Annotated in this window: 99 protein-coding genes (1 of these 99 cut by a window edge); 38 read left to right on the forward strand and 61 right to left on the reverse strand. The window is 65.6% G+C overall.

All coding sequences use genetic code 11. The features are described from left to right. Positions 1 to 78 precede the first annotated feature (78 nt). Positions 79 to 1299 (reverse strand): trypsin-like peptidase domain-containing protein, encoded by a 1221-nt coding sequence (locus AC04PT_RS16235; RefSeq protein ID WP_482874775.1) that lies wholly within the window; start codon positions 1297 to 1299, stop codon positions 79 to 81. Positions 1300 to 1822: 523 nt separating this feature from the next. Here AC04PT_RS16235 and AC04PT_RS16240 point away from each other — a divergent pair. From AC04PT_RS16240 to AC04PT_RS16285, 10 genes are all read left to right on the forward strand, one after another. Next, positions 1823 to 2008 (forward strand): hypothetical protein, encoded by a 186-nt coding sequence (locus tag AC04PT_RS16240; RefSeq protein WP_482874776.1) that lies wholly within the window; start codon positions 1823 to 1825, stop codon positions 2006 to 2008. A gap of 21 nt (positions 2009 to 2029) precedes the next feature. Beyond that, positions 2030 to 3175, forward strand: a complete 1146-nt coding sequence (locus AC04PT_RS16245; RefSeq protein ID WP_482874777.1) for a TRAP transporter substrate-binding protein — start codon at positions 2030 to 2032, stop codon at positions 3173 to 3175. Positions 3176 to 3282: 107 nt separating this feature from the next. Continuing rightward, positions 3283 to 3798, forward strand: coding sequence for a TRAP transporter small permease (locus tag AC04PT_RS16250; RefSeq protein ID WP_482874778.1), 516 nt, complete (start codon positions 3283 to 3285; stop codon positions 3796 to 3798). Positions 3799 to 3808: 10 nt separating this feature from the next. Then, a complete protein-coding gene (locus tag AC04PT_RS16255) occupies positions 3809 to 5137 on the forward strand; it encodes a TRAP transporter large permease (protein ID WP_482874779.1) in 1329 nt (442 codons plus the stop codon). Positions 5138 to 5149: 12 nt separating this feature from the next. Continuing rightward, positions 5150 to 6457 carry a histidinol dehydrogenase gene (gene hisD / locus AC04PT_RS16260; RefSeq protein ID WP_482874780.1) on the forward strand — a complete coding sequence of 436 codons (1308 nt, stop codon included), beginning with the start codon at positions 5150 to 5152 and terminating at the stop codon, positions 6455 to 6457. Positions 6458 to 6461: 4 nt separating this feature from the next. Next, on the forward strand, positions 6462 to 7220 hold the full coding sequence (locus AC04PT_RS16265) for an SDR family NAD(P)-dependent oxidoreductase (protein WP_482874781.1): 759 nt from the start codon (positions 6462 to 6464) through the stop codon (positions 7218 to 7220). After that, complete coding sequence (locus AC04PT_RS16270) at positions 7217 to 8206, forward strand: zinc-dependent alcohol dehydrogenase (protein ID WP_482874782.1); 990 nt, start codon at positions 7217 to 7219, stop codon at positions 8204 to 8206. The genes AC04PT_RS16265 and AC04PT_RS16270 overlap by 4 nt, the downstream gene beginning before the upstream one ends. A 3-nt stretch (positions 8207 to 8209) precedes the next feature. Next, positions 8210 to 8500 carry a UxaA family hydrolase gene (locus AC04PT_RS16275; RefSeq protein ID WP_482874783.1) on the forward strand — a complete coding sequence of 97 codons (291 nt, stop codon included), beginning with the start codon at positions 8210 to 8212 and terminating at the stop codon, positions 8498 to 8500. A 29-nt stretch (positions 8501 to 8529) separates the two neighbouring features. Beyond that, positions 8530 to 9711 (forward strand): UxaA family hydrolase, encoded by a 1182-nt coding sequence (locus AC04PT_RS16280; protein WP_482874784.1) that lies wholly within the window; start codon positions 8530 to 8532, stop codon positions 9709 to 9711. Positions 9712 to 9860: 149 nt separating this feature from the next. Next, a complete protein-coding gene (locus AC04PT_RS16285; RefSeq protein ID WP_482874785.1) occupies positions 9861 to 10895 on the forward strand; it encodes a YeiH family protein in 1035 nt (344 codons plus the stop codon). Positions 10896 to 10903: 8 nt separating this feature from the next. Here AC04PT_RS16285 and AC04PT_RS16290 read toward each other — a convergent pair whose 3' ends face one another. The 13 genes from AC04PT_RS16290 to AC04PT_RS16350 form a co-directional block, all read right to left on the reverse strand. Continuing rightward, positions 10904 to 11485, reverse strand: coding sequence for a DUF1190 domain-containing protein (locus tag AC04PT_RS16290; protein WP_482874786.1), 582 nt, complete (start codon positions 11483 to 11485; stop codon positions 10904 to 10906). Positions 11486 to 11519: 34 nt separating this feature from the next. Continuing rightward, on the reverse strand, positions 11520 to 12746 hold the full coding sequence (locus tag AC04PT_RS16295) for a glutathionylspermidine synthase family protein (RefSeq protein ID WP_482874787.1): 1227 nt from the start codon (positions 12744 to 12746) through the stop codon (positions 11520 to 11522). A gap of 293 nt (positions 12747 to 13039) precedes the next feature. Next, the gene (locus AC04PT_RS16300; protein WP_482874788.1) at positions 13040 to 13888 is read right to left on the reverse strand and encodes an ABC transporter permease; all 849 of its coding nucleotides are present in this window, start codon (positions 13886 to 13888) and stop codon (positions 13040 to 13042) included. 6 nt (positions 13889 to 13894) lie between these two features. Next, positions 13895 to 14752 carry an ABC transporter permease gene (locus AC04PT_RS16305; protein ID WP_482874789.1) on the reverse strand — a complete coding sequence of 286 codons (858 nt, stop codon included), beginning with the start codon at positions 14750 to 14752 and terminating at the stop codon, positions 13895 to 13897. Next, complete coding sequence (locus AC04PT_RS16310) at positions 14752 to 15843, reverse strand: ABC transporter ATP-binding protein (protein WP_482874790.1); 1092 nt, start codon at positions 15841 to 15843, stop codon at positions 14752 to 14754. Before AC04PT_RS16310 ends, AC04PT_RS16305 begins: the two co-directional genes overlap by 1 nt. 53 nt (positions 15844 to 15896) lie before the next feature. Continuing rightward, entirely contained in the window at positions 15897 to 16958 is a 1062-nt protein-coding gene (locus AC04PT_RS16315; RefSeq protein WP_482874791.1) for an extracellular solute-binding protein, read from the reverse strand. Between the two features lie 127 nt (positions 16959 to 17085). After that, positions 17086 to 18231 carry an iron-containing alcohol dehydrogenase gene (locus AC04PT_RS16320; protein ID WP_482874792.1) on the reverse strand — a complete coding sequence of 382 codons (1146 nt, stop codon included), beginning with the start codon at positions 18229 to 18231 and terminating at the stop codon, positions 17086 to 17088. Then, on the reverse strand, positions 18228 to 19610 hold the full coding sequence (locus tag AC04PT_RS16325) for an aldehyde dehydrogenase family protein (RefSeq protein WP_482874793.1): 1383 nt from the start codon (positions 19608 to 19610) through the stop codon (positions 18228 to 18230). The genes AC04PT_RS16320 and AC04PT_RS16325 overlap by 4 nt, the downstream gene beginning before the upstream one ends. A 24-nt stretch (positions 19611 to 19634) precedes the next feature. Beyond that, positions 19635 to 20984: a glutamine synthetase family protein gene (locus tag AC04PT_RS16330; protein WP_482874794.1), complete on the reverse strand. Its 1350-nt coding sequence runs from the start codon at positions 20982 to 20984 to the stop codon at positions 19635 to 19637. A 109-nt stretch (positions 20985 to 21093) separates the two neighbouring features. Continuing rightward, a complete protein-coding gene (locus AC04PT_RS16335) occupies positions 21094 to 22134 on the reverse strand; it encodes a TRAP transporter substrate-binding protein (protein ID WP_482874795.1) in 1041 nt (346 codons plus the stop codon). 47 nt (positions 22135 to 22181) lie between these two features. Beyond that, on the reverse strand, positions 22182 to 23504 hold the full coding sequence (locus AC04PT_RS16340; protein ID WP_482874796.1) for a TRAP transporter large permease: 1323 nt from the start codon (positions 23502 to 23504) through the stop codon (positions 22182 to 22184). Next, on the reverse strand, positions 23504 to 24100 hold the full coding sequence (locus tag AC04PT_RS16345) for a TRAP transporter small permease subunit (protein ID WP_482874797.1): 597 nt from the start codon (positions 24098 to 24100) through the stop codon (positions 23504 to 23506). The genes AC04PT_RS16340 and AC04PT_RS16345 overlap by 1 nt, the downstream gene beginning before the upstream one ends. Beyond that, complete coding sequence (locus AC04PT_RS16350; protein ID WP_482874798.1) at positions 24093 to 24854, reverse strand: N-formylglutamate amidohydrolase; 762 nt, start codon at positions 24852 to 24854, stop codon at positions 24093 to 24095. The genes AC04PT_RS16345 and AC04PT_RS16350 overlap by 8 nt, the downstream gene beginning before the upstream one ends. Before the next feature lie 126 nt (positions 24855 to 24980). Here AC04PT_RS16350 and AC04PT_RS16355 point away from each other — a divergent pair, with 126 nt between their 5' ends. Next, on the forward strand, positions 24981 to 25856 hold the full coding sequence (locus AC04PT_RS16355) for a MurR/RpiR family transcriptional regulator (RefSeq protein WP_482874799.1): 876 nt from the start codon (positions 24981 to 24983) through the stop codon (positions 25854 to 25856). 117 nt (positions 25857 to 25973) lie between these two features. On the opposite strand, the gene AC04PT_RS16360 is transcribed toward AC04PT_RS16355, so the two are convergent. From AC04PT_RS16360 to AC04PT_RS16380, 5 genes are all read right to left on the reverse strand, one after another. Next, entirely contained in the window at positions 25974 to 26843 is an 870-nt protein-coding gene (locus AC04PT_RS16360; RefSeq protein WP_482874800.1) for a mechanosensitive ion channel family protein, read from the reverse strand. Between the two features lie 179 nt (positions 26844 to 27022). Beyond that, positions 27023 to 32743, reverse strand: a complete 5721-nt coding sequence (locus AC04PT_RS16365; RefSeq protein WP_482874801.1) for a hypothetical protein — start codon at positions 32741 to 32743, stop codon at positions 27023 to 27025. Between the two features lie 82 nt (positions 32744 to 32825). Further along, a complete protein-coding gene (locus tag AC04PT_RS16370; RefSeq protein ID WP_482874802.1) occupies positions 32826 to 35471 on the reverse strand; it encodes an NEW3 domain-containing protein in 2646 nt (881 codons plus the stop codon). A gap of 67 nt (positions 35472 to 35538) precedes the next feature. Further along, complete coding sequence (locus tag AC04PT_RS16375) at positions 35539 to 36048, reverse strand: hypothetical protein (RefSeq protein WP_482874803.1); 510 nt, start codon at positions 36046 to 36048, stop codon at positions 35539 to 35541. A gap of 295 nt (positions 36049 to 36343) precedes the next feature. After that, a complete protein-coding gene (locus tag AC04PT_RS16380) occupies positions 36344 to 36955 on the reverse strand; it encodes a lytic transglycosylase domain-containing protein (protein WP_482874804.1) in 612 nt (203 codons plus the stop codon). Between the two features lie 186 nt (positions 36956 to 37141). On the opposite strand from AC04PT_RS16380, the gene AC04PT_RS16385 reads away from it, so the two are divergent. Further along, a complete protein-coding gene (locus tag AC04PT_RS16385) occupies positions 37142 to 37369 on the forward strand; it encodes an AbrB/MazE/SpoVT family DNA-binding domain-containing protein (RefSeq protein ID WP_482874805.1) in 228 nt (75 codons plus the stop codon). After that, positions 37359 to 37754, forward strand: coding sequence for a PIN domain-containing protein (locus AC04PT_RS16390; RefSeq protein WP_482874806.1), 396 nt, complete (start codon positions 37359 to 37361; stop codon positions 37752 to 37754). The genes AC04PT_RS16385 and AC04PT_RS16390 overlap by 11 nt, the downstream gene beginning before the upstream one ends. Here AC04PT_RS16390 and thiD read toward each other — a convergent pair. The 12 genes from thiD to AC04PT_RS16450 form a co-directional block, all read right to left on the reverse strand. Further along, positions 37724 to 38458 (reverse strand): bifunctional hydroxymethylpyrimidine kinase/phosphomethylpyrimidine kinase, encoded by a 735-nt coding sequence (thiD, locus tag AC04PT_RS16395; RefSeq protein WP_482874807.1) that lies wholly within the window; start codon positions 38456 to 38458, stop codon positions 37724 to 37726. The two genes, AC04PT_RS16390 and thiD, sit on opposite strands and share 31 nt — an antisense overlap. Before the next feature lie 8 nt (positions 38459 to 38466). Beyond that, positions 38467 to 39435, reverse strand: a complete 969-nt coding sequence (locus tag AC04PT_RS16400; RefSeq protein WP_482874808.1) for a ThiF family adenylyltransferase — start codon at positions 39433 to 39435, stop codon at positions 38467 to 38469. After that, complete coding sequence (locus AC04PT_RS16405; protein WP_482874809.1) at positions 39432 to 40022, reverse strand: thiamine phosphate synthase; 591 nt, start codon at positions 40020 to 40022, stop codon at positions 39432 to 39434. Before AC04PT_RS16405 ends, AC04PT_RS16400 begins: the two co-directional genes overlap by 4 nt. After that, entirely contained in the window at positions 40022 to 40789 is a 768-nt protein-coding gene (locus AC04PT_RS16410; RefSeq protein ID WP_482874810.1) for a thiazole synthase, read from the reverse strand. Before AC04PT_RS16410 ends, AC04PT_RS16405 begins: the two co-directional genes overlap by 1 nt. Before the next feature lies 1 nt (position 40790). Beyond that, complete coding sequence (gene thiS, locus AC04PT_RS16415; RefSeq protein WP_482874811.1) at positions 40791 to 40988, reverse strand: sulfur carrier protein ThiS; 198 nt, start codon at positions 40986 to 40988, stop codon at positions 40791 to 40793. After that, positions 40957 to 41931 carry an FAD-dependent oxidoreductase gene (locus AC04PT_RS16420; RefSeq protein WP_482874812.1) on the reverse strand — a complete coding sequence of 325 codons (975 nt, stop codon included), beginning with the start codon at positions 41929 to 41931 and terminating at the stop codon, positions 40957 to 40959. The genes thiS and AC04PT_RS16420 overlap by 32 nt, the downstream gene beginning before the upstream one ends. Next, positions 41928 to 43724, reverse strand: a complete 1797-nt coding sequence (gene thiC / locus AC04PT_RS16425; protein WP_482874813.1) for a phosphomethylpyrimidine synthase ThiC — start codon at positions 43722 to 43724, stop codon at positions 41928 to 41930. The genes AC04PT_RS16420 and thiC overlap by 4 nt, the downstream gene beginning before the upstream one ends. A 576-nt stretch (positions 43725 to 44300) precedes the next feature. Further along, on the reverse strand, positions 44301 to 44663 hold the full coding sequence (locus AC04PT_RS16430; protein WP_482874814.1) for a response regulator: 363 nt from the start codon (positions 44661 to 44663) through the stop codon (positions 44301 to 44303). Between the two features lie 114 nt (positions 44664 to 44777). Beyond that, the gene (locus tag AC04PT_RS16435) at positions 44778 to 45782 is read right to left on the reverse strand and encodes a DNA topoisomerase IB (protein ID WP_482874815.1); all 1005 of its coding nucleotides are present in this window, start codon (positions 45780 to 45782) and stop codon (positions 44778 to 44780) included. 150 nt (positions 45783 to 45932) lie between these two features. Further along, entirely contained in the window at positions 45933 to 46997 is a 1065-nt protein-coding gene (locus AC04PT_RS16440; protein WP_482874816.1) for an extracellular catalytic domain type 1 short-chain-length polyhydroxyalkanoate depolymerase, read from the reverse strand. Positions 46998 to 47028: 31 nt separating this feature from the next. Beyond that, positions 47029 to 47445 carry a CopG family transcriptional regulator gene (locus AC04PT_RS16445; RefSeq protein WP_482874817.1) on the reverse strand — a complete coding sequence of 139 codons (417 nt, stop codon included), beginning with the start codon at positions 47443 to 47445 and terminating at the stop codon, positions 47029 to 47031. Positions 47446 to 47520: 75 nt separating this feature from the next. Next, positions 47521 to 48375, reverse strand: coding sequence for an SDR family oxidoreductase (locus AC04PT_RS16450; protein ID WP_482874818.1), 855 nt, complete (start codon positions 48373 to 48375; stop codon positions 47521 to 47523). A gap of 268 nt (positions 48376 to 48643) precedes the next feature. On the opposite strand from AC04PT_RS16450, the gene AC04PT_RS16455 reads away from it, so the two are divergent. From AC04PT_RS16455 to AC04PT_RS16470, 4 genes are read left to right on the forward strand one after another with little or no spacing between them, the layout of a single operon-like run. Beyond that, a complete protein-coding gene (locus tag AC04PT_RS16455) occupies positions 48644 to 49318 on the forward strand; it encodes a hypothetical protein (protein WP_482874819.1) in 675 nt (224 codons plus the stop codon). 11 nt (positions 49319 to 49329) lie between these two features. Beyond that, the gene (locus AC04PT_RS16460) at positions 49330 to 50352 is read left to right on the forward strand and encodes a hypothetical protein (protein WP_482874820.1); all 1023 of its coding nucleotides are present in this window, start codon (positions 49330 to 49332) and stop codon (positions 50350 to 50352) included. Between the two features lie 10 nt (positions 50353 to 50362). After that, positions 50363 to 52036 (forward strand): Dyp-type peroxidase, encoded by a 1674-nt coding sequence (locus AC04PT_RS16465; RefSeq protein WP_482874821.1) that lies wholly within the window; start codon positions 50363 to 50365, stop codon positions 52034 to 52036. Positions 52037 to 52062: 26 nt separating this feature from the next. Then, positions 52063 to 53424: a cytochrome P450 gene (locus AC04PT_RS16470; protein WP_482874822.1), complete on the forward strand. Its 1362-nt coding sequence runs from the start codon at positions 52063 to 52065 to the stop codon at positions 53422 to 53424. Positions 53425 to 53629: 205 nt separating this feature from the next. Here AC04PT_RS16470 and AC04PT_RS16475 read toward each other — a convergent pair whose 3' ends face one another. Both AC04PT_RS16475 and AC04PT_RS16480 read right to left on the reverse strand, forming a co-directional pair. Continuing rightward, positions 53630 to 55144, reverse strand: a complete 1515-nt coding sequence (locus AC04PT_RS16475) for a tetratricopeptide repeat-containing protein (protein WP_482874823.1) — start codon at positions 55142 to 55144, stop codon at positions 53630 to 53632. Positions 55145 to 55157: 13 nt separating this feature from the next. After that, positions 55158 to 56300, reverse strand: coding sequence for a patatin-like phospholipase family protein (locus AC04PT_RS16480; protein WP_482874824.1), 1143 nt, complete (start codon positions 56298 to 56300; stop codon positions 55158 to 55160). 377 nt (positions 56301 to 56677) lie between these two features. Here AC04PT_RS16480 and AC04PT_RS16485 point away from each other — a divergent pair, with 377 nt between their 5' ends. Continuing rightward, positions 56678 to 57232 (forward strand): hypothetical protein, encoded by a 555-nt coding sequence (locus AC04PT_RS16485; RefSeq protein ID WP_482874825.1) that lies wholly within the window; start codon positions 56678 to 56680, stop codon positions 57230 to 57232. On the opposite strand, the gene AC04PT_RS16490 is transcribed toward AC04PT_RS16485, so the two are convergent. Continuing rightward, the gene (locus AC04PT_RS16490; RefSeq protein ID WP_482874826.1) at positions 57229 to 57723 is read right to left on the reverse strand and encodes a DUF4231 domain-containing protein; all 495 of its coding nucleotides are present in this window, start codon (positions 57721 to 57723) and stop codon (positions 57229 to 57231) included. The two genes, AC04PT_RS16485 and AC04PT_RS16490, sit on opposite strands and share 4 nt — an antisense overlap. Positions 57724 to 57802: 79 nt before the next feature. Further along, positions 57803 to 59140 carry an OmpP1/FadL family transporter gene (locus tag AC04PT_RS16495; RefSeq protein ID WP_482874827.1) on the reverse strand — a complete coding sequence of 446 codons (1338 nt, stop codon included), beginning with the start codon at positions 59138 to 59140 and terminating at the stop codon, positions 57803 to 57805. Between the two features lie 474 nt (positions 59141 to 59614). Here AC04PT_RS16495 and AC04PT_RS16500 point away from each other — a divergent pair, with 474 nt between their 5' ends. The 6 genes from AC04PT_RS16500 to AC04PT_RS16525 are packed head-to-tail and all read left to right on the forward strand — an operon-like array spanning position 59615 to position 69068. Further along, positions 59615 to 60784: a type 2 periplasmic-binding domain-containing protein gene (locus AC04PT_RS16500; RefSeq protein WP_482874828.1), complete on the forward strand. Its 1170-nt coding sequence runs from the start codon at positions 59615 to 59617 to the stop codon at positions 60782 to 60784. Between the two features lie 14 nt (positions 60785 to 60798). Then, the gene (locus AC04PT_RS16505) at positions 60799 to 61752 is read left to right on the forward strand and encodes a hypothetical protein (protein WP_482874829.1); all 954 of its coding nucleotides are present in this window, start codon (positions 60799 to 60801) and stop codon (positions 61750 to 61752) included. Next, the gene (locus tag AC04PT_RS16510; RefSeq protein WP_482874830.1) at positions 61749 to 62420 is read left to right on the forward strand and encodes a class I SAM-dependent methyltransferase; all 672 of its coding nucleotides are present in this window, start codon (positions 61749 to 61751) and stop codon (positions 62418 to 62420) included. Before AC04PT_RS16505 ends, AC04PT_RS16510 begins: the two co-directional genes overlap by 4 nt. Next, a complete protein-coding gene (locus tag AC04PT_RS16515) occupies positions 62410 to 64260 on the forward strand; it encodes an SLC13 family permease (RefSeq protein WP_482874831.1) in 1851 nt (616 codons plus the stop codon). Before AC04PT_RS16510 ends, AC04PT_RS16515 begins: the two co-directional genes overlap by 11 nt. Then, the gene (locus AC04PT_RS16520; protein WP_482874832.1) at positions 64260 to 65309 is read left to right on the forward strand and encodes an ABC transporter substrate-binding protein; all 1050 of its coding nucleotides are present in this window, start codon (positions 64260 to 64262) and stop codon (positions 65307 to 65309) included. The genes AC04PT_RS16515 and AC04PT_RS16520 overlap by 1 nt, the downstream gene beginning before the upstream one ends. A gap of 21 nt (positions 65310 to 65330) precedes the next feature. After that, positions 65331 to 69068 carry an nSTAND1 domain-containing NTPase gene (locus AC04PT_RS16525; RefSeq protein ID WP_482874833.1) on the forward strand — a complete coding sequence of 1246 codons (3738 nt, stop codon included), beginning with the start codon at positions 65331 to 65333 and terminating at the stop codon, positions 69066 to 69068. A gap of 3 nt (positions 69069 to 69071) precedes the next feature. On the opposite strand, the gene AC04PT_RS16530 is transcribed toward AC04PT_RS16525, so the two are convergent. The 5 genes from AC04PT_RS16530 to AC04PT_RS16550 are packed head-to-tail and all read right to left on the reverse strand — an operon-like array spanning position 69072 to position 73850. Continuing rightward, positions 69072 to 70550, reverse strand: a complete 1479-nt coding sequence (locus AC04PT_RS16530) for an aldehyde dehydrogenase (protein WP_482874834.1) — start codon at positions 70548 to 70550, stop codon at positions 69072 to 69074. 8 nt (positions 70551 to 70558) lie between these two features. Continuing rightward, complete coding sequence (locus AC04PT_RS16535) at positions 70559 to 71590, reverse strand: LLM class flavin-dependent oxidoreductase (RefSeq protein ID WP_482874835.1); 1032 nt, start codon at positions 71588 to 71590, stop codon at positions 70559 to 70561. 4 nt (positions 71591 to 71594) lie between these two features. Continuing rightward, positions 71595 to 72503 (reverse strand): flavin reductase family protein, encoded by a 909-nt coding sequence (locus AC04PT_RS16540; RefSeq protein ID WP_482874836.1) that lies wholly within the window; start codon positions 72501 to 72503, stop codon positions 71595 to 71597. Further along, complete coding sequence (locus tag AC04PT_RS16545; RefSeq protein WP_482874837.1) at positions 72500 to 73279, reverse strand: alpha/beta fold hydrolase; 780 nt, start codon at positions 73277 to 73279, stop codon at positions 72500 to 72502. Before AC04PT_RS16545 ends, AC04PT_RS16540 begins: the two co-directional genes overlap by 4 nt. After that, complete coding sequence (locus tag AC04PT_RS16550) at positions 73251 to 73850, reverse strand: amino acid synthesis family protein (protein ID WP_482874838.1); 600 nt, start codon at positions 73848 to 73850, stop codon at positions 73251 to 73253. Before AC04PT_RS16550 ends, AC04PT_RS16545 begins: the two co-directional genes overlap by 29 nt. Before the next feature lie 103 nt (positions 73851 to 73953). Between AC04PT_RS16550 and AC04PT_RS16555 the strand changes: the two genes are divergently transcribed. Beyond that, positions 73954 to 74793, forward strand: coding sequence for a LysR family transcriptional regulator (locus AC04PT_RS16555; RefSeq protein ID WP_482874839.1), 840 nt, complete (start codon positions 73954 to 73956; stop codon positions 74791 to 74793). Between the two features lie 209 nt (positions 74794 to 75002). On the opposite strand, the gene adh is transcribed toward AC04PT_RS16555, so the two are convergent. The 3 genes from adh to AC04PT_RS16570 all read right to left on the reverse strand — a co-directional run bounded on the left by adh (position 75003) and on the right by AC04PT_RS16570 (position 79453). Then, entirely contained in the window at positions 75003 to 76526 is a 1524-nt protein-coding gene (adh, locus tag AC04PT_RS16560; protein ID WP_482874840.1) for an aldehyde dehydrogenase, read from the reverse strand. A 129-nt stretch (positions 76527 to 76655) separates the two neighbouring features. Continuing rightward, positions 76656 to 77612, reverse strand: a complete 957-nt coding sequence (locus AC04PT_RS16565; RefSeq protein ID WP_482874841.1) for a GAF domain-containing protein — start codon at positions 77610 to 77612, stop codon at positions 76656 to 76658. Positions 77613 to 77677: 65 nt separating this feature from the next. After that, on the reverse strand, positions 77678 to 79453 hold the full coding sequence (locus tag AC04PT_RS16570) for a PQQ-dependent methanol/ethanol family dehydrogenase (RefSeq protein ID WP_482874842.1): 1776 nt from the start codon (positions 79451 to 79453) through the stop codon (positions 77678 to 77680). 313 nt (positions 79454 to 79766) lie between these two features. Between AC04PT_RS16570 and AC04PT_RS16575 the strand changes: the two genes are divergently transcribed. Together AC04PT_RS16575 and AC04PT_RS16580 are read left to right on the forward strand one after the other, a co-directional pair. Next, positions 79767 to 80738 (forward strand): ABC transporter substrate-binding protein, encoded by a 972-nt coding sequence (locus AC04PT_RS16575; protein WP_482874843.1) that lies wholly within the window; start codon positions 79767 to 79769, stop codon positions 80736 to 80738. Continuing rightward, complete coding sequence (locus AC04PT_RS16580) at positions 80728 to 81441, forward strand: ABC transporter ATP-binding protein (RefSeq protein ID WP_482874844.1); 714 nt, start codon at positions 80728 to 80730, stop codon at positions 81439 to 81441. Before AC04PT_RS16575 ends, AC04PT_RS16580 begins: the two co-directional genes overlap by 11 nt. Here the strand turns inward: AC04PT_RS16580 and AC04PT_RS16585 are convergent. The 6 genes from AC04PT_RS16585 to AC04PT_RS16610 are packed head-to-tail and all read right to left on the reverse strand — an operon-like array spanning position 81381 to position 86051. Next, complete coding sequence (locus AC04PT_RS16585) at positions 81381 to 81911, reverse strand: tetratricopeptide repeat protein (RefSeq protein ID WP_482874845.1); 531 nt, start codon at positions 81909 to 81911, stop codon at positions 81381 to 81383. The two genes, AC04PT_RS16580 and AC04PT_RS16585, sit on opposite strands and share 61 nt — an antisense overlap. 59 nt (positions 81912 to 81970) lie before the next feature. Then, positions 81971 to 82762, reverse strand: coding sequence for an ABC transporter permease (locus tag AC04PT_RS16590; protein ID WP_482874846.1), 792 nt, complete (start codon positions 82760 to 82762; stop codon positions 81971 to 81973). After that, entirely contained in the window at positions 82759 to 83475 is a 717-nt protein-coding gene (locus tag AC04PT_RS16595) for an ABC transporter ATP-binding protein (protein WP_482874847.1), read from the reverse strand. Before AC04PT_RS16595 ends, AC04PT_RS16590 begins: the two co-directional genes overlap by 4 nt. Beyond that, on the reverse strand, positions 83472 to 83894 hold the full coding sequence (locus AC04PT_RS16600) for a hypothetical protein (protein ID WP_482874848.1): 423 nt from the start codon (positions 83892 to 83894) through the stop codon (positions 83472 to 83474). The genes AC04PT_RS16595 and AC04PT_RS16600 overlap by 4 nt, the downstream gene beginning before the upstream one ends. 25 nt (positions 83895 to 83919) lie before the next feature. Continuing rightward, entirely contained in the window at positions 83920 to 84879 is a 960-nt protein-coding gene (locus AC04PT_RS16605) for a YVTN family beta-propeller repeat protein (protein WP_482874849.1), read from the reverse strand. After that, positions 84876 to 86051: an ABC transporter substrate-binding protein gene (locus AC04PT_RS16610; RefSeq protein WP_482874850.1), complete on the reverse strand. Its 1176-nt coding sequence runs from the start codon at positions 86049 to 86051 to the stop codon at positions 84876 to 84878. The genes AC04PT_RS16605 and AC04PT_RS16610 overlap by 4 nt, the downstream gene beginning before the upstream one ends. Positions 86052 to 86206: 155 nt before the next feature. Between AC04PT_RS16610 and pedF the strand changes: the two genes are divergently transcribed. Continuing rightward, a complete protein-coding gene (gene pedF / locus AC04PT_RS16615; protein WP_482874884.1) occupies positions 86207 to 86896 on the forward strand; it encodes a cytochrome c-550 PedF in 690 nt (229 codons plus the stop codon). A 7-nt stretch (positions 86897 to 86903) separates the two neighbouring features. Then, a complete protein-coding gene (locus tag AC04PT_RS16620) occupies positions 86904 to 87803 on the forward strand; it encodes a substrate-binding periplasmic protein (protein WP_482874851.1) in 900 nt (299 codons plus the stop codon). 2 nt (positions 87804 to 87805) lie between these two features. Here the strand turns inward: AC04PT_RS16620 and AC04PT_RS16625 are convergent, their stop codons facing one another. Further along, entirely contained in the window at positions 87806 to 88675 is an 870-nt protein-coding gene (locus tag AC04PT_RS16625; protein WP_482874852.1) for an FAD:protein FMN transferase, read from the reverse strand. Next, positions 88672 to 90765, reverse strand: a complete 2094-nt coding sequence (locus tag AC04PT_RS16630; RefSeq protein WP_482874853.1) for a 4Fe-4S binding protein — start codon at positions 90763 to 90765, stop codon at positions 88672 to 88674. Before AC04PT_RS16630 ends, AC04PT_RS16625 begins: the two co-directional genes overlap by 4 nt. A gap of 102 nt (positions 90766 to 90867) precedes the next feature. Here AC04PT_RS16630 and AC04PT_RS16635 point away from each other — a divergent pair, with 102 nt between their 5' ends. Then, positions 90868 to 91626, forward strand: a complete 759-nt coding sequence (locus AC04PT_RS16635; RefSeq protein WP_482874854.1) for an ABC transporter permease — start codon at positions 90868 to 90870, stop codon at positions 91624 to 91626. Between the two features lie 3 nt (positions 91627 to 91629). Here the strand turns inward: AC04PT_RS16635 and AC04PT_RS16640 are convergent, their stop codons facing one another. Further along, positions 91630 to 92778, reverse strand: a complete 1149-nt coding sequence (locus AC04PT_RS16640; RefSeq protein ID WP_482874855.1) for a CaiB/BaiF CoA transferase family protein — start codon at positions 92776 to 92778, stop codon at positions 91630 to 91632. Beyond that, on the reverse strand, positions 92778 to 93977 hold the full coding sequence (locus AC04PT_RS16645) for an acyl-CoA dehydrogenase (RefSeq protein ID WP_482874856.1): 1200 nt from the start codon (positions 93975 to 93977) through the stop codon (positions 92778 to 92780). The genes AC04PT_RS16640 and AC04PT_RS16645 overlap by 1 nt, the downstream gene beginning before the upstream one ends. A gap of 113 nt (positions 93978 to 94090) precedes the next feature. Here AC04PT_RS16645 and AC04PT_RS16650 point away from each other — a divergent pair, with 113 nt between their 5' ends. After that, on the forward strand, positions 94091 to 94987 hold the full coding sequence (locus tag AC04PT_RS16650) for a LysR family transcriptional regulator (protein ID WP_482874857.1): 897 nt from the start codon (positions 94091 to 94093) through the stop codon (positions 94985 to 94987). Positions 94988 to 95020: 33 nt separating this feature from the next. On the opposite strand, the gene AC04PT_RS16655 is transcribed toward AC04PT_RS16650, so the two are convergent. Then, entirely contained in the window at positions 95021 to 96607 is a 1587-nt protein-coding gene (locus tag AC04PT_RS16655; RefSeq protein ID WP_482874858.1) for an ABC transporter substrate-binding protein, read from the reverse strand. Between the two features lie 5 nt (positions 96608 to 96612). Beyond that, complete coding sequence (locus AC04PT_RS16660; protein WP_482874859.1) at positions 96613 to 98580, reverse strand: CocE/NonD family hydrolase; 1968 nt, start codon at positions 98578 to 98580, stop codon at positions 96613 to 96615. Positions 98581 to 98748: 168 nt separating this feature from the next. Here AC04PT_RS16660 and AC04PT_RS16665 point away from each other — a divergent pair, with 168 nt between their 5' ends. Then, a complete protein-coding gene (locus tag AC04PT_RS16665) occupies positions 98749 to 99675 on the forward strand; it encodes an alpha/beta hydrolase (protein ID WP_482874860.1) in 927 nt (308 codons plus the stop codon). Positions 99676 to 99839: 164 nt separating this feature from the next. Then, a complete protein-coding gene (locus AC04PT_RS16670) occupies positions 99840 to 100196 on the forward strand; it encodes a hypothetical protein (protein WP_482874861.1) in 357 nt (118 codons plus the stop codon). Between the two features lie 40 nt (positions 100197 to 100236). On the opposite strand, the gene AC04PT_RS16675 is transcribed toward AC04PT_RS16670, so the two are convergent. Further along, a complete protein-coding gene (locus AC04PT_RS16675; protein WP_482874862.1) occupies positions 100237 to 100695 on the reverse strand; it encodes a hypothetical protein in 459 nt (152 codons plus the stop codon). Positions 100696 to 100990: 295 nt separating this feature from the next. Here AC04PT_RS16675 and nusG point away from each other — a divergent pair, with 295 nt between their 5' ends. Next, on the forward strand, positions 100991 to 101485 hold the full coding sequence (gene nusG, locus AC04PT_RS16680; protein ID WP_482874863.1) for a transcription termination/antitermination protein NusG: 495 nt from the start codon (positions 100991 to 100993) through the stop codon (positions 101483 to 101485). A gap of 523 nt (positions 101486 to 102008) precedes the next feature. Here nusG and repC read toward each other — a convergent pair. From repC to repA, 3 genes are all read right to left on the reverse strand, one after another. Further along, the gene (repC, locus tag AC04PT_RS16685) at positions 102009 to 103169 is read right to left on the reverse strand and encodes a plasmid replication protein RepC (protein WP_482874864.1); all 1161 of its coding nucleotides are present in this window, start codon (positions 103167 to 103169) and stop codon (positions 102009 to 102011) included. A 78-nt stretch (positions 103170 to 103247) separates the two neighbouring features. After that, entirely contained in the window at positions 103248 to 104273 is a 1026-nt protein-coding gene (gene repB / locus AC04PT_RS16690; RefSeq protein ID WP_482874865.1) for a plasmid partitioning protein RepB, read from the reverse strand. Continuing rightward, complete coding sequence (gene repA / locus AC04PT_RS16695) at positions 104273 to 105472, reverse strand: plasmid partitioning protein RepA (protein WP_482874866.1); 1200 nt, start codon at positions 105470 to 105472, stop codon at positions 104273 to 104275. The genes repB and repA overlap by 1 nt, the downstream gene beginning before the upstream one ends. Before the next feature lie 459 nt (positions 105473 to 105931). Between repA and araD the strand changes: the two genes are divergently transcribed. After that, positions 105932 to 107674, forward strand: a complete 1743-nt coding sequence (gene araD, locus AC04PT_RS16700; protein ID WP_482874867.1) for an L-arabinonate dehydratase — start codon at positions 105932 to 105934, stop codon at positions 107672 to 107674. Positions 107675 to 107889: 215 nt separating this feature from the next. On the opposite strand, the gene AC04PT_RS16705 is transcribed toward araD, so the two are convergent. Beyond that, on the reverse strand, positions 107890 to 108624 hold the full coding sequence (locus tag AC04PT_RS16705; RefSeq protein WP_482874868.1) for a metallophosphoesterase family protein: 735 nt from the start codon (positions 108622 to 108624) through the stop codon (positions 107890 to 107892). 170 nt (positions 108625 to 108794) lie between these two features. Here AC04PT_RS16705 and AC04PT_RS16710 point away from each other — a divergent pair, with 170 nt between their 5' ends. The 3 genes from AC04PT_RS16710 to AC04PT_RS16720 are packed head-to-tail and all read left to right on the forward strand — an operon-like array spanning position 108795 to position 112930. Next, entirely contained in the window at positions 108795 to 110960 is a 2166-nt protein-coding gene (locus AC04PT_RS16710; protein ID WP_482874869.1) for a YjbH domain-containing protein, read from the forward strand. Next, positions 110957 to 111541, forward strand: a complete 585-nt coding sequence (locus AC04PT_RS16715; RefSeq protein WP_482874870.1) for a YjbF family lipoprotein — start codon at positions 110957 to 110959, stop codon at positions 111539 to 111541. The genes AC04PT_RS16710 and AC04PT_RS16715 overlap by 4 nt, the downstream gene beginning before the upstream one ends. A 27-nt stretch (positions 111542 to 111568) precedes the next feature. Further along, positions 111569 to 112930: a polysaccharide biosynthesis/export family protein gene (locus AC04PT_RS16720; protein ID WP_482874871.1), complete on the forward strand. Its 1362-nt coding sequence runs from the start codon at positions 111569 to 111571 to the stop codon at positions 112928 to 112930. A 147-nt stretch (positions 112931 to 113077) separates the two neighbouring features. Here AC04PT_RS16720 and AC04PT_RS16725 read toward each other — a convergent pair whose 3' ends face one another. After that, positions 113078 to 114361, reverse strand: the 3' portion of a protein-coding gene (locus AC04PT_RS16725; protein WP_482874872.1) for a GumC family protein. The gene runs 906 nt beyond the window's last position; 1284 of the gene's 2190 nt are visible here — the last part of the coding sequence; its start codon lies beyond the right edge, outside the window; the stop codon is at positions 113078 to 113080.

A 114361-nucleotide genomic window follows, 5' to 3' on the forward strand; every position in this document is an offset into this window, starting at 1 on the left:
ACACTGGACGGCGTTAGGCCGCCGCGTTCTTAATTCCGGCCTGACCCGGAACCCCCCTGAATGCCTTGCGGGATATATCTACTGGGCTCCGCTTATTTCTGCAAAGACCGCAGGCGCCTCTGCCTCGACGTGGCGCAGGATCGTCCGCACCGGGACGCCGAAATTTTCCCGCCGGATCTGGGCGCCCATCAGTTCCACCCCCTGCACCGAGATCGCCTGCGATCCGACATGCAGCGCGGCCACCGACCAGCGGTCGTCGAACACAGGCGCGCCCGAGGACCCGCGGTTGGTGTCGGTCAGGTACGCAAGGATATCGTTGTTGCCCAGCACCACGAAATTGTTGCGGAACCCCAGCCGCATGGGCCGGCCCATCGGGTGCTGCAACAGGTTGACCCGGTCGCCGATCCTCTGCGCCTCGGTCTTGCGGATTGGATGCCGCCTCAACCCCAGCGCGGGCCGATCAGCCAGCTCGGCCGGCAGGCGGAATAGGGCGAAGTCAAGCGTCTTGTCGGAAACCAGCAGCGCGTCCTCGCCCAGCAGGTGGCCGTCGCGGATGTCATCCTCGTCGCGGTAATCCTCGATCAGCCGTGCCGTCTCGGCCTGAAGCGTGAAGTCTTCGGGATCGGCATCGGGTTCGAAACTGGTGCGGGCGTTGAAGACGTGGTGATTGGTGATCCCGATCTCCGGACTGAACACCCATGCGGTGCCTGACCCGGTGTCGGGCATGTCGCCGCTGTTGAAATTCGGCTCGCCGTCGAAGTGCCGATGCACGACGATCTTGAAGACCGAGCGCGCGGCGGCCAGCCCGCCCTCGAGAAAGGCCAGCGAGATCGTCTCATCGGCTTCGCCGATCATGGCCTCTGGCGCGATCTCGGCGGCGGCGGGATCAGGCAGCTTTTTCGCCAGTCTGGCGTGGGCCGACCCGTCGTCCGCGCCCAGCACCGCCGCCGTGGCAACCCCGGAGACCGGGCTGGGCCGCCGGGCTTCGACCCGTTGCACCATCGTCTCAAAGAACGCGCGGTGTTCGGCGTCGGCGGCGTAGTCAGCGGCCTGCGCCAGCACCATGCGCAGCGGCACCTCGCCGCCCTTCAGGTTGACGACGCCGTTCATCGCCTGCAGGACCTCGTCGATGCGCATCGCCGGCGGCAGCCCGGGGTTGGATGGAAGCACCTCACGATAGTGTTTCGGCAGCACTTTCAGTAGCGAGCCGAAGACCTCGGGCAGGAGGAGATCGGCCGCGATCAGCGTTTCGCGCACCTGACGCAGCTCCGGGGCAAAGAGATATCCGGTCCAGGTCATTATCGCGTTCCTTTCCGGTCAGGAGCGGGCGACATGCAGGCGGCCCCTACCGGCCAGTTTGAGTAAGGTGGCTGAGGATCCCGATGCGCGCCTTGTACGAACACGATCGCATCGGCGTTCGGCACTATGAAGGGCATTGAAGAAACAACTTAAACGAACAGATATGATGTCATCATATACCAAAGGATGCGGGACTGAGAAGAGTGCACGAGCTGGTTCCGTGCGATGACCATCTGGCGGCAGTGTTAGGGGCACACCGTTTTCAACGCGTTGGGTCTTGTTTCGCGACATATCTTGGAGTTTGGCAGGTGGGTTCTGACGGGTCTCGCCCCATGGCGCTGTTCACCGTAATTCCCGTAACCCGCATTATGTTATAATGCAGCTTCTGCAGAACCGCGCGTCGAAAAGTTCCTGCGCCTTCAGCCCAGTAGCGGGAATCTTCGCCACGTGCAATGTAAGCGCTTGCATGAAAGCTGTGTAAGCGCTTACATTGGCGGCACGGGAATCGTGGAAAGGATCTGCAATGTTTCTGATTACAGCGCTTGGCCTGTTTGCAGTCTTTGTCACGAACGTCGTTCTGGGAGCTTCGGGAGGAGCGCAGTTCCTTGACGACGTTGGAGAGATGCTGGTGCTTTTCGCCGCTTCGCTGGCCTTCGTGGTCGCGATCCTACGGCGCGAGGCAGCGCAGAAGGCCAAAGACCGGGAATAACAAAAACTTAGGGAGGAATACATGGACAACGAGAACCTCGAGCGCGCCATCATGGGACGGCGCAATTTCCTGAAACTCGCCGGATCCGGCAGCTTTACTGCGGCACTGGTTGCCGGTGCCGGTGGCATGCTGTGGTCAAGCGAAGCCGCGGCCCAAACCGCCAAGGAAGAGAAGGAACGCGAGGCCGCCGCCGATCACACCATGACGCTCGCGACCGCTTATGTGTTGGGCGCATCGCGCAGCTATCCGATCATGCAGCTGGACCTGAAGGAAAACATCCAGAACGCCACCAACGGCAAGGTCTACGTCAAGCTTGCCCCGGGTGGCCAGCTCGGCGCCGGCGGTGCGCTGGTGCAGGCGGTGCAGACCGGCACGATCCAGTGCGCACAGCATTCGCTGTCGAACTTCGCGCCCTTCGCCAGCGCCGTCGACCTGATCAACATGCCTTACTTCTGCGGCTCCAACCAGCGGTTTACCAACCTCGTCGGTTCGGACGCCTGGAAATCCGAGGTCAACCCCAAGGTCGAGGCAGCGGGCTTCAAGCCGCTGTTCTACGTCGTGATCGACCCGCGTGTCGTGGCGGTCCGCAAGGGCGGCAACAAGGTGATCACGCCGGGTGACCTGAGCGGCGTCAAATTCCGCGTTCCCGGCTCGAAGATGCTGCAGCAGTACTACGGTATGGTCGGCGCCAACCCGACGCCGGTGGCCTGGGGCGAGACGCCCTCGGCGATCAAGCAGGGTGTTGCCGATGCTCTCGACCCGTCGGTCGGCGCGCTTTACGTCTTCGGGTTCAAGGATATCCTGAGCCACGTCACCTTTACCCAGGCGGTGCCCGACAGTCAGGTCTATTCGATGAACCTCGAATGGTTCAACGGGCTGCCGGCCGACGTGCAGGAAGGCATCGAGTTCGCTGGCGAAATCACCTCGCAGCAGAACCTCGCGAAGGTGCCTGCGGCCCGGTCCTACGCGATGTCCGAACTGACCAAGTCGGGCGTCGAGTTCCATTCGCTGACCGACGACCAGCTGGCCGAATGGAAAGACGCGGGCGGCTACCAGCGCTCGGAATGGGACGACTTCAAGGTTGAACTGGCCGGGTCGATGGATGCCTTCGCGCGCCTCGAAGAGGCTGCGGGCACCATGGGCCGCTACTACGTCCACGACGCCTGAGTCTTCGCAAGCAGGGGCGGCCACCGCGCCGCCCCGACACCCCCGAACACAGTCCTTCCCGACCGGACGGCCGAGGCTGACGCCTTGCCGGACTACAGGAGATTTGCATGCGCAGTGCCCTGAGACGTCTCGATCAGAATGCCGAACGCTGGATGCTTCTGGTGTTCTACACAATGCTCGTCGTCACCATGTTCATCGAGGTTCTGCGGCGCGAGGTGCTGTCGTATTCGTCGATCTGGGGCGAGGAAATCGTCCGTTACTCCTTCATCTACCTGGCCTGGATCGGCGCCGCCGCTGCGGTGCGCCAGCGCGGACACATCCGCATCGACGTGCTGATGCAATACGTCGGTCCGAGGGTGAAGGCGGCACTCTATCTCTTCGGTGACTTCGTGATGTTCGCTGTTGCGCTGGTGGCCTTCTACTGGTCGCTCGAGACGGTGCTCGTTTCGGCCAAATTCGGGTCGGTCACCCATGGTTTGCGGGTTTCGCAGGTGTGGTTCCTGTCGGCGGTGCCGCTGGGCTTCGCGCTCGTGATCCTGCGCCTCGTCCAGTCCTTCATCCGGGACATCAACGATCTTCGCCACGGACGCCCCGTGTACGAAGGCGACAAGCTTTTCGACTGAGGAGACGGCGATGCTCTGGAACCATCTCGATCAAACCGTCGAACTCGGCTGGGACTTCTACGGTCCCGTGCTGCTCTTCGTCCTGCTCGTGGCGCTCGCGGTGCCGGTCTGGGCCGCCATCGGCGCCTCGGCCATCGCGATGCTGATGTGGTCGGGCGCCCTGCCGCTGAGCCTTGTCGGCGAGAGCCTGTTTCACGGCATCGACCACTTTGCGCTGACCGCCGTGCCACTGTTCATCCTGACCGGCGACGTGCTGGTGCGCACCGGGTTGTCGCGCAAGTTCCTTGATGTGGCCGAGGCGCTGACCCAGTTCGCCAAGGGCGGCTTCGGTTCGGCCACGGTGCTGGTCTGCGGCATGTTCGCCGCGATCTCGGGCTCCGACGCGGCGGGGGCCGCCGCCGTCGGCCGCATGACCATCGCCCGGTTGGTGGAGTCGGGCTATCCCCGCCCCTATGCCTGCGCCCTGGTCGCGGCGGGCGCCTGTACCGGCATCCTGATCCCGCCGTCGATCGCCTATATCATCATCGGCCTCGTGCTGGGCATATCCGCCTCGACACTGTTTCTGGCCGCCGTCATTCCCGGTCTTGCCATCCTCGTGTCGATCCTCGCCACCAACATCATCATGAACCGGCTCTACGGCTGGGAAGGTGGCGGCAACATGCCGGTGCGGGACTACCTGTCCAACCTCGGCCAAGCGCTGAAATCCGGCTGGTACGCCTTCATCGTGCCCGGCATCATCTTCTACGGCATCTTCTCGGGCCGCCTGACCCCGACCGAAGCCGGCGCGACCGCCGTGGTCGTGACCATCATCATGGGCTTCATCCTCGGCACCCTGAAACTGGCGGATTTCCCCTCGATGCTGGTCAGCTCGGCCAAGGTCAACGGGATCATCCTGCCGATTATCGCCTTTTCGCTGCCGCTGGCGCAGGCGCTGGCCATCCTCGGGGTGCCGCAGGGCTTTGTCGCCGCGGCCACCACCGTCAGCGACGAGCCCTGGGTGCTGATCGCGATGATGGTGATGATCCTGATCGCCGCCGGTTGTGTGATGGAAACCACGCCCAATATCGTCATCCTCGCGCCGATCCTGAAGCCCCTGGCGGACGATATCGGCATGAACGAAATCCAGTTCTGCATCATGATGATCACCGCGCTCGGCGTCGGCTTCATCACCCCGCCGCTGGGCCTCAACCTCTTCGTCGTCTCCGGGCTTACCGGCGAGTCGATCCTGAAGATCGCCTACAGGGCCATCCCCTTCGTGCTCTTCATGCTGGTCGTCACCCTGTTAATCGCCTTCGTGCCGACGATCTCCACCGTCCTTCTGCCTGACATCTTCAAATAGGAGCCGCCGCTCATGACCCGTGAATACCTGAAGAAAGCTACGCTCACCTCAAAGAGCGACGCCTCCGACACCAAGAAGATCGTCCGCAGCATCCTCGACGAGATCGAAGCCGGCGGCGACGAGGCCGCCCTGGCCTACGCCAAGAAATTCGACAATTACGACGGTGAGATCGTGCTGTCGGCCGAGGCCATCGAGGCGGCCGCGGCGCAGGTTCCCGACAAGCTCAAGCGCGATATCGAGTTCGCCCACGCCAACGTCAAGCGCTTCGCCGAGGCGCAGCTGGGCACCGTCAAGGACTTCGAGGTCGAGGTGGTGCCGGGCTTCGTCGCCGGACAGAAGGCGATCCCGGTTAATGCTGCCGGTTGCTATGTCCCCGGCGGTCGCTACAGCCATATCGCCAGCGCCATCATGACAGTGACCACCGCCAAGGTCGCGGGATGCCGCAACATCGTTGCCTGTTCTCCGCCGCGCCCCGGTGTCGGCATCGCGCCGGCCATCATTTACGCCGCCCATGTCTGCGGCGCCAACAAGATCCTCGCCATGGGCGGGGTGCAGGGCGTGGCAGCCATGACCTATGGTCTCTTCGGGCTGCCCAAGGCCAACATCCTCGTCGGTCCCGGCAACCAGTTCGTGGCCGAGGCCAAGCGGATGCTCTTCGGCCGTGTCGGCATCGACATGATTGCTGGGCCGACCGACAGCCTCGTGCTGGCCGACAAGAGCGCCGATCCGATGGTGGTGGCCGCCGATCTCGTGGGTCAGGCCGAGCACGGCTACAACTCGCCGGTTTGGCTGGTTACGGACGATCGTGCGCTGGCCGACGAGGTCATGCGCCTCGTGCCTGAACTGATCGACGACCTGCCCGAGGTCAACCGGGACAACGCCACCGCCGCGTGGCGCGACTATGCCGAGGTGATCCTCTGCAACGACCGCGAAGAGATGGCCGCCTGCTCCGACGATTACGCGCCCGAGCACCTGACGGTGCAGGCCGAGGATCTCGACTGGTGGCTGGAGCGGCTCAGCTGCTACGGCTCGCTTTTCCTCGGCGAGGAAACGACCGTGGCCTTCGGCGACAAGGCCTCGGGCACCAACCACGTGCTGCCGACGTCCGGCGCGGCCAGCTATACCGGCGGTCTCAGCGTCCACAAGTACATGAAGATCGTCACCTGGCAGCGCGCCACCCGCGAGGGCGCGAAACCCGTGGCCGAGGCAACTGCCCGCATCTCGCGGCTCGAAGGGATGGAGGGCCACGCCCGCACCGCCGACATCCGGCTGAAGAAGTACTTCCCTGACGAAACCTTCGACCTGACGGCGCAGGCCTGAGACGATGCAAGTCGATGACCTCTTCAGCGTGTCCGGCAAGGTGGCCTGCGTCACCGGCGCAAGCTCCGGCCTGGGGCGTCACGCCGCAGCCGTGCTTGCCCGTGCCGGGGCGCAGGTGGTGGGCGTTGCGCGCCGGGCTGCCGCGCTGGCTGACTGGCAGGCCGAGGCCGGTGACGGCACCGCCGCCGTCGAAGGCGATGTCGCCGACCGCGATGGGCATGCCACGCTGGTCAGCCGCATCTCCGCACCGTTCGGCGCACCCGACATCGTGGTCCACGCCGCCGGGCTGAACACCCGCGAAGCAGCCGACGATGTCACGGACGAGGGCTGGGACGCCACGCTCGCGGTCAACCTTTCGGCGCCCTTCTTCCTCAGCCAGCGCATGGTGCCGGCGATGCGCGCGAAGGGCTGGGGCCGGATCGTGAATTTCGCCTCGCTGCAATCCTTTCGCGCGTTTCCCGGTGGCATCGCCTATGGCGCATCCAAGGGCGGCGTCACCCAGATGACCCGCGCCATGGCCGAGGCCTGGTCGCGCGACGGCATCACCGCCAATGCCATCGCACCCGGTTTTTTTCGCACCGAACTGACGGCGGCGGTGTTCGACGATCCCGACCGCGCCGCGCGCAACGCCGCGCAGACCTGCATCGGCCGCAACGGTGCGCCCGAGGACCTCGACGGCCCGCTTCTGTTTCTCTGCTCGGACGCGTCACGATACGTGACCGGACAGGTTCTCATGCTTGACGGGGGGTTCACCGCAAAATGAAAGCCTTGGTCTATACCGATGTCGAAACCCTGACATACCGCGACGCGCCCGACCCCGAACCGCAGGCCGGCGAGGCCCTGATCCGGGTGGAGAGCGTTGGCATCTGCGGCTCCGACATGCACGCCTACCTTGGCCACGACAACCGCCGCCCCGCGCCGCTGATCCTCGGACACGAGGCCGCCGGCACCGTGATCGGCGGTCCGCGGAACGGCCAGCGTGTCACCATCAACCCGCTCGTCACCTGCGGCAGCTGCCCGGCCTGCCGGGCGGGGCGCGAAAACCTGTGTCCCACGCGGCAGATCATCTCGATGCCGCCGCGCGAAGGCGCCTTTGCCGACCTGTTGCGGATGCCCGAAACCAACTTGATACCGGTTCCGGATCACGTGCCGCTGGCCAAAGCCGCGCTGGCCGAGCCGCTTGCCGTCAGTTGGCATGCCGTCCGCCTCGGTCTTGACGCGCTGCACCCCTCGGCCGAACGCCGTGCGCTGGTCATCGGGGGCGGCGCCATCGGGCTGGCCGCCGCGCTGGCGCTGAGCGCGATGGGCGTGCCCGATGTCACCATCGTCGAACCGAATGACACCCGACGCGCCTACCTTGCCGAACACTGTGGTCTGCGCGTGGTGAAATCCGCCGAGACCTCCTGCCCCATCGTCATCGACGCCGTTGGATATGCCGCCACCCGCGCAACCGCGTCGGCACGCACAGAACCCGGCGGAGTGATCGTCCATATCGGCCTCGGCGAGGATGCCGGCGGTCTGGATATCCGCCGGATGACGCTGCAGGAGATCACCTTCATCGGCACCTACACCTATTCCGCCCAGGACTTCCGCGACACCGCGGAGGCACTTTTTGCAGGGCGTCTCGGTCCGCTCGACTGGACAGAGGCGCGCCCGCTTTCAGACGGCGACGCCGCGTTCCGGGACATCCGTTCCGGGGCCTGCGCGGCCCCGAAAATCATCCTTCACCCTGACACTCAAGGAGTCTGACCCATGGCTGAAATCCCCCACCTGCTTGTCCACGAACACGGCGACAACGTCGGCGTCGTGGTGGTCGAGGGCCTGACCGCCGGCACCGACATGCTGGTCTGCGTCACCCACGACAACTCGACCTTCCGCCTGAAATCCGAGGCCGACGTGCCGATCGGCCACAAGATCGCGCTCAAGGACCTCAAGAACGGCGATACCGCCACCAAGTACGGCGAGGACATCGGCAAGATCATCGCCGACATCCCCAAGGGCGCACACGTCCACACCCACAACTGCAAGACCAAACGCTGGTAAGCCACGCTCTCTGGAAAGGACCAAGCCACATGGCATCGAAATACTCCAACATGACAGTGCAGGCCTATCGCCGTGAAAACGGCCGGGTGGGCGTGCGCAACCACGTCGTCATCCTGCCGGTCGACGACATCTCGAACGCCGCCTGCGAAGCGGTTGCCAACAACGTCAAGGGCACGCTGGCGATCCCGCACGCCTATGGCCGTCTGCAGTTCGGAGAGGACCTCGAAGTCCACTTCCGCACCATGATCGGCACCGGCGCCAACCCCAATGTGCATTCGGTCGTCGTGATCGGCATCGAACCCGGCTGGACCAAGCGCATCGCTGACGGCATCCGCGAAACCGGCAAGGAAGTCGCCGAGTTCTCGATCGAACAGAAGGGCGACTTTGAAACCATCCGCGCTGCCTCCTGGGCCGCCAAGGACTTCGTCCACAAGGCCACCGAGGTGCAGCGCGAGGAATGCTCGATTTCCGAGCTTTGGGTCTCGACCAAGTGCGGCGAGAGCGACACCACCACCGGTCTCGGCTCCTGCCCGACCGTGGGAAATATGTACGACAAGCTGCTGCCCGAGGGCATCACCGGTTTCTTCGGTGAAACCTCCGAGATCACCGGCGCCGAACACATCTGCCAGAAACGCGCGATCAACGAAGAGGTCGGTGAGCGTTGGTACAAGATGTGGAAGGCCTATCAGGACGACGTGATCTTCGCCCACCAGACCGATGACCTTTCCGACAGCCAGCCCACCAAGGGCAACATCGAAGGCGGGCTGACCACCATCGAGGAAAAGGCGCTCGGCAACCTCGAGAAGATCGGCCGTACCTCGCAGTTCATCGACATTCTCGATCCGGCGGAAGCGCCGAAGTCGGGCAATGGGCTCTACTTCATGGACAGCTCTTCGGCGGCAGCGGAATGCGTGACCCTGATGGCCGCCGGCGGCGCGGTGATCCACACCTTCCCGACGGGCCAAGGCAACGTGGTCGGCAACCCGATCGTGCCGGTGATCAAGATCACCGCCAACCCGCGCACCGTGCGCACCATGGGTGAACATGTGGACGTCGACGTTTCGGGCATCCTGCGCCGCGAACAGACCATCGACGAAGCCGGCGACGCGTTGATCGAGATGATCGCCCGCACCGCCAATGGCCGCAATACCGCCGCCGAAGCGCTCGGTCACCGTGAGTTCTCGATGACCAAACTCTACCGCAGCGCCTGACGCTGTTAGGGGCGGCGCCAGGTGTGCCGCCCCCACCCTCATCCTATTCCGGTGAAGGTCCGGGGCCGGTTGCCTCGCGACATCCGCGGAGACAGGAAATCACGCGCGCCCGCATACGCAAGAACTCGCACCCAGGCTGACCCGATACCATGACTGATACTACCGTCCCCGGCCTCTTCGATCGCCGCGTCAGACCACTGTTGCCCGGCGTCCTGATCGCCGGCATCATCGCGCTGGCCAGCCAGTTCGTGGCCGAACACTACGGCGCGCCCGCCATGCTGCTGGCCCTGTTGTTCGGCATATCGCTCAACTTCCTCGGAACCGAAGCGCACAGCAAACCCGGCATCGACTTCGGATCGCGGCAGCTGCTCCGGCTGGGCGTCGCGCTGCTGGGCGTCCGCATCAGCGGCGAGGTGCTGACCCTGCTTGGGTGGCCGGTCGTCGGGCTGGTGGTGCTTGCCGTCGTGCTCACCATTGGTTTCGGCCTTGCGGTCTCGCGTCTGTTCGGCTTCCGCTATCGCTTCGCGTTCCTGTCGGCCGGCGCGGTGGCGATCTGCGGCGCCTCGGCAGCCATGGCCATTGCGGCGATACTGCCCCGCGACGACCGCTCGGAAGAGCGGCTGATCTTCACCGTGGTCTCGGTCACGCTGCTGTCGACGCTGGCGATGATCGTTTACCCGGTGCTCACCGCCGCCATCGGTTTCGACGACAGGACCACCGGCATCTTCATCGGGGCCACGGTCCACGATGTCGCCCAAGTGGTTGGTGCAGGCTTCTCCGTGTCGGAGGAAACCGGCAATGTCGCCACGCTGGTCAAGCTGCTGCGGGTCGTCATGCTGGCGCCGGTCGTGGTGGTTGCCGCTCTGGTGATCCGCAGCTTCACCAATGCCGACGAGGTCGATGACGCCCGACCGCCCCTCGTGCCGATCTTCGTGCTGGGCTTCGTCCTGCTGGCCGCGCTGCGCAGCGCCGGGCTGGTGCCCGAGGTCATCGTCCAACTCGCCTCGGAGGCGTCGCGCTGGCTTTTGGTGATCGCCATCGCCTCCGTCGGTCTGAAGACGCAGCCGAAGGACATCCTTCATGTCGGACTGCCAGCAGTGGCGCTGCTGGTGGCCGAGACCGCGTTCCTCGCGGTGCTGATCGGCCTCGCGCTCGGGTTCCTGCCGCTGACCGCGACCGGGTAAGCCCTGCCTCAGCCGCCGAAACCGGTCCGGGTGCCTCCGACCTTGCCGAAGCCGCCGCGCGACGCCGCCGTGGCGCGGGTCATCGGGGTCTTGCCGATGGTCGAGGTCGGGCGGGTGAACTGGGATGTGTTAAGCTTCGCCGCCCCTCGGTTGGTCGAGAACATGCTGGAGCGCGCGGCGTTGGTATAACGCCCGTCCGAGGTCTTGTAGAGCGGTTGCGCCGCCGCCATGCCCGAGCGACCGCCCAGCATGTTGCCGATCAGGTAGCCCGCCAGCAGCGGCATGAAGATGCTGCCCGACCCGCCCTGCGTCTGCGCCGCTTCCGATCCGCAGGCGCCCTCGCCGTGCTGCTCCTCGCAAACCGCGAGGCTGTCATAGCGCGGCGCAGCCTCGACATGCAGGGTCTCGGCCTGTGCGAAGGCGGTTTCGCAATCCATCTGCGTGAACACACCCCCGCGCGCGGCCTCGTCCTTGCAGCTTTGCAGGTCCGGAAAGGCGGCGGCGTCGACCTTCTCCTCTTGGCAGCCGGCAAGGGTGAAGGCCGCGGCGCCGAGGATGGCGATGGAAACCCGTTTCGAGCGTTTGGTCATGGTGCTGGTCTTTCTGCCGATGGGGCAAGCGTCCTCATGCAAGGATATAATGCGGTTTGAACCGGGACAAATCCTGGGTAATGCGCGACCGGTCCTCGCGGATACCGATCCCGGCGCAGGCCTGCCCCACGATCCACGCCCCGATCACCGGGCGGAACCCGTCGAACACGGGCAGGGGCGAATAGGCCTGTACGACGCGGGGATGTTGGGAATAGTCGGTGTTCTGCGCCTGCTCAATCACCTCGCCAGACCGGGTGATCGTCACCGAGGCGCCTTCGCGCGACAGGATCGGCTTGGTCACATGGCCTGCCGCGAGCGCCGCCTCGGCCCGTGCGAAGGCCTCGGCGGTGTCCTCCGCCGTGGGCCCCTGCCCCGCCATGGCCGCGCTGACGTCCGCTTCGAAGAAGGCGGGCAGCAGGTTCGGATGCCCCTCGAACATCTGCCACAGCACCGGCAGCAGCCCCTTGTTCGATAACAATGCCTTCCACGCGGGTTCCAGAAACAGGCAGCCCGAACCAGCGATATGGGCGGCATAGTCGTCGCGCAGCAGGTCCTCCCACGGGTAGAGCTTGAACAGCACCGCGATCCGCCGGTCCTGATCGTCCAGAAACTGCCCGTCCTCGCTGAGCCCGATCTTGTCGAGATCGCAGTAGTGCGCCCCCAGCCCGGCCTCGCGGGCGGCCCAGCCCATGGCCTCGACGGTGCCGTAATCCTCGGGGTTGCCGGCAACGGCCGTGAAATGCAGGTCGCTGCCCTTGGCGAAGACCTCGCCGAACCGCGCCACCAGCGCCTCGTGGATGCCGTTGAACTGGTCGGTGCCCTCGGGCAGCACGCCCGCCTTCAGTTGGTCTTCCAGCCATTGCCACTGGAACGCCGCGCTCTCGTAAAGCGATGTCGGCGTGTCGGCATTGTATTCCAGCAGCTTCGCGGGTCCCTGCCCGTCATAGGCGAAATCGAACCGGCCATAGATCTCGGGATCGCCCTGCCGCCAGCTGTCCGCCACCAGATCGCGGTGCGCTTCGGGGATCGCAAGCCGATCCATCAGGCGCTCGCTGGCGATGATCTCGCTCACAGCCTCACGGCACATGCCATGGAGCTCGGTTGCCGGGTCTTCGAGATCGTTCTCGATCTGCTCCAGCGTAAAGGCATAGGCCGAGGTCTCGTCCCAATAGGGTTCGCCGTACATGTCGGCAAAGGTGAACCCGACATCCTGCGCATGTGCACGCCAATCCGGCCGCTCGGGCAAGGTGATCTTCTGCAATGGTCCGCTCCCACTTTGTTCACGGGTCTTAGTCGGATTTGCAGACGGCAACCAGACGCTGATCCGCGATTCCGGTCGCCGCCCTGTTAGGCGGCGGACCTGATCTCGCAGGAGGGTCTGGGCTCAGACACTACCAAAGACCCCAGCCTGTGGGAGGGCGAACAACGCAAGATGTGGAAACCCACCCTGCAGGAGACCCTTGGGTGTCACGGCGGCAACCTGCGTCAGCCAAGGCCGGGCGACGTTCCGGCCCGGGCGTGCTTTTGCCCGCCATCTGCAAATAGCCGCCGGCTCTATCGACGCTGGAACAGGATCACCACCAGCGCCAGCAGCGACGACCCCAGCATCAGCAACAGCGACACCGCGTTCAGCAGCGGCGTCGACCCTTCCTTGAGCCGGTCGAACATCGCGATCGTCAAGGGCGCATCCGAGCCCACCAGCATAAGTGTGGTGTTGAAGTTTTCGAAACTCATCAGGAAAGCCACCACCACCGCGCCGATCATGGCGGGCGTCAGGAACGGAATGGTGATGGTGCGAACCGCCACCAGCCGCGTCGCACCGAGGTTGAGCGCCGCCTCTTCCAGCGTCCGGTCGAACTTCTGCAGCCGCGCCGTGATCACCAGCGTCGCAATCGTGGTGATGAAGGAGAACTGCCCGAGGATCACCAGCAGCAGCCCGGGGCGGAGCGCCTGTATGTCGATCTGCGCTACGTCCCAGACGCCATTCGCCAGGGTCGACGAGAACACGAGGATCGAGATCCCCAGCACGATCCCCGGGATCACCAGCGGCAGCAGCATCAGAACATACAGCAAGCCCTTGCCGCGAAAGTCGTAGCGATTGAAGAGGAATGCGTTCGTCGTCCCCACGCTCACCGACAACACCGCCACGCAGCCGGCGACCAGCGCCGACGTGCCGATCGCGCGCAGGATCCCGCGCTCGTGGAACACCCCGATCTGCGGGCGGGTGTCCCCGAAGAACCAGTTCCAGGTGAACCCCTCCCAGGGCAGCGACGGAAACTGGCTGTCGTTGAAGGCAAATACCGCAACCACGGTCAGCGGCAGCGCGAGGTAGAGAAAGAACAGCGCCACGTAGCCGCCATAGATCAGCCGAAAAGAGCGTGAGCGGGGAATCGTGGGAATCATCGCGGCCTAACCCATCGTTTCTTGCAGGGTGCGCCCGGTCAGCCGCAGCATCCCCCAGACGATCACCGAAGACAGCAGCAGCAGCATGAAACCGAAGGCCGCGCCAAGCTCCCAGTTCGAACGCACGATGAACTGGTTGTAGATCATTTCCGTGAACCACAGGCTGTCCTTGCCGCCCAGCATCGTCGGCGTCAGGTAGTTGCCGAGCGACAGCATGAAGACCACGATACACCCCGAGACGATCCCCGGCATGGCATGCGGGATGATGATTTCACGCAGCACCGACAGGCCCGATCCACCCAGATCGTATCCCGCTTCGATCACGCTGTCGTCCAGGCTTTCCAGCGTCGTTACCAGCGGCACCACCATGAACAGCATTGAGGTATAGACCAGCCCCACCATCATCGCCGCGTCGTTGTAGAGCATTTCCACCGGCTGATCGGCCAGCCCGACCCATTGCAGCAGGTTCGAGATCAGCCCGGTTTCGCGCAGCAGGATCATCCAGCCGAAGGTGCGCACCAATTCCGAGACGTAGAACGGGATCAGGCAGAGCATGAACAGCACCTGCTGCAACCGTCCCCGCGCCATCTTGGCGATGTAATAGGCCACCGGAAAGGCGATCAGAAGCGTGATCGCCGTGGCCAGCACCGACATGACGGCGGTGCGCCAGAAGGTGCGCAGATAAAGCGGCTCGGTCAGCGCCTTTTCGTATTGCAACAGACTTGGCTCATAGACGCCGAAACTGACGCGCTCGCGCAACGAGATCAGCGCCATGTCGATATGCGGAATGACAATCAGCAGCCCGAGCCAGAGCACCAGCGGCGTCAAGAGCAGCACGAATCCGATCCGGGCATGCGCCTGCATCAGGCCGCACCCTTGAAGCACGTCGCCTGCGCCGCGCCCCAGCCGATATGCACCGTATCGCCGCGCTTCAGCGCCGCGAACTCGCCGGACTGGGGCAGCGTGACCTCCAGCGTTTCGCCGGCCTCATCCTCAACCAGCACCCGCGAAGCGGCACCGTTGAACAGCAGGCTCGTCACTCTGCCCTGCAAGCGGTTGTCAAAGGCCGAGAGCGCCTCAGCACTCCCGGCCAGCCGGATTGATTCCGGGCGGACGAAGATCTCGGCCCTGTCGCCCTCCGCAAGCGCCCCAGCTGCCGTTGCCCGTATTGCAAGTCCGGTCTCGGTGCGCAGCTGCAAAGCCTCCCCCTCGGCCCGCTCGATGCGCCCCTTCCAGCGGTTCGCCTCGCCGATGAAACCGGCCACGAACGGCGTGTCGGGCCGGTAGTACAGGTCCTGTCCGGTGCCTACCTGCTCGAACCGGCCGGCGTTCATCACCGCGATCTGGTCGGACATCACCAGCGCCTCGGACTGGTCATGCGTGATGTAGACAAACGTCGTGTCAAAGGCCGCCTGAAGCGCTTTCAGTTCGACCTTCATGTGCTCGCGCAGCTTCAGGTCCAGCGCGCCAAGCGGCTCATCCAGCAGCAGAACATCCGGCTCCAGCACCATGCAGCGCGCGATCGCGACGCGCTGCTTCTGGCCGCCCGAAAGCTCGTCCACCTTGCGCCCGCCGATGCCGGGCAGGCCGATCCGGTCCAATGCCTCATCGACCTTCCGCGCGATCTGATCTTTCGGCATACGCCGGCGCCGCAGCCCATAGCCGATGTTTTCTGCAATCGTCATCATCGGGAACAGCGCGAGGTGCTGGAACACCATGTTCACCGGGCGTTTGTTCGGCGGCGTATCCAGCACCGACCGCCCTTTGATCCGGATATCCCCCGAGGTCGGATCGAGAAACCCCGCGATCATCCGCATGATTGTCGTCTTGCCACAGCCCGAGGGCCCAAGGATCGAGAAGAAGCTGCCCGAAGGCACCGTGAAGGATACATTGTCCACGGCAGTGGTTCCGTCGAACCGCTTCACGAGGTCCACGCATTCCAGATCAGGGGTCATGAGAATTCCATTCGTGCGGCGGCACCCGAAGCTCGGATGCCGCCCGTGTCAGATCAGTTGGCGGCCTGAACCCGGTCCAGCACTTCGCCTTCGATGGCTTCCAGACCGGCGGGGACCGGCGGATACCACTTGATGTTGTCGATGGCCTCCTGCGGGAAGCTGGCCTGATACTTGGCCTTCAGCGCGTCCTCGGCATATTCGTCCGCACCGGCCGAGGCGGTGAAGTTGCCCGCCGCCGCGGTGATCTTGGCCGCGACTTCCGGCTGCATCACGAAGTTGATCCATTCATAGGCCACGTCGTCCGCCTGCCCCTTGGCGGGCAGCACGAAGGTGTCGATCCAACCCAGCGCGCCCGAGGCCGGGGCCACGAAGGTGATGTCCGGGTTGTCGTCGTTCAGTTTCCAGCCGCCGGTGTCCCATGCCATCGACGCGGTGACTTCGCCCGAACGCACCAGATTCATCAGTTCGTCACCGCCGCTCCAGTAGGTCTTCACGTTGGCCTTGCAGTCGACGAGCTTGGCCTCGACCTTCTCCATGATCTCTTTGTACTTCGCCTCGTCGCCATACGCGGCGAAGGGATCCTCGCCCATGGCGAAGGCAAAGCCGATCAGCGTCGGCCGCTTCAGGCGGTAAGACACCTTGCCCTCCATCGCCGGATCGCAGAGGTCGGTGTAGTCCTTGACCACGTCGCCGGCTTCGGCGGTGTTCATCACCAGGCCCGAGGTGCCCCAGACATGCGGCACGCCGTAGACGTCACCATTGACGGTGGTGTTTTCCATCGTCGCTTCCAGCATCGACTGAATGAACTGCGACTGGTCCAGCTTCGAGACATCGATCGGCTTGTAGATGCCGAACTCCATCTGCGGCCCCATGATCCGGTCCTGCGACGGCTGCGCAAGGTCGAACCCGCCGCCACCGGTTGCACGCAGTTTGGCAATCATTTCCTCGTTGTTGGACTTGGTCACCTCGACGGTGTGGCCGGTCTGTTCCTCGAACATCTGTACCACGTCATCGGGAGCATAGCCGCCCCAGGTCAGCAGGCGCAGCGTGTCGGCCTGCGCCGCCCCGGCAAGCCCGGCAATCAGGGTGGAGGTCAGAAGGATGGTTCTTTTCATGGGTCGTTTCCTCTGTTGGTTGGGCCCCGGATGTTTCCGGGGCGCGGGGTTCGGGCCTTATGGGCCTCTATCGTATCAGTCGTGTGAAACCGTCATGGTTTCAGAGGGTCGCGCGCAGGCCACGCGGTCAAAGCGCCGCCTTGAACAGCCCGGTCAGGTTCTCCTCGGTCAGGGTGATCGGATTGCCGCCGCAAGACGGGTCCGTCACCGCGCCCTTGACCAGCGAAGGGATCGCCTCTTCGGTGACCCCCAGATCCGAGAGCTTGCGCGGGATGTTCAGGCTATCGTTCAAATCCTGCACGAAAGCGCGGAACCCGTCAAAGCCGCCGTCGATGCCAAGATAGGCGGCCGCGGTATCGAACCGTTCGCGAATGACATCGGCATTGAACGCCAGCACGGCCGGCATGCAGACCGCGTTGGTGGTGCCGTGGTGAGTATTGAATTGCGCGCCGATGGGGTGGCTCATCGCATGTATCGCGCCGAGGCCCTTCTGGAAGGCCGTTGCGCCCATCATCGCCGCCGACATCATCTGCGCGCGTGCTTCAAGGTCATGGCCGTTCTGGAACGCGCGCGGCAGGTAGTCCTTGACCAGCCGCATCCCTTCCAGCGCGATGCCCTGGCTCATCGGGTGGTAATGCGGGCTGCTGTAGGCCTCGACGCAATGGGCAAAGGCATCCAGCCCGGTGCCGGCGGTGATGAAACCGGGCATGCCAACGGTCAACTCGGGGTCGCAGATCACCACCTGCGGCAGCACCTTGGGGTGAAAGATGATCTTCTTCTCATGCGTCTCGGAATTGGTGATGACGCTGGCGCGGCCGACCTCGGACCCCGTCCCGGCAGTCGTCGGCACCGCCACGATGGGCGCAATGGCATCCGCGTCGGCACGGGTCCACCAGTCGCCGATGTCCTCGAAATCCCACAGCGGCCGGGTCTGGCCCGCCATGAAGGCCACCATCTTACCGAGGTCCAGCCCCGAGCCGCCGCCAAAGGCGATCACCCCGTCGTGGCCGCCGTCTTTGTAGGCGGTAACCCCGGCGTCGAGGTTCTTTTCGTTCGGATTGGGATCGACCTCGGCGAACAGCGCGCGGCCCAGACCTGCCTGCTCCAGCACATCCAGCGTGGCCGAGGTGATCGGCAGATCCGCCAGCCCCCGGTCAGTCACCAGCAGGGGCCGTGTCATGCCCGCCTGCGCACAGGCGCCGGGCAATTCGCTGATGCGGCCCGCGCCGAACTTGATGGCGGTGGGATAAGACCAGTTTCCGGTCAGGCTCATTTCGTCACCTTCTTCAGATGGTAGGATTTCGGACGTGTGAGGTTGTGATAGCCGATCACCGACAGACCGCCGCCGCGCCCGGTCTGCTTGCAGCCGGTCCAGCACAGCCCGGGGTCGAGGTAATCGGCGCGGTTCATGAACACGGTGCCGGTTTCGATCCGGTCGCCGATGGCCTGCGCGCGGTCGATATCGGCGGTCCAGAGCGAGGCGGTCAGCCCGAAGTGGCTGTCGTTCATCAGCGCCACGGCCTCGTCGTCGTTCCGCACCTTCATGATGCCCACGACCGGCCCGAAGCTTTCGTCCCGCATGACACGCATGTCGTGGGTCACGTCGGTCAGGATCTGCGGCGTCAGATAGGCCGCTCCGTCGTCCTCGGCGAAGGGCTCGATATGCGTCACCGCGCCGGCCTGCACCGCCTCGTCGATCTGGTCCCGCACCTCTTGCGCAAAGCGCACATGCGCCATCGGGCCGATGCTGGTCTCTGCGTCCAGCGGATTGCCCAGCTTGTAGCCCTTCACGATGGCCACTGCCTTTTCGACAAAGGCATCGTAGAGCGCCTCGTGCACATAGATCCGCTCGATCCCGCAGCAGCACTGGCCGGAGTTGAACATCGCCCCGTCGATCAGCGTATCCACCGCCGCATCAAGATCGGCGTCGTCCATGACATAGCCCGGATCCTTGCCGCCAAGCTCCAGCCCGACGCCGGTGAAGGTCCCCGCCGCGGCACGTTCCATCGCCTTGCCGCCACCGACCGAGCCGGTGAAGTTGACGAAATCGAAGGCGTTGCCGGCGATCAGGTCCGAGGTGGTGCCATGGTCGAGGAAGACGTTCTGGAACACCTCCTCCGGCACGCCCGCCTCATGGAAGGCCCGCGCCATCCGTTCGCCCACCAGCAGCGTTTGCGTCGCGTGTTTCAGCATCACGGTATTCCCCGCGATCAGGGCCGGCGCGACAGTATTGATCGCGGTCATGTAGGGGTAATTCCACGGCGCGACCACCAGCACGAGGCCCAGCGGCACGCGCTTGATGTAACGTCGGAAGGTGTCGTCCTCGCCCACCTCGATCGGCGACAGCGCCGTCTCGGCGATCTCGGCCATGTGCGAGGCACGTTCGTTGAAGCCGCCGAACTCACCGCCATAGCGCACCGGCCGTCCCATCATGTGTGCCAGTTCGGTGACGATCTCGTCGTTCATCTCGCCCACGCGGGCCACGCCCGCCATCACGAGGCGCCTGCGTTCGTCCAAAGGCCGCGCCGCCCAATCGGCCTGCGCGGCGCGTCCACGGGCGGCGGCATCCTGCGCCTCGGCAAGCGTCAGCACCGGCCGTTCGGCATAGGTTGCGCCCTCGATGGGCGAGACGCATTTCAAAGTCTGGGTCATGGTGTCCTCTGTCTGTCGGCCCGGTCAGGCCATCTCGAAGCCGCGGGCGATCTCGTAGTCGGTCACGACGCGATTGAAATCTTCGATCTCCACCTCTGCGGCGCGGGCATAATGGGTCACGACATCGTCGCCAAAAGCCTCGCGGAGCATGTCAGAGGCCAGAAGCGCCTCGCGCGCGTCGCGCAGCGTGACGGGCAGTTGCTCGGCATCGGTGGCATAGGCATCGCCGGTAAAGGCCGGCTGCAACTCCAACTCCTCCTCGATGCCCTTGAGCCCGGCCGCCAGCATCGCGGCCATGGCGGTATAGGGGTTGATGTCGGACCCGCCGACGCGGCATTCGATGCGCACGCCCTTGGTGCCGTCACCGCAAAGCCGGAAACCGGCGGTTCGGTTGTCGATCGACCAGATGATCCGCGTGGGCGCGAAGCTGCCGACCTGGAAACGCTTGTAGCTGTTGATGTAGGGGGCAAGGAAATACATGTAATCCTTGGCATATTTCAGCATCCCGGCAACGTAGTGCTTCATCAGCGTGGACATGCCCAACTTGTCCTCGGCGTCGTAAAATGCCGGGCTGCCGTCCTTCCACAAAGACTGGTGCACGTGGCTGGACGAGCCTACCTTGTCCGGCGACCACTTGGGCAGGAAGCTGACAGCGTGACCCTGCTGATGCGCGATTTCCTTCACCGCGTGCTTGGCGATGGTGTGGTATTCCGCCGTGTCCAGCGCCGGGGCGTACTTGATGTTCAACTCTTCCTGACCAGTCTCGGCCTCGCCCTTCGAGTTCTCGATCGGCAGACCCGCGGCGTAGAGGTGATTGCGCACCGGGCGCATCACATGCTCTTCGCGGCTGGTCAGCAGGATGTTGTAATCCTCGTTATAGCCCGACAGCGTGGCTAGATCGCGGAAGCCCGATTTGCGGATCTCATCGAAGGACTTCTCGAAAAGGAAGAACTCCAGCTCGGTGGCCATCATCGGCGTGAAGCCCATTGCCTCGGCCCGCGCCACCTGTTTCTTCAGCATGGCGCGCGGCGAATGCGGCACCTCCTGATGCGTGTGATGGTCGAGCACGTCGCAAAGCACCATAACCGTGCCCGCGAGCCACGGCATCGGCCGCAGGGTCGACAGGTCCGGCTTCATCACGTAGTCGCCATAGCCCTGTCGCCAGGAGGTCGAGGCATAGCCTTCGGGCGTCGCCATCATCAGGTCGGTGGCCAGCAGGTAGTTGCAGCAATGGGTTTCTTCCCAGGCGCTGTCGATGAAATGCGCGGCGTGGAACCGCTTGCCCATCAGCCGGCCCTGCATGTCGACAGTGCACACCAGCACGGTGTCGATCTCTCCGGCGGCGAATTTCGATTTCAGATCTTCGAATGTCATGGGCATCCCGGTTTCGTCTAGGAGTGTCGCAGCCCCGGGCTTGACCCGGGGCCTCTTGGTTTGACGTGAGGTCCCGGGTCAGGCCCGGGACAGTGCTGTATGTCGCGGCTCAGGTATTGTAGCGATACGGACGTCCGGCCTTGGCCATGTCGGCGTTGTACTTCTTGAAGATGTCCACGACCTTGGCTTTGGTCTCGGATTCCGCGGCGATCTCGTCCCAGAACTTCAGCGCCGCCTGCTCGACCTTGTCCCACTCGGCATCGGGGATGGTGGTCAACTGCATCTTCTCGCCGTGCACCCGCAGGCTGGCCTCGCCGCCCCAGTACCACCACTGGCGGTAATAATGCGACTGCTCCATGCAGGTCGCCAGCAGCAGCTTCAGGTCTTCGGGCAGCTCTTCGTAGCGGCCCATGTTGGCGAAGAAGTGCCCGATCCAGGCGCCCGAGATGTTGTTGGTCAGGAAGTAGTTGGTCACATCCGCCCAACCGACGGTGTAGTCCTCGGTGATGCCCGACCAGGCGATACCGTCCAGCTCGCCGGTCTGCACCGCGACCTCGATGTCCTCCCACGGCAGCGTCACCGGCACCACGCCGAACTGGCTGAGGAAGCGGCCGGCGGTGGGGAAGGTGAAGACCCGCTTGCCTTCCAGATCGGCGAGGCTGTTGATCGGATCCTTGGTGGCGAAATGGCACGGATCCCAGGACCCGGCCGAGATGTGCTTGACCCCGACCTTGGCGTATTCCTCGGCCCAGATCTCGTTCAGGCCGTACTGATTGAACAGCACCGGCACGTCCAGCGAATAGCGCGAAGCAAAAGGGAAATAGCCGCCGAACACCGTCACCTCGGTCGGCGAGGCCATGGAATCGTCGTCCGACTGCACCGCGTCGATGGTGCCGCGCTGCATGGCGCGGAACAGCTCGCCCGTGGGCACCAATTGGTCGGCATAGAACAGCTCGATCTGCATCCGGTCGCCGGCGATGGCGTTGAAGCGGTCGATCGCCGGCTTGACCACGTGCTCGGCCAGCGCTGCCCCAGCGTAGGTCTGCATCCGCCAGGTGATCGTCGATTGCGCCAGCGCCGGTGCCGCCAGGGGGGCTGCCGCCATGCCGACACCGGCGGTTTTCAGGAACTTTCTTCTCGAAGTGGTCATGTCCATTCTCCTTGTTGAAATGCGTCCCCCGACCGGGGCTTCTGGGGTTATTTTCCGTAAACGAGGTTCGGCAGCCAAAGCGCGATTTGCGGGAATATCATCACCAGCGCCAGCGCGCCCACCATCACCATCGCGAACGGAATGATCGAGCGGTAGATGTCGCGCAGTCCGATCTCGGGCGGCGCCATGGCGCGCATGAGAAACAGGTTGTAGCCGAACGGCGGGGTCATATAGGCGATCTGCGTGGTGATCGTGTACAACACACCGTACCAGATCAGGTCGAAGCCCATCGCGCCGACCAGAGGCACGTAAAGCGGCGCCACGATCACCAGCATTGCTGTGTCATCAAGGAAGGTTCCCATGATGATGAAGCTCAGCTGCATCAGGATAAGGATCATCCACGGCGACAGGCCCAGCCGTTCGGTGAACAGCGTCTCGATCGCGCGCACCGCTCCGAGCCCATCGAAGATCGCGCCGAAACCCAGCGCGGCGAGGATGATCCACATGAACATGCACGAGATCGCCAGCGTCTGGCGTACCGAGACTTCGAAGACCTGACGCGTCATCCGCCCCTTCAGGATCGCCGCGACGAATGCCGCCATCGCGCCGATGGCCGAACTTTCCACCAGCGAGGTCCAGCCCTTGACGAAAGGCACCATCATCACCGCGAAGATCACCAGCGGCAGGATACCGGCCCGCAGCAGGCGCAGTTTCTCGGCGCGGCTCACGTCGCGCTCCTCGGCCGGCAGCGGCGGTCCAAGTTCGGGCTGAACGCGACACCGAATGTAGATGTAGATGATGAACAGCGTCGCCATCATCAGCCCCGGCATCACGCCCGCCAGCCAAAGCTGCCCCACCGGCTGCCGCGCGATCATCGCGTAAAGCACCAGCACCACCGACGGCGGCACGAGGATGCCCAGTGACGACCCCGCCTGGATCACCCCGGTCACCATGATCTTGTCATAGCCCCGTCTCAGCAACTCGGGCAGGGCAATCGTCGCCCCGATCGCCATGCCTGCCACCGACAGCCCGTTCATCGCCGAAATCAGCACCATCAGCCCGATGGTGCCGATGGCAAGCCCGCCCCTGACCGGCCCCATCCAAACGTGGAACATCTTGTAAAGGTCGTCCGCGATCTTCGATTCCGAAAGCACGTAGCCCATGAAGATGAACATCGGCAGCGTCAGAAGCGGATACCATTTCATCAGCTTCATTGCCGCCGAGAACGGCACATCGACGCCCCCGGTCCCCCACAGCAGCAGCGCCGCCAGCGCGCCGACGAAGCCGATGGCGCCGAACACCCTCTGCCCGGTCAGCAGCATCAGCATCATGCCCGAGAACATCAGGATGGCGATCATTTCATGGGACATCAGATCTCCACCCCGCGAATGCGGCCAATATCGCGGAAGAATTCGGCGAGGGTTTGCAGCAGCATCAGGAAGATACCGAAGGCCAACAACAGCTTGACCGGCCACAGAAACGGCCGCCACGCCGTCGAGGACCGTTCAAGGAAGCCAAGGGTCTCGCCCGCCGCGTCGAATCCGCCGGTGAAGAGCGCACCAAAGAACTCCCTGAAGTACTCCACCGGCGCCATGCCGAAATAGCCCATCGCATAGGCCAGCGATCCCAGCGCGCCGTAAAGCAGCACGCCCAGATAGAACATCAGGAACAGCACCGTGAAGGCGTCGAACCAAGCCTTGGTCTTCACCGACCAGCCGCCATAAAACAGGTCCATCCGCACGTTCGATCCAAGCTGGATCGAATACGGCCCGCCAAGGATGTAGTACCCCACCATCACGAACTGCGCCGTCTCAAGCGTCCAGAGCGAGGGCAGGAAGGCCACCTTGGAGACCGTCGACCACAGCAATACCCCGATCAGCACGAAGATCAGGTACATCGCGATCCGCCCGATGAAGCGGTTCATGGCGTCGACGCCGTGCACGAAAGCGGTGATCATTCTAGGCATCCGCAGCCTCCGCGGGATGGGCGGCCAGCGCCGGGCGCAGCATCGCAAGAAGCGCGTCGGCAACCGCAGCGATGTCCTGCGGCGTCTCCAGCAGATCGTTGCGCACCTCTAGCATGACGTTCGGCAGCCCGCGCGCGATCCCGTGCAGCCTCAGCGAATGGGTCACGCCGTCTTCCGGGCCATATGGCTTGTTGCGCTCTACCTGTAGGTCCTCGGGCGCATGTGCCAGCATCACCTCGGCCAGCCGGGCATCGCTGTCATGGAGGATCCCGATCTCGGTCGACCGATGTGTCCCGAAATACACCGGCGTGAAGCTGTGCACGGTGACGATGGCCCGGGCCCGCGCGTCGAGCAGGGACCCCACGGTGTCGCAGAACGGCCGATACACCGTCTCGATCCGCTCGGCCCGCGCCTCGGCGCTCAAGCCGGCGTTTCCGGGTATCTCCACCACTTCCGAGCGTACCGGCATCGCGCCCGCCACCTCGGGCGGGCGGTTGATGTCATAAACCACCCGCGATACGCGCCCCGCCACAAGCGGCGCATCCAGCCCCTCGGCCAGTATTTCCGCCAAGGCGAAAGCACCCGGATCCCAGACCGCGTGGCTCTGGCGCCACTCGGGCTTCAGGCCAAGATCGCCGTACCGCTCGGGAATATGGGAAGAAGCATGTTCGCACAGCAGCAACACCCCACCGGCCCCCGTGGAATTCACCACGTGCACCGTCGCGTCGCTGCTGTCCTGACCGCTTTCCGCCATCTCTCCCCCGCTTTCTGAAAAAAACTTTCCACACCCCGCCGGGTGTGTCAATATTTCTTCACGGACATTGCAGCAAATGTTCACTCCCGGGCATCCGCCCGCAACCCGAGCGCAAGGACCTCAGCCGTGAGCCAGCCCGATACCACTGTGAGAGAGCTGATCCGGCACCACTATTCCGGCCTTACCCAATCGGAACGCAAGTTCGCCAATACCCTGTTGGAGGATTACCCCTCGGCTGGTCTGGCCTCGATTACCGTCGTCGCCGAACAGGCCGGGGTTTCGGCGCCAACCATCGCGCGTATGGTGCAGAAGCTGGGGTTCAAGGGCTTCCCGCAGTTTCACAAGGCGCTGCTCAAGGAATTGCAGGCCAAGGTCTCGGGCCCCACCGAACGCCGCGCCAACTGGGCCACCGAGGCCCCGGAATCACACCTGCTGAACCGCTTCGCCGAGGCGGTGACGCAAAATATCCAGACCACCTTCAGCAACGTCCCCAGCGATGCGTTCGACGCCGCCGCGCACCTGCTGGCCGACACCGAACACACACTCTATATCGTCGGTGGACGCATCACCCATGCGCTGGCCGACTATGCCTTCACCCACTTTCAGGCAGTCCGGCCCAAGGTGATCCACCTGACCTCTTCGTCTGCCACATGGCCGCACTACCTTGTGGATATGGCCCCCGGCGACACGCTGCTGATGTTCGACATCCGCCGCTACGAATCCAGCCTGCTGAGGCTGGCCCAGCTCGCCTCCGAACAAGGTGTGCAGGTCGTGCTTGTCACCGACCAATGGTCCAGCCCGGTCGCCAAGATCGCCACCCAGAGCTTCAACTGCTGGGTCGAGATCCCCTCGGCATGGGACTCCAACGTATCGACACTCATGCTGCTGGAGGCGCTGATCGCAGCCGCTCAGGAAGAGGCCTGGGCGCAAACGCAAACCCGGTTCGATACCCTCGACCGGCTGTTCGAGCAGACCCGCCTGTTCCGAAAGCCCGGCTCCTAGGCCGATACAGCCGGGTGTGCTCCGCCCGCTGCCGGTCCGTGGAACATGGCTGTGGCGCATAATACGACAGACCACCAAGCATCCGCGCCCGCAATGGCATGGGGCGCCGAGCTTGGCTCACGCCTCGGCATCGCCCTTCTGCAAGGCCAGCGGCTCCTTGAAGGTCAGGGTCCGGTACGGGAACGGGATTTCAAGGCCGGCGTCGTCCAGCGCCCGCTTGACCCGCGCGACCACTTCGTCGCGCGACTGGCGCACCTCGACCGGCTTCGACCCGGTCCACCACGTCACCTCGAAATTGATCGAGGAATCCGCGAACTCCTGCGCGAAGATCTGCACCGGCCTGCCGTCGGTGACGACGCTGTCGCACCCCGAAACCGCGTCGTGTATGACATCGCGCGCCTGATCCACGTCGACGTCATAGGCGACGCCGCAGATCACCGTCACGCGCCGCTGCTCAAGATCCGTGCGCACGGTTACCGGGTTCTTGAACAGGATCGAGTTCGGCACGATAACCAACTGCCCGTCGGTCTGCCGGATGTGGCTTTCACGGATCGCGATGTGGCGCACCTCGCCCTCGATGCCTTCGCATTCGATGTAATCGCCGATCCGCATCTCGGGACGGAACAGGATGATGATGCCCGCGAGGAAGTTCTCGAACACGTCCTTGAACGCAAAGCCGATGGCAACCGATCCGATCCCCAGCCCGGTCAGAATGCTGGCGGGCGTGAGGTTCGGAAAGACGATGACCGCGGCGATCATGAGCCCCGTGATCCACACCGCGATCGACACCAGCAGCGAAAACAGCTCCTTGAGGCTGGGCCGCAGCTTCGTCCGCGCAAGCACGCGCTGCATGACGTATTGCGCCACCTTGTTCACGACGGCGGTCAGGACAATGACGACCAGCGCCACCACGATCTGCGGCAGATGTTCAAGGAATGAGCGGGCCATTTCGCGCAACTGGGCGACGAGGATCTTGACAGGTTCCAATACTGCTCCTTCTCGAACGCGGCGGGTGGCGATACAGTAGCGCGTCCAGATCGCACAGCAAGAGCCCAGGACGTGTGCACCGACAGGTCAGACCGGGCCCATTCCCCCGGATTGCCAAGCGAATTTCAACACTGAACGTTGCGGAAACCGTTACCGGAACGTCGCCCTGTCCGCGTCAGTCAGCCGCCGAGGAACCGGTCGAGCAGGGCCCAGAGCCCGTCGTCGAGCTTTACCCTCAGCTTCAGATAGGCACCGTCCTCCAGAAGCGCGCGATCGAACGGCAGGCCCTCTCGGGCGTGGACATAGCCAAGCGAGATCATCGCGCCCGGCGTCGCGACCCACCCGGCTTCGACCCCCAGCGCCCGGGTGGAATAACCGCTGTCGTCCCACATGTGATAGGCGTTTACTGAGCCCTCCAGCCGATCGGCAACGATCTCACCGGTGACGCCACCCTGCACAAGCTGCATGACCCCGGGCACCGCTGCGCCGGTCGCATAGACCTCTTCGCTGGCTTGCCCGGCATACTTGCCGTTCAACCGCACCCGCGTGGTCGCGTCCCAGGTGCCGGCAACCGACCACAGGTGATCCATGCTGTGCGTGGCGCCTTTCTCCAATCGGTTCTCGTACCAGGCCAGCAGGTTCAGCCGCGCCTCGGACTTCGGACGATAGGCCATGCCTGCGCGCAACCGGTGTCTATGCCTGTCCGGTCCCTCGCCGCGCCCGTCAAAGGCATAGCGGCTGCGCGCCAGTATCGTCAGGTCTTCCGTCACCTGACCGGCAAGCCCTGCGTCGGCATAGGCGGTGTACCCGGTGTCTTCGATGGTCTGGTCCAACGCCGCTTCGCCGATCCAGCGGCCATCCTCGGAGTTCCATTTCACCCCGAGCGCAAGGCTGGTCAGCCCGCTGTCGGGCACACCGACATCGAAGCTGTGTTCAAGCCCGGCGCGCAGCGATAACCGGTCGCTGACCTCAAAGGCGCCGTCGAACCCCTGAACCATGTGTGGTGTTCGGTCCGCATCCGCCGTCATCTCCGACGTGCCGGTCAGCCAAGGCGACAGGCGATATTCCGCACCAAGACTGGCCAGCGTCAGGCTGTCCCCCTCCGGTCCAAAGGACAGCTCAGCCCGCCCGAAAAACCGCAGTCCCTCGCGCACCTCGGTGTCGCCACCGATACGCAGGGTGCCTTGCTCGGCGCCGCGAAACGGCAATTCCAGATCGAAGTCGAGCTTGACACCGGGCGTCGACGCGGGCCGCCATTCGGCCGAGGTCAGCCAAAGGATTTCCGTCCCCTCCGCCGCGCTCTCACGCAGGTCGCGCGACCAGCGCAGCCCGTCGCTGCGGGTGGTGGTCTCACGGACCTTGCGCCGGACGCCCAGATCGGCGCTGACCCGCGCGCCGTCGTTCATCCTGTCACGGATGTAATCGGCATTCGCCGACAGGGTCGCCCTGTCGCTCAGCCTTGTCTCCCACGACAGCCCGGCCCGGTCGGTCCCCGGCCGTTCCGGCGATCCCGGCGGCGCGAAATCATCGCCAGCGGTGGACGCCTCGGCCTGCAATCGGCTGTCCGGTGTCCGGTACTCATAGGCAAGCCGCGCGGCAGTGCCCTCCCGACCCGTGCCGTCGTCGGACCGCGCGACTTCGGCCAGCACTGTGGCATTCGGCGTCAGCCGATGTTCGACAAAGCCGGCGTCGAGGGCAAAGCGTTCGTCACTGCCTGCCGGACCGTCCGACCGGATCACCCGCACCCCCGCACGCGTGCGCCCCGACAGGTCGATCACGCCCTCGCCACCATACAGCCAATAGGTCTCGTCGCTGTCGCCCTCGATCTGCCATGTGACGCGTACCGAGACCGGATTGCCGTCGTCGTCGGCCTGCCGGATCGGATAGTCGAAGATGATCGTGTCGCGGAAAAAATCCAGCGAGTAGTCGATCAGCCGCCGCAGGCGCCGGGTCGACAGGATCTCGCCGCTGTCCTTGTCCCGCACAAGGATCTCCACAAGGTCGGACCCCTCGCGAAAATTACGCAGGTCGATGTCATAGGGCCCCGAGATCCCGCGGCCGCGAAACTCGACCGTCCGACTTTTCTGCGCAGTCCGCGCGGCAAAAACCTTCACGCGGGCAATCTCACCCTCCCAATGCGCCTTCGCGCCTGTGGTCACATCGCGATAACCGCCCAGCTTGAACGCGGGATCCTCCGGTTCGATGGCGATATCGCCGTAGAGGATATAGGACGCGCCCTTTTCGACCTTCACGAACAGGTTGGTCGAGGATTGCGCGTCAAACCCGCGCTCGGAATTGTCGCCGTAGACCGGATAGTATTCGTCGGCGCGGATGTCGCGGAACAGCCGGTCCTCGGTGTCGCGGTCCGAACTGTAGCGCAGGGTCAACAGCGCGTCGCCCCGGATGCGGCCCTTCAAATACATCTCGCCCCTCAGGCCGGCGACCGTGTCCTCGAACGGGCTGAGGGCCGTATCATCGATATGGAGATGCCCGTCCTTCAGCCCGACGGAGCCCTCGATGACCCCCACGAGAGTGCGGTCCGCGAGATCGGGTTTGAACATGATCCGCGCACTGTCGCTGCCAAAGCCGCTCTGCACGGAGATGACCTCCGGGCCAGCCGCCTGCGGTGCCAGCAAATCGAACCTTGCCTCGCCGTTGTCGATATAGGCCTGCAAGCCCGGTTGGTCCTGACGGATGTCGGTAAGGTCCCACGTCGCGTTCCGCGCCTCCAGCGTCACCACCGCAGAAGCCTGGGCAAGGTTGCCGCGGGCGTCGAGGATGCGCACGACGACCGGCAGAACGCTGCCGGGGCTGGCCGCGGCCTCAGACGGGGCGACGATCTCGATCCTCGCCGGGTCGCCGGGGGCGGTCACCGTGATCTCGGCCGTCTGTCGCGTGATGCCGAAGGTGTCGCGGCCAATCATCCGCAGCCGGTTCGGGCCGGGATTGAGCCGCAGCGCCACGTATTCCTTGGCCTGCAAATTGCCACGATCCCAAACCGCGTGTTCGCCCACACGGTCGCTGCCGACCTCTGCACCGTTGAGTTCAAGTGTCAGGGTCAGGTCCGCCGGTCCCTTGATGCGCAGCTTCAGGCTGCGGCGATCAACCCCGTCGCCGTCGGCGAGGCCGATGAAGCCGAAGCCCGGCCGCAGGTCCTTGAGGATCGTCTCAAGCGTCCCCACCGAAACACCCTCCGGCGCCGCGAGTTCGGAACTCGTGCCTGCGACGGCCTGTCCGGGTCGGTGAGTATAGACCTGCGTGGTGGTGGCCAGCCCGGCCTCAGAGCGGACGGCACGCAAGTCTGGCGTCGCGGCATCGATCGGCAGGTCTGACAACAGGCCGGCCTCGTCGCCATCACGCCCGGCCAGCGCCTCGGCGCGCTGGCGAACCTCGGCGAACGACGCCGCCGAGCACCCGCCGAGCGGAAAGTTCTCGGCCCGTACCTCGCCGCGTTTCAGCGCCACCAGCCGAGATCCGGCCCGCAGCATGTCAGCCGCCCGTGACACGCGTGGACGGGCGTTCGCCGGCAAGGTCGCGTTCTGAAGTGCCAGCACATGGCTGACCGGTTTCAACCCGAACAGCGAATATTTGCCCTCCGCGTCGGTCACGACCGCCAACCCCTGCTGGGTCACGATCCGTACGCCGGGCACGCCCAGTTCGTCCGGTCCGTCGATGATACCGTTTTCGTTGCAGTCCAGAAACACCGTGCCGATGACCGCAGCCTCGCGTGAGAACACGCCGCCTTCGGCGTTCAGCCTGACCCGCGCCCGCGCCGTGTTCGAAACGCGCCTCTGCCCGGTGCCCGCTTGCGTGCCATAAAGCACGGCTTCGTTGATACGGTCACCGCTGCGGGTGGTGGGCGTGAAACGCACGACATATTTCAACGTCACGGTCTTCAACGGCGGAACATGCCCAAGATCGAAGACCAGCGCACCGCCGTCGTTCGCGACAGGGTCGGCGATCCGGTCACCCTCCAACCGGGCCGAGCCCGCGACGATCACGGCACCACGCGGCAGGCGGTCGGCAATACGGGCCTGCTGCAGGGCCTGGTTCATGTTGTTGGTGGCGGTCACCGTGTAGAGCACGAACTCGCCGGCCTGCACCTTGTCCTTGCTCGCGGTCTTCGTCAGAGCGAGCGGCACGCCGTAGAACGGGTCCAGCGGCAGGTCCAGCCCGCCGAACACCCCGCCCTCGTGGCGAAAGAGGGCTCCGAAAGAGCCCTCGGCATCCACCAGCCGGTTGAAATTCGGGAACGACCCGCGCAGCGACGGATAGCTGTAGTCGGGCGGCGGGGTGACATGCAGCCGGTATTCGCCCGCGCCGATCAGGCCCAGCGCGACGAAACCCTCGGCACTCGAGGTCCCGGTGGCGACCGGCCCGCCCGCGGCGTCGCGCAGCTCGACCGCAGCCGTGGCTATGGCGGCGTTGGTGACACTGTCGAACACGTAGATACCGGGCGCCACCTGCAGTTCGTCTTGCGCGGTCAAGCCGCCGCACACGCCCGTTCCGGTCAGGGTGTCGGCATTGCCGGTGGCCATCACCCCGTCACCATGGGCTGCCACCTGCATCCGCGCCAAGGGCAGGGGCCCGGTGACGAAGATGCCGGAGTTCGGCGCCGTCTCCGTGGCGATCACCGTTTCGGCGTCGCCGGTGGTGCGGCTGCGCACCGTTATCTGCACCCTGTCGACATCGTGGCTGGCGTTGCAGGCTCCGGACACCGCCCGTAGCGCGGTGTCGGTCCCGGGCTGGCCATGGTGGGCGGGCTCGCCGGTGCCCGGCACGATGAATTCCAGCGCGATGGCGGCCTCTGCCCCGGCTTGCAGCTTGACCGTGTTCGATGGCACCTGCAGCACGCCCGAGGCCCCGCCGATGAACGTCTCGGCCAGGTTCCGGACCTCCGCCGCACCCAAGGCCGACGGGCGCAGAACGGAAAAGACCAACTCCCGATACTGGCCGACCGGGTAATCCCCGTCATGCAGGAATGCCACCGCGTCGACCCTTGCCAGATCCGCGGGCGGGCGGGTGACGTATTGCTGTGCCGGCGCGCCCGCCAGGTGATAGAGCATCCGCAGCGACGCCGAGGCCCCCGCCGACAGCAGGCGGGTGTTCAGCGGGATCGGATCGCGGACCAGAACGCCGCTGACGCCAGCGCCGTCCACGGTGATCCGCACGCCGTCGACCGATCCGTATGCGGCGACCGGACGCAGGGAATTGTTGAACAGTTTCAGGCGGTAGGTGATCTCCGTTCCCGACGGCGTGTCAGTACGGCTGTAGCCCTTTTCCAGTTGCAGCGTCGCGTCGACCACCTGCACGCTGCCCGTTCCCTGCCCGACGCCTGTCGCTGCGGCACTGCTGCCCATCGTCTTGCCGCGCGCGACCAGACGCGAGGTCACAAGGTCCCCCGGTGCGGCCCGTATCGAGACGTCGAAGACATAGATCAGCGACAGGGTCTCGCCCACGGCCAACACCACGCGGTCGCCAAAGGCAATCTGGCGGTCGGCGTCGTCAAGAACGCCGTCACCGTTGGCGTCAATGAACAGCCTGCGGTTCTCGATCGCACCGGGGGTGCCACCTTCGGCGACGTCGAAGGCCATTTCCAGCGCGACATTGCCGGCATTGCTGACGTCGTACTGGTGATACGAGGTCGCGCCACGGGCGAGGATCAGATTGCTGCGGCCCGACAGTTCGAACGCCGGCACCATCAGGATCGCGGCGTTTACGGTGTTCGACGTCACGGTCTCGACGATACCGAGGCGGGGATTGAAGTATGTCGCTGTGGCGGTATTGCGGATCACCTGTGCGGTTGGCGTCGGCTGGGCCCGCATCTCGACCGCGCCCAGCACCGTCAGCATGACGGCGGCCAGCAGCAGCGGCGCGACCCCCCGCACCTGTTTTGACACACAAGACCACATGGAACTCAGGACCTGATCCGGATCGGTTGAAACGCGCCCACCCGGCCTGCGCCGGGTGGACCGAAGGTCGCTATTCCGAGACCCTCACGGTGAACTCGATCCTGGCGAATTCGCCCGGGATCACCGTGTTGTGCTGACTGTCCACCGTGGTTCCGGTGATCACGACGGTCGAGGCTGGTTCAGCCGGAAAGACCGAGTAAGCGCACAGCCCCCCACAGGTGTGGATGGTGGTATAGGCCGGCGCCACATCGCGGATGCGCACGCTGTCCGCATCGCCGGTGCCGGTGTTCTCGGCCTCGATCTGGTAGCGGATGCACTGGCCCGGTTCCACGTCCAGGCGGTTCTTGGTGAAGGTGCCGCCGGCCCCGGTGCAGAGCGGATCGATGTATTGGCGCTTGGTCAGTGTCATGTCGCCCGAAACGGCGACAATCGTGTCGATGACCGTGTTGTTCGTCGTGTCCGCATCCGTATCGCTACCGGCATTGAGCGCGGCTGCTAGCGTCAGCACCGCCGTCTCCGATACCCCGGCAGTCGCATTCGACGGCGTCTGCACCCGGTAGATCAGCGAAATCTGATCGCCAACCGCAAGACCGTTACTGCCGGCACCCACCCCGTGGGTGAGATCGTCGAAGTTGTCGATGATGACCTCGGTCGCATCGATCACGCCGTTTTCATCGGCGTCCCAGTAGATCGCGCCGGTAAAGTCGGTCAGACCGCCCTGGGTGATCGCGCCTTCGGTGATGGCGACGTTCGACAGGTTGGTGACTGTGTGCACCATGTCGACGATGCCACCCGGCGCGGCCTGGCTTTGCTGATCGGCGGCGATGGCGACGTCGACCACCCGGTTCACGGTCAGCCGGTTGACGATGCGGTCGGACTGCCCGGTCACGGCCGAAGCCACGAGGATGTCGATCGCGGTGTCGCCCGGTGCGGTCCCGGCGGGCGGCGTGACCGCAACGGCGAAGTCCTGCGCACCCCCCGTGGAAATGGTGCCGGTGTTGGACACCACGGTCCCGTCGGGCAAGCGGAACTCGACGGTCCAGCCGGCCGGCAACGCCTGCGCCAGCGACAGGTTGAAGCTGTCCGACGTGGTGCCGCCGTTGGTGACGCTCATCTCATAAATGACCGCGCCGCCGGGATCGGTGGCTATGGTGACCCATGGCGCGCCGCCGTCGGTCGGCGCGGCGCCGATCCCCTCGGACCCCGCGACCCTGTTGGTCAGGTCGATGGCCGAGGCGAGGATTTGCCCGGTGAACAGCGCCGTCGACGTGTCGGTCCGGGTACTGTTTTCGGAGCGGACCTCGATCGTGGCCGAGTAGTCCGTTATGGCGGTCGGCGCGACGTTGCTGGCAAGAGTGGCCAGCAGCCGCACCCTGGTCGATGCACCCGACGCGAGCGGGCCGACCGACCCGACGACGGGGGTCGCCCCGTCTTCGGCCACCAGCCGGAAATTGGTGCCGGCCGGGAAGGTCTCGGCCGGGATGTCCAGCGTGTAGCTGTCGGTCACGTTCGAGGTGTTGGAGATCACGAATTCGAACGGGATCGTCGCGCCCTGATAGACATTGGCGTTGTCGGCGACGCTGTCGTTGGCGGTGCCGTCGGTGTCGGTGGCCGAGGCAACAGTAACGTCGCGGGTGCCGTCGTGGTTGATCCCGGTGTCGTCGATCTCGACGCTGAACTGCTCGTCCACGGTCACAGATGCTGTGTTCGACGCCGGAAATGCCGCGCCGCCCACGGTCTGTGTCGCCGTGTTCGAAATGATGCCGGCAGGGACGCCATCGACGATTGTCGCCCTGAAGGTCACGCTGCCCGAGCGACCCGGGGGGATCTGGCTGACCGTGAATTGCAGGGTTTGCGCCCCGTCATGATGCCATGCGATGTCCTGTCCGCCGCCGTTGGTTGCATCGGGGTCGCCTGCGGCATTGGCCTCGTCCAGCGCGCCCAGGGCGTCTGACCAGGTGGCGCTGCCCGCCACATAGGCCAGCCGGGCATCAAGGACATCCTCCGCCGCATAGCTGTTGGCAGCGGCAAGGCCGGTGCTTGAGTAGGTCAGCGTGATCGTGACCTCGTCGCCGCTGTCGACGATGGCGGGGTTGCCGGTGCCGGAGGCGGGATCGACGGTCATCGATTTTACAAGTTCGACGATGGCGCCGTTCGAGATGGTCAGCCGGTCGAGGTTGGCGGCGCTCACCGTATTGTCCAGCGCCGACGTCGCGACGACGTCGATTTCGTCCGTGCCGGTCTCGGTCGATCCGGCTGAGGCCTCGATGATGAAGCCGTATTGCTCACTCGGGGCCAGCACGGGGGTGCCTGTGATCGGGGTGGCGCTGTCGGCAACGCCGTCCATGTTGGCGTCGGGATAGATCATCAGCGTGGTGTTCAGGGCACCCGAATTGCGCTCCACCGCTGTCAGCGCGAAGCTGTCGGGGCCGTTGCCATCATTGGTCACGATATGTGGCAGAAAGGCCTTTCCGCCCGGGGCGAGCGTCTCGGAGGTGCTTGAGGTCAACGTCAGGCCGGCGACCTGCTGCACGATGGTCTCAACCTTGTTGGAGGTCACGGTGATGGTGTCGCCCGCGCTGTTGGTATAGGTCGCAACCGCCTGGTTTCCGATCACGGCCCCGGCCTCGGGTGCGGCGGCATGGGCTGCGGCGGCCAGCGTTGTCAGGCCCGCGATAACTGCTAGGTCACGCTTCAGTTTCACATTGATTCTCATCACTACTCACCACTGTTGGAAAGGCCGCGCCCCCGACGCCCCGACGCCGCCGGCATGGGCCGGTGTGTCAGTTGACGGTGACCCGATAGGAGTTCAGCGCCTGCTCACCCTTGACCAGCGTCGCCGAGAGGGTCCATCGAACGGCCTCGACGATGTCTTCGGGCACCGGCTCCAACCGGACGGTGCCGTCGTCATCGACGACCTTTCGGGTGGCCGGGAGGGTGGACCATTCCAACCCCGGCAGGTCGGGGTCCATCTCGGCCTGGATTTCGAAAGCCGCCTCGTGCGAGCTGTGCTGGGTGCCCAGGCGCAGCGTCACGCCCGCCGGCACCGGACCGACGATCACAAGGTCGGTCAGGTCCTGCTCGGTCAGGTTTTCATGCCGGATGGTGAAATGGATCGTCTCGCCCGGCTTCACGGAGTCGCGCTCGACCAGCCGTTCGGCACCGTCTTCGTCGGTCTCGACGATGAACAGGGCGATGTTTGCCCGAAGTTCCTCGGCTGGCACGGCCCGCGCGGCGGCAAGGCAGAGCGTCGCTGCCGCGACGGAACGACAGATGGCGGTCATCTTCAACATGATCTCGTTTCTCCTTCTCCGGTCGGCTGCCGGCCCGGGGCGTTTTGCACCGAATTGTTCAGACCGTCCCACAAGGACGCTTCAGCCTCCGGCGGCTTCGCTCATGGACGGCTGCTCCGGTGGATGAGCGGAACGTAGGCGCATTTCGTTTCATCGAAATTAATCGTCGCCACGCGCCCGACGCCGATCCACAGGGATGCGAAGGCAAGGCCCGACCGCGCCAAAAAAGGCCGCCCCGGTCATCGGGGCGGCACAATCCGGCGCTGTGCGCGGGGTGCAAGACAGTGCGATTAAGCTATTTGCCTAGAATGCGACGCACATAATTGCGGGTCTCGCGGTAAGGCGGCACGCCGCCGTATTTCCTCACCGCGCCGGGCCCGGCATTGTACGCCGCAAGGGCAAGCCGCCAGTCGCCGAACCGGTCGTATTGCTCGCGCAGGTACTTGGCCCCACCGCGCAGGTTCTGCTTCGGATCGTGCGGGTTGACGTTCAGATCCTTCGCGGTGCCCGGCATCAGCTGGGTCAGCCCGATGGCGCCGACATGCGACCTGGCATTGCTGTTCCATGCCGATTCCTGCTGGATCAGGGCAAGAAACAGCGCCTCGGGGATCCGGAAGGCCTTGGCCTGCCGTTTCGCTTCATTCAGATAGATCGCCACATGCCGCCCGCGTGGCTTGACCTCGCGCAGCTGTGGTGCGGACCCCCGGGCCAGACTGGCGGGCGCGGGGGCGGACTTCGTGGAAACAACCGGTATCGACCGGACGCCGAAGCGCTGATCGAGAACGCTGGACTGGCTGTCGAACACCTGCATCCGGTCGGCCCGGCCCAGAGAGAACAGGCCTTCGCCTGCCGTCACGGCCGTGCCGACCATCATCGCCAGTGGCACAAGATGCCTTGCCTTGAACATGTACCCTACTCCTACCTAGTAACCTGAACGTATTCATAGCGGGTTACTGCGGGGTTACGGGCGTCTCCAAGGAAGAGCGGACGGTGCGAAAGTACAGTGCTCTTCTACCATCGAGCGCAGGCTTGTTTTCCCTAACGCCCGGATATACATTCATGACATGTATATCCAAAGCCGGAGACGACCGTCATGCAGATCGCCAAATGGGGCAATTCCCTTGCCGTTCGCCTGCCCGTGGATCTGGTGCGCAAGCTTGGCCTGAAAGAGGGCGACCAGATCGACCTGGTGGCCGGCGACGACGGGCTCAGGGTGCAGCCCCGCGCCCGGGCAGAGGACGTGCTGAAGGGCCTGCGCCGGTTTCGCGGCACGCTCCCCGCCCGCGACCGGCTGAGCCGAGACGCCGCGCATGAGCGCTGATTTCGCCGACACCAACGTCGTGCTCTACCTGCTGGATGACGGTACCAAGGCGGACCGCGCCGAACAGGTGCTGGCGCAGGGTCCCCGCATCAGCGTGCAGGTTCTCAACGAGGCCATGGTGAACTGCCGCCGCAAGGCCGGGCTCGGCTGGGATGAAACCGTGGCCTTCCTCACGGGCGTCCAGTCGCTCTGCCCGGTCGAGCCGCTGACCCTGCACACCCACGAGGTCGGCCGCGCCCTGGCCGAGCGCTACGGGTTTTCTGTCTACGATTCCATGATCGTCGCCGCTGCACTGATCGCCGGTTGCACCACCCTTTACACCGAAGACATGCACAGCGGTCTGCTGGTCGAGGGTCAGTTGCGGCTGGTGAACCCCTTCGCCTGAGCCTCGGTGAGCCAGCGATGCAGGATCCGTTTCGCCTCTGAGCAAGCCTCCGCCAAAGGCAGTTGCGCAGCCAGCCCGCAAGCGATCAGCGTCGCAAGGGTGCATCCGGTCCCGCGCCGGCCCGCCGCCAATCTCGGCGCGGCAAACGCCCGGCGGCCGCTGTCGTCGAACAGATAATCCGTCGCCTGCGCCCCTTGCCCATGTCCTCCCTTGATCAGCACCGCAGAGGCGCCCGCGGCACGCAGCGCTGCGGCCTGCGTCGCGATCTCAGGCAAGTCCGACGCCGGGGACAACCCCGTCAAGATGGCCGCTTCCGGCAGGTTCGGCGTAACCAAGGTTGCCCGTCGCAGCAACGCCCCCGGCAGCCCGCCCTTGAGCAACGCCCCGCCCGAGCTGGCCCGCAGCACCGGGTCGATCACCACCGGCACATCGGTCCGTGCCAGCATCTCCGCGAGCGTCCCGGCAATCTCCGCGCTGGCAAGCATGCCGATCTTCACCGCGGCGACCCCGCCAGAGGCCAGCCCCGCCGCGATCTGACAGGCCACGACGTCAGCCTCCACCGGACAGATTCGCAGCACCCGCCGATCCGTCTGCGCCGTCACCGCCGTCACCACCGGCAAGATCTCGGCGCCAAGCATCCCCGCCGCCGCCGCGTCGCGGGTCAACCCGGCGCCGCCGCTGCTGTCGGTGCCGCCGATCGCCATCACCCGGATCACGCGCAGGCGCTCTCTGCCATCAAGGCAATGCGATCGTGGCCACGGGCCCTCACCTCGTCTGCCGCCCGCCACGCCCGCAATCCGGTGGTGCAGCACAGCACGACACGCTGTCCGGGGGCCGGTGCCAGCGCGGAAACCCGATCCATGCTCACCCGCCGCGCCGCAGGATGAAGCGGCACCGCCGCCTCCTCCGCGTCTCGCAATTCGACAATCAGGTCGGACCCGTCGCACATCGCAGGGGTCACGAAGGGCCAGACCGACGGCGGCTCCGGCGTGCCTAGAAACTCGAACCCGCCGAACCGCAATTCCGCCAGGTCCAGCGACACCATCCGCCCCAAGGGCGACGGCTCCGCCCCGAGCAACACCCGCAGCGCCAGTTGCGCCTGCAACGCGCCAATCGCCCCCACCGTCGGCCCCAATACCCCGGCCGTCGCGCAGGTCGCGCCCGATCTCGGCAGGTCAGGAAACACCGCCCGCAAGGACGGCGCCCCGCCACAGAAGCCGCCCACATAGCCCGCCTGCCCCAGCACGCTGGCCGAGATCATAGGCGTTCCGGCCGCGTGGCAGGCATCCGACAGGATATAGGACACCGCGAAGCTGTCCGCCGCGTCGATCACCACGTCCGCTTCGGCCACGATCTGCGCGGCAACCCCCGGTCCCACCGCGCCGACACGGGCCATGACCTTGACCTCCGGGTTGAACCCGCGCAAACCCCGTGCCGCCGCCTCGGCCTTGGGCCGTCCGAGGTCGCTCATCCGGTATAGCGGTTGCCGGTGCAGGTTACTCTCTTCCACATGATCCGGGTCATGGACGGTGATCCGCCCGACCCCGGCCCCGGCAAGATACTGCAACACCGGACACCCCAGTCCGCCGGCTCCGACAACCACCACATACGCCCGCGCCAGCCGCGCCTGCCCCTCCGTGCCAACCTCGGGCAGGACCATCTGGCGCGCGTAACGGCTCATCCGCAGACCCTCAGCCAATGGCGCACCCGCGCCTCGGGGTCGGTGGCCTGCTGCATATCGGTGACGACCGCCACGCTGTCGGCGCCAGCCGCGAAGACCCCCGGCGCCCGCTCCGGCGTCAGCCCGCCGATGGCGACCAGAGGTACGTCGCCCGCGTGCCGTTTCCACGCGGTCACCCGCTCAAGCCCCTGCGGGCCCCACTTCATCTGCTTCAGCAGCGTCGGATAGACCGGCCCGAGCGCCACGTAAGCCGGCTCCAGCGCCAATGCCCGCTCCAGTTCGGCCTCATCGTGCGTCGACAACCCGTAGCGGACCCCCGCCCTGCGCAAGGCCGCGAAGTCCGCCCGATCCATGTCCTCCTGCCCCAGGTGGACAAAGCCGCAACGCAGGTCGAGCGCGGCTTCCCAGAAGTCGTTGACCACCAGTTGCGCGCCGTGCACCGCGCAAAGATCCCGCGCAAGGGCAATCTGCCGCCGGACCTCGGCATCGGGCTGGTCCTTCACCCGCAGTTGCACCAGCTTCACGCCCTGAGGCACCAGCAATTCCAGCCGCGAGACATGGCCGGTGATCAGGTAGAACCGCTCCATCACGCCAGTTCCGCCAGCCCGAGCACCGGGGTCGAGGGCACCGCCAGATCCCGCCGTTCCATCGGATCGGCCTCGAACCCGGCGCGTCCCGCTGCGACCGCCAGCGCCATCGCGCGCGCCATCCCCACCGGGTCGCCCGCCTGCGCGACGGCCGTGTTCAGCAGCACTGCGTCCATCCCCAGCTCCATCGCCTGCGCGGCGTCCGAGGGCCGCCCGATCCCGGCATCGACCACCAGCGGCACGCCGGGAAAATGCGCCCGCATCGCGCGCAGGGCATCGGGATTGCGCAGCCCCTGCCCCGAGCCGATCGGCGCGCCCCACGGCATCAGCACCTCGCAGCCGGCGTCCAGCAGCCGTTCACCGACCACAAGGTCATCGGTCGTGTAGGGAAACACCCGGAAGCCCTCGGCGCAGAGGATCCGCGCCGCCTCGACCAGCGCGAAGACGTCCGGTTGCAGGGTATCGGCATGGCCGATCACCTCCAACTTCAGCCAGTCGGTGCCAAAGACCTCGCGCGCCATATACGCCGTGGTCACCGCTTCCTTCACCGAATGACAGCCGGCGGTGTTGGGCAGGATGCGCGCCCCGGTTTCGCGCAGGGTCCGCCAGAAGCCTTCGCCCGCGCCATCGGCGGTCTCGCGGCGGAGTGACACGGTGACAATCCCAGTGCCGCTGGCGCGGATCGCCTCCTGAAGCACGGCGGGCGAAGGATATTGCGCGGTGCCCAGCAGCAGGCGCGATGAAATGGTCTCTCCGTACAGCTGCATCTCAGCCTCCCTGCATCGGTGCCAGCACTTCCAGCCGGTCGCCGTCGTTCAATGCGGTCTCGCCCCGCGCCCCGCGCGGCACGAAGGTGCCGTTTAGCGCGGTGGCAATCGCGGGTGTGTCTAGATCGAGCTCGGCAAGTGCTTGTGCGAGCGTCGCGCCGGCAACCTCACGCAATTCGGCGTTCACGAATATCTTCATGTCGGGTCTCCGGGATCAGGATGTCCGCCAGCCGCTGCGCCATCGCGGGCGCCAGCAGGAAGCCGTGGCGGTAAAGTCCGTTCAGGTGCCACTTGCTGTCCTTTAGGGTCAGCCGAGGCAGGTTGTCAGGGAAGGCAGGCCGCAGCCCGGCACCGCTGCGGATGACGGCAGCTTCGGCAAACGCCGGGTGCAGCGTGAAGGCCGCCGAGAACAATTCTGTCAGCGCCCGCAGGGTGGCAGGCCGGTCCGAGCCGCTTTCCAGCATGGTGGCGCCGATCATGTAGGTCCCCTGCCCGCGCGGCACGAGGTAGAGCGGGATGCGCGGATGCAGCAGGCGCACCGTGCGGGTGATCGCGACCTCGGGACAGTGCAGCACCGCCATCTCACCCCGCACCGGGCGCAGATCCGGCAGGGGTGCTGCCATTCCGGTGCAATCGATATCCACCCGCGCGGGGGCGTCGGTGCCAAACCGGATCTCACCGCCCATGGCCGTGATCCCCGAGGCAAGGTCGCGCAGCGCCTGCGCCGGATCGAGATGCGCCTCATCGGCGAAATGCAGCCCCTGCCGGAATCGTCCCGCCAGATCCGGCTCCAACGCACCAATCCCGGTCGCGTCCACCCCTCGATGCGCCTCTGTCCGCCGGGCGAAGCGTACCAGCTCGGCCCGGTCGCGCGGCGGTGCCACGACCAGCGTGCCGCGCCGCGTGACCTGCGTCACCCCGGCCCACCAGTCCGCCGCGCCCTGCCCCAGTGTCACCACCTCTGCCGGCGCGCTTTCGCCTTCGCACCACGGCGCCAGCATCCCACCGGCAAAGCGCGCCACGCTGGCCGCGCCGAGGGTGGCGGCGCGCTCATACAGCACCACCCGCGCCCCGCGCCGCGCCAGTTCATGGCCGCAGACGAGGCCCGCGAGCCCCGCCCCGGCAATGCGGACCGTCGTCATTCCGCCGGTTCCACCTTTTTGGCGGGCACGTACAAGTCGCCCCCTTCGCGGAACTTGGCAGCCATCGCCTCCATGCCCTCTTTCTGCGCCTCGGCGCGGATGTCATGCGAAATTCGCATCGAGCAGAACTTCGGCCCGCACATCGAGCAGAAATGCGCCACCTTGTGCGCCTCTTTCGGAAGAGTCTGGTCATGGAAGTCCCGTGCCGTCTCGGGATCGAGCGCGAGGTTGAACTGATCTTCCCAGCGGAATTCGAACCGCGCGCGGCTGAGCGCATCGTCGCGCCGCTGCGCCCCCGGAAGACCCTTCGCCAGATCGGCGGCGTGGGCCGCGATCTTGTAGGTGATGACCCCGGTCTTCACGTCGTCACGGTCGGGCAGGCCGAGGTGCTCCTTGGGCGTCACGTAGCAGAGCATCGCACAGCCGAACCAACCGATCATCGCCGCGCCGATGCCGCTGGTAATGTGATCATACCCCGGCGCAATGTCCGTGGTGAGCGGCCCGAGGGTGTAGAATGGCGCCTCGTGGCAGCACTCCAGCTGCTTGTCCATGTTCTCCTTGATCTTGTGCATGGCGACGTGGCCGGGGCCTTCGATCATCACCTGGCAATCCTTGGCCCAGGCGATTTTGGTCAACTCGCCCAGCGTCTCCAGCTCGGCAAATTGCGCCGCGTCATTGGCGTCGGCGATCGAACCCGGGCGCAGCCCGTCACCCAGCGAGAAGCTGACATCGTACTTGCGGCAGATGTCGCAGATCTCGTCGAAATGCTCGTAGAGGAAGCTTTCCTTGTGGTGATGCAGACACCATTTCGCCATGATCGATCCGCCGCGCGACACGATGCCGGTGACGCGCTCGGCGGTCATAGGCACCATGTGCAGCCGCACCCCGGCGTGGATGGTAAAATAGTCCACCCCCTGCTCGGCCTGCTCGATCAGCGTGTCGCGGAACACCTCCCAGGTCAGGTCCTCGGCAATGCCGTTCACCTTCTCAAGCGCCTGATAGATCGGCACCGTGCCGATGGGCACCGGGCTGTTGCGGATGATCCATTCGCGGGTGTTGTGGATGTTGCGGCCAGTGGACAGATCCATCACCGTGTCCGCGCCCCAGCGGATCGCCCAGACCAGCTTGTCCACCTCTTCCTCCATCGACGACGTGACCGCCGAGGTGCCCATGTTGGCGTTGATCTTCACGAGGAAGTTGCGGCCGATGATCATCGGTTCGCTTTCGGGGTGGTTGATATTGGCGGGGATGATGGCGCGGCCAGCGGCGATCTCGCCGCGCACGAACTCGGGCGTCACGTGATCCGGCAGATTGGCGCCCCAATCCTCGCCGTCACGCTCTCCCACGGCCTGGCGCAGCTGGTTCTCGCGGATGGCGACGAACTCCATCTCGGGCGTGACGATCCCGGCACGGGCATATGCCAGTTGCGTCACGGCACCCTTGCCACGCAGGGGGCGCGGACGCACCGGGAACTCGGGCGTCAGCCGGTCGCCCTGAACGAAGCCGTTGTCCTCGGGCTTCACTTCGCGGCCGTCGTAGGCCTCGACGTCGCCGCGGGCTTCGATCCAGGCGCGGCGGAGCGGGGGCAGGCCCGCGGCGATGTCGATCTGCGCGGCGGGATCGGTGTAGGGGCCGGAGCTGTCGTAGACCGGCAGCGGCGGCTCGCCGGCGGTGGGATGGACCGAGATTTCGCGCATGGGCACGCGGATGTCGGGGTGCAGCACTCCGGGGACGTGGATCTTGCGCGATGCGGGCAGCGCACCGGTGGTGATTTTGGGGTTGGGGATGTTCATTTCGGCGCTCCTCAAGCACAGGTCTCAAAAAGACACCAGATGAGCCAGGAGAGGAGGCGAAGGCGTTTTATGCCTTCTTTTCAGGGCATTGCACCGGAGGTCCGACAGCACCCTTAGCTTCCTACGCCAGTGTCAACTGGGTCAGGTTCAAAGGGTCGCGTCACCGGGCATAAGCCCCGTCTGCCTCTCAGTCCCCTCGGCGGGACTCCCCTGCGTAAGCCGCGTTTAGGAGAGGCGTTTTGCCTTTGCAAGCCCAGTTTGCACAATCCGGGGCGTCATTTCGGGCCAGCGAGTGAGCCTCGTGGTCCCGAAAGTCAACGATGCAAGGCATCAAAACGGTTTGGCAGATTTCGCGCATCGGGCCGCGATGCGGACCGAAAAAGGCACAACCATGTGTCGGCGCGGGTCGGGAAAGGTTCACCCGAGTTTTGTACAATTTGTACAAAACAGGGGGGTGTTTTGTACAAAAGCCCCCCCGACAGGTGATGCGGCTGGCCATGGCTGGCCGAGGTCCGCCCGCAAACGGCCGGCCCCACCTTCGGCGAGGACACATCGGAGCGTTTGACGATCGCCGGTCTAGAGTGGCGCCGTGTCCGACAGCGCGTCGCTGATGTGCCTGAGCAGCAGCGGGATCGGCACCGGCTTGTGCAGCACCGGGACCTCGGGCATGCCTTCAAGCGCGCTGGGGTCGCCGTAACCGGTCAAATAGAGAAAGGGCGTCCCATCTTCGATCAGACGGGCCGCGATGCTGGAGGACGACGCCCCGTTGAGATTGACGTCGAGAACGGCGAAATCCACGCTGTTGCCGTTGATCAGCGACAGGGCCCCCGGCACCGTGGAGGCGGGGCCGACACAGATATAGCCTTCGTCTTCGAGCTGGAGCCTGAGGTCGAGCGCCACGATGATTTCGTCCTCGACGATCAGGATGTTCTTGGACATTCAGGCCTTTCGGTTGAGGCGGAAATTCGCACAATATTCCGGAAACCGACCAGCGCCGAATTTGTTCCCAAAAAATTTCGATCTTGTCAGTTTTTTTCGGACGGCGACGGGGGTCTATCTGGCCTGCCGCCCGGCGTCCGATTCCAGAAAAGCGATCAGGGTGTCTTCATGGGCGCGCAACCCGGTCAGTTGCGGTGGCCTCAGGCGGGACAGACGCGCCCTGCGCGCCTTGACGTCTTCCTTGGCCAGGTCGATCACCGCCGGATGGATATAGCTGGTGCGGGCGATGGCAGGGGTGTTGTGCAACCGTTCGGCGGCGGCTTCGACAGCCTCGGTCAGGGTGATCTCGTCCTCGGTGCGGGCCAGCGTGGCAAAGGCGGCATGGGTGCCGTTCCAGGTGCGGAAGGTCTTGGCGCTGGCGCCGTCACCACAAAGATCGCGCAGGCTGGCGTTGATTTCGTCCGAGCCGAGCGTGCGTTGGGTGCCGTCGTCATCCTGCCAGGTGAAGAGTTCGGCACCGGGCATGTCATACATGCGGTTGAGCGCTTTTTGCAGGCGCGCGCCTTGCAGGTGGACCGAGACGTCGGTGCCGCGCTTGCCCGGAAAGGCCAGATGGACGCCCGTGTCATCGAAGCGGACGTGCTTGTCGAGCAGCGTGGTGGCGCCGTAGCTACCGTTGTCGTCGGCGTAGCAGGCGTTGCCGACGCGCAGCGCGGCGCGGTCAAGCAGGGCCAGAACGGCGGCGCGGGCAAGCTGGCGCGATCCGGTGGGCGCACGCAGACCGTTGGCGATGGCCGAGCGCAGGCGCGGCAGGGCGCGGCCGAAATCGGACAGTTCGGCATACTTGCGTTCGTCCCGCTGGGCGGTCCATTTCTCGTGGTAGCGGTATTGCTTGCGGCCGCGCGCATCGCGCCCGGTGGCCAGCAGGTGGCCATTGGGCTTCGGCGTGATCCAGACGTCGCAATAGGCCGGCGGCACGGCGTAGGACTGGATGCGGGTGCGTTCCGAAGCGTCGCGGATCAGGGTGCCCGCGGCGTCGTAGTAGCTGAAGCCACGGCCACAGCGGCGCCGGGTGATGCCGGGCTTGTCGTCGGGGTAATAGATCAGCTGTCCGGTCATCGGGTGTCCTGCCGTGGGATGTGATGCTGCGGTAACCCGGCGGGCCGGTGGAAGGTTCCGTTGGTGGGTATGTGCGCCGCGTCGAGCGGGGCGGCGGCCGGTCATGCCGAAGGCGTGGCTTCGACATGACGCGGCGCGGCGTTGCGGTTGTTACCCCGCTTTGCCGGTCCCCGGCAGATCGAGAAAAAACCGGACCATTTCGGCGCTGGCGTCCGGGCCTTGCGGATCGGTGTAGGATCCGGCGCTGTCACCGCCGGACCACGCGTGGCCGAGCCCGTCGATGCGCCAGTATTCCAGCGTCGCGACGCCGTCGTCGTCCTGCACCGTGCGGCGGGCGAAGCTGCGTCCGCCCTGCGATCCGGCGTCGAGGATCTCGGCCCCGGACGGTCCTGCCGCGGCGATCTGCGCACTGTTGGCGGGGTCGACGGTGGTGTCGCCTTCGCCGTGGAAGATGATGGTGGGCAGCGGCGTGTCGGCGCTGGTCGCCGCGTCCCGTCCGAGGCGCCCGCCCATGGCGGCGAAGGCCGATCCCACGTCACTGGCGGCCTTGTAGGGCAAGCCGGAATGGGCGCCGATGGCCGAAAAGAGGTCGGGATGGGTGCGGCCGAGGATCACGGCCATGGCGGCCCCGGCGGAGAGACCGGCCACGAAGACACGGTCATGGCGCACGCCCATGCGATCGCGAATTTCACGGGTGAGACCGGCGAGGATGGCGGGCTCTCCGGCGTCGCGGGTCTGATCGCCGGGGGCGAACCAGTTCCAGCAGAGGTTCATGTTGGCGCTGCGCGGCTGCGCCGGGTAGACAAGGATCAGCCCGTGGTCGTCGGCCAGCCGGTTCATGCCGGTGCCGGCGGCAAAATCGGCGGGGTTCTGAGTGCAGCCGTGCAGCATCAGGATCAGGCCGTTGGGCGCGGCTCCGCCCAATTGCGGGATGTAGAGGCGATAATCGCGGCTTCCGGCAGCGCAGGCGTAGCTGTGTTCGCCGAATTGCGCGCCGTCGGCGAGCGGCGGTTCGGTGAAGGTCTGCGGTCCGGGCCTTGCGCGGCGCTCGGCCAGTTCGGCCAGCGTGCGGCCAAGACCGTTGCGGCGCACCGGGACCGGCTGGGTATCGTCGCCGGTAAGCGAGGAGCGGATCAACCGGGTCGCGGCCCCGAGGTCGCCCGAGCGCACAAGCTCGGTCGCCCGGCGCATGGCCGAGCCTTTGTCGTGTTTCATGTCGGATATTCCTTGAAGTCGTTTGTCGTGGTCAGGCGATGCGGTCGCCAAGCGCCAGTTTCACGGCCTTGCTGGCCTGCAACGTACCCAGCACCGTGATCGATCCGATCGTGGCGCGGGCAAGTTCAGGCGTGACATCGGCGGCGATGCGGGCGAGGCCGACAACCTTGATGTGCAGGATTTCATTTCGCGCCGCGACCTCCTCCAGGTCGGCAACCGAATAGTCGCGCAGTCCCAGCTCCATGGTGTGACGCTCGATGGCGTTCGACACGGTGGTGGTGTGCACGTCCAGTTGCTTGCGAATGGCGGTGCGGATGAAATCGCTGCGGTTGGAATAAAATCCCTCCTGTACCAGCAGGTCGATCCGTCCCAAATCCACGAAACCCAGATTTATGGTGATCTTTTCGTTCTCGGGCGACTTCTCCCGGATCGACCTGACGTTGTTCATGCTGTTTCTCCATCCATGTGGATGGTGTACGGATGTTTTGTGGAGGGCGCAAGCGGGTTGCGCCCTGCCGTTGGGTCAGCCTCCGATGAGGTCGCCGCCGTTGGGGTGCAGCACCTGGCCGGTGAAATAGGAACCGTCCTGCGAGGCGAGGAACAGGTAGGCGGGGGCGACTTCGTTGGGCTGGCCGGGGCGGCCGAGGGGGGAGGACTTGCCGAAATCCTCGACCTTGTCGGGCGGGAAGGAGGCGGGGATCAGCGGCGTCCAGATCGGCCCGGGGGCGACGCCGTTGACGCGGATGCCCTTGCCCGCGAGCTTGCCCGACAACGCGCGCACCATCGACAGGATCGCGCCCTTGGACGAGGCGTAGTCGATCAGCAGGTCCTGCCCGCGGTAGGCGGTGACGGAGGTGGTGCAGATGATCGAGGCGCCTTCGCCGAGATGCGGAAGGGATTCCTGGATCAGAAAGAACTGACCGCCGAGGTTGGTGCGGAAGGTGCGGAACAGCTGCTCTTCGGAGATCTCGGTGACATCCTTGCGGGCGTGCTGTTCGGCGGCATTGCAGATCACCACGTCGAGACCGCCGAATTCAGAACGGGTCTTTTCGACGATCTCGGCGCAGAACGCCTTGTGGCCGATGTCGCCGGCCATGAGCAACGCCTTGCCTCCCTCGGCTTCGACCTTGTCGCGGGTCAGCTTGGCGTCCTCGTGCTCATCGAGATAGGCGATGGTGACGTTGGCACCTTCGCGGGCGAACAGGATCGCGACAGCCCGGCCGATCCCGCTGTCGCCGCCGGAGATGATCGCGGTCTTGCCCTTCAGGCGGTCGGAGCCGGGGTAGCGCGGCATGTACTCGGGCTCGGGGTTCATCTTGTGTTCAAGACCCGGCTGGCGTTGCGCGGTGTCGAGCGTGTCGAGGTCACTGGTGTCCATCTCGGTCGTCCTCCAGATTTCTGCGGGCCAGATTTTTCACAGAGACAACAGGTGGGAGTGGGGGGATGTTCCGCCGATGGGTCAGCACCTCGGACGTTTTGCCGGGACGACCGAAACCCATGAACCGCCAGCGCAACCAAGGGGAAGCTGCCCTGTGGGCACCTTCAGCGTTGACGGGTGAAAGTCGCTGAAATACAACGTAAGAGCGGCTTCAATTTTTCAGATTTCGCTTTTTTCGTGCAAATGCGTTGAGAGAAGGAAGTGTTTCATGTCGAATATAGGCGGCAAGGCCTATGCGATGAATGTCGTCACGCCGAGCAATCCGAAGATCACCTGGATCAACCGGCTACTGTTCATGGCGTCGCGGGGATTGCCCGAGAACCTGAAGGGCCTGCTGGGGCTGTCGATCATTCACTTCGCGCGCTGGGTCATCATCCGCCCGAAGGACTGGCCGGACCTTGGGCAGGGCAAGCAGACGATCAAGAACGATTACATGCTGTTCTGCTCGAACTTCAACGGCACGTGGGACCAGTATATCGACGCGTTTTCGGACGGGATTCCGAAGGGGCTGAACCTGTTCTGGTATTCGGCGACGAAGTATCCGCAGTCGATCCCTGTGACGACGTTCAAGAATTACATCACCTACAACCAGATCAACACCGATTACTACTACAACGCCACGCCGGGATCGGCGCAGCGCGACATCAAGGCCAGCCTGACGGTCTATGACACCATCCTGAAGCTGGCCGAGGCGCACAAGTCGCAGACGCCCGCGCAGTTCGCCAAGACCTATCGCGAGGCGATGTACAAGGTGCAGTTCGCTTTTGGAGAGCCGGGGGTCGGGCCGGTGGCCAGCCTCGATACGGAACGCGCGGACATCAACCGGGGGGCCTATGTCAAGCGCGCCCAGGACGCCTTCGACAGCGAACGCGCATCCGCGTGAGGGAGTGAGACATGCCCGATCTTGATACCGGCCACCTGTTCCTGACCACGCTGGCGCCGATCCGCAACGGCAAGGCGCCCGGCGACCCGACGATGTCGTGCGAGCAGAAGGTGCGCACCGCGCTGGCGGTGATGCCCACGGCGCTGCAATCGCCAGCGACGCAGAACACCGGGATAAACAGCCCCTTTGCACGCAACAGGCGCAATCATCTGGCGCGGATGTTCGTGATTTCGGACGTGATTTATAACGGGCGCAATCCGCAGAACCCGATCGTTTCGACCGCGCGCGGCATCAACCCGGTGAACCCGCAGGAAATCGACAAGCTGAACTGCGCCTACCTTGCCTTCTGCGCCGATATCGACGCGGTGACCCGCGACGGCGACCCCCTGCCCGACACGCTGAGCGAGGCCGAGCAGCGCGAGGTGCGCAAATACTATACCCGCACCCTGTGGGAGACCATGGGCGAGGAGCTGAAGGCGGTCTATGAAAACTGCTATGGCTTCGAGAACGTCACTTCGGCCGATGGCTTCGCCGACTACCTCGACCGGTGCCACGTCGAGACGACGATGCCGTTCCACGACTATTACCTGAAACTGCCCGCGTTCAATTCGCTGCCGGTCAAGCGCCTTCTGGCGGCGGTTCTGGTGCCGGCGGCGATCGCCCTGCTGGCGCTGATCCTGCGGATCTTCGGCATGATCGACCTTTGGGGGATGAGCACGCTGGCGATCTTCGTGATCGGGCTGATCGTCGCTGTGGTGGCCGCCGTGCTGAGCGTGCGCTACGCGATCGGCAACGGGGCCAAGCCGCTGGCGCCGGGGGAGTACGACGACCTGCCCTCGGTGCTGAAGGCGCTGTATATCCAGCAGACCTTTGCCGAGTTCGCCATCGACCACCAGGGCGCGGACGAACAGACGCTGCACGCGGGCTTTGGCGACTTCCTCAAGGCGCACCAGCCGGAGAACAAGTGGTCTCCGACGCAGAACCCCGGGGTGATCGCGCATCACTGCGACGGCGGGCTTTCGACACAGGATTGATCAAGTGGACATGACACGCAGGCTGAACCTCGACGACATCCAAGGCAACGTGATCCGGGCCTACGGGCGCTATTCCTTTCCCTTCGCGCGGTACTTCTTCCTCAACATCGTCGATCCCGGCAAGGGGCGGCAGTTCATCGACGCCGTGCGCCGCAAGGTCACCACCGGCGCGGTCTGGCCCAAGGACGGCAAGCCCGACGTGACGCTGAACATCGGCTTCACCTTCCTCGGCCTGCTGAAGTTGCAGATCCCCGAGCGGACCCTGCGCGGGATGCCCGAGGATTTCATTTCGGGCATGAAGAACCGCGCCTTCATCCTGGGCGACCGCGACGTGACCAAGACCGAGGCGGAATCGGTGGGCTGGGACAGTCACTGGGATCCGATCTGGCAGGGCAACCGGGTGGGCGACGGCGACGACAGCGACAACGTGCACATCTGGATCTCGATGAATGCGCAGTTGAAGGAGCTGGGCCGCGATGAGCCTGCGGACGCGCTGGAAGAACAGACGCAATGGCTGCGCGATCTTTGCGGCGAGCTGGACCAAGGGGTGCGGATCCTGACCACCAACGGGCAGAACGGCGATCAGGAATACCAGGCGTCCTCGGCGATCTTCGAGGAACACGATGGTGTCAGGCTGCCGACGCCGAAGGAGCATTTCGGGTTTTCCGACGGCGTGGGCGATCCGGTCTACAAGGGGCAGTACCCGCCCGACGTCGAGAGACAGGCCGTGATCGGACGCGGCAAGCGGATGAGCCCCGAGGCCGGGTGGGAGCCGCTGGAGGCCGGCGAGTTCATCCTCGGCCAGCCCGACGAAAGCCAGGAGCTGCCGCCTGCCGCCGCGCCGCCCGAGTTCACGCGGAATTCGTCGTTCATGGCCTACCGGAAGCTGCACGAGAACGTGGGCTCATTCGAAGAGGTGATGCGCGCGGAGGCCGAGACCTATGCCAAGCATCAGGGCGTGTCCTACGAGGAAGCGCGCGAGACGCTGCACGCCAAGATCTGCGGGCGCTGGTCGGACGGGGTGCCGATCGCGGTGGTGCCGACCTACGAGGAATGGATATCCTTCGGCGAGAAGATGGGTTTTCGCGACCCGGACCCGGTGAAGGCGCTGATGAACCAAGTGGATTACCTACGTTCGCCGGCGGCCTCGGATTTCGTCTATGCCGACGACATGGCGGGTTACAAATGCCCGGTGGGGTCGCACCTGCGGCGGATGAACACCCGCGATTACCTCGATCCACTGAACCAGTTGGGCGACGATCCCGAGACCGGGACGCAGTACAAGAACGAGAACGCCACCTCGGCGCTGAACAAGCGGCGGCGCATCCTGCGCCGGGGGCTGCCCTACGGGCCCCGCTGCGGCGAGGAGAAGACCGACGAGACCGAGCAGGGGGTGACCATGATCATCATGTGCGCCAGCCTGTCGCGGCAGTTCGAATTCGTGCAGCAGCAGTGGATTCAGTATGGCCTCGATTTCCATCAGGGCAACGACACCTGCCCGATGCTGGGCAACCACGATCGGCACAAGCGGTTCACCATCGTCGCCGATCCGAAGTCCGGAAAGGCCCCCTTCGTGATGTCGAAGCTCAAGACCTTCGTGGAGTGCCGGGGCGGGGATTACTTTTGGATCCCGTCAATGACGGGCCTGCGGATGATGGCGATGGGCATCGTCGACGCGACATGAACTTTCGGTCAGGAAAGGGTTAGGCGATGGTCCAGGCTTTGCGGAATGTGGGCAGCGCGTCGATGGCGCGGCTGTCGGTCTGGGGCGAGGGCTTTCGCGGGCTGGGCCAACTGGCCGGCGTGGCGATGGAGGCGCGCAAGGCCGACGGCGGCTTCAAACGGAACATCGGCGCGGCGCTGAAGACGCCGGGCGGGCAGCGCAAGGTGTTTTCGGTACTCAGGGCCTTCGCGCCCAACCTGTCGCTGAAACGGCAGCTGGTGAAGAGCTATGACAACACCGGCACGGTGATCGTGACGCGCAGCGACGATTGCTATGACGTGCTGAACCGGAACGAGGATTTCGAGGTCGTCTACGGTAGCCGGATGCGCAAGCTGACCGATGGCGAGAACTTCTTTCTGGGGATGCAGCCGGGGTGGGACTACACCCGCGACACCGCCGCCATGCGGCTGGCGGCGCGGATGTCGGACGTGGCCGGGACCGTGCTGCCGCGGGCGCAGGCGAAGGCGGCCGAGATTGTCGCGGCGTCGGGCAGGCGGATCGACCTGCCGCAAGACCTGTCGTTGCAGGTGCCTTGGGACATGACCGACACCTATTTCGGTGTCGGCGGGCCGGATGCGGCGACGATGAAGGACTGGACCTCGACGCTGTTCTGGTACCTGTTCGAGGATCTGCCGGCGGACCCGGCACTGGATGCGAAGGCGATGGACCACGCGGCCGGGCTGCGGGATTATCTGGATGCGGCGATTGCCGAGCGGAAGGCCAATCCGACCGGGGACGAGGATATCCTGAACCGTTGTCTGGCGTTGCAGGCGGCGGGGACGCCGGGAATGTCGGATCTGGGCATCCGCAACAATATCCTCGGGCTGCTGATCGGGGCTATTCCGACGATCTCGAAGGCCTGTTGCTACGCGATGGACGAGTTGCTGAACCGGCCGGATGCGCTGGCCGGGGCGCATCGGGCGGCGGCGCAGGGCGACGAGGCTGCGGTGGCGGCCTACGTCTGGGAGGCGTTGCGGTTCTATCCGCACAATCCGGTGATCTACAGGCGGGCGACGCGCGATTGCACGATCGCGGGGTCGTCGCTTCGGCAGGTGAACGTGCGCAAGGGGCAGATGGTGTTTGCGGCGACCGCCTCGGCGATGTTCGACCGGCGGGCGGTGGAGGATCCGGACGAGTTCCGGACGGACCGCAGCTTTGAGACCTACATCATCTGGGGCTACGGGATGCACGTGTGTTTCGGCGCGGCGATCAACAAGGCGGTGATCCCGGCGATCCTGACGCCCCTGCTGGCGCAAAAAGGTCTGCGACGCGCGCCGGGGAAAGCGGGGCAGATCGACACCGGGCCGACGCCGCATCCGAAGCACTTCCATCTGGAATTCGACGCATAACGGCCATGAGGTCCCGGCTCGGGGCCGGGACTGCGATGCTTTGCGGGGGTTGGCGAGGCGCGTTGGGTCGAGGCTGGATGCCCTGCGCGGGGTCAAGGCGAAGCCGCCGGGCAATCTCCGACCTTTCCCCGCGGATTGCGCGGCTCGGTCTTGGTGCGACGGGAAAGATGCGTGAGATCACGCACCCTACGGGCGGTCTCCGGGGTCAGTCGTAGTCGACGCGGTAGGTGACTTCGATGGAGCGCACGGACCGGCCCGGGGCGATGTCGGGCCGGATGGTGATCCGCCCGCTGCTGTCCGCCACCGGCTGCGGGGTCCGGACCGCTGCGGCTTGCGATGACGGCTCGTCCGGCGGGGCGGCGCGTTCGAACTCGGCAATCAGGGTGGCCAGCTTGGCCTTCTGCTCGGCGTAGCTGCTCTTGGCGAAGTCGCTGGCTTCCGCGTCGATCTTGCGCTCCAGCCGGTCCGTTTCTGCGCTGCGACCCATGCCGAAATAAGCCTCGGCCAGCGTCAGGTAGATCCATTCGCGGTCGCCCCGGATGGCGGCCTCTCCCTCATCGCTTAGCAACCCCTCGCAGATCGCGGCCACCTGCTGGCGGATCATGTTGGCGTGGCCGTAGCTGACGATGGCGTCAAACCGGTTTTCCAGCCGGGTGGCGCGCAGGGTGTACATGAAGGCGGTGTTGATGCCGTTGTAATAGTCCTGCTTGATGTAAAAGCCGCGCTGGTAAAAGCCTATGGCCCTTTCAAGGTGGGCGAGATCGCCGGTGAGGTCGTGCAGCCGCTTGTTGATCGCCCCGGCAAGGCCGAGGGTCTCGGGGTCGGTGGTCACATTTGGGGCGCAATGGCGTTCGAGGATGTCCTCGGCGGCGTGGAGCGCGGCGATGGCGGCGTCACGGTCGAGGCTGCCGTCAGCGGCACGTTTTTCGCCGGCCTTGTAGGTGGCCAGCGCCAGTGTCTGAACGATGTAGACGTCGGGTTTGACCTTCGCCTTCCGGTGCGTATCGACGAGGGTTTGCAGCAGGTCTCTGGCGCGGTCGAATTCCTTCGCCTTGATCGCGGCCTCGGCCCGGGTGAGCACGTCGGCAAGCGACTCGCCTTCGGATGCGGACGCGATGCGCCGGTCGGGGGGGACATAGGGCGGCGGTTCGAGGAAGGATTCGGATACGTAGACCGGCGGGGTCATGTGGTGCAGGTTGCGGTAGACCGGGCTGTCGGACTCCGGCGGCAGGTCGGGCGCGGTGCGGCGGCGCTTCATCTCGATCCTGAAGAGCCGGGTCAGCAGGTCGCCGAGGAAGGGCACGAAACGGGTCTGTTCGGCCTCGGTAATGTCTTCGCCGCCGTGTTCGTACTGGTGGATGACGAAGGACGACAGATCGAAGGGGATGTGTCGCAGCAGCATCCCCTCGGCGATCAGGACCGTGGTGTTGGGGCGTTGGGCGTGGCGCACGCCGAGTTCGTAGAACACATTGGCATTGAGGGTCGAGAGGTCGGCAATCACCAGATCGGCCTGAAAGATCCAGCGGTACATGATGCTGTCGATCTGGCCCGTGAGGTTGGCGTCGATGGCGCGGAAGCAGTTGATGCCGGCGCGGTCGCAGGCGGGCTGGACGAGGTGGGTGAAGGTCTTGTCGAGGTTAAGCACGCGGCCGGTGGCAGGATCGGTCTTCTTGCCGAAGCCGGTCACGACGAAACAGGTGAGTTGATCCGGTTCTGCCATCGCCCTGCCCTTCTCAGACGTCGAAGGTCTTGTCGAAGTGATCGTCCCGGATCAGGACGCCGGCGGCCTTGCCGATGTCGGTCAGGTCGCCCATGTTCTCGGGCTTGTCCATCTGCGAGATCGCGTCGAGCTGGTCCTGCGTGTAGTCGATGCCGACGTTTGTTTTCAGCCAGTCGCTGTCGAATTCGACGTTGTAGCGCAGGTAGGTCAGGAGCGGCGGGCCGCCGCCGAAATAATCCTGGCCGAGGTCGCCGACTTCGCTGTCGATGGTGCGAGCGGTGGGGCTGTCGGACATCCATTGCAGGAGCTGTTCGTTCAGCGCCGCGGCGTCGTCCATCAGCGAGGACAGCCCGCGCACGCCCAGTTCGGCCGCGGTCATGTTCATGATCCTGTCCTGGGTGAGCGCGGCGGTCTTGGTGCCGGTGCCGAGCGAGACGATTTGCAGCTTGTCTGCGCCCAACGGCCAGCCGAGCCCGTGCGCCTTGATGGTGGCCAGCATCAGCAGTTGCAGCGCGGGGTTGTTGTGCGGGCTGACGCCGCCGTCGACGAAGGCACCCTGCAGGTCGGCGGTGACGTCGATCAGCTCGGGCTCGAAATAGGTGGGCGCGGCGGCGCTGGCGCGGACCACCTGGCGCAGCAGGTAGTCGCGGTTGGGGGTCGAGGTGCTGCCGGGCATCTGGTTGAAGTAGACCCCCCTGGGGTTATTGTGCACGATCCACGGGCTGCCGGTGTCGAGCCGTTTCAGCACGATGCCGAGGCCGGTTTTGACCTCGGGCCCGCCAAGGCAGATATCGCCGTATTCCCGCTTCAGCCCCTCGCGCACCGCCTTGGCCGAGAACTTGGGCCGCAAGAGGCCCTTGCGGAACATCGAGGACTGGAAGATGTCGTTGCCGAACTCGAGGTAAAGCTTGTCGATGCGGCTGACCTCCCACCCCAGTGACAGGGCCGAGGCGATGATGGCGCCGGTCGAGGTGCCGCCGATCAGGTCGAAATAGTCCGACAGCACGAGGTCGGGCTTGCCGGAGCGCTGGCGCAGAATCTGTTCGATCCTGGCCAGCATCTGAAGGGTGAGGATGCCGCGGATGCCGCCGCCGTCGAGCGCGAGGATGCGTTTGGGGCCGGGTCCGAAAAGATGGTCTTGCAGATCCTTGGACATGTCGTTCGCCTTTCATGTGCATCGCGGGAATGTCTTGAGGGGAACCGGGCTGCCGGAGCGGGAATTTCGGGGCGGCAGGGGCCCGTGGCGGGGCCGGTACTGGAAATGGATTGTGCTTACGGATTTCGGTGCTGGGTCAATGGAGCCGCGTCAGGGTGCAAAAGTCAACACTAAGGCGAGTTCATCAGGGGTTATGCGTGGTTATCCGGGAATTTCACGCGCACTGGGCGAGCCTTGACGCGATCCGGCGTTCCGGCCCCGAGCCGGGACCTCTTCGTCAGACATGCGCGGGAGGCCCCGGATCAGGTCCGGGGCTGCGGCGCATAGCACGGCAAGCGTCTCTCGCTTTATGGGCGAGGTCGTGCGAGGATCCGGGAATGGCACAGGTTGTAATCTTCAGCGGTCACATGATCGACACGCCCGACCGCGACGCGCCCCGGTTTCCGCCGCACAAGGAGCAGGTGGTACGGGCCAAGCTGGCCGAGGTGCTGGCGGAGTGGCGCGTGGGGGCGGGCGACATCTGCATCTGCAGCGGCGCGCGCGGCGGCGACCTGCTGTTCGCGGAGCTTTGCCTTGAGCGCGGCGCGGTTGTGCACGTGTTTCTGGCCCTGCCCCGGGACGCCTTTCTCGAAGCCTCGGTGCGCCTGCCGGGCGGGGACGACGGCGGATGGGTCGGGCGCTTCCAGCGGGTGCTGCGGCGCGCCGAGGTTCACGAACCGGGCCCGGACGTCGACAGCGAGTCAGTGTTTGCAGAGGCCAACAGCCGCATGATCGAGGCCGCGCGCGCGGCGGCGGAGGGAACGCCGGTTTCGGTGCTGCTGCTCTGGGACGGCGAACGGGGCGGCGCCGGTGGCACCGGTGACGTCGCACAGCGGGTGCAGGACATTGCCGGGCGGATCGCCGTCGTCGATCCGATGCGGCTGGAGCCTTAGCCGGAGGCGGACGGCGCCGGCGTCTTGGCAGGATCGGAACCCGCCTGACGGGCGGCGTCGTCGGACTTGACGGCCTTGCGCATCGACTGGGTCCAGCCGGTTGTTTCGGTGCGCAGCATGGTCTCGACCCGTGTCACCAGCAGCGCGAAGGGATCATCGCCGTCATAGGGCGCGGCGCGGGCGAGGAAGAGGTATTTCTCTTGCTTGAGGCTTTCGGCGGTGGCGCGGTATTCGCTCCAGTTTTCCTGGAAGCGGTAGAGCCCGATGATCCCCGCCAGCACCGTCACCACGAGACCCAGCGCGCCGATTGCCATGGCCACGTAGATCGACCTGTCGGCGTAGCCCGCCAGCAGCGGGATCATGGCGGCGGCGACGATCTCGACCAGACGCAGCTTCTTGTAGGCGCTCTGGTTGGTGCCGGCCTTGCCGTCGTACCAGTCGATCTGGTCATCGAGCCGTTGCTTGATATAGTCCGCTTGCGCGTCGGCCATGTCTCTGCCCCTCTGTTCCGGCTGGGATCAAGCCGAGTGTAGCCGATGCCCGGCACATCCAAAGCGGGAATTTCGCCGGTCAGAAGCTGTGGACGTATTGCACCATGAAGATGTCGGCATCGATCTTGATGTCGCCCTCCAGAGTGCCGCGGCCGGGGTTGTTTTCGGCGGTGAGGCGGATCGGTGCGTCGTCGAAGAAGGTATGCGCATAGCCCAGCTTCAGCGACCGGCCGGGCCGGAAGTCGTGCGACAGCCCGAGACCCACGTAGTAGCGGTCGGCGTTGGGGGCGCGCGGGTTGCGGACCTCGGTGGGGGTGGGCGTCTCGTCATAAGCGATGCCGCCGAAGACCTTGGTCTTGGGGGTTACCTGATAGCCGGCGCCGACGGCGACATAGATCGCGTCGTCCCAGCCATTCCTGACGCGGGCGGTGGGCAGGCCATTGTCGGCCTCGACGATGGTGTCCTCGAACTTGCTCCAGCCGGTGATGGTGGCGGAGCCGTAGAGTTCGAGCTTGTCGTTGACCTGGCCGTGGGCGCCGAGTTGCAGCATCCAGGGGGTGGCGATTTCGTAACTGGCCGAGCCGGTGCGCGAGATGCCGAAGCCCGGCAGGCGGGCCAGCGCGGCGGCGGATCCGTCAAGTTCGACCTCGCCGTCGAATTCATGGTTGATCGAGGTCCGGTAGGAGGCGCCGAAGCGCCATTGGTCGGTGGCCTGATACTCGATGCCGACGGTGGCGCCATAGGCCAGCTTTTCGCCGGTGAACGTGGCCTCGACATCATCGGCACGCGCGGCGCCGCCGGGCACGGTCGGTATATTGGTCGAGAATTCGGAGGTGTAGTACTGGAAGTTCAGCGCCAAGCCGAGGCTGAGCTGATCGGTGACCTGATAGGACAGCATCGGGCTGAGGTTGTAGGCGGTCAGCGAAGTCCGGGTCGCGGTATAGCGCGAGGCGGCGGTGTCGGTGTAGTCGCTTTCGGTGGCCCAAGGCGCGTTGAAGGCCAGCGCGAAGCTCAGCCGCGGGCTGAACTGCTTGGAAATGTAGCCGAAGCCGGAAACGGTGGTGTCGAGGAATTGCGTCGGCGTGCGCGGGTCGCCATCGGTGACGGGCGTGCCGGGCACGATGATGCCCGGCGCGACCTCGGTGTCGGCGGTGGTGGCCGAAAGGTTTTCGAAGCTGTCGTGGGGCAGGATCACCGTGGTGCCGACCGACAGGTTCCAGCCGGGAAAGCGGCTGAGCGAGGCCGGGTTGGAGAAGATCGCCGAGACGTCGTCGATGCCGGTGCCGTTGGCGGCATAGGCGGTGCCGAGGCCCATCGCGCTTTGGTGCAGGTTCTGGTAGCCGTTGGCCAGCGCCGCGCCGGGCGCCACAATCACCGCCGCAAGGGCGAGGGAGGGAAGGTAACGTGTGCTCTGCATCGGATCGTCCTCTTCGGTGGCGCCGGGCGGCGATCCGCGACGGGTGCCGGACGGCCTGGCAAATGACTTGGTGAAACACGCTGCGCCTTGGCGGTCCGGACCTGTGTCGAATCGACCTTGACGCGCAAATCCCCCTGATAACTCGCGCAACTTTAGCCTGCAATTGACGTTACGTGATAATGCTCATTGGCGACGTCCGGGATTGCCGAAGGGACTGGGGATTCTCGGTCACACCGGGCGGCCGGGAGCGCGGGCCGACGCGCGGCGCGGCTTGCTAGGACGTTGGCGGAAGGGGGATTTTCCGGCTGCTTGGGCGCGGGGACATGCGTGACAATAAGGCGACATGACTTGACGTCACACAACTAATGCGAAAACATGAGGCGCAGCCCACACGGCAGCGCCTCTGACGGTCCCGGAGTTTTACCGGGGGTTCGTGCCACGACGGACGGGGCCTGCGCATCTGTTCGGGGACCGATGACGAAAACCGCACCACAGCCGTTTCAGACAGCCAGCCGGGCGCGATCATGGCTCTGGGCCGGCGTCTGGCTGCTGGCGGCGTCCGCGGCCGCGGCGCAGACCTGCGAAACCGCTCCGGTGGCGGTTCCGGCGGGGTTTCCCGATCAGCCGATCAACATCTTCATCCCGCGCAGCGCGGCCTCGGGATCGCTGCCGCTGAGTGCCGAGATGGCCAAGGCGATCGGCGATGTCACCGGCCCGGACGGCGCGCCGCTGGAGATCGAGACCAACCTGCTGTTCCGCTTCGGCGGCAGTCTCGAGGTGGCGCTCGAGTCCTTCGCGGAGTTGCCCGCCAACGGCTATAACGTGCTGCAACTGAACGATACCTATGCCAGCCTGTTGGCCACCTCGGACGATGGCGCGGCGCCGCTGGTGCCGCTGAACATCGCGCAGATCACCTTCAGCCAGCTTTACGTGCCCGGTGGCGACGGCACGCCGCAGGACAAGCTCGCGCGGTTCATCGCCCGCGCCGGGCAGTCCGAGGCCGAGCCGCTGAAGATCGCATTGTTCGGCGGTCAGGGCGTGGGCGCGGGGCTTGAGGATTTCCTGCTCGACAGGTTCGAACGCACGCAGGTGGCGCAGGCCACGCAGCAGCCCGCGGACGGGGCCACCGCCCTGCCCGCCTTTCAGCCCGAGCGGTTCGAAAGCGGGTCCGAGCGCTACTTTTCGCTGTTCAGCGGGACGGGCAGCGCCGGCCGCCGGTCGGATGCGCTGATCGAGCAGCCCGGCGACATCGCGGGGTTGATCGAAAAGGGCCTGCTGACGCCGATCTTTACCCTGCTGCCGGAGGACGACCAGACGCCGGAGTTGCGGGCCAAGCTGGGCGAGACGCCGTCGTTTCCGGCCCTGCGCGGGCAGGGCTGCGACGTGTTCTACCGCTTCCGGGGGTTTTTCGTGCCGCGCGACATGCCTGAGGACCGGCGGCATTTTCTGGAGTGGGTCTTCGTGCAGGCCTTCAACTCCGACAGTTTTCAGGCGTTCAACCGCACGCATTTCATGGATGTGCTCTATTCCGACCCCGAGATCATCCGCAGCTATTGTTCCACCACCGAGGCAGACGCGTTTTTTCACAAAGCCATCGACGAATTCAAAGAGTGCTACGCCGCGAGCCCCGACCTGACCCGTTGACCGGAGGGCCGACAGTGAACGAGACCAACCTTGACCGGGCGGTGCTGGCCGCGGCCGATGGCGCTGTGGGGGCGCGGCGGCTTCTGGCGGCACGGCTGGCTTCGGATCCGCTGCAACGGGCGCTGTTTCCGGCGCACACGGGCCACGACCGCACCGGCGCGCGGCTGGCGCTGTTCCGGGCGCTGCTGCCTGCCTACCACCGGGTGATGGAGGGGTCCGGGGTCGCGGCGCCGCGTGCGTCTTACCTGTTCGAGATCGTGCTGCCGCTGGCCGAGTTTATCGCCGGTCGGGCGGCTGCGTCAGAGCGGTGTTTCCTTGTCGGGCTGGGCGGCGGGCCGGGGGTGGGCAAGACCACGCAGTCACGCATTCTGGCCGCCTGCCTGCCGTTGATGGCGCAGCCGTCACGGCGCTGCCTGAGCCTGTCACTGGACGATTTCTATTATCCGCCGAACGAGCGGCGACGGCGTTGCCACAGATGGCGCACCCTGCCCGGATCGCATGACACCGAACGGCTTGGCGATTTCGTCGCGGCGCTGGACAGGGACGGCGCGCTGGCGGTGCCGCGCTTTGATCTGGGCCGGGATTGTCCGCTGCCGGACGAGGTGCTGGCGGCGCCGCCCGATATCTGCATCTTTGACGGGGCGATGGTGGGGACGCGGTGTCCGGGCTATGACACGCTGGCCCGGCGGTTGGATGTTCTGATCTACCTCGACGCGCCGACCCACCAGTTGCGGCACTGGCGCTTCAGGCGCGAACAGAAGATCCGCGAGCAGAGCGGCGGGGCGGCGGGCTTTTCCGAGACCCAGATGCAGGCGTTCTGGGACGAGGCGCTGGAGCCCAGCATCACGCAATGGGTGATGCCCAACGCGCGCATCGCCGACATCGTGCTGGAAATCGGACCCGAACGCACCTTGCTGGGCGTGCGCCAGCCGCAAACCGCGGCGGCGCGCATGGCGGTGGGACGATGACCGCCGGTGAGGCGGATATCAGGGCGCGGGTGGACGACCTGCTGCGGCAGGGCAAGAACGTGTACCAGCCGCTTTACAACTACCCCTATGAGCCGGCGATCGGACCGCTTCGGCCCTGTGCGGACCGCTGCCGGGCCGTCGAGGCGGCGATGGCCGACGATATCCGGGGCCACAGGCTTTGGGATGCGGGCTGTTCGCTGGGCTACAACACGCTTTATTTCGTGGATCGCGGGATGATCGGGCACGGCACCGACATCGATCCGCGCAACGTGGCGGTGTGCCGCGAGATCCAGCGGTTTACCGACGGCACGGCGGACTTCGTGCAGGAGGCGCTTTCGGCGGAAAGCGTCGAGCGGGTGCTGCCGGGGCAGTATGACTACGCGTTCTTCTTCAGCCTGTTGCATCACATCGTGCAGGCGCGGGGTCTGGCCTATGTGCAGGCGATGATGCAGGTGCTGACCGAGCGTATCCCGGTGCTGTTCGTCGAACTGGCGCAGAAGGCCGAGGTGCCGCCGCCGGGTTATACCTGGGAGGCGCATCTGCCGGAGGACGATCTGGCGATCTTCGCCACATGCGGGCCGCTCAAGGTCGATCTGGTGGGGCGGTTCCCGACGCATGTGGGGCCGCTTGACCGGTCGCTCTACCGGGTGGCGCGCGATGTCCGGTGAGGCCCTGTCGGCGGACCGGCTGCTGGCGGATCCGATCCTCGGGCAGCTCTCGAAGGTCCAGCTGTCGAAGCTGTTGCCGCATATCGAAGCGCGGCTTGTAGCGGCGGGCGAGGCGCTTTACCGGGTGGGCGACCCGGCGCAGACGGTCTACGTGATCCGCGACGGGCGGGTGCGGCTGGAATGCGGCAGCGGGCGGCGGGCGGACTGCGCGGCGGGCTATGCCGGCGAAGAGGCGCTGTTTGGCGCGGGGCACCACAGCGACGCGGCGATTGCGGTCGAGGACAGTGCGGTGCTGGCGATCCCGGCCGCGGCGCTGGCCGAGGCGACCGATCACAGCCGGGCCCTGCGCGACGGGTTTTTCCGGTCCTACGCCACGCGCTATGACGATCCGGGCGCAGCCGCGCCGACGCAGTTGCCCAAGGTGCTGCCGGTGGATGCCAACGTCTTCGCGGTGCTGGGGTGGCTGCTGGCCATCGCCCTGCCCTTCGCGGTGTTCCAGCTGGGCGCGATGCTGGGGCTGAGCGAGGCGACGACGGATTTCCTGGCGATCATCGCGGTCACGGTCTGCATGTGGCTGTTCGGTCTGGTGCCGGAATACGTGCCGCCGCTGTTCGCGGCGCTGGCGGTGATCCTGCTGGACGTGGCGCCGGCGGAACAGGCGCTGTCGGGGTTCCGGTCCGAGAGCTTCTTCATCTGCCTCAGCATCTTCGGGATCGGGGCGTTGATGGTGGCCTCGGGCGTGACCTACAGGTTTTCGCTGTGGGTTCTGGGCCGCGTGCCGTCCACGCTGGCGGGCTATAGCCTCAGCCTGTTCGGGCTGGGGGCGCTGTTGTCGCCGATCATCCCGTCGGTGGTTGGGCGGGTGACGATCATCGCGCCCTTCGCGGTGGAGCTGATCGAGATCTCGAAGGCGGGGCCGCGCGACGTGTTCGCCAACCGGCTGATCTTCAGCCTGACGGCGGGGGCGTCGATCTTCGTGCCGCTGTTTCTGACCGCCTCGGTGCCCAACCTCGTGGTTTACGGGCTGCTGGACCCGCAGACGCAATACGCTTTCGACTGGCTTTCGTGGCTGAACGCGACGCTGGTGTTCGGCGCGCTGGTGCTGGCGTCGTTCGTCGTGGTCTCGGCAGTGATGTTTCGCGGCGCGCGGGGCTTTTCGATCCCGCGCGAGACGATCCGGGAGCAGCGGCGCATCCTCGGGCCGATCGCGGGCATGGAGTGGGTGGCGATCCTTGCGGTTCTGGCGATGACGCTGGGCATCCTGACGGAAGCGGCGCATGGCATCGACGTGCCATGGGTGGCGCTGGCGATCTTCGTGACGCTGATGCTGTTCGGCTCGCTCGAGCGCGAGGCGCTGAAGAACCAGGTCGACTGGCCGGTGCTGGTCTATATCGGGGCCATCGTCGGCTGGGTGCCGATCGCCGCGAGCACCGGGCTCGACGCGGTGATCGTCAGCCATCTGGAGTGGCTGGGCGATTACATGCGGACCGACTTTCCGCTGTTCATCCTGATGCTGTCGGGGATGATCCTGCTGGTCCGGCTGGCCCTGCCCACCGGTGTGACGGTGGTGCTGTTCGTGACGGCGCTGTTTCCGCTGGCGATCTCGGCGGGGGTGTCGGTCTGGCTGGTGGGGTTCATCATCCTCGCGGTGGCCGACACCTTCATCTTTCCCTACCAGAGTTCCTATTACCTGAAGCTGCGGGGCGATCTGGCGGCGCGGGGGTTGGGGGCGGTCTGCGATGACCGTCGCATCATCGCGGCCAACGTGGTGATGCTGGGGCTGAGGATCGGGGCGATCTATGGATCGCTGTGGTACTGGCACCGGCTGGGGTTGATCTGATGAACCGGCTGCGCATTGCCCTGATGCTGGTGTTCATGGCGCTGTTCTTCGGGCTGGTCTATCTTGAGAAGAGCCGGGCGAAACACATCCTGATCGTCCACAGCTACAACACCGATTACGCCTGGGTCGAGGCGATCAACGAGGGTGTCGCACGGGCGTTGGAAGACCACGGCCATGTCTTCACGCGCTATCACTACATGGACCTCAAGAACCACCCGGAGCCGGAGTTCCAGCGCACCGCCGCGCGGTTGGCCGCGCGGGTGATCGCGGAGGCGGACCCCGACGTGCTGATCCTGTTCGACGATCTCGCGCAGGCGCTGGTGGGCAAGGATGTCGAGTCCGCGCGACAGGCGGGGCAGAGCGGGACACGGGTGGTGTTCGGCGGGATGAACGGCGAGCCTTCGGTCTATTACGGTGCGGACACCGACGTCAGCGGCATCCTCGAACGCAAACCGATGGCGGTGATCCGCGACGTCGCGCTGGCGGTGCTGGAAGAGCAGGACGAGCCCGTGGACGACCCCAAGGTGATCTTCATCGGGGACAAATCGCCGTCGATCACGGCGGAGTTGCAGCATTTCACCTCGATCGACTGGGCGCCCTTCACATGGCTGCCGCCAGTGCAGGTCGACACCTTCGACGACTGGAAGGCGGCGGTCGCGCGGGCCGGTGACGAGGCGGATATCATTCTTGTGACCAACTACCGCCAGATCCGGGTTAAGGCGGGTGAGACGCCGCTGGTGCGGCCGGCCCGCGACGTGATGCAATGGACCGAGGCGCACGCCCGGGTGCCGACGGTGGGGATGGGCTGGACCACCTCGGAGGACGGCGCGATGCTGTCGGTCTCGGCCTCGCCCTATGAACAGGGCGAGGTGGCCACGCGCGAGGCGCTGGCGCTGCTGGACGGGGCCCAACCGGCGGGGGCACGGCCGTCGCAGCAATTCATCGTCCACATCTGCCAGCCGGCGCTGGAACGGCGGGGGATCGCGGTGCCCTTCATCCACGAAGCCTTTGCCCGGGCGACGGGAAATTTCTATACAGAGGACTGCTAGGGTGGCGCGGCAGGAGGCGGCATGAGCACGATCTTCATCAGCCATGCCTCGACGGACAACGCGCTGGCCGTCGATCTGGGCGAGCGGCTGCGCAAGCAGGGGCATACCTGTGTGTTCCTCGACCTCGACCCGACCAAGGGCATCGTGGCGGGGCGCAGTTGGGAGCGGACGCTCTATCGCAAGCTGCGGGCCTGCCGGGTGGTGGTGGCGCTTTGCACCGACGCCTACCTGCAATCGCAGTGGTGTTTCGCCGAGATCGCGCTGGCTCGGATGGAGGGCAAGCCGATCGTGGCGCTGCTGGCCGAGCCGCTGGCCGAGGACGCCAAGCTGCCGTCGATCATCACCGAAAAACAGTTCATCGACCTGCGCACCGACCCCGACGACGGCTATCGACGGCTGTGGCGCGGACTGGAAGACCTGGACCTGCTGGGCGCGGTAGGCGACTGGGATCCGCGGGCGTCGCCCTACCTCGGGCTCAGCGCCTATCACGAGGAGCACGCGCCGGTGTTCTTCGGACGCGAAGCCGAGTTGCGGGCGGGGGTGGAGCTGCTGGACCGGGGCGCGCCGGGGCTGATCATGGTGCTGGGGGCTTCGGGCAGCGGCAAGTCGTCACTGGCGCGCGCCGGGATCGTGCCGCGGCTGCGGCGCGAGCCGGGGCATTGGCTGATCGTCGATCCGATGCGGCCGGGGCGCGACCCCTTTGCCGAGCTGGCGCAGGTGCTGGCGGACGCCTTCCGGCGTTACGGCGGCCCGGCACAGGGCGACGGGCGCCGCGCCGAAGCGATCCGCCGGCGGCTGGAGGGCTGGCGCGCCAGCGCCCGGCCCCCTGCCCCGGTGGAGCCGTCGCCCGAGACCCGGCGTGCCGACGACCTGCGGCTGAGCAACCTGCTGGAGCGGCTGGAGGGGCTGCGGCACGAACCGCCGAAGGACGCCGATCCGACGCTGATGGATTTCCTCGACTGGAGCCTCGAGGATCTGCGGCGGATCTGCGGAGAGCCGCCGGGCGGGGGCGCGGGAGTGCCGGGGTCGACCCCGCTGGCCGATCTGGCCCTGCAATTGCGGCGCGTTGCCGGACAGTCGGGCGCGCAGGTGCTGCTGGTGGTGGACCAGTTCGAGGAACTGTTGGGCAAGGAGGGGGCCGCGGGCGCGCGTTTCCTTGAACTGCTGGCGGCGACGCTGGCGATGGATGAGACGCCGGTCACGGTGCTGGCGACAATGCGGTCGGATTTCCTGGAATCGTTCCAGCGGGTGAACGCGGCGCTGGGGATGGATTTCGAGAGCCTGTCGCTGGGGCCGATGGCGGTCGAGGGCCTGCGCCAGGTGATCGAGGCGCCGGCCAGGCTGGGCGCGATCGAGCTGGAGCCGGGGCTTGCGGACCGGCTGCTTGAGGATGCCAGGAGCGCGGATGCGCTGCCGCTGCTGTCGTTCACGCTGTGGCTGCTGTGGCGCGAGTGTCAGGGCGCGGGGCTGATGACGCTGAAAGCCTACAAGGCGCTCGGCGGGTTGGACGGCGCGGTCGCCGGCGAGGCCGATGCGATCCTGAAGCGGGCCCGCGAACAGGGCCGCGAAGAGGCGCTGCGGCAGGCGTTCCTGAAGCTGGTGCGGCTGGCCGATGGCGGCCAGTTCGCGCGCGAGCCGGTGCCGTGGGAGACCGCGGAGCTGCGGCCGGTGGAGGACCTGCTGGAAGCCTTCATCGCGCGGCGTCTGCTGGTGTCGCGCGCCGACGGGGGCCTGCGCATCGTCGAGGTGGCGCATGAATCGCTGTTTCGCACATGGGCGCCGCTGCGCGACTGGATCGAGCAGCACCGCACCGAGTACCAGTTGCGCCAGCAGGTGCGGCAGGCGGCCGTGGACTGGCACCGGGATGCCCGGCCGGACGACCACCTGTGGCGCGGGTCGCGGCTGGAACAGGCGGTCGAGATGCTGGCGGCGGGCGGCCTTGCCGGCAAGGCCAAGGAAGACAAGCTCAGCCGCAGTTTCGTCGCCGCCAGCGAGGCGATGCGCAAGCGGCAGAGCCGGCGGCGGCGCAGGATCGTGGCCGCGGTGACGGCGGTGCTGCTGGGATTCCTCGGCTACGCGATCTACGAGGAGCACCAGGCCAAGACATCGGAACGGCAGAGCTGGGCGCGGCAGCAGGCACTGGCGGCACTGACCCAGCTGGAGAGCGACCCCTTGGGCAGCATCAGGGTGGCGCAGCAGGCGGTCTGCGTGACGCAGGTCCATGACCGCGCGGTGCTGGTCGAAGCGCAGCGGGCGCTCAATCGCGCGGTGCAGGCGGCGCAGCGGCAGAGGACGTTGAACGGCCACAGCGTGGCGGTGACGAATGTGGATTTCCTGCCCGTGGGCGGCGACCGGACGCTGCAGCGCATGGTGTCGCTGGGGCGCGACGGCATCGTGCGGCTGTGGGCCCTGCCCGGACATGACGCGCCGCGGTGCAGTGCGGTCGCGGACCCGGAGACGATCGCGGAGTCGGTGCGGCGGATGGCCGTCGCCCCCGGCGGCGAGGTGCTGGCCACGGCCGAACACAGTGGAACCATCGACACCCGTGGCCTGCAGGCCGGCGGGGCGGCGGTGGCGCCCTCGATCAAGACGATGGAGGGCACCGGGGCCACGGCGATGGCAATCTCGCCGGACGGCAACAGGCTGGCCGTCGGGCGGCAGGACGGGTCGGTGCTGGTGAAACCGCTGCGCGACAAGACCTCGGCCGGGGTGTCGCTGGCAGTGCAGCGCGCGCGAGTAACGGCGCTGGCGTTTTCCGAAGACGGCGCCGTGCTGGGGGTGGGCGCCGCGGACGGGACGGTGATGCTTTGGGACGGCGACCTTGCCTCGACCCCGCAGCGACTGGAGGGTCATGCCGAGGCGGTCACCGCGCTGGCCATGTCGGACGGGCGGCTGGCGAGCGGCAGCTGGGATCGCACGGTGCGGGTCTGGGACGTCGCCGGCGGCACGCTGTTGCAGGAACTGGAACACGAAGCGGTGGTCTCGGACCTTGCATTCGTGCCGGGCGCAGGCGGGCCGGAAATGCTGGCCAGCGCAAGCTGGGACCAAACGGTGCGGATCTGGAGCCCGGACGAGGCCATCGCGCGGCACACCCTGCCGCACGGCGCGCCGGTGGTGACGCTGGCGCTGGCCCCGCCCCTGTCCGGTGACGGTGCGGGCTATCGGCTGGCGGCGGGCGATTGGGACGGGCGGGTTTCGGTCTGGACGCTGGACCGGACGGCGCGGGCGACCGCGTCTCCGAAGGTGGTGGCGCAGCACCGGCAGCCGGTGAACGACCTGAGCTTCAGCGACGACGGCACCCGGATTGCCAGCGCCAGCGACGACGCGAGCATCCGGGTGACGACGCTGATCGACCACAGCGCGGACCATAACTGGAAGAGCGGGCTGGACGTGACGACGCACGGGCCCGACAACACCGCATGGATCGCGGTGATCACCGGGGGCGGCGTGCGGGTGCAGAAAAGCGGCGCGGACGAGGACCCGCTGGAGGTGACGGGGTATTCCGGCACCGCCACCGGCGTCGCCTTCGACGGGGACGGCCGGTTGGCGGTACAGGCCGAGACGGTTTACGAATTTTACCTCGATCCGCAGGACCTGATGGTCTGCGCCGACCGGATGACCGGCGGCACGGCGACCGGAGACGCCAGAGAGACCCGGGCGACCATGGGCGCGCTGTGTTCCGGCGTCGATCTGCCCGAGGGGATTGCCAGCATCTGGTCGCGGGGCATCGCGGCGATGACCCGGTGGGTCCCGGACTGACGCCTACCGCATGACGAAGGGGTTCGCCATCGGCTGGTCCGAGGTGCTGATCCAGGTGGTCTTGGTGCGGGTGTAGTCGTGAATTGCCTCGACGCCGGCCTCGCGGCCGTAACCGGACTGGCCGTAGCCGCCGAAGGGCGCGATGGGTGACACCGCGCGGTAGGTGTTGACCCAGCAGATACCGGCCTTGAGCCGTGACGACACCCGGTGCGCGCGGGCGACGTTCTGCGTGAACACGCCCGACCCGAGGCCGAAGGGCGTGGCATTGGCCAGCGCGATCGCCTCGTCCTCGGTATCGAAGGGCAGCAGCGACATCACCGGGCCGAACATCTCGACGTGCAGGGTTTCGGTGTCGGGACCGGCGCATTCCACCAGCGTGGGGGCCATGTAGTTGCCGGGGCGGTCGAGCGGTGCGCCGCCGAAGCGGATCATCGCGCCCTGCGCGGTGGCTTTGGCGAGGGTCGCCTTGATCGTCTCGATCTGGGCGGCGGTGCAGAGCGGTCCGATCTGGGTGTCGCCCGAAAGCGGATCGCCGATGGTGACGCCCTGCATCTTCGCCTCGATGCGGGCGGCGAGGTCGTCGAGGATGGAGCGGTGGACGAGGCCCCTTGTGCCGGCGACGCAGCTTTGCCCCGAGGCGCCGAAGTTGCCCGCGATCAGCCCGTTGGCGGCGCCGTCGAGATCGGCGTCGTCGAAGACGAGGATCGGGGACTTTCCGCCCAGTTCCAGCGTGGTGACGGCGAAGTTTTCGGCCGAGTTGCGCACCACGTGGCGCGCCGTGTCCGGCCCGCCGGTAAAGGCGATGCGGTCCACGTCGGGGTGGCGGGTGAGCGGGATGGCGCAGTTCTGCGCGTCGCCGGTGATGACCGAGACGACGCCGGGCGGGAAGCCAGCCCGTTCGATCAGCCGGGCGAATTCCAGCATCGGCGCGGGAGCGATTTCCGACGCCTTCAGGATCACGGCGCAGCCTGCGGCCAGCGCCGGGCCGAGCTTGGTGGCGGTCAGGAACATCTGCGCGTTCCACGGCACGATGGCCGCGACCACGCCAATCGGCTCGCGCCGGGTGAAGACGTGCATGTCGGGCTTGTCGATGGGCAGGACCGCGCCCTCGATCTTGTCGGCCAGACCTGCGTAGTAGCGGTAGTAATCGCCGACATAGGCCGACTGGCTGGCGGTCTCGGCCAGAAGCTTGCCGCTGTCGGTGGTCTCCATGCGGCCGATGTCCTGCGCATGTTCCTCGATCAGGTCGGCGAGGCGATAGAGCAGCTTGCCGCGCTGCGTCTGGGTCATGTCACGCCACGCGGAATCATTGAGGGCGCGGCGAGCGGCGGCGATGGCGCGGTCGACGTCGGCGGGCGCGGCGCAGTCGAAGGTGGCCCAGTCTTCGCCGGTGGCGGGGTTCTGCGACGCCATGGTCTGACCGGCGGCGCCCTCGCAGAAGGTGCCGTCGATGAAGAGCTGGAAGTGCGGTTTGCGGTTCATGGGGTCCCTCATGTGAAAGCCGGCATGACGTGGTCGATGAAGCGTTGCAGCGAGGCGCGCTTGCGCTCGAAGCTCATGCCGCTGTCGATCCAGAAGCTGTATTCGTCGTAGCCCAGCGCCGCGTAGCCCTTGAGGCGGGCGATGACCTGATCGGGCGTGCCGATGGTCAGGTCGCGGGCCATGTTGTCGGGGGCCATCATGGCGTTGCCGGTGATCTCTTCGTCCGAAAGCGGTGCGATCAGGCCCTGTTCGACCGGGCGCTTGTTCTGGAACCATGCGCCGAAATAGCAGTAGAAGCGCGAAAGGTCCCGTGCAGCCTGTGCCACGTCGTCGGCATCGGCGCCGACGTAGGTGTGGTGCAGCAGCATGATCTTGGGGCGCGGGTCATGGCCGTTGCAGGCGTCGTTGAAGCGGGTCATCAGGGTTTCGATTTCGGCCTGCCCCTGCCAGAGCGGCGTGACCTGAATGTTGAAGCCGTTGTCGACGCCGAAGGCAAAGCTGTTGGGATCGCGAGCGGCGATCCAGATCGGCGGACCGCCGGGTTGCGCGGGCTTGGGTGCCGAGGTGGTGGCGGGGAAGCTGTAGAATTCGCCCGTGTGGGCGCAATCGCCGGCCCAGAGTTTCGGCAACAGCGGGGCCAGTTCACGCATCCTCTGCCCGGCCTCCCATGCGTCCATGCCCGGCATCAGGCGTTCGTATTCGTAGGCGTATGCCCCCCGCGCGACGCCCAGTTCGATCCGGCCGCCGGTCATCAGGTCGGCGGCGGCGGCCTCGCCCGCCAGCTTGATCGGGTGCCAGAACGGCGCGACGATGGTGCCGGTGCCAAGGCGGACGTTGCTGGTGTGATGGGCGACGTTGACCAGCGTGGTCAGCGGATTGGGCGCGATGGTGAATTCCATCCCGTGATGTTCGCCGGTCCAGATGGCGCGCATCCCGGCGGCGTCGGCCATCTTGCAAAGCTCGATGAACTCGGCGTTGAGCCGGTCCTGCGGCTGATCCGGGGTCAGCCGTTCCATGTGCACGAAGAGCGAGAACTCCATGGTCTCAGGTCCTTTCCGAAGGGGCGTGGACATCGCCGCGCTGGCCGTCGCCAAGGTAGAGGCCGAAGCTGCGGGTGCGGGACTCCAGCGCGAAGCGGCGCATCATGTCGGCGATGGGCGGGCTGGCGTAGGTGAGGTTGGCGAGGTCGGCCGTGGCGACCGGCGCGACCGTGGAAGGCGGCGCGGCGCGGCTGGTGGCGAGCAGGTAGGTGAAGCGGGTGTCGCCGACATCGAAGACCGAATAGGCGGACCTGAGCTGCACCGGCAGGCCCTGCGCGGCGAGGCCAACGGCAAGGTCGTGACGCAGGCTGCCCCGATCGGGCAGCGCGATCTGCGGCGGGCGGTGGCCCTCCGACGTGCGTTCGAGCAGCACGGTGTCGTCCTGTTCGATGATCGCGCCGCAGATCGTCTTGCCGGGGGTATGCTCCATGGCCGCGCGTTCGAGGCCGAGGCTGAAGTACTGCCCGCCCGCGTAACCGAGGCCGCGTCCGGGGGCGTGATTGAAGCTTTGCACCCGGCCGATCAGGAGGCTGTGGTCGCCGGCGTCGACGACCCGCTCGGTCGTGCAGGAGAACCGCGCCAGCGCACCCTCGATCAGCGGATTGTCGTGGCGGTCGATGTGATGGGCGGTGCGGGCGAAGCGGTCGCCCTTGTAGCTGGCGAAGGTGTTGGACACGTCCTGCTGCCCTTCAGCCAGCACGTTGACGGCGAAGCGGGTGCAGGCGGCAAAGGTGGCGTGGGTGGAGAGGAACTTACCCGGACAGACCAGCAACAGCGGCGGGTCGAGCGAGACCGAGGTGAAGGAATTGGCGGTGAAGCCCATCGGGCCGTCGGGGGTCTGCGCGGTGACGACGGTGACGCCGGTCATGTAGCTGCCGAAGGCGGCGCGGAGGGCGCGGGGGTCGAGGGTCATGAGTGGACCTCGCGGGCGAAGGCCAGCAGCGCGGCATTGACGGTGTCGGCGTGGGTCATCGGCATCATGTGGGCCGCGCCTTCGACGATCAGCGCGCGGCCCGCAGGCGCGAGGTCGGCCATGGTTTCGGACATGGCCGGGGTGGAGTTGGGCTCGGCCGCGCCGGTCATGAAGAGGGCCGGACAGCGGAGGTGCGCCAGCGTCGCGCGGGTGGGCGTCTGCGCTTGGGCGAAGGCGGTGTAGGCCATGCGGTAGCCTTGCGGGTTCACCGAGGTGAGCCAGTCGCGGCAGGCGGTGCGTTCGGGCGAGGTTTCGGTGCCGAACCAGCGATCGAGCGTGGCGGTGGGGTCCGGGGTGCTCTTGCCGTCGAGGCCGGCGGCGCGGGCCTGCACGGCGGCTGCGGCCTCGGGCGTGCGTTCGAAGACGGCGTTGAAGGCGGCGACGGCACGGGCGCGGTCCGGGTAGCGGGAAGCGAGGTCGAGCGCGATCATCGCGCCCATGGAATGACCGACGATGATGGCGGGTTCCTTCAGCATGGCGGCAATGGCGTCGGTGTAGTCGGCAAGCGCCATGGCGGTGGTGGGCGGCGGGCTGTCGCCATGGCCGAGCATGTCGGGGGCGGTGATGCGATGGTGCCGCGACAGGGCGTCGATCTGGCGCGACCACGCCTCGGCCCGCAGGCCGACGCCGTGCAGAAGCAGCACCGGGGGGCCATCGCCGCTGCGGATCGCGGCGAGGCCGCCGGCGTCAGACCGCGGCCGGATTGTCCAGGTCATGCCCGAGGTCCTTGAGGTCCTGGTAACGGTCGCCGATGCGGTGATGCGGGCGGCCGGTGGTGGCGGCGCCGAGGACCACCACGATCTCGTCTGCGCGGGGCGCGTCGGGGATGGCGAACTGGATGGTCAGGTAGTGCGAGCGGCGGCCGGCATCGTTCTTGTCCATCAGCGGCACCATGATCGGGGCGTTTGCGGGGCCACGGGTGTTGGTGAAGGCAAGGTAGGATTTGGCGCCCACAGCCTCGCGGTAGTGATTTCCGAAGCGCAGGGTGTGGATCAGGCCCGAGGCATGTTCGACCTCGCCGTCAAGACCTACGACGGCGGCCTTGCCGTAAGCTTCGATGGCGTCGCCGCCGCCGGCGAGCCGGATCATGCGTTCGGTCATCATCGCACCAAGCGCGGGGCCATAAGCCTGAATTTCGGGTTTGAGGTCGGCGACATAGCGGCCCGCCCAGGGGTTGCGGACCACGGCGGCGACGGCGAACATGCGCCAGGGCGTATCGGCGGGGCGGAAGCCTTCGATCAGGGTTTCCTCGTCATAGGTCACGATCTTGCGGATCTCGGGTTGCATGGGGCCTCCTGCTTTGGCGCGACCCTAGGAAGCGGGTCGATTTCGCACAAACGAAGGATTTTCACCCTTGGGTATTAGCGTCACTTATGGCTAGCTTGACCCTATGGCCAAATCGCTTCCCCCGCTGACATGGTTCCGCTCGTTCGAGGCGGCGGCCCGGCACCTGAGCTTCACCGCGGCGGCGGAAGAGATCGGCATGACGCAATCGGCGGTCAGCCAGCAGGTGAAATCGCTGGAATTGCGGTTGCGGGTGCCGCTGTTCGTGCGCCAGCCGCGCGGGCTGGCCCTGACGGATCACGGCCGGCGGCTGTTGCCGGAGGTGGGCGCACCGCTGGAGGCGCTGGCGGCGGCGACGGCGAAGTTCGACGCCGGGCCGGGGGCGGATTTGCTGACGGTGGCGGCCTCGGTCAGCGTGGCGCAATGGGTGATCGCGCCGGGGTTGCCGGAGTTCACGGCGCGCCACCCGCAGGTGCGGGCCCGGTTCCTGAGTGCGATCTGGCCGGATGACTTTCACTCGGCGCGGGCGGATGTGGAGATCCGGTTCGGGTCTCTGAAACAGGTGGGTGCGGGGGCGGAGCTGCTGTTGCCGAACCGGTTGGTGGCGGTGAAGTCGCCGGAGGTGGAGGGAACGTTGGACGAGTTGCCGCTGATCGAGACAGTGGGCACGTCGAGCGGCTGGCGCGCATGGTGCGACGAGATGGGCGGATTGTTGGAGCCGGTGCTTTACGCGGACACCTACGGGATGGCCTTGCAACTGGCGGCGCACGGCAACGGGGTGGCGCTGGTGAGCGAGCTTCTGGCGCAGCACGCGGTGCGCTCGGGCCTTGTGGAGCGGGCACATCCGGGGGCGATTGCCTGTCAGGAGGGGTATTTCCTGTCGGTGGGCGAGAGCCGGGCGGCGGGGTGGTTTCGCGAGTGGTTGATGGGGCGGTTGTCGGGGTGAGGCATGAGGTCCCGGATCAGGTCCGGGACGGTGTGGCGCCTCCTTAAGTCAAGCTCATCGTCCGGCTGACTGAGAGTGCCCCCGCGGGTTAACAGCGGCAAAGCCGCCTCGCATCGCCGGGCCGTCCTCAGGCACGGCGATGCGGGGCTCGTGTGTGATGCAAGCGTTAGCAGCCCCCCCGGGGAGCGTGAGGGGGCTGCCGGCGGGCCTTAGAAGAAGCCCAGTTTGTTGGGGTTGTAGCTGACCAGCATGTTCTTGGTCTGCTGGTAGTGGTCGAGCATCATCTTGTGGTTCTCGCGCCCGATGCCGGACTGCTTGTAGCCGCCAAAGGCCGCGTGCGCCGGATAGGCGTGGTAGTTGTTGACCCAGACGCGGCCGGCCTCGATCGCGCGGCCCATGCGGTAGCAGGTGTTCATGTCGCGCGACCAGACACCGGCGCCGAGGCCGTACATGGTGTCATTGGCGATGGCCAGCGCCTCGGCCTCGTCCTTGAAGGTGGTCACGGACACGACCGGGCCGAAGATTTCCTCCTGGAAAACCCGCATCTTGTTGTGGCCCTTGAGGATCGTCGGCTGGATATAGTTGCCGCCCGCCAGTTCGCCCTCGAACCGGGCTGCGTCACCGCCGACCAGCACCTCGGCGCCCTCTTCGCGACCGATGGTGAAGTAGGACAGGATCTTGTCCTGCTGCTGCTTGCTGGCCTGCGCGCCCACCATGGTTTCGGGATTGCGCGGATCGCCGTGCTTGATGGCCTTCACCCGGGCGATGACACGTTCCATGAAGGCGTCGTAGATATCTTCCTGGATCAGCGCGCGCGACGGGCAGGTGCAGACTTCGCCCTGGTTGAAGGCAAAGAGCACGAAGCCTTCGACCGCCTTGTCGAGAAAGGCGTCATCTTCGCGCATGATGTCGGAGAAGAAGACGTTGGGGCTTTTGCCGCCAAGCTCCAGCGTCACCGGGATCAGGTTCTCGGTCGCGGCCTTCATGATGGTGCGGCCGGTCTGGGTGGAGCCGGTGAAGGCGATCTTGGCGATGCGGTTCGATGTGGCGAGCGCTGCGCCGACCTCGGCGCCGTAGCCGTTGACGATGTTGAGGACACCGGCAGGCAGCAGGTCGTTGACGATTTCGGCCAGCACCATGATCGCGGCTGGGGTCTGCTCGGCCGGTTTCATGACGATGCAGTTGCCGGCGGCCAGCGCGGGCGCCAGTTTCCAAGCCGCCATCAGGATCGAGAAGTTCCACGGGATGATCTGGCCGACCACGCCCAGCGGTTCGTGATAGTGATAGGCGACGGTGTCGGCGTCGATCTCGCTCATGCTGCCTTCCTGTCCGCGCAGCACGCTGGAGAAATAGCGGAAGTGGTCGATGGCCAGCGGAATGTCGGCGGCGGTGGTTTCGCGGATCGGCTTGCCGTTGTCCCAGGTCTCGGCCTGCGCCAGCAGGTCAAGGTTGGCCTCGAGCGCGTCGGCCACCTTGAGCAGCAGGTTGGCGCGTTCGGTGGCGGAGGTACGGCCCCACGCGTGTTTGGCGGCGTGGGCGGCGTCCAGCGCCATTTCGACGTCGGTGGCGTCCGAGCGGGCGACATCGTTGATCTTCTCGCCGGTGATCGGGGTCACGTTTTCGAAGTAACGGCCGCTGGCGGGCGGCACGAACTTGCCGCCGATGAAGTTGTCGTAGCGGGGCTTGAAGGGCGAGGTATAGGTGCCGGCCTCGGTCTGTTGCAGGTCTTTCATGGGTGTCTCCTCCTGATTGGCGCGAGTGCGGGACTCGGGCTGGGAAGGAGTGTGCGGGACCGTTCCGGCGCCGTCAGCAGGGGCGGCGCGGTCGGTCTGCGGAAGTGTCTCAGGGGCGGGACAGGTCGGTCAGGTTTCGTTCAGCCCGAGGCGGTTCATCCGGCGATAGAGCGTGGCGCGGGCGACGCCAAGCTGCCGAGCGGCCTGCGAGACGTTGCCGCCGGCGCGGGCCAGCGCCCGAACAACGGCGGCACGTTCGGCACGCTCGAAGCCGGTGGGGCCGTCATCGCCACCGAGGATGTCGGCGGCGGGACGGGCGGTGAGCGGACCCGAACGGGCGAGGCCGAAGGCGCGCCGGGCCTCGCGGGTGGCGCCGATCACCAGATCGTCACGATCAATCGCCAAGAGCGATGCGGCGTCGGACGCGGGGCAATCGGCGGTGACGATGCGGGCCTCGGTGAAGGCGGCGCGGAAGTTGGCCTCTTCGATGGCGCGGGCGGTCTGGGCGACCTGGGCCGCGATCAGGCGGTTGAAGGCTTCGGTCTGGTCGGCCCGCGCCGAAGAGACGTCGAGCGCGGCGACGGTCTGGCCTGCCGCGCCGAAGATCGGCGCGCCGATGCAGCTCATCGCGGTGTTGCGGGCATAGAAGTGATCGTCTTGGTGGATGATGATGCGGCGGGCCTCGGTCAGGCAGGTGCCGATGCCGTTGGTGCCTTCGCGGGCCTCGCTCCATTCGGTGCCGGTGCACAGGCCCCAGCCTTCGAAGGTGGCGGTGTCGCTGGCCGACATGCGCTGATCGAGCACAATGCCGTCGGCGTCGGTAAGAAGCACGGCGCAGCCCGAGTGGCCGACGAGGGAATAGAGCGCATCGAGGCGCGGCGTCGCGACCTGCAGAAAGGTCTGCGCGGCTTCGATCCGCTGGCGCAGGGCAGCCTGTTCGAGACGCTCGGGGGCGCGGCGTTCGTCGGGATTCAGCCCGTGTTTGCGCATCGAGCGATACCAGCTTGCCGCCACCTGCGACCGCGCGGCGGCGGAGGCGGAGGCGGCGACCTCGTGGACCCTGTCGGAATGAGAGATGTGCTGCATGTCGCCCTCCGGTCAAGAAAAACGCCCCCCAGATCGGGGAGCGTTTCAGGCGTGTCGTCAGGCGATCAGTTGGCCGCCAGTTGCTCCGGCAGGCGGAAGGTCCAGAGCAGGCCGCCCTGATTGAGGTAGTTGACCTTCTTGGCCACCTCGCCGCCCCAGAGCGGCACCGCGCCACCCCAGCCGGAGATCACGGTCACGTATTGCTCGCCGTCCTGCTCCCATGTGATCGGCTGGCCGACGATGCCCGAGCCGGTCTGAAACGACCACAGCTCTTCGCCGGTCTCGTCGTCGAAGGCGATGAATTTGCCCTCGGGAGTGCCGGTAAAGACGAGCCCGCCCGCGGTGGTCATCACGCCGGCCCAGAGCGGCGCGTCGTTCTTGTACTCCCACTTGATCTCGCCGCTGTCGGGGTCGATCGCCTTAAGGCTGCCGATGTGATCTTCGTAGTTGGGTTTGATGGTGAAGCCGGAACCGAGGTACGCGGCGCCCTTCTTGTAGGAGATCGGCTCGTTCCAGATGTCCATGCCCCATTCGTTGGACGGCACGTAGAACAGGCCCGTGGTGGGCGAATGCGCCATCGGCATCCAGTTCTTGCCACCGAGGAAGGAGGGCGAGGAGAAGACCACTTCGCCTTTCTTGCCGTCCGTTGCCGCCGAGGGATCGCCGGGGCGGTTGTCCTCGATGAAGATCGGGCGGCCGGTGTCGTCGATGCCTTCGGCCCAGGTGATGTCCTTGACGAAGGGCGTGGCCGAAACGAAAGCGCCGTCTTCGCGGTTCAGCACGTAGAAGTAACCGTTGCGGTCGGCCGTTGCGAAGCGCTTGTTGCCTTCGCGGTCGGTATAGGCCACGACCTCGTTGACGCCGTCATAGTCCCAGCCTTCACGCGGGGTGGTCTGGAAGTGCCACTTGATCTCGCCGGTGGCCGGGTCGATGCCGAGGCGCGAGGCGGCATAGAGGTTGTCGCCGGAATTGTCGTCGGTGGGCGTGCCGGCGTTGCGCAGGTGGCTGTTCCAGGGTGCCGGGTTGCCGGTGCCGAAGACCAGCGTGTCGGTGTCGGCGTCATAGGAGCCGCCCAGCCAGGTCGCGCCGCCACCGGTCTTCCACATGTCGCCGGGCCAGGTGGCGTTCAATTCGCCGGTCATGGTGCTTTCTTCGCCGTTCAGCATGCCCATGTGGCCTTCGATCACCGGGCGGTCCCAGACCAGTTCACCGGTCTCGGCGTCACGCGCCTGCACCGCGCCGACGATGCCGAACTCGCCGCCGGAGTTGCCGGTGATGACCAGTCCGTTCACGATTAGCGGCGCGGCGGTGTAGCTGTAACCGGCCTTGTAGTCGGCGATCTTCTTGTTCCAGACGGTATCACCGGTCTTGGCGTTCAGCGCCACGATGCGGGCGTCGAGGGTGCCGAAATAGATGTTTTCGCCGTAGATCGCGGCGCCGCGGTTGACCACGTCGCAGCAGGGCAGGATGCCTTCGGGCAGGCGGGCGTCGTACTGCCAGAGTTCCTCGCCGGTCTTGACGTCGATGGCATAGAGCCGCGAGTAGGAGCCGGTGATATACATCACGCCGTCATGCACGAGCGGCTGGGTTTCCTGTCCGCGCTGCTTTTCACCGCCGAGCGAGAAGGCCCATGCGGGCACCAGGTTCTTGACGTTGTCCTTGTTCAGGATCTCCAGCGGTGAATGGCGTTGCAGGTGCCGGCCCATGCCGTTGGTCAGCACGTCGCCGGTGGATGCCGTATCATTGGCAAGCATCTCTTCGGTGACGCCCATGCCGTGGCTTTCGGCATAGGCGGATGTCGCCAGCAACCCTGCGGTGACGGCAATTACGAATCTGTTCATGTCGGTCTCCTCCCGTGGCCCCGGCGTCGGGGCCTTCCTCTGTCGGGCAGTGCGCAGAGTGCTGGCACGGTCCTGTCGCACATAATTGCGGAACCGTGAGAAACAGGTATTGGATGTTGGTCGTAAGACCCTTTGGGCCTTGACAATCGGTCTCGGCCTTGAGAATCCGCCGATTCTCGTTGCCGTTCAGGGGTTTGCGGCCGAACGCCGGTCCGTGGCGGCGGCGATCCGCTGGCGCGGGTCCGTCGCTGGCCTTTGGTCGTATTTGCGGGGTCTCCGACTTCGCCCATCATTTGCGAAACGGGAGGATCACATGACGTTTGCGAAGATACTGGGCGGGGCTGTTGTCTCTGTCGTCCTGACCACCGCCGCCTGGGCCGAGGCCCCGGTGCTGCGCGCCTCGGTGCTGAAGTTCGGCACGGTCAACTGGGAGCTGGACACCATCCAGCAACATGGCCTCGACGCCGCCAACGGTTTCGATCTCGAGGTGCAGGGCGTGGCGGGCAGTTCCGCCGCGCAGATCGCCTTTCAGGGCGGTGAGGCGGACGTGATCGTCTCGGACTGGCTTTGGGTGGCGCGTCAAAGGGCGGCGGGCAAGGATTACATCTTCATACCTTACAGCAAGGCCGTGGGCGGCGTGATGGTGGGCAAGGACAGCCCGGCCGAGACGCTGGCGGATCTGAAGGGCGCCAAGATCGGCATCGCGGGCGGGCCGCTCGACAAGAGCTGGCTGATCCTGCAGGCCTATGCCGAAAAGACCCACGGCATGGATCTGGAAGCCGAGACCGAGCAGGTGTTCGGCGCGCCGCCGCTGATCTTCAAGTCGGCGCTGTCGGGCGAAGTGGGCGCGGCGATCAACTTCTGGCACTTCATGGCGAAGATGGAGGCCAGCGGAATGCGCAAGCTGATCGACGTGTCGGATGCGGCGCGCGCATTGGGGCTGGACCCCGAGACGCCCCTGCTGGGCTACGTCGTGAAGGGCGAGATGCTGCGTGACAACCCGGAGCTGGTGAACGGGCTGGCGGCGGCGTCGCGCGGCGCGAAGGAAATCCTCGCCTCGGACGATGCCGAGTGGGACCGGCTGCGCGAGCGGATGAACGCCAAGACCGATGCACAGTTCGAGGCTTTGAAGGCCGGGTTCCGGGCGGGTATTCCCGCGGCCGGACCGGTGGACGAGGCTGCGGCGGCGCGGATGCTGGCGCTAATGGCGGAGCTGGGCGGCGAAGAGCTGCTGGGCCGCGCGACCGAACTGCCGGAGGGCACGTTCCTGCAAGATGGCAGCTGAGTTGACCCTTGTGGACGATGCGGAGCGCCCGGTGTCGCCACCGGGTGTTTTGCTTGAGCTGCGGCTTCGCGGGCTGAAGTATGGCGCCGCGGAGGTGCTGGGCGACATCGACTTGCGGGTGGAACGGGGCGAGACGCTGGCGCTTGTCGGGCCGTCGGGGATCGGCAAGTCGTCGCTGCTGCGGGTGATCGCGGGGCTGCACCACGACTATGCGGGCGACTGCCGGTTGCACGGCAAGGCCGCGATGGTGTTTCAGGAGCCGACCCTGCTGCCGTGGCGGAGTGTCCGGGACAACATATGCATTGCCACCGGCATTTCGGCCGCCGACGCCGAGGTTTGCTTGACCGAGGTCGGGCTGGCAGGGCGCGGCGACGATTTTCCGGGACAATTGTCGCTGGGCCAGCAGAGGCGGCTATCGCTGGCGCGGGCCTTCGCGGTGAAACCCGACCTGTTGTTGATGGACGAGCCCTTCGTGTCGCTCGATCCGGCGCTGGTCCAGGAGATGATGGCGCTGTTCGCGCGGCTGCGGGCGGCGCACGGGGTGACGACGATCCTTGTCACGCACGTCGAGGCCGAGGCCAAGCGGCTGGCGAGCCGGATCGTGACGCTGGGCGGCGCGCCGGCGCGGATCACCGGTGACGTTCAGAACAGGGGCGCGTATTTCCAGTTGTCGGCGTCGGGGGTGACCTCGTCGGGGTCATAATCCGCGCCTTGCAGGCGTTTGGCGATCACCAGCCCGTCGCTGGCCGCCTCGTCGACGTAGCGCCGTCCCAGCGCTTCGTCCTGCGCGACGCCGTGGCCGCGCAAGAGATCCAGACCGTAGTTGAACTTGCCCACCGGATCGCCCAGTTCGGCGGCGCGGCGGTCCCATTCGGCGGCGGCATCGGGGTTGTAGTCGCCGCCGAGCCCGTTGTTGTCGAGCTGGCTCATCCAGGTCATGGCGCCGGTATAGCCAGCTTCGGCGCAATTCAGGAACAGCGCGCGGGCGGCGGCATGGTTGCCCGATTTCGTCAGCATGTAGCCCTGCGCGCAGATCACCATCCCGGTCTCGCCCCGTTGAGCGCGGTCGGTGACCGATTGCCATGTCATCTCATCGGGGTTGAGGGTGCCGTGATCGTCGGTCTCGGCAAGGGCAGGGCTGGCAAGCAGCAGGGCGAGGGCAAGATGTCTCATGCCGGTCAATATAGGCCGGTGACGCCTGTCGATCACCCGGCTTATGGTCGTAGGAAGGGTCAGCCCCTGCGCCCTATCCGGGTGCGGGCGGGATCATACCCCCAGAGCGCCAGCGCGGTGAAGGCGGCGGTGGCGAGCAGCACCCACAGCAGCGCCGTGCCGTTGAATTCAGCGTAGAGCGCGAAGCGGATCAGTTCGACCGCGTGGGTGAAGGGGTTTACGGCGCAGATGTCGTGCAGGAGCTTCGAACTTTCGGCCATCTTCCACAGCGGATAGAGCGCCGAGGACAGGAAGAACATCGGGAAGATGACGAAATTCATGACGCCTGCGAAGTTCTCCAACTGCTTGATGAAGCTTGAGAGGACCAGCCCGAGCGCGCCCAGCATCAGCCCGGCCATGACCAGCGCCGGCAGTGCGGCGACATAGCCAAGGGCGGGCATGGTGATGCCGAAGGCGGCGGCGATGGCAAGGAAGGCGTAGACTTGCAGCACCGAGATCGCGGTGGACCCAGCCAGCTTGGCGAAGAGCAGCCACCAGCGCGGCAGCGGCGAGGTGAGCAGAAGCTTCATCGACCCCATTTCGCGGTCATAGACCAGCGACAGCGAGGATTGCATCCCGTTAAACAGCAGGATCATGCCGCAGAGGCCGGGGACGATGTAGGTCTCGTAGGTGATGTAGGTCTGGTAGGGCGGAATGATGCTGAGGCCCAGCGCGGCGCGGAAGCCGGCGGCGAACACCAGCAGCCACACGAGTGGCCGCACCAGCGCGGCGACGAAGCGTTCGCGCTGATGGATGAAGCGCAGCGCCTCGCGGGTGACAATGGCGCGCAGGGAGGTGACGAAGGGCGTCATGCGGGGGTGCCGGTGAGCGTGAGGAAGCGTTGCTGGAGCGTGAGGTCCCCGGCGATGTCGCGGGCGATGCCGTCGGCGAGGACGCGGGATTGGTGCAGGATGACGAGACGGTCGTCGGGGCGGACCTCATCGGTGAGGTGTGTGGCCCAGAGGATCGTCACGCCGTCATCCGCCAGCGCATGCACGTGATCGGTGATGGCGGCGCGGGCGGCGGCATCCAGCCCGACGGTGGGCTCGTCAAGCAGCAGCACCTCGGGCGCGTGGATCAGGGCGCGGGCGATCTCGGTCCTTCTCTTGTGGCCGCCGTTGAGGGCGCGGCATTTTTCATGCGCGCGGTCCAGCATGTCGAGACGGTCGAGGGCGGTGTCGATGCGGGTGCGGGCGTCACGGCCCGACAGGCCGTGGAGGGCGGCGAAGTAGGCGAGATTCTGGCGAACGGTCAGGTCGAGGTCGAGCGTGGTTTGCTGGAAGACGATGCCGAGACGGGCAAGCGCCTTGCGCGGCGTTCTGGCGAGGTCGTGACCGGCAATGCGGATCTGCCCGGTGGGGCTGACGAACAGCCGGGTGAGCAGGTTGAAGAGCGTGGACTTGCCGGCACCGTTGGGGCCGAGCAGGGCGCAGAACTCGCCGGGGCGGACGCGGAACGAGACGTCGGACAGCGCCTGCCTGTCGCCGTAGCTGTAGCCCAGTCCTGCGACCTCGAGGCCGGTCATTCGATGGTGATGTCCATGCGCTGGGTTTCGCCCGTGGTGCCGGGGATCTTCATGTAGTAGCGGCCGGGTTTGATGGCGAGGAAGCCAATCTCCATTTCGCCGGCCTCGTCAAATTCGACGCTGTCGAGGCCGAGGGGGCGTATTTCCAGCCCCTCCACCACGATTTCGTCAATCCAGATGGCGCGGAAAAACTCGGGGCCGACGAGGGCCAGTTCCTGACTGCCGTCGCCCTGGATTTCGAACTCGTAATAGGTGCCGGATTTCAGCACCCAGGGTTCGGCCGAGATCGGCTCTCCGGCGGACAGGATGACCGGGGGCAGGTTCTGCTTGTTCTTGCCGGACAGCACACCGGCGGCACCGAAGCCCTCGGCAAGCAGGGGGGCCGGGGCAAGCGCCGCAAGAACTGCGAGTGAGCGCATGAGCATGTGAGATCCTTTCCCGATGTCAGTCGGTTGGCCGGTAGGCCGCGCCCCAGGGGAAGCGGCCGACCTTAATGGATTTGACCGCCTTGCGGGCGGCGACGTCGATCACGGTGACATCGCCCGATACGCCGTTTGTGGTGAACAGCTGCGAGCGGTCGGCGTTGAAGGCCATGTGCCAGACGCGGCGACCGACGAGGATGTACTCCTCGACCTCGTAGGTTTCGGCGTTGACGACGGCGACGTGGTTCGACGGGCCCAGCGCCACGAAGGCATGGGTGTCGCCCGCCGTCAGTTCGAAGCCCACGGGTTGCACGCGGTCGGGGTGGACGCCCTGCACCTCGAAGTTGATCTTGGCCTTTTCGGCCTGGGTTTCGGTATCGAACACGGTGAGCGTGCCGCCGATCTCGGAACTCACCCACATCTCGGTGCCGTCCTTGACGAATTCTGCGTGGCGCGGGCGGCTGTCCACCAAGGTGTTGGCGAACAGTTCCTGCGTCTCGGTGTCGATCCAATGCGCCATGTTGGTGGTTTCCGAGGTGGTGATGGCGATCTTGCCGTCGGGGGAAACCGCCATGCCTTCGGGCTCTACCCCCACGTCGATCTGGGCGATGACCTTGCGGGTTTCGGTATCGACCACGGTGGTGATCGCGTCGTCTTCGTTGGCGATGTAGAGGTGGCGGTCATTGGGGTGCAGCACGAATTGCTCGGGGTCTTCGCCCGACGGCAGGTCGTGCAGGATTTCGCCGGTGGCGGGGTCCATGACCTGCACCGCGTCGCTGTCCGAAGCGCAGATATAGAGGCGGGTGAAGTCGTGCGAAAAGGTGATGCCGCGCGGGCGTTCGCCGGTGGCATAGGTCTTGATGACCTCGAGCGTCTCGGTCGAGATCACCGACACGGTGTCGTCCTTTTCGTTGGTCACCCAGATCTCGCCGGCGGCGAGGGGCTGGGCCAGCAGCAGGCTGGCAAGGGCGGTACGGATCATTGGAAGGCCTCGCATTGGCTTTCGGGGCGGTCGAGGCCCAGGCTGTCAAGCTCGTTGGTCTGATGCAGGAACCCGTCGAGCGGCGCCTGCGCCACCAGCGCGCGCGGGTGGGCCACGGCGATGGGTTGGCGCAGCTGGCCGTTCCAGTCGCGATAGGTGAGCGGTCGGCCCTTGAAGCCGGCCAGTTCGAACGCCTCGGACAGGATGTAGTCTCGAAGGGTTCCTGCATCGGTGGATCCCGTACGCGTCAGGCCCTCGCCCAAAGTGCGGACGGCAGCCCAGGCGGCATAGTCCTGCGCGGTCATGGCGCGGCCGTGCTGATCGGTGAAACGGGATTGCAGCTGGGCGGCGCCCCATTGCTCGATCACCGGCGACCAGGTGACTGCGGTCAGGCCTTCGGAGCCGACGACAGGGCGCGCGGCCCATGTGTTGTAAAGCACGTAGCGGCCGAAGTCGTGCAGCTCATCGGCGAGGATCAGGGCGTCGTAATCGGCGAAGTCCTGCGTGAAGAGCGGGATTTCCTGCGCGGCGGTGCGGCGCATGTCGGCGTCGAAGGCCCATTGCTTTTCGGCCGAGAGCTTGAGGCCGAACTTGGTGAGCGACCGGCGCATGGCTTCGGCATAAGATTGATCCTCGGGCCGGGTGCCCGCGATCATCACCAGATCGGTCCAGCGCTTCTGCACCAGAACCTGCGCCAGCGCATCGGTGCGCATGGCGTCCGAGGGCAACGTGTGCAGCAGATTGGCGCGGCAATCGGTGTCACGCAGGGCAAGGTCGCCGGAGGCGGTGTTGAACAGCAGCGCGCCCTGCGCCTCGGGCAGATCGGCCAGCGTGGTCAGGACGGCGGAAGGCGCGTCGACAACCAGGAAGGGCGATTGGGACAGCAGGGCCTGTGCCGCGGGCACCGGGTCTTCGTTTTCAAGGACGACCGCTTCGGTCATCTCGTAACCGTGGCCTAGGAACTTGCCGGTCGTAAGGTTGTCCTGAAGGCCCGTCCGGGCGCCGGCGAGGCCGTTGTCCTCCGGCTCGGGGTCGAGGTTTGACAGCACCGGGGGCCGTGTCTGGGCGATTTGAAGATAGCCGATGTGCAGCACCGTTTCGGCCGCCGCGACAGTTGCCGTCAGCGCCGTTGCACAGGCCGCGAGCCAGGCGATGATGCGTGTGTCTCCCATGGCCAGACGCTAGCAAGGCCGCTGCCGCAGGAGGAATGAGACTTTGGTCGCGAACAGGCCGAAACGCAACCAAAGTCCAATATCACGGGCCCCGGCGGCTGGCATACTCAGGCCCCAGACGAGCGGATCAGTTCTGGGAGGACGATATGAACGCGATGACGATCAAGGCCCTTTTGACCGGCGGATGCCTGATGGCCGCGACGACCCTGGCTTATGCGCATGGCGATGTGGCGCCGCAGGCAGTGGATACCACGGGGCTGCCGGAAACGGGCGAGGAATGGCTGACCGAGAACCCCTATCGCGTGGATGACGTGGGCGAGGAGACCTGGCTGAAGGCCATCGAGATCGGGTCGTCCGGCTACAACCAGAACTGCGCGCGGTGCCACGGGCTTGAAGTGGTTTCGGGCGGATTGGCACCGGACCTGCGGTTCCTTGAAGCCGAGGAATACGGCGACGAATGGTATGTCGAGCGTTACCGCACCGGCTATACCCAGAACGGGATCACCAAGATGCCCGGCTTCGGCGATCTTCTTGGGCAGGACGCGGCCTGGGCCATCCGGACCTATATCGAAACCCGGCCCGACGGCGACCAGATGGAGGAACACGCCGACGAGTTGCGCGCCCTGCGGGACGAGCTGGCGGGCTATGCCGAAGACGGGGGCGGCGCGGATGCCGAGGCGCTGAAGGCGCGGCTAAACGAGATCGCCGAGGCCATCGACACGCTGTCCGGCGCGCCGGTGGCCGACAGCGTGGCATTCCGCGCGGCCAACCTGATCGACGGTACGCCCGCGTCCTACAAGGCGGCGGCCGAGACCTTGACGATCGGTCTGTCGGCCGCAAACTGACGCCATGATGCGAAATTTCACGAGCTGCTTGCTGGTGGTTCTGGGTCTGTCCCTCGCGGGGCAGGCCCGGGCCGCCGACCCTTGTGCGGATTACGTGCCCCAGCCGAAACCGCAGAACACCGGGCGCGACGTCGTCGGGCAGGAGCTGGACGTGATCCGGGACCGCGGGCACATGCTGTTTGCGGTCTACGAGGATTATCCGCCCTACAGCTGGGAAGAGAAGGGCCAGCCGCGTGGCGTGGATGTCGAGATCGCGCGGCTGATCGCCGAGGATCTGGGTGTCGAGGCGCGCTTCAACTTCGTCGCGGCCGGCGAGAACCTCGAGGCGGACCTGCGCAACAACATCTGGAAGGGCGCGCTGATCGGGGGCCGGGTGTCCAACGTGATGATGCGCATCCCCTATGACAGCGCCTTCAAGTGCCGGGTCGAGCAGGTGGTGTTCACCGGGCAGTATGCCGCCGAAAGCATCGCGATTGCCTATGATGCGGCCAGCTATCCGGACGAAAAGCCGGTGCCGGCGTATTTCCGTTTCGACACGGTGGGGGTGGAAAACGATTCCATCTCGGATTTCTACCTGTCGGGATTTGCCGGTGGGCAGATGCGCGGCAACATCCGACGTTACCCTGACATGGCCGGCGCGATGGCCGCGCTGGAGGCCGGCGAGGTGAAGGCGGTTACCGGGCCTCTGGGGCAGCTTGAACACGGGCTGACCGAGCGGGTGGGTGTGCACCGTCCGCCGCTGGCCGGGTTCGCGGTCAGCAAATGGACGCTGGGGGTGGCAGTGAACTTTGCCTATCGGCCGCTATCCTACGCTGTCGACGATGCAATCAATTACGCCCTGCAGGATGGTCGGATCGCGCAGATCTATGCGGATTACGGGCTGACGCATCAGGCGCCGGAACGCTGATCTTACAGCGTTGTGACGTCGCCTGACCCGTCGACCAGCATGATGCGGCGGATGCCGTCGGTATGGCGTATGGCGGCGATCTGATCCAGCGGAGCGAGCACCAGCGCGGTCGACAGCGCGTCGGCGAGGGTGGCCGTGTCGGCCTCGACCATGACGGAGGACCACTGGGGGACCGCGCGGGCGTGCAGGATGTGCCCGTGCGGGCCGAGCGGCGTTGCCGCCGGGCTGGAGGTCGCGACGGCGCCGTCCTGAAGCGTGAGGGTGGCGAGGCGGCCATGCTGCGGGTCGGTGAGACCCAGACGATAGGGGCCGCCGGTGCCGTGGTATTCCCCGATGTTGATGAGGGTCCTGATGACGCCATGCGCGCGGAGGGTTTCGGCCACGAGGTCGGTGGCAAAGCCCTGCGCGATACCGTTGAAGGTGAGCGCCTGGCCGGGGGCGAGGCGTATGCCGGTGGCGTCGAACGTGACGCGATCCCAGCCGATCAGATCCGCTGCGGCCTGCGGATCGGTGCCCCGCGCAAGCGCCGTCCAGAGTGGCTGAACGGTCGGATCGAAGAGGCCGCCGGTCAGGTGGTGGGCGCGGTCGGCGGCCTGCACCAGCGTGAGGAAATGAGGCTTCGGCTTGATCCGCCCGGTGCGGTTGAGGCTGACGAGGTCGGACTCGGCGTAGAGGCTGAACAGACGCTCGACCTCGGCGATGATCCGGCGGGCGTCTTGCAGGGCGGGCGCGACGCGGTCGCGGGGGCCATGCAGGCGAATGCCGATGTCAGCCCCGAAGGCCCTGCCCTGCCACGTGTGGCTGAGCGCCGTGGCCGGCGTGGCGGCGAAGGCGGCGGCGATGGTCAGGAAGCGGCGGCGGGTGAGGGTCATTCGGCGGCAATCCCTGCGCGGCGGCCCTTGGCGGCCAGAATGAGGGGGACGCATTTGGTCCGGTCGTCGTGGATTGCCACGCAGTCGAGGCACTGGAAGCATTCGGAATAGGCGATTTCGCCGGTCTTCTTGATGGCGGCGTAGTTGCATTTGACCCGGCAGAGCTGGCACGGGCTGCCGCATTCGCTGCGCCGTGCGATCCAGTCGCGGCCCCGGATCAGGCCGCCGATCGCCATGACCGCGCCGAGCGGGCAGAGGTAGCGGCAGAAGCCCTTGAAGAGAACCATGGACAGCACCAGCAGCGCCACTGCGTAGGCGACGTAGTACCATTCGCGGATGAAGAAGGTGGTGATCGCGGTCTTGAACGGCTCGACCTCGATGGCGGTATCGAGAGCGGCCGGGGCGGTGAAGAGCAGCGCCACCAGCGAGGCCAGGACGAGGTACTTCAGGGATTTCAGGCGGCGGTCCCACGTGGCGTTCGGCTCGATCTCGGGCAGGCGGAAGGCGCGGCCGAGATGGTGGGCAAATTCCTGCAGCGCACCAAACGGGCAGAGCCAGCCGCAGAACAACCCCCTGCCCCAGAGCACGAAGCCAAGGATCGTCACGCCCCAGATCAGCAGCGAGAACGGGTCGTAGAGCAGGAAGGCGTAGCTGCCGCCCTCCAGCGCGGTGCGCGCGACCGCCAGCGGCGTGGCGATGGAGAGCTGCCCCTGCCCCCACCAGCCGATGAAACCGGTGACGAAGGCGAGGATCGCAAGGCGGATGGCGGTGAACTGCGGATGCCCGGCGAGACGGTTCATGCCGGGGCCGAGCAGGGTGACGAGGCCGGCGACGAACACCGCAAGCACGATCAGGTCGGTCTGGCGGTTGCGCAGCGCACCGACCCAGGGCGGTACGGGTTTGATGACCTCGGGACGGGCGTAAAACCGTTCAGGGGTGGCATGGGTGGTGTCGAGCGTGACGCTGCCAAGTTCAGGCTGGAACGAGCCATGGGCACGCAGGGCCTTGATCTGCAGTGTCCAGTCGGCGGTCGGATCGAACCCGAGGCGACGGTCGGTGCGCAGGATCAGGGCGGCACCGTCGTGGAGCGCCTCGGGCAGATCGTCGCTCAGCTCGATGTAGATGTCGGCATCGCGGAAGGCGATGGGAAAACCGCCCTGCTCGGCGCTGATCAGGTCGGGCGCGGTGTTGCGGACGAAAGCGTCAGTGATCAGCCCGTGGCGGGCTGTCTCGATCAACAGGACCGGCTCGTCGGTGTCCGAAATCTCCATGAAGTCGCGGAGTTCGTCGTAGCTGCCCGGGCTGAGGACCGCTTGGGCAATGGAGGGTGCGCCGATGTCGACCACCCAGAGATCGAGGTAGGGGGCGTCGGGGGCGTCTTTCGCCTCTGCGTCGTCATCCTCCCACAGGGTGCCGGCAAAGGCGGCGTCGATCTCGGCGTTGGTGACGACCTTGCGGGTGACGATGCCTTGGGCGACGAGATCATCCCAGTCCAGGTCCTCGCGGTAATCGGGGTCGGGGTGTGCCGGCGGGCCGGTGGAAATGCCGCTCATCTTTTCGCGCGCAACCTGAAGCGCGGCGGCGAGGATGCTTTCGTGCGCGATGCGGACCGAGGCGGTGCCCTTGGTCACGCCGTCGAGGTAGACCAGCGCCGAGCCTTCGCCGCCGGCACCGTAGGGAGAGCCGACCACCAGAGTGTCGGAAATGGAATGGCCTCGGTATTGCTTGAAGAAGTCGTAGAACAGCTTCTCGGGCAGGCCGGAGACGAAGATCGGTTCGTTATGTGACAGCAGTTGCACGTCGAGGAACCGGCCGTCGAGGTCGAGCACCACCAGAAGGTTGATCGCGGCGCCGGAGAAGCCGGGAAGCGGGGCCATCGGTTCGGTCTCGAACACATAGCCGGCCTCGGCGCCACCGGAGTTGAGCAATTGCCAGACGCCCTTGTCGTTGATCCGCTCGCCGAGGCTCATCGGGGGCACGATGTAGGGTTCGAGGTCGGCGCGACCGAGCGGCTCGGCCAGCGCGGACGCCGCCAGCACACAGGCCAGCGCGGCCCATGCCCACGCCCTCAGGGTTCTGCCTCCCAACATGGGGCGAGACTACGGGCGCGCGGGGCTTTGCCCTATGCGACATTGGTCTGATCCACGGCGTTTGCACTTTGGTGGACCCGGCATCTGTGACAGGTTTGTGCGATGCAGGATGCGAAAATGCAGATGCCGGTCTATGGGGTCTCGCTGGCGGGGCTGGTGGCGCTGTGGGCCGTGGCGGCATGGCTGGGCGGCGACCCCAGCGTGCTGCCCGGGCCGGTGGAGGTCTGGGCGATCTTCCTGCGCGAGTTCGGCTCGGGCGAGTTGCCGTTTCACATGGCCGCGACGCTGGGGCGGGTGGCCGCGGCCTTTGCGCTGGCGATGGGCTTCGGGCTGGTGATCGGGCTGGCGATGGGGCTGAGCGCAGGACTCAATCGCTGGTTCTCTGTCTGGCTGGTGGTGCTGCTGAATGTGCCGGCGCTGGTGGTGATCGTGCTGTGTTATCTGTGGATCGGGCTGAACGAGGTTGCGGCGATCACCGCGGTGGCCCTGAACAAGACGGCGATGGTGGCGGTGACGATCCGCGAGGGCGTGCACGCGCTGGACCCCAAGCTGCGCGACATGGCGCAGGCGTTTGACATGTCACGGCGTGACCGGCTGCGGCACGTGATCCTGCCGCAGCTTTGGCCCTATGTCGCCGCGTCGACGCGCAACGGGCTGGCGATCATCTGGAAGATCGTTCTGGTGGTCGAGTTCCTTGGCCGCAGCAACGGCATCGGGTTTCAGATCCACCTGTATTTCCAGTTGTTCGAAACCGGTTACGTGCTGGCCTACGCGCTGAGTTTCGTGGCGCTGATGCTGCTGCTGGAACTGACGCTGATTGCCGGGTTCGAGCGCCGGGCAACGCGGTGGCGGCGGGCGTGAGCCCTAGCTCTTGAAGGCTGGTTGACCGGTGCCCAGAAGCGGCGCGGCGCGGTCGAGTGTCATGGGGCTTTCGGAAAAGCGGATCGGGGTGCGCAGTCCTTCGATGCCCTCGGGCGCGACCCGCAGGCCCCTTGCGGTGATCTGCGGCTCATTCAGCGCCTCGGCCACGGTGTTGATCGGCCCGGCGGGAACCCCGGCGGCGGTCAGCGCATTCATCAGGGCGGATTTGGTGAAACGCGCGGTGCCCTGAGCCAGTTGCGGGCAAAGCTTTTCCCGGCTGCGGACCCGCGCGGGGTTGGTGGCGTGCGCCGGATCATCGGCGAGGTCAGCCATGTCGAGCACGCCGCAGAGCGCGCGGAACTGGCGGTCATTGCCGCAGGCGATGATGACGTGGCCATCGGAAGTCGGAAAGACCTGATACGGCACGATGTTGGGGTGGGCGTTGCCCAGACGGGTGGGCACGGTGTCGCCCAGCAGGAAATTGCTGGCCTGATTGGCAAGGACGCCGACACCGCAATCCAGCAGAGACAGATCGACATGCTGGCCCTTGCCGGAGCGGGCCCGCTCGGCCAGCGCGGCCTGCACGCCGATGACGCCGTATAGGCCGGTGAAAATGTCGACCCAGGCGACGCCGACCTTCTGCGGCTCGCCCTCGGGGTCGCCGGTCAGGTCCATGATGCCGCACATGCCCTGGATCAGGAAGTCGTACCCCGGCTGCGCGGCGCGGGGACCGTCTTGGCCGAAGCCGCTGACCGAGGCGTAGACGAGGCCGGGGTTGGTGGCGGAGAGGCTGGCGTAATCCAGCCCGTACTTGGCCAGCCCGCCGACCTTGAAGTTTTCGATCACCACGTCGGCCCCGGCGATCAAATCCTTGAGTTGTGCGAGGTCGTCCGGGTCGCGGAAGTCCAGCGCCACCGAAGTCTTGCCCCGGTTGGCGGAGTGGAAATAGGCCGAGACCGTCTCGGTGCTGCCGTCGGGACGCTCGCGCTCGATGAAGGGCGGGCCCCAGCGACGGGTGTCGTCGCCCTCCGGCGCCTCGATCTTGATGACCTCGGCACCGAGATCGGCCAGCGTCTGGCCGATCCATGGCCCGGCGAGGATGCGGGCAAGCTCGACGACCTTGAGGCCGGCGTAGGGCGCCGAGGCCGCCATCAGGCGAAGGCCGGGATGTCGGTGATCGCGCGGCCGAGGATCAGCGCATGCACGTCATGGGTGCCCTCGTAGGTGTTCACCGTTTCGAGGTTCTGGGCGTGGCGCATCACGTGATAGCCGGCCTGGATGCCGTTGCCGCCGTGCATGTCGCGGGCCTGACGGGCGATATCCAGCGCCTTGCCGCAGTTGTTGCGCTTGATGAGCGAGATCATCTCGGGCGCGAAGCGGCCTTCGTCGAACAGGCGGCCGACGCGGAGCGCGGCTTGCAGGCCGAGGGTGATTTCGGTCTGCATGTCGGCCAGTTTCTTCTGGTACAGCTGGGTGGCCGCAAGGGGGCGGTCGAACTGCTTGCGCTCCAGCCCGTACTGACGGGCGCGGGTGAAGCAATCCTCGGCGGCTCCCATTGAGCCCCAGGCGATGCCATAGCGGGCACGGTTGAGGCAGCCGAACGGTCCGCCCATTCCCTGCGCGTCGGGCAGCAGCGCGTCTTCGCCGACCTCGACGTTTTCCATCACGATCTCACCGGTGATCGAGGCGCGCAGGGACAGCTTGCCGCCGATCTTTGGGGCCGACAGGCCCTTCATGCCCTTTTCGAGGATGAAGCCGCGCACCTTGCCGCCGTGGGCGTCGGACTTGGCCCAAACCACGAAGACATCGGCAATCGGGCTGTTGGAGATCCACATCTTGGCGCCGTTCAGCACATAGCCGCCGTCGGTCTTGGTGGCACGGGTCTTCATGCCGCCAGGGTCCGATCCGGCGTCGGGTTCGGTCAGGCCGAAACAGCCGATCCATTCGCCCGAGGCCAGCTTGGGCAGGTACTTCTTGCGCTGGTCCTCGGAGCCGTAGGCGTGGATCGGGAACATCACCAGCGAGCTTTGCACCGACATCATCGAACGATAGCCGCTGTCAACGCGTTCGACCGCGCGGGCCACCAGCCCATAAGACACATAGGAGGCCCCTACCCCGCCGTATTCCTCGGGCACGGTGACGCCAAGCAGGCCCTGCGCGCCCATCTCGGCGAAGATCTCGGGGTCGGTATGCTCGTCAAGATAGGCCTGTTCGACGCGCGGCAGCAGCTTGTCCTGCGCGAAGGTCTCGGCGGCCTCGCGGATCATGCGCTCTTCTTCGGTGAACTGGTCGTCCATCAGGAACGGATCGGACCACTGGTAGGGAATTCCCTTGGAGGTCTTGGCTGACATGGGCTTGGCCTTTCTCGCACTGGCGGCGGGCTTCATTCTGTTTTTGGCGTTATACCTGTTGGAAACCGCAAGAAACACCAGTAATTTCGCATGACTTCATGCAGAAACGGAATATGAGACCGCGACGCTTCCTTCCCTCGATCCGCCAGTTGCTGGCGCTGGACGCGGTGGTCCGGCACCGGTCGGTCACGGCTGCCGCCGGCGAGCTGGACCTGACGCAAAGCACCGTCAGCCGGCTGATCCTGTCGCTCGAAGAGCAGCTCGGGACCGAGCTGTTCACCCGTCAGCGCAAGCGGCTGGTGCCCAATGCCGCCGCGCTGGCCTATCAGAAAGAGGTCGGCGCGGCGCTTGCCCTGATCCAGAGCGCGAGCACGCGTGTGGTGGCCAATCCGGACGGCGGGACACTGTCACTGGCGGTGCTGCCGACCTTCGCGACGCGGTGGTTAGGGCCGCGACTGGGGCGGTTCCTGAGACGGCACCCGGGGGTGTCGGTCAATCTGTCGACGCGGATCCAGCGGTTCGACTTCGCCTCCGAGGTTTTCGACGCGGCGATCTATTACGGCGAGGCCGACTGGCCCGGGGTGGCCCATCTGAAGCTGTTCGAGGAACGCGCGACCGCCTGCGCCGCGCCGGAGTTCATCGCGGGGGCCGGATTGGACCGGCCGGAGGATCTGGCACGCTATCCGCTGCTCTACATCGAATCGCGGCCCGATGCCTGGGGCGATTGGTTCGCGGCGCATGGCGTCGCCGCGCCGGTCAGAGGCGGGATGATGGTCGACCAGTTTTCGATGATGATACAGGCGGCGATTTCGGGAATCGGGATCGCGCTGCTGCCCGATTACATCGCCCGGTCCGAGATTGCCGAGGGCCGGCTTTGCGCCCTGCACCGGGAGGCGGTGCCGATGCGCGGTGCCTATTGGATGGCCTGGCCGGAGGAGAAATCTGACGTGCCGCCGTTGCGCGCCCTGCGCGGCTGGCTGGAGGCAGAGGTCCGGCAAGGTGAAGGATAGGACGGGTGCCGAGCACCCATCCTACGGTCTGGATCAGCCGACGACCCACATCTTGAGCGGCGCGTAGAAGTTCATCAGTTCGAAGCCCTTGGAGGGACCCCAACCTGCCACCCGCTCCGAGGTGGCATCGACGAAATCGTTGAACATCGGGCAGATCAGCCCGCCGTCCTCGCGCACCAGCATGCTCATGTCGCGGTAGATCGCCTTGCGCTTGTCGGCGTCCAGCTCGCGCCGGGCGGCGATCAGCATCTGGTCGAACTGTTCGTTGAAGAACCGCGTGTCGTTCCAGTCCGCCGATGACAGGTAGGCGGTCGAGAACATAGCGTCCTGCGTCGCCCGTCCGCCCCAGTAGCTGGTGCAGAACGGCTGCTTGTTCCAGACGTCCGACCAGTAGCCGTCGTTGGGTTCGCGCCGCACGTTGATTTCGATCCCCGCCGCCTTGGCGCTTTCCTGGAACAGGACCGCGGCATCGGGCGCGCCGGGGAAGGAGTTGTCGGAGGTGCGCAGCAGGATCGGGCCGGAGTGGCCCGAGGCCTTGTAGTGATGCGCCGCCTCGTCGGGATCGTAGCTGCGCTGTTCCATGTCGTCGGAGAACAGCGGATAGCTGGCGTTGATCGGCGAGTCGTTGCCAAGGCTGCCGTAACCGAACAGGATCTTGTCGACCATCTCTTGCCGGTTGATTGCGTATTTCAAAGCCTTCCGCAGGTGCACGCTGTCGAAGGGCGCGGTGTTGCAGTGCATGATGAAGACGTAGTGGCCGGCGCTGGGTTCGGCCTGAAGTTCGACTCCCGGCAGACGCTGCACAAGCTGCGCCACTTTGGGCGGCACGCGGTTGATCATGTCGACCTGGTTCGACTGAAGCGCGGCAACGCGGGCGTTGTCGTCGTTGACGACGATCAGCTCGACCGTCTCAGCGTGGCCCATGCTGGAATCCCAATAGTCTGGGTTCTTCTCGAAGGTGTACTGCACGCCCTTCTGGTGATCCTTCAGCACGTATGGACCGGTGCCGATGGCCGCATCGGGGGCCTCTTTGCCGCCGCCGGGCTGGATCATCAGGTGATAGTCGGTCAGCAGGTAGGGCAGGTCGGCGTTGGGACCGGTCAGCGTGATGATGAACTTGTCACCCTCGACACGCATGTCCTGAATCTCGCGCAGCAGACCGAAGGCGCCCGAGGTCGAGCCTTCCGAGGCATGGCGGTCGATGGTCGCAGCCACGTCTTCCGGGGTCAGGGTCTGACCGTTGGAGAAGTTGACACCCTTGCGGATCTTGAAGGTCCAGACCGAACCGTCCTCGTTCGAGGAATGCTCTTCGGCAATACGGCCCTCCAATCCGCCGTCGGCGGTCAGTTCGACCAGCGGCTCGCCCCACATGCGCAGCACCTGCGTCGCGGTCGAGTTGGTGGCCAGCGCCGGGTCGAGGCTGTCGGTCGACGATCCGCCCTGGATGCCCACCTTCATGGTGCCACCCTTGACGGCGCCCTGGGCCTGAACCGCCTCGGAGAAGGCGAGGTTCGCCATCGCCGTCGAGACGCCGAGCGCGCCGGCGCGGCCGAGGAAGCTCCTGCGGTTCATCCTGCCGCCTGCGGTCAGACGGGCGAGGTATCGAAGCTGATCGGACATGGTTGTTATCCTCCTGAGTCCTGTTGGAAGCGCGGGTCCCCGTTGTGGGGTACCGTATCGAGAAACTTGCGCGTGAAGATGAGCGTATCACCAACATACGCCGCAAGCCACATGCTGACGTGCCGGCCGTCTGCGTCGGATTTCATCCGGGTTTCGACGCGGGTCGAGACCTGCCAATCGCCGCGCGCGAGACCCCTGTCCCAGTCGATTTGGGCGCTTGCGACGGCAGGGTCTGTGGCGTCCGCCGACCAGACTTCGCGCAGGGCGCTGGTCATGGTGAGGCCGGTATCGGGGATCACGGTCTCGCCGTGATCGCAGGTGATGGTCAGGGTGTGGCGATTGCCGTCGTGGGTCCAGTGTTTGCTGTCTGCGTTGGGGCGGGTCTGGCGGGTCGCTTCGGCCGGGGCCTCGGGTGCGGGCGGCAGGGTGATTTCGGTGCCGGCGCCCTCGGGCAGGACCGGCAGGGACAGGGTGCCGTCCGAGACGGTGAGCGTGACGGCCCCGGGCGACGGCCAGATGAACGGCCAGTAGCCGGGCGACAGCGCCAGCCGCAGGCGGTGACCGGCAGGCAGGCGATAGGCCATCTGGTCAAGGTCGAGGGTGATGCCGGCGGGTTCACCGGGGGTCGGCGGCGAGGCGGTGTCGAACCCGTCGCGGAAGCACAGGTTCAGGAAACCATGCGCGATCAGGGTGGCGCGCCCGTCCGGGGCCACGTCGGACAGGCGGGCGGCGATCTGGCCGAAAGGCCGGTCGCTGGCCACCCGCAGGCGCAAGCGGGCCGCGCCAAGCAGGGTCAGCGGTGCCTGCAGCGGCGCGCCGTCGAAGCAGAGCGACAGGGCATCGTCGGCCTGCTGATCGTCAGGAAGCTCTCCGGGGCCGAAACCGAAGGGAAAGAATTCGCCGGTGCCCTGCCCGCAGGCGGGATGCGTATCGACGGAGGCCGGCCCGGTCATCGCCGCGCCGCCGAGCGTACCGTCGCCCAGCCGCAGGTCGCGCCGGGCCACGCCGCCCTCGGGCCAGGTGTCCAGCGCGATCCAGCGGCCGGGGCGGTGGGCGTAGCTTGTGGCGGGCGGCACCGCGTCCATGACATAGGCGCGGTAGTCGGGATCGGTATCGGCGCCGTTGGCTTCGCCCTTGAGCCAGCGGTCCCACCAGCGCAGGGCCAGCGCCACGAAATCCGTGCGCGGGCCGGGGGCCGCCATATGCGGATACTTGTGGTTCCATGGGCCGACGATGGCCTTGACCGGGCCGGAGGTGCCGCCCTCGAGCAGCTTGACCGGGGTGTTGCGATACCCGTCGTGCCAGCCGCCGATCGACAGCACCGGGGCCTCGATGGCTGCGAAATCCTCGCAGACCGACCCGTGCCGCCAATAGCCGTCGCGGGTGCAGTGCCGCAGCCAGGGGGCGGCCAAGAACGGCGTTGCCGCAAGCCGCTCAAGCCAGACCTCGCGCCAGTCGGGGCGCAGATCGGGATCGGGCGGCATGGAAAACCACGACATCACGGTTGCTGCCCAGCCAATGTTCTCGGTCAGCTCGCAGCCGCCTTTGTAGTGGATGTCGTCGGCGAACCGGTCGACCGATGCGCACAGGCTAATCACCGCCTTCAAAGCCTTTGGTCGCCGCGCCGCGACCTGCAGACCGTTGAAACCGCCCCAGGAGATGCCCATGATCCCGACCGCGCCGGACGACCAGTCCTGCGCGGCGATCCAGGCGATCACGTCCTCGATGTCGGTCAGTTCCTGTTCGGAGTACTCGTCGTCGAACAGGCCGTCGGATTCGCCACAACCGCGCAGGTCGAGCCGCACGCTGACATAGCCGGCACGGGCGAATTCGGGGTGCATGGTGGCATCGCGTGCGACCGTGCGGTCGCGTTTGCGGTAAGGCAGCGCTTCGAGCACCGCCGGAAAAGACCCCTCGCCCTCAGGCATCCAGATGCGCGCCGCCAGATGCACGCCATCGCGGACCGGGATCATCCGGTTGGCGATTTCGGTGACGGGGGCGGCAGTTGGTGTCAGGGCGGGCTCCTCTTCAGGGTGCCCTGTGACCCTAGACCGAAGCCCGCGCCACAGGCAATCGGTTGCCGCATGACGTAGCGGAGGCCATAGTGCCCCGACCCCCCCTGCCCCGCCGGAGCCCTTCGTGTGACCGCCGACTATGACAGCCTTCTGGACGCCGAGATCCGCGCTTTCATCGACCGGACCGGCAGTTATTATCCCGCCGACACGGCCACCCGATCCGTGCCTGAGCAACGGGCGATCTATGACCGCATGTGCGCGGCCTTTCGCGCCCCGCGCCCTAAGGGTGTGACAGTCACCGACCGAAGCGCCGCTGGCGTGCCTGTGCGCGACTACACCTCCGGCGGCGGTGCGGCGCATGTGCTGTTTTTCCACGGTGGCGGCTTCGTGGTTGGCGGGCTCGACAGTCACGACGACGTCTGCTGCGAGATCTGCGCGCAGACCGGCTTTGACGTGACCGCGGTGGATTACCGGCTGGCGCCCGAGCATGTGTTTCCGGCCGATCATGAAGACGCCCTGACCGCGTGGCGTGATCTGATTGCGCGCCACGCCGGACGGATCGTTCTGGTGGGCGACAGTGCCGGTGGGGCGATCTGCGCTGGGCTCAGCCATGCGCTGCGCACGGCGGACCGGAGGCCGGACGGCCAGGTGCTGATCTATCCGGGGCTTGCCTTCGACACAAACAGCGACAGCATGAACGCGCATGCGGCCGCCCCGATGCTGACGCGCGACGACTGCATTGCCTATGGCGCGCTGCGGACCGGCGGCGATCTGACGGCGCTGGAGGACCCGCGGTGCAGCCCGCTGTGCGCAAACAGCTTTTCGGACCTGCCGCCGACAATTGCCTTTGCCGCCGAATGCGACCCGCTGGCCGACGAGGCCCGGGCCTACGCGCTTGCCATCTGCCGGGACGGCGGCCAGTCACGATTTCATAACGAAGCGGGTCTTGTGCACGGCTACCTGCGGGCGCGGCATGTCTCGGAAAAGGGCCGCGCCGGTTTTGCGCGGATTGTTTCTGCCATATTGGAATTGGGCATGGGAAAATTGGAATAAATTCTGTATTGACAACCAAATAGGCCAATCGGCTGGTTGCAAAATACGCAGGTAGCGTTTCCGCAAAATTTATTTGCAATAAGATTCATAATGGCATGGAAAGTCCGTCGAGAATCTCTTAGGTATCGTGGACGACCTGAAATGTTTATTCGGAGCCTGTCTCTATGAAAGTCATTCTAGCCGGCACCGCCCTTGCCCTGATGGCCTCGGTCGCGCAAGCACAGCAGACCGCAATGGACTATGCCCTCGCTCAGACCCCTGTGCCCTGCGGCGGTGCCGACAACATCGAACGCGCCGAGTACCACATCGAAACCAAAGGTGCGCGGATCCTGCGCGTGACCTGCAAGAAGCGTGGCTTGTTTGCCGGACCCGCCGGCGATGTTGCACCGGCTGGTGCCCCCGCGACCGGATTCGTGCCCGCGTTCGGCCTGCTGGGGCCGCTGCTCGGGATCGGCGCGGCCGCAGGTGCCGTGGCTCTGGCAGGTGGCGGTGGCGGATCGTCGACCTCGGACACCAAGTAAGCGTGCAGCCTGTCCCCGAGCCAACGCTCCGGGACAGGTCTCAGCACTGGCGATAGCCCATGCGTATCAACTCGCGTCCGGTCATGCTGTAATAGCCGCTGATCCGGTGGCGGGCCTTTGTCATGAACCAGGTATGCAGTTGCGAATTGTAATGGCTTGCCATCACGCGGCTCCAGCGTTCGAAATCCTGCGGCACCAGACGACGGCCGTAGGACGATGGGCCATGAAACCCCAAACGGGCGTCTGGCGACAGGCAGACATTGCCGGCGCCCAGATACATGGTGCAGGACGACAGGCAGGTGCCGCGAATTTCGACGCGCTGTCCGGTCGACCGGATGCGGCTGACACGTGCGGCGGCGCTTTGGATCAGCCCGCCCCGGTCATTCCGGACCACGATGGTGTGCTGCGCGTCGGCTTGTCCAGGTGTCACCACCACCGCAGTGGCAAGGATGCAGGCAGCCGCAATCAGGCCGCGTCGCGCGGCTTTCAAAAATGTCATGTTTCGTACCCCTACGAATGTGCCCGGCCTGTTTGGCCGCACTCCCACGAGGGGAAATTAACCCGCAAAGATTTCTTCGGGCTTAACGTCGGAACTCGGTAACAGACTGGTATTTTTGATGAATAAACCCTTAAAGGACCCTCGGGGACATCCGTTCGGCGGTACAGACGGCGGCGCTTCCGGCTACGCCTGCCCTGCCGCGGAGTCGCCGGACCTCACCAAACGGACAGGGCAGACCGCCACTGGTGCAGAGTCACCCCGCACACCCGGAACAGGGTCAGGTGCGCTTGCCGATATGAGCGCTGCGAACTGGTTCGTGGCCCAGTTGAAGCCCAACGGCCTGTCGCTGGCCCGGCGCAATTTGGTGCGGCAGGGGTTCAACCTGTTCGTGCCCAGCCGGATGGAGACCCTGCGCGGCAAGATGGCGAAACGCCCGCTGTTTCCCGGCTATGTCTTCGTGCAGTTCGATCACGACCGTCCGGGCTGGACGGCGATCAACAGCACCCGTGGGATCAGCCGTCTGATCCTTGACCATCCGCGGCGCCCCCGCCCCCTGCCCGCTCAGTTCATGGCCGGAATGCTGGCGCGCTGCGCGCCCGACGGCCTGCTTCTGCCGCCCGATGACATCACTGCAGGCGATCGCATCAGGGTGATCTCGGGACCCTTTGCGGAGCTGGTGACGACGGTGGAGAGCCTTGACCAGAACCGCCGGTTGCAGGTGTTGATCGAGCTGATGGGCCAGCAGGTCCGTGCCTCCCTGCCTGCTGAAGCAGCCGAGAAGCTGGACTGAAGCCTGGCGTTGCTGTGTCCATGATTGGGTTGCTTGGTCGAACGGTGCTCAGATGGACGCACTGCACGGCACAGGCCCTTGTAAGTAACGGCGCTTTGAGTGTCTACCGCCGGGTTAAAGCGCCGGTGCTTGGGCGACAAGTTCATGTCCGATAACATTCGTGTACGCGTGCTGATGGACCGGACGTTTACGTTGGTGCTTTTGAGTATACGGGTGTGTTTGTCCTTTGCCTCAGCTAGCCTGAGTATTGTGCCCTTCGGTGATATCCCTCTTTCTTGGTTGTGCCGGTCATTTGCGATAGCCGATGTGTCGTTTTCAATTCGTACTGGAATAGTGGAAAGGATGCACATCGTCCGCGCTGACCGATAACGGCATGGTGCTGGGCTGTCGTTGCTTGTCGACATTGGTTGCATCCGCTGGCGCAGCGCAATTTTGAAGAACACCAACGAAGCGGAATGGCCAATGACTGAGGCGTCATCGAACTCACCAGCAGACCGCCCTGCCCTGTCCACCGCGGTGGACATCAGGCTGCGACCGCTTCGGACTTCGCCAGACGGGACAGCAGCGCCGCGGGGTCGAACTGGGTTTTCCGGGCTCCGATCGTCAGGCTTGCGAAGTAGGCCGCCACGTTTCGGATCTTGTGACCCATCTGAAGGATGACGAATACCGCACTCGATGCCTTGGCACCGCCGACCGCTTGTTTCGCTTTTTCGAAGTTTGCTGGATGGATGCCCATCATGGGTGCCAATGTCCGTGCGTGTCGCTCCACGTCCTCCCAGGTTTCCAGCCTCTTCGTGGCAAAGGACGCGGCCTCCTTGCAGACCGACGTCAACATGGGGATGCTTGGTTGGTCTTTGGGCGCGGCGGGTTCTAAATCTATTCTCTCTTTTTCAGACTTAGATAGATGCCGGGCAATTTGTCCGTCATTGGCGGGCAGATCCTGTGTATCTGCCACGTCCACCGCGGTGGACACTTCTTTGCTGATGGCCTCGATACGGTGCAAAAGCGCGCGATAGTCCGCGACGCTCAGCTTGCGGCGCAGGTGTTTCCGTGCCTCTGCCAGCATCTCACATTCAGGGTCCAGGTCCTCGATCCGGGCCAGAAGCGCAAGGATGTGCTTGCGCAGGAAGAGGCAGTCCCGGCGCTGAGTCTCCAAGGTTTGTGCAATGTCCTGAAGCTCGTCCATGCGCGCCATAAGGGGGCGCAGGCAGAGGCCGAAGCTGAGGCTCCTTCCGTCGGTCGCGCGCACGCGGTAGCGCTTGCCGTTGGGGCTGTCATGACGGGACATGAAGCCGAGCGTGATGAACCGGTCGATGTGACGGCGCAGGGTGCGTTCGTCGATGCCGCCGACCCTCCGGCAGATTTCGCTGTTGGCGGCAAAGACGGTCAGGCCCTGTCCCGGTTTCAGGAAGCTGAGCATTGCCTGAAGCGTCTGCAGATGGCCGGGTTTCAGCCCGAAGTGCCCGCGCGCGTCGCGCAGGGCACGGAAGACTGTCCAGATGTCCGGGTCATCGGCGGGCATGGGGGATCGGTCCGCGCCGTGGCGGAGGGTTTTTGCTGTGATGAATGTCATGCTGCTCGTGAAACGAGGGCCTGTTTGCCCAGATCTTCCCTGGCTCTTCCCGAAAAATATCCGGGAAAAGGCAACAAAACTGCGTCCACCGAATCGGCGGTACTTGACCATGTTGTGGGAGATTGCTACATCACAGGTGCTAATCAGATGATGAGGGCTCTCCGGGGGAAACCTTGGGGGGCTCTTTTCTTATGGGCCTTCGTCTGTCTCCTCTGCTCGTGTTGCCGTTGCCGGTCGGGCCGGATTGGCCGAACCGCTCTCATTCCGCCACTGGTCGAACAGCAGACGCAACGCGCTGTCTGCGTTCTGTTCGATCCACTGGCCGAATTCGGGATTGTCCTTGCGCTGCACCTTGAGCGCCACAGCCTTGCCGTCGCGGGTCAGGGTGCCCAGCCGCAGGCCCGTATCGTCTCGGACGACGATGACCTCACTGCGCGACGCGGGTGTCTCCTGCCGCGATGCCTTTTGCACTTCGGCGAAGATCGCCTGGAACCGGTCGGCGCTGGTCGTGTCCTCGGGCAGGGCGGCCAGTGTCCGTTGCGCGATGTCCACCGCAGAGGTCTTTTCCGACAAGGCCGCCAGGTCACCCCATTGCCGCCGTCCGATGCCATGGGCGGGACCGATCAGGCGAACCAGTTCTTCCGGCAATTGTTCGATGACCACGCGGTGGTTGGAAACGCCCTGACGGCTGAGACCGAGGGCATCCTGAATGACCGCAGGCTTGTAGCCAGCTTGTTGCATATCACGGATGAAGAGCGCGCGTTCGATGAAGGACGGATCGAGCCGCAGGTTGTTCTCCTGGCCCTGCGCGATCAGCGAGGCTTCGTCGTCCAGTGTGCGGACGATCGCCTTGACGGTGCCGCCAGCCTTGCGGATTGCGGCCAGACGACGGCGGCCATAGATGATGCGGAAGCGGTCGGGCTTGTCCGACGGGCGGACCAGAATGGGCACTTGCTGCCCATGCTTGCGGATGCTTTCGGCCAGCTCGTCGATGCTGGGGTCTTCCAGAACGAGCCGGTCACGCAGTCCGTCCATCTCGATCTTGTCGGGGTCCAGGTCGCGGATCGAATTGGCGGTGATTTCGCGAAGAGAATCGCGCAGGCCGCCCACGGATCCCGGCAGCTTCGCGGCCTTGGACGTCGCGGGCTGTGGGGCAGGGGAGGGGGCCTTGGTCTGGGCGTCCTTCGGCGGCTGGTTGAAGATATTGCGGGCCATCAGCGCCGTCCCCAAGCCATCTGGATGGTCTGTTCCAGCTCATCGGCGACCGCGTTCACGCTGGTCATTGCCCGGTCGAGGGTCTTGCGGACCAGTTGGCCGGGGTCGACCTCATAAACGGTCTGCTGGGTCATTCCGGCATCGGAAATCGCGGTGGACTTGAGCATAGGCTCGGTCATCACCTGACCGGCGAGGATCGAGCGCAGGTAGCCCGCCATCTGGGTCTGGGGGCCGTCCGAGGGCTCGTATCGGGTGATCAGGAATTTTACGAAATCCCAGTTGACCCGTCGGTCGGTGGCCTCTTCCACCGCCTTGACGGTCTCGGAGGCGAGCTTGAGGAACTGGCTCATCGAAGCGATGTCGAGCATCCCCGGCACTACGGTCACCAGAAGCCCGGTAGAGGCTGTGAGCGCCGTCAGGGTGATGAACCCCAACTGCGGTGGACAGTCGATCAACACGAGATCGTAGTCGCCCTCCACTTCTTCCAGCGCGAGCGACAGGCGTTCGGCGAAGATCGGCTGCACGCGGGCGGCCAGGGCGTTGGCGGTCTCGGTCTCGTACTCCGACAGCATCAGCCCTGCGGGCACCATGTCGAGGTTGTGGAAATACGTCTTGCGGATCACTTCGGACAGCGGCTGCTGGTCGTCATAGCGCAGCGCGTCGTAGATCGTGCCACCCTCGGCGAATTCGAGTTCGGGGCGGAACCCGAAAAAGGTGGTCAGGCTGGCCTGCGGATCGAGATCCAGCACCAAGACGCGATAGCCGCGCAGGGCGTAGCGCTGCGCGAGGTGGATGGTCGAGGTGGTCTTGGATGAGCCGCCCTTGAAATTGACCATCGACAAGACCTGCATCCGGTCGCCATCGCGGCGTCCGGGCTGGTAGGCGCTGGCGTTCTTGCCGGTGCGTCCAAGGATGCCGCGCAGGGTGTCGATATCCTCGGCGCTATAGAAGCGGTGGCCGCGGTTGTCGGTCATGACCTCGGGAAAACTGCCATCCTTGTGCCGGTTGCGCAGGTTCGAGGTGCTGACCCGCAGGATCTCGGCCACCTCGCTGGAACTGAACCGCCGCAGCGATTTGCGCTCTTCCGGTTCGAAGGCGATCTTCATCTGCCGGTCGAGCGACTCGGCCAGATGGTCGGCGAAGACGCCGATGTCGCCTGACCCTATGCCGGACGCATGGTCTGGGGTATGGTCATCCATATACTGCCGCCTCATGTGGCCCTTGCAGGGCTCTTGATCGTTCTGACGGGGAAATGCGTAGCTGACGCCTTTTGCCGTCAGGATCCAAATGCCATGATCTCGGTGGTCCGGCAAGAAGTTTCTGCCTGCGCCGGGGAAGTTATCCACAGCGGACCCGCTACTACAAGTAAGGCGCGCCGGTCAAGACATTGTAATCATAGGCTTTATCGAAATTCATCTTGCGATGTGGCGAGATTCCGAAGAATCCGTCGCAGCGAGGGCCTTGGGCCGGCGGGGTCGATGCAAGCCACGGAATTCAACGGGTGATTCCTGCTGCGGGGGCATGATGTCTTAGGGGCCTTGGGCCGCGTTGCTGCCAAGGTGCATGGCGCGTGTCCGGCTGCTTGGCATCGCACTGCCGGTTCCTGCGGTGTCCGATGTGGGCTAACACAGTCCCATGCGAGCGACTGGAGACCCCCGATGAAAGACACCCGAACAAAGACGCCCGAGACGCTGCGCAGCGCCCGCTGGTTTGCGCCCGACGACCTGCGCAGTTTCGGCCACCGTTCGCGGATGATGCAGTTGGGATATGCCGAGGAAGAATTTCGCGGCAAGCCGATCATCGGTGTGTTGAACACATGGTCCGAGATCAATTCGTGCCATGGCCATTTTCCGGAGCGGGCGAAAGAGGTGAAGCGCGGCGTCCTGCAGGCCGGAGGCTTCCCGATCGAGATGCCGGTGATGTCGGTGGACGAGCAGTTCACCAAGCCGACGTCGATGCTTTATCGCAACATGCTGGCGATGGAGGCCGAAGAGGTCATTCGTTCGCACCCCTTCGACGGCGTGGTGCTGATGGGCGGATGCGACAAGACCACGCCGGCGCTGATCATGGGGGCCATCTCGGCCGGGGTGCCGTTCATCTTTCTGCCGGCGGGGCCGATGTTGCGGGGCAATTACGCGGGCAAGACGCTGGGGTCGGGCTCGGACGCGTGGAAATACTGGGACGAGCGGCGCGCCGGCAATATCTCGGAGGCCGAATGGCGCGGGGTGCAGGGCGGGATCGCGCGGTCGCATGGCGTCTGCATGACGATGGGGACGGCCTCGACCATGACCGCGATTGCCGATGCCTTGGGGCTGACGCTGCCCGGTGCCTCGTCGATCCCGGCGGTGGATGCGAACCACTCGCGCATGGCCAGCGGCTGCGGGCGGCGGATCGTCGATATGGTCTGGGAGGACATGACGCCCGATCAGATCATCACCGATGCCTCGGTGCGCAATGCCGCGGTTGTTGCCATGGCAACCGGCTGTTCGACCAACGCGGTGGTGCACTTGATCGCCATGGCGCGGCGGGCCGGTGTCGGCCTGACGTTGGACCACCTTGACGCATTGGGACGATCGACGCCGCTGCTGGCCAATGTCAGGCCGTCAGGCCAGGGCTACCTGATGGAGGATTTCTTTTACGCGGGCGGGCTGCTGGCCTTGATGAAGCAGATCGAGGCGCGGCTGGAGACCGCCTGCATGACTGTCGCCGGAACCACGGTGGGCGACAATATCGCCGCGGCGCAGGTCTACAACGACGACGTGATCCGGCCCTTGTCGAACCCGGTCTACCACGAGGGATCGCTTGCGGTGCTGCGCGGCAACCTTTGCCCGGACGGGGCCGTGATCAAACCCGCCGCCTGCGATGCGAAGTTCCACGTCCACGAGGGGCCGGCGCTGGTCTTCGACAGCTATTCCGAGATGAAGGCCGCGGTGGACGACATCGACCTCGACATCACGCCCGATCATGTGATGGTGCTGCGCAATGCCGGTCCGCAGGGCGGGCCGGGCTTCCCGGAGTGGGGGATGCTGCCGATGCCAAAGGCGCTGTTGAAGCAGGGGCATCGTGACATGCTGCGGATTTCGGACGCGCGGATGTCGGGGACGTCCTACGGCGCCTGCGTGCTGCACGTTGCGCCCGAAAGCTTCGTGGGCGGGCCGCTGGCCCTGCTGAAAACCGGCGACAGGGTGCGGATCGACCTGCCGAACCGGTCGCTGGACATGCTGGTGCCCGAGGAGGAACTTGCAGAACGGCGGGCGGCATGGACCGCGCCGGAGCCTCGGTTTCAACGAGGCTGGGGCAAGATGTTCTCGCAGCACGTGGGGCAGGCGGACAGTGGCTGCGATTTCGATTACCTGACGCGGGACCATGGCGAAGCCGCGGGCGAGCCGGACATCTTCTGATGGCAAGGATCCGCCCTTAGGCGACGAGGCTGACGTCATCGCGCAGGGCGACGACACCAAGTAGGGGGTTGGCCTGCGGTATCTGGACACGCGATTTTTTGCAGGCGCTGCCGCTCCGCCCGTGTTCATTTCGCGCCGAAATGCTTGAACTGTGATCTGCCCAGTCGTCGTCGCCGAGAGGGCCAACCTGCATTGGTCACGGAACCCGTGTGAGGTCAGGTGTGGTCGAAATCGACACCCTCGGCCGTGATCCGCGCGACTGAAAGCTTGCCGGTGGCATAGGCCCCGGTGTCGACGGCAATACGTCCATTCTCGGCCGTGGCTTCGGCAACGATGGTGTGGCCATGCACGATCCAAAGCCCATCGCGTCTGCGGGTTCTGAGGAAATCGCGGTGACCCCAGGTGAGGACGCGCGGTTCTTGCGCGTCGATCGGTTTGGACGGATCGGCCCCGGCGTGAACGGCGACGACATTGCCCGAGCGGTGCGTCAGCGGCAGCAGGCGCAGCCAGTCGATCAGTTCGGGCCCCATGGCGCGGCGCAGCGCATCGGCGGCGATCTTCAGATCGGGGCCGGCCGTGGTCTGGATGACACCGGTGACGCCGAAGCTGGCCAGCGTCTGCAGGCCGCCGTTTCGGATCCAGCGCGGCCCCTTGTCCTGCGGGTCGTCAAGAAACGACAGCAGCATGTCCTCGTGATTGCCGCGCAGGCAGATGATGTCCGACCGTGCATGCAGGCGCCGCAGAACCTCGGCGCCATGTTCGCCCCGGTCGATGTAGTCGCCGACACAGACGATCGGCAGGTCGGAGGGCAGGTCGCGCAGCACCCGGTCCAACAGGTCGATCCGGCCATGAACATCGCCGATGGCGTAAAACCCCTGCTCGGGTGCCGGCGGTGGCAGGGCCGGCGGGTTCTTCGCCTTGAACAGGGACAGAAGGAAGGGCAGTTTCATAAATTTATCTTACGCGAGTTGCACGCGCCTGTATGTGCCGGATATGTGCCAAATGTGAATTGGCAAGCTTGCAATTTCTTGCTGCGCAACGGCAGGTCTCGAATCGCGTGACAAAACCGTCACAAGATGTGGTGTATCCGGATTGAGATGAAGACGGCCCCGTGTACTCGGTGTTCAGCGCGTCTAGGTTGCCGAAGATTGAACTGAGGACAGTCGATTTGAGAGCCCGCATTATATCGCTTTGCGCTGTTTTTGCGAGTGTCTCGGCAGCGGCCGAGCCGCAGCTTGCGACCGGGTACAACACCTATGGGTATGCAGGTTTGATCGAAATGCCGACGGGTCACGCGCTGCCCGACGGGGAACTGGCCTATACCTTCAGCTATTCTAAAAACACCAAGCGCAATACGCTGACCTTCCAGATCGCGCCGCGCCTGTCGGGGAGCTTCCGCTATTCGCTGCTGAACGACATGGACCCGGACTCGGGGCCTGATCTCGGCACCTCCGGAAGTTTCCGTTTCGACCGCAGTTTCTCGATCCAGTATCAACTGGCGGAAGAAAGCGAGAGGTGGCCGGCGCTGGCGGTCGGGCTGAACGATTTTCTGGGGACGGGGGTCTACCGGTCGGAATACATTGCCGCCAGCAAGACGATCACACCGCAACTGCGCGTCACCGGTGGCATCGGTTGGGGCCGTCTGGGGGGGGTCGGCGGGTTCCGGAACCCGCTTGCCGGGATCAACGACGGATTCAGCACCCGGGAAGAGCGCGTCGGCAACCAGGGCGGTCTGGTGGAGGCGAGCGAAATCTTTCGGGGCGACGCGGCGTTCTTTGGCGGCGTCGAGTACCAGGTCACCGACCGGTGGAAGCTGACGGCGGAATATTCGAGTGACCGCTACGAACTGGAGGACGGGGCTACCTTCGACTACGCCAGCCCGTTCAATGTCGGTGTCAGCTATCAGGCGCGCAAGAACATCAACTTCAAGGCGCATTATCTCTATGGCTCCGAGGTCGGGGTACAGCTGACCTTCACGCTCAATCCCAAGAACTCTCCTGCCTACAGCGGCACCGAAAAGGCACCGCCTACGGTGGTTCCGCGAACCAACGCATCGACACTGGGCTGGGGTGAAACCTACCCGGTTGGCGCAACCAACGAGCTTCACCGGCAGGCCGCGCAGGTGTTGCAGCAATACGGACTGGGCCTGCACGGGCTGACGGTGCAGGGCGACACCGCGCGGATCGAGATCGACAATCGTACCTACATGACGCAGGCTCAGGCCATCGGACGCGCGGCGCGGGCGATGACCGGTGTGCTGCCTGCGCAGATCGAGATGTTCGAGGTGTTGCCTGTCACCAACGGCATTGCGGGTGCCATGGCGACGATCCGGCGCAGCGATCTGGAGCGGCTGGAGTTCGAACTCGACAATGCCTGGAGCAGCTATGCACGCGCCGGGATCGAAAGCGCGACCGGCGGGCTGGATCCGGTTCCGGGGCGCTATCCCTTTTTCGATTATGACATCGGTCCGTACTTCGCTACCAGTTTCTTCGACCCCGACAACCCGTTCCGCGGTGATGCAGGCATCGAAGTCGGCGCCCGGATCGAGCCATTGACCGGGTTCGTGGTTCAGGGTGCGGTGCGCAAGAAGCTTTTCGGCAACCTGAGCGAGTCGACACGGGCGTCGACCTCGGTGCTGCCGCATGTGCGGTCGGACTTCAACAAATACGAAAAGTTCGGCGATCCGGCGCTGAAGCATCTGACCGGGTCGTATTACTTCAAACCGGGCGCGAACCTCTATGGCCGGGTCACCGCCGGGTACCTTGAAACGCAATACGGCGGGCTTTCGACCGAACTACTGTGGAAGCCGGTGGACAGTCGTCTGGCTGTCGGGGCTGAGCTGAACTACGTCCGGCAGCGGAATTTCGACCAACTGTTCGGATTCCGCGATTACGAAGTCGCGACGGGGCATGGCTCGGTCTATTACGATTTTGGCAACGGCTACCACGCACAGGTGGATGCCGGGCGTTATCTTGCTGGCGATTGGGGCGCGACGCTGTCGCTGGACCGCACTTTCAGGAACGGATGGTCCGTGGGTGCATTCGCGACCCTCACCGATGTGCCTTTCGAGACCTTCGGCGAAGGCTCTTTCGACAAGGGTATCCGCATCACCGTACCGATCGGCTGGGTCACGGGGCAGGCCCGGCGCGACACCTATTCCACCACCATTCGTCCGGTGACGCGGGACGGCGGCGCGCGGGTGCATGTCAACGATCGGCTTTACGAGACGATCCGCGACACCCACCAGCCCGCCCTGCGCGACGGCTGGGGGAGGTTCTGGCGATGATCCGTGTGCTGTTTCTTTGCCTGCTGGCGCTGGCGGCTTGTGCGCGTAACCAGCCGGACGTGCGCGGCCAGATCGATCGTGCGCAGCTGGACACCGTGCAGCAACCGCTGATCTTCGCAGAGTTGGCCAGCCTCGGCACCGCGGCCTCGCTGGTGCGGGGCGGACAGAACGGCGATGTCGTCACTTGGCTCACCGCCGACCGTGTGGGGTTGAGCTTCCAAGACGGGCTGATCGTGGCGACGCGCGGGCTCGGCCAGGACCTGATTACGGCGGATGTCTCGGGCACGCGGCGGGCGCTGGCCGGCGGGGCAGGGCGCTATCATTCGCGGTTCCACACCTATCTGGACGGCAAACATCAGACTCGGTATCGCGCGTTTCGCTGCCTGATTACCGACAGGCGTCCCGAGACCATCGAAATATTCGACCACCTTCACGCCACGACGCGGGTCGAGGAGACCTGCCATTCAACCGACCTGACGGTGGTGAACCGCTATTGGACGGGCGGCGGCGTAATGTGGAAATCGCAACAATGGGTCAGCCCCTTTGCCGGGTATCTGCTGACCGAACGACTGGTCCGCTGAGGGCCACAAGGAATGAGGGGGTGTGACATGAACGGACTGTTACGGATGGGAGGGCTCGCCCTGATCCTGGCGTTGCCGTCGGCCTGCGGGGTGACCTACACAAGCCCCACGGTCAAGGAACAGGCCGCAGGCGCCAAGGTGCGCGTGCTGCCGCTGAGCACCCAAAGCGTGCTGGTCGCCAACCGTGCGCCTTATCAGCCGCGCAGCCTGCCCGAGGTGTTCTATATCGGCACCGGCGGCGGCACCGCGCAGGCCACTGCGGCGATCCCGCCCGCGCCCTATGTGCCGACCGAAACCCGCGGCTCGCTGACCTTGCGGCTGCCTTCGGACCCGCCGGTCGAGCCGTACCGGATCGGTGTCGGCGACGTTCTGCTGCTGGCCACCAAGGGCGGCGCGAGCACCATCCAGGAACTTTCGGGTCTGCTGGCGGTGCAGAACCAGCGGCAGGGTTTCACCGTGCGCGAGGACGGCGCGATCTCGATCCCCGACGTCGGCACCGTTTCGGTCGCCGGCATGACGCTGGAAGAGGCCGAGGCGCGCCTGTTCCGCCGGCTGGTTGAAAACCAGGTGGATCCGGATTTCTCGCTCGAGATCGCGGAGTTCAACTCCAAGAAGATCGTCGTTGGCGGCGCAGTGGCCAGTCCCACCGTGGTGCCTGTGACACTGAATACGCCCAATCTGGGAGAGGTGCTGACGGCGGCCGGGGGAGTGTCGACGCAGGACGAAGAGTTCGCCTCGGTCCGGCTCTACCGCGACGGTACACTGTATCAGATCCCGGTCCGCGACTTTTACAACCGGCCCGAATTGCAGACCACTCGGCTGGTGGCGGGTGATGCGATCTATGTCGACACCACCTATGACCTCGACCGGGCGCTGGCCTTCTATCGTCAGAAGATCGAGATCATCAACGTCCGCAATCAGGCACGGTCGCAGGCGATCGCGCAATTGCAGGCCGAGATCGGGCACCGCCGCGCGTCGCTTGGCGAGCAGCGCAGCAACTTCCAGTCAAGGGTGGCGTTGGATGCCGAGGCGCGGGACTATGTCTATCTGGCCGGCGAGGTGAACAGCCAGAGCCGGTTCACCCTGCCATACGGACGTCAGGCAACGCTTGCGGATGTGCTTTATGACAAGGGCGGGTTCAGCACCGAGACCGGAAATCCGGGGCATATCTATGTGCTGCGCGCGTCGGACAACCCGGCAGAGTTCGGCGCGGTGACGGCGTGGCACCTTGATGCGGGCAACGCCGCGAACATCACCATTGCGACGCAAATGCAGATGCGTCCCAACGACGTGGTCTTTATCGAAGAACAGCCGATCACCAAGTGGAACCGCGCCCTGCGCCAATTCTTCCCGCCGCTGATCAGCTTGGCTACCGGGGCTGTGCAGTAACATCTCGATGGCTGCCCCGGATCTGATCCGGGGCGTGACCTTGAAGCTGGACAGGAGGTCCCGGATCACGTCCGGGACAGTTCGGCATGGGCGGCCATGTCACCGCCATAAGGCTCGGCACTGGTAGGGATGGTGCGACCCGAGCCGTCAGCCCGCGTCGTAATAGCCTTTGCCGTAGGCCGAATAGGCCCCGTATCTCCCGCCATAGCCGTAGCGTTTCATCCCCTTCGGATCGATTTGCGCCATGACCAGACCATGGACCCGCAGGCCGACCGAATTGAACTGCCGAAGGGCGTCGCTGACCTGGGTCTTGCTGGTCCTGTCCCAGGCGACCGAAAAGATGATGGCGTCGGCGAACTGGCCGATCACCCTGGCATCCGGCACGACCAGCACCGGCGGCGTGTCGATGACGATGTAGTCATAGGACTCGCGCAGGTCGCTGAGGAATTCGCGGAACCGTTCCGACGAAAACAGGTCGGCGGCGTTCACGCTGGCCTTTTCGCCGCGCAGCACATCGACGTCCATGCCCGGTGCTTGCACGATCAAATCCGAAAGCGGCTTGTCGCCGGTCATCGCCGAGACGAGGCCGCCCTTGCTGTCTCCGAAGTCGAAATACTCGGCGAAGGTGCGTCGGCGGATATCACCTTCAACCAGTATCACCTTCTTGCCCAGACCCGACAGGTTGTGCGCCAGCGAGATGGACTGCGTGGTCTTGCCTTCGCCGGGCAGGGCTGACGTCGACATGATCACTTGCGGCGTGTGGTCGACGTCCGACAGCAGGACCGAGGTGCGCAGATTGCGGATCGCCTCGGCGGCGGCCGAGGTCGGCTTATCGTTGAGATAGCGGACAAGGCTGTTACGCTTATTGATCGGCATCTTCGGGATCTGGCCGAAGACGGCGATGCCCGTCGTCGCTTCAAGATCTTCGGGCGTGCGGAAACCGTTGTGCAGCATCTGCCGCATCAGCACGATCCCGGCGCCGATCATTGCGCCCAGAATCAGGCAGAGCGCCAGAATGCGCGATTTCCGTGGCTCGACGTACTGCCCCGGAGTGGCCTTGGACAGGATGCGGCTGTCAGCCTGCTGCAACCCGCGCTGCACGGTGGTTTCCTTGAGCCGGGTGAGGAAGGTCTCGTAGAGTGTCCGTGTGGCCTCGGTCTCGCGCTCGAGCTGCTGAAGCTTGACGAGGTCTGCGGATTGCTGCTCGATCTGCTCCTGCAGGCGCGAGAATGACGACTCGAGCGCATCGATCTGCTGCTCGGCACGCTCCAGCGCATTTTCCTCGCGGGTGATCAGCAAATCGAAACGATCCATGAACAGGTCACGGTTCGAGGCCGCGTTATCCGTGCGCGTGGCCAGCCGATCTAGCGTCGGGTCTTCGGCAGCGGCAGCCATTGCGCGCAGGTCGCCGTCCTGACGCAGGGTTGCCAG

It is taken from the genome of Litorisediminivivens sp. KMU-197 (assembly GCF_056858395.1).

Bases quoted from the DNA above. Each gene is read 5' to 3' on its own strand.
- AC04PT_RS16235 (WP_482874775.1), bottom strand. From the start codon at position 1,299: ATGACCTGGACCGGATATCTCTTTGCCCCGGAGCTGCGTCAGGTGCGC.
- AC04PT_RS16240 (WP_482874776.1), top strand. From the start codon at position 1,823: ATGTTTCTGATTACAGCGCTTGGCCTGTTTGCAGTCTTTGTCACGAAC.
- AC04PT_RS16245 (WP_482874777.1), top strand. From the start codon at position 2,030: ATGGACAACGAGAACCTCGAGCGCGCCATCATGGGACGGCGCAATTTC.
- AC04PT_RS16250 (WP_482874778.1), top strand. From the start codon at position 3,283: ATGCGCAGTGCCCTGAGACGTCTCGATCAGAATGCCGAACGCTGGATG.
- AC04PT_RS16255 (WP_482874779.1), top strand. From the start codon at position 3,809: ATGCTCTGGAACCATCTCGATCAAACCGTCGAACTCGGCTGGGACTTC.
- hisD (WP_482874780.1), top strand. From the start codon at position 5,150: ATGACCCGTGAATACCTGAAGAAAGCTACGCTCACCTCAAAGAGCGAC.
- AC04PT_RS16265 (WP_482874781.1), top strand. From the start codon at position 6,462: ATGCAAGTCGATGACCTCTTCAGCGTGTCCGGCAAGGTGGCCTGCGTC.
- AC04PT_RS16270 (WP_482874782.1), top strand. From the start codon at position 7,217: ATGAAAGCCTTGGTCTATACCGATGTCGAAACCCTGACATACCGCGAC.
- AC04PT_RS16275 (WP_482874783.1), top strand. From the start codon at position 8,210: ATGGCTGAAATCCCCCACCTGCTTGTCCACGAACACGGCGACAACGTC.
- AC04PT_RS16280 (WP_482874784.1), top strand. From the start codon at position 8,530: ATGGCATCGAAATACTCCAACATGACAGTGCAGGCCTATCGCCGTGAA.
- AC04PT_RS16285 (WP_482874785.1), top strand. From the start codon at position 9,861: ATGACTGATACTACCGTCCCCGGCCTCTTCGATCGCCGCGTCAGACCA.
- AC04PT_RS16290 (WP_482874786.1), bottom strand. From the start codon at position 11,485: ATGACCAAACGCTCGAAACGGGTTTCCATCGCCATCCTCGGCGCCGCG.
- AC04PT_RS16300 (WP_482874788.1), bottom strand. From the start codon at position 13,888: ATGATTCCCACGATTCCCCGCTCACGCTCTTTTCGGCTGATCTATGGC.
- AC04PT_RS16305 (WP_482874789.1), bottom strand. From the start codon at position 14,752: ATGCAGGCGCATGCCCGGATCGGATTCGTGCTGCTCTTGACGCCGCTG.
- AC04PT_RS16310 (WP_482874790.1), bottom strand. From the start codon at position 15,843: ATGACCCCTGATCTGGAATGCGTGGACCTCGTGAAGCGGTTCGACGGA.
- AC04PT_RS16315 (WP_482874791.1), bottom strand. From the start codon at position 16,958: ATGAAAAGAACCATCCTTCTGACCTCCACCCTGATTGCCGGGCTTGCC.
- AC04PT_RS16320 (WP_482874792.1), bottom strand. From the start codon at position 18,231: ATGAGCCTGACCGGAAACTGGTCTTATCCCACCGCCATCAAGTTCGGC.
- AC04PT_RS16325 (WP_482874793.1), bottom strand. From the start codon at position 19,610: ATGACCCAGACTTTGAAATGCGTCTCGCCCATCGAGGGCGCAACCTAT.
- AC04PT_RS16330 (WP_482874794.1), bottom strand. From the start codon at position 20,984: ATGACATTCGAAGATCTGAAATCGAAATTCGCCGCCGGAGAGATCGAC.
- AC04PT_RS16335 (WP_482874795.1), bottom strand. From the start codon at position 22,134: ATGACCACTTCGAGAAGAAAGTTCCTGAAAACCGCCGGTGTCGGCATG.
- AC04PT_RS16340 (WP_482874796.1), bottom strand. From the start codon at position 23,504: ATGTCCCATGAAATGATCGCCATCCTGATGTTCTCGGGCATGATGCTG.
- AC04PT_RS16345 (WP_482874797.1), bottom strand. From the start codon at position 24,100: ATGCCTAGAATGATCACCGCTTTCGTGCACGGCGTCGACGCCATGAAC.
- AC04PT_RS16350 (WP_482874798.1), bottom strand. From the start codon at position 24,854: ATGGCGGAAAGCGGTCAGGACAGCAGCGACGCGACGGTGCACGTGGTG.
- AC04PT_RS16370 (WP_482874802.1), bottom strand. From the start codon at position 35,471: ATGAGAATCAATGTGAAACTGAAGCGTGACCTAGCAGTTATCGCGGGC.
- AC04PT_RS16375 (WP_482874803.1), bottom strand. From the start codon at position 36,048: ATGTTGAAGATGACCGCCATCTGTCGTTCCGTCGCGGCAGCGACGCTC.
- AC04PT_RS16380 (WP_482874804.1), bottom strand. From the start codon at position 36,955: ATGTTCAAGGCAAGGCATCTTGTGCCACTGGCGATGATGGTCGGCACG.
- AC04PT_RS16385 (WP_482874805.1), top strand. From the start codon at position 37,142: ATGCAGATCGCCAAATGGGGCAATTCCCTTGCCGTTCGCCTGCCCGTG.
- AC04PT_RS16390 (WP_482874806.1), top strand. From the start codon at position 37,359: ATGAGCGCTGATTTCGCCGACACCAACGTCGTGCTCTACCTGCTGGAT.
- thiD (WP_482874807.1), bottom strand. From the start codon at position 38,458: ATGGCGATCGGCGGCACCGACAGCAGCGGCGGCGCCGGGTTGACCCGC.
- AC04PT_RS16400 (WP_482874808.1), bottom strand. From the start codon at position 39,435: ATGAGCCGTTACGCGCGCCAGATGGTCCTGCCCGAGGTTGGCACGGAG.
- AC04PT_RS16405 (WP_482874809.1), bottom strand. From the start codon at position 40,022: ATGGAGCGGTTCTACCTGATCACCGGCCATGTCTCGCGGCTGGAATTG.
- AC04PT_RS16410 (WP_482874810.1), bottom strand. From the start codon at position 40,789: ATGCAGCTGTACGGAGAGACCATTTCATCGCGCCTGCTGCTGGGCACC.
- thiS (WP_482874811.1), bottom strand. From the start codon at position 40,988: ATGAAGATATTCGTGAACGCCGAATTGCGTGAGGTTGCCGGCGCGACG.
- AC04PT_RS16420 (WP_482874812.1), bottom strand. From the start codon at position 41,931: ATGACGACGGTCCGCATTGCCGGGGCGGGGCTCGCGGGCCTCGTCTGC.
- thiC (WP_482874813.1), bottom strand. From the start codon at position 43,724: ATGAACATCCCCAACCCCAAAATCACCACCGGTGCGCTGCCCGCATCG.
- AC04PT_RS16430 (WP_482874814.1), bottom strand. From the start codon at position 44,663: ATGTCCAAGAACATCCTGATCGTCGAGGACGAAATCATCGTGGCGCTC.
- AC04PT_RS16435 (WP_482874815.1), bottom strand. From the start codon at position 45,782: ATGACCGGACAGCTGATCTATTACCCCGACGACAAGCCCGGCATCACC.
- AC04PT_RS16440 (WP_482874816.1), bottom strand. From the start codon at position 46,997: ATGAAACACGACAAAGGCTCGGCCATGCGCCGGGCGACCGAGCTTGTG.
- AC04PT_RS16445 (WP_482874817.1), bottom strand. From the start codon at position 47,445: ATGAACAACGTCAGGTCGATCCGGGAGAAGTCGCCCGAGAACGAAAAG.
- AC04PT_RS16450 (WP_482874818.1), bottom strand. From the start codon at position 48,375: ATGGACACCAGTGACCTCGACACGCTCGACACCGCGCAACGCCAGCCG.
- AC04PT_RS16455 (WP_482874819.1), top strand. From the start codon at position 48,644: ATGTCGAATATAGGCGGCAAGGCCTATGCGATGAATGTCGTCACGCCG.
- AC04PT_RS16460 (WP_482874820.1), top strand. From the start codon at position 49,330: ATGCCCGATCTTGATACCGGCCACCTGTTCCTGACCACGCTGGCGCCG.
- AC04PT_RS16465 (WP_482874821.1), top strand. From the start codon at position 50,363: ATGACACGCAGGCTGAACCTCGACGACATCCAAGGCAACGTGATCCGG.
- AC04PT_RS16470 (WP_482874822.1), top strand. From the start codon at position 52,063: ATGGTCCAGGCTTTGCGGAATGTGGGCAGCGCGTCGATGGCGCGGCTG.
- AC04PT_RS16475 (WP_482874823.1), bottom strand. From the start codon at position 55,144: ATGGCAGAACCGGATCAACTCACCTGTTTCGTCGTGACCGGCTTCGGC.
- AC04PT_RS16480 (WP_482874824.1), bottom strand. From the start codon at position 56,300: ATGTCCAAGGATCTGCAAGACCATCTTTTCGGACCCGGCCCCAAACGC.
- AC04PT_RS16485 (WP_482874825.1), top strand. From the start codon at position 56,678: ATGGCACAGGTTGTAATCTTCAGCGGTCACATGATCGACACGCCCGAC.
- AC04PT_RS16490 (WP_482874826.1), bottom strand. From the start codon at position 57,723: ATGGCCGACGCGCAAGCGGACTATATCAAGCAACGGCTCGATGACCAG.
- AC04PT_RS16495 (WP_482874827.1), bottom strand. From the start codon at position 59,140: ATGCAGAGCACACGTTACCTTCCCTCCCTCGCCCTTGCGGCGGTGATT.
- AC04PT_RS16500 (WP_482874828.1), top strand. From the start codon at position 59,615: ATGACGAAAACCGCACCACAGCCGTTTCAGACAGCCAGCCGGGCGCGA.
- AC04PT_RS16510 (WP_482874830.1), top strand. From the start codon at position 61,749: ATGACCGCCGGTGAGGCGGATATCAGGGCGCGGGTGGACGACCTGCTG.
- AC04PT_RS16515 (WP_482874831.1), top strand. From the start codon at position 62,410: ATGTCCGGTGAGGCCCTGTCGGCGGACCGGCTGCTGGCGGATCCGATC.
- AC04PT_RS16520 (WP_482874832.1), top strand. From the start codon at position 64,260: ATGAACCGGCTGCGCATTGCCCTGATGCTGGTGTTCATGGCGCTGTTC.
- AC04PT_RS16525 (WP_482874833.1), top strand. From the start codon at position 65,331: ATGAGCACGATCTTCATCAGCCATGCCTCGACGGACAACGCGCTGGCC.
- AC04PT_RS16530 (WP_482874834.1), bottom strand. From the start codon at position 70,550: ATGAACCGCAAACCGCACTTCCAGCTCTTCATCGACGGCACCTTCTGC.
- AC04PT_RS16535 (WP_482874835.1), bottom strand. From the start codon at position 71,590: ATGGAGTTCTCGCTCTTCGTGCACATGGAACGGCTGACCCCGGATCAG.
- AC04PT_RS16540 (WP_482874836.1), bottom strand. From the start codon at position 72,503: ATGACCCTCGACCCCCGCGCCCTCCGCGCCGCCTTCGGCAGCTACATG.
- AC04PT_RS16545 (WP_482874837.1), bottom strand. From the start codon at position 73,279: ATGACCTGGACAATCCGGCCGCGGTCTGACGCCGGCGGCCTCGCCGCG.
- AC04PT_RS16550 (WP_482874838.1), bottom strand. From the start codon at position 73,850: ATGCAACCCGAGATCCGCAAGATCGTGACCTATGACGAGGAAACCCTG.
- AC04PT_RS16555 (WP_482874839.1), top strand. From the start codon at position 73,954: ATGGCCAAATCGCTTCCCCCGCTGACATGGTTCCGCTCGTTCGAGGCG.
- adh (WP_482874840.1), bottom strand. From the start codon at position 76,526: ATGAAAGACCTGCAACAGACCGAGGCCGGCACCTATACCTCGCCCTTC.
- AC04PT_RS16565 (WP_482874841.1), bottom strand. From the start codon at position 77,612: ATGCAGCACATCTCTCATTCCGACAGGGTCCACGAGGTCGCCGCCTCC.
- AC04PT_RS16570 (WP_482874842.1), bottom strand. From the start codon at position 79,453: ATGAACAGATTCGTAATTGCCGTCACCGCAGGGTTGCTGGCGACATCC.
- AC04PT_RS16575 (WP_482874843.1), top strand. From the start codon at position 79,767: ATGACGTTTGCGAAGATACTGGGCGGGGCTGTTGTCTCTGTCGTCCTG.
- AC04PT_RS16580 (WP_482874844.1), top strand. From the start codon at position 80,728: ATGGCAGCTGAGTTGACCCTTGTGGACGATGCGGAGCGCCCGGTGTCG.
- AC04PT_RS16585 (WP_482874845.1), bottom strand. From the start codon at position 81,911: ATGAGACATCTTGCCCTCGCCCTGCTGCTTGCCAGCCCTGCCCTTGCC.
- AC04PT_RS16590 (WP_482874846.1), bottom strand. From the start codon at position 82,762: ATGACGCCCTTCGTCACCTCCCTGCGCGCCATTGTCACCCGCGAGGCG.
- AC04PT_RS16595 (WP_482874847.1), bottom strand. From the start codon at position 83,475: ATGACCGGCCTCGAGGTCGCAGGACTGGGCTACAGCTACGGCGACAGG.
- AC04PT_RS16600 (WP_482874848.1), bottom strand. From the start codon at position 83,894: ATGCGCTCACTCGCAGTTCTTGCGGCGCTTGCCCCGGCCCCCCTGCTT.
- AC04PT_RS16605 (WP_482874849.1), bottom strand. From the start codon at position 84,879: ATGATCCGTACCGCCCTTGCCAGCCTGCTGCTGGCCCAGCCCCTCGCC.
- AC04PT_RS16610 (WP_482874850.1), bottom strand. From the start codon at position 86,051: ATGGGAGACACACGCATCATCGCCTGGCTCGCGGCCTGTGCAACGGCG.
- pedF (WP_482874884.1), top strand. From the start codon at position 86,207: ATGACGATCAAGGCCCTTTTGACCGGCGGATGCCTGATGGCCGCGACG.
- AC04PT_RS16620 (WP_482874851.1), top strand. From the start codon at position 86,904: ATGCGAAATTTCACGAGCTGCTTGCTGGTGGTTCTGGGTCTGTCCCTC.
- AC04PT_RS16625 (WP_482874852.1), bottom strand. From the start codon at position 88,675: ATGACCCTCACCCGCCGCCGCTTCCTGACCATCGCCGCCGCCTTCGCC.
- AC04PT_RS16630 (WP_482874853.1), bottom strand. From the start codon at position 90,765: ATGTTGGGAGGCAGAACCCTGAGGGCGTGGGCATGGGCCGCGCTGGCC.
- AC04PT_RS16635 (WP_482874854.1), top strand. From the start codon at position 90,868: ATGCAGGATGCGAAAATGCAGATGCCGGTCTATGGGGTCTCGCTGGCG.
- AC04PT_RS16640 (WP_482874855.1), bottom strand. From the start codon at position 92,778: ATGGCGGCCTCGGCGCCCTACGCCGGCCTCAAGGTCGTCGAGCTTGCC.
- AC04PT_RS16645 (WP_482874856.1), bottom strand. From the start codon at position 93,977: ATGTCAGCCAAGACCTCCAAGGGAATTCCCTACCAGTGGTCCGATCCG.
- AC04PT_RS16650 (WP_482874857.1), top strand. From the start codon at position 94,091: ATGAGACCGCGACGCTTCCTTCCCTCGATCCGCCAGTTGCTGGCGCTG.
- AC04PT_RS16655 (WP_482874858.1), bottom strand. From the start codon at position 96,607: ATGTCCGATCAGCTTCGATACCTCGCCCGTCTGACCGCAGGCGGCAGG.
- AC04PT_RS16660 (WP_482874859.1), bottom strand. From the start codon at position 98,580: ATGATCCCGGTCCGCGATGGCGTGCATCTGGCGGCGCGCATCTGGATG.
- AC04PT_RS16670 (WP_482874861.1), top strand. From the start codon at position 99,840: ATGAAAGTCATTCTAGCCGGCACCGCCCTTGCCCTGATGGCCTCGGTC.
- AC04PT_RS16675 (WP_482874862.1), bottom strand. From the start codon at position 100,695: ATGACATTTTTGAAAGCCGCGCGACGCGGCCTGATTGCGGCTGCCTGC.
- nusG (WP_482874863.1), top strand. From the start codon at position 100,991: ATGAGCGCTGCGAACTGGTTCGTGGCCCAGTTGAAGCCCAACGGCCTG.
- repC (WP_482874864.1), bottom strand. From the start codon at position 103,169: ATGGTCAAGTACCGCCGATTCGGTGGACGCAGTTTTGTTGCCTTTTCC.
- repB (WP_482874865.1), bottom strand. From the start codon at position 104,273: ATGGCCCGCAATATCTTCAACCAGCCGCCGAAGGACGCCCAGACCAAG.
- repA (WP_482874866.1), bottom strand. From the start codon at position 105,472: ATGGATGACCATACCCCAGACCATGCGTCCGGCATAGGGTCAGGCGAC.
- araD (WP_482874867.1), top strand. From the start codon at position 105,932: ATGAAAGACACCCGAACAAAGACGCCCGAGACGCTGCGCAGCGCCCGC.
- AC04PT_RS16705 (WP_482874868.1), bottom strand. From the start codon at position 108,624: ATGAAACTGCCCTTCCTTCTGTCCCTGTTCAAGGCGAAGAACCCGCCG.
- AC04PT_RS16715 (WP_482874870.1), top strand. From the start codon at position 110,957: ATGATCCGTGTGCTGTTTCTTTGCCTGCTGGCGCTGGCGGCTTGTGCG.
- AC04PT_RS16720 (WP_482874871.1), top strand. From the start codon at position 111,569: ATGAACGGACTGTTACGGATGGGAGGGCTCGCCCTGATCCTGGCGTTG.